98 protein-coding genes and 2 pseudogenes (1 of these 100 only partly in view) are annotated in these 115343 nt (G+C 55.1%); 63 read left to right on the top strand and 37 right to left on the bottom strand.

Going from position 1 to position 115343, the window contains the following annotated elements:
- A protein-coding gene (gene prlC, locus BW686_RS09690) for an oligopeptidase A (protein ID WP_179149221.1) crosses the window boundary here: on the bottom strand, positions 1-2057 show its 5' portion. It extends 31 nt beyond the left edge of the window; 2057 of the gene's 2088 nt are visible here — the first part of the coding sequence; it begins with the start codon at positions 2055-2057; its stop codon lies off the left edge, out of view.
- A 76-nt stretch (positions 2058-2133) separates the two neighbouring features.
- On the opposite strand from prlC, the gene BW686_RS09685 reads away from it, so the two are divergent.
- Complete coding sequence (locus BW686_RS09685) at positions 2134-2679, top strand: gamma carbonic anhydrase family protein (protein WP_084916086.1); 546 nt, start codon at positions 2134-2136, stop codon at positions 2677-2679.
- A 161-nt stretch (positions 2680-2840) separates the two neighbouring features.
- Here BW686_RS09685 and BW686_RS09680 read toward each other — a convergent pair whose 3' ends face one another.
- A complete protein-coding gene (locus tag BW686_RS09680; protein WP_084916085.1) occupies positions 2841-3887 on the bottom strand; it encodes an aminopeptidase in 1047 nt (348 codons plus the stop codon).
- A 184-nt stretch (positions 3888-4071) separates the two neighbouring features.
- Here BW686_RS09680 and BW686_RS26470 point away from each other — a divergent pair, with 184 nt between their 5' ends.
- From BW686_RS26470 to BW686_RS09645, 7 genes and pseudogenes are all read left to right on the top strand, one after another.
- Positions 4072-4416: a hypothetical protein gene (locus tag BW686_RS26470; RefSeq protein WP_143514179.1), complete on the top strand. Its 345-nt coding sequence runs from the start codon at positions 4072-4074 to the stop codon at positions 4414-4416.
- Positions 4417-4887: 471 nt separating this feature from the next.
- A complete protein-coding gene (locus BW686_RS09665; protein WP_084916082.1) occupies positions 4888-6012 on the top strand; it encodes an AlbA family DNA-binding domain-containing protein in 1125 nt (374 codons plus the stop codon).
- 345 nt (positions 6013-6357) lie between these two features.
- Positions 6358-6492 carry a hypothetical protein gene (locus tag BW686_RS27100; RefSeq protein WP_256898363.1) on the top strand — a complete coding sequence of 45 codons (135 nt, stop codon included), beginning with the start codon at positions 6358-6360 and terminating at the stop codon, positions 6490-6492.
- Between the two features lie 548 nt (positions 6493-7040).
- Positions 7041-7526, top strand: a pseudogene (locus BW686_RS09660) (transposase); the annotation flags it as partial.
- A 303-nt stretch (positions 7527-7829) separates the two neighbouring features.
- Positions 7830-9566: an OPT family oligopeptide transporter gene (locus BW686_RS09655; RefSeq protein WP_084916081.1), complete on the top strand. Its 1737-nt coding sequence runs from the start codon at positions 7830-7832 to the stop codon at positions 9564-9566.
- 327 nt (positions 9567-9893) lie between these two features.
- On the top strand, positions 9894-10562 hold the full coding sequence (locus BW686_RS09650) for a hypothetical protein (RefSeq protein ID WP_179149220.1): 669 nt from the start codon (positions 9894-9896) through the stop codon (positions 10560-10562).
- 18 nt (positions 10563-10580) lie between these two features.
- Entirely contained in the window at positions 10581-11015 is a 435-nt protein-coding gene (locus tag BW686_RS09645; protein WP_084916079.1) for a PA0061/PA0062 family lipoprotein, read from the top strand.
- Here the strand turns inward: BW686_RS09645 and BW686_RS09640 are convergent, their stop codons facing one another.
- The gene (locus BW686_RS09640) at positions 11016-11249 is read right to left on the bottom strand and encodes a DUF1161 domain-containing protein (protein WP_084916078.1); all 234 of its coding nucleotides are present in this window, start codon (positions 11247-11249) and stop codon (positions 11016-11018) included.
- A gap of 117 nt (positions 11250-11366) precedes the next feature.
- On the bottom strand, positions 11367-11798 hold the full coding sequence (locus tag BW686_RS09635; RefSeq protein WP_084916077.1) for an OsmC family protein: 432 nt from the start codon (positions 11796-11798) through the stop codon (positions 11367-11369).
- A 211-nt stretch (positions 11799-12009) separates the two neighbouring features.
- Here BW686_RS09635 and BW686_RS09630 point away from each other — a divergent pair, with 211 nt between their 5' ends.
- Positions 12010-13011 (top strand): LLM class flavin-dependent oxidoreductase, encoded by a 1002-nt coding sequence (locus BW686_RS09630; RefSeq protein WP_084916076.1) that lies wholly within the window; start codon positions 12010-12012, stop codon positions 13009-13011.
- A gap of 161 nt (positions 13012-13172) precedes the next feature.
- Here BW686_RS09630 and BW686_RS09625 read toward each other — a convergent pair whose 3' ends face one another.
- Together BW686_RS09625 and BW686_RS09620 are read right to left on the bottom strand one after the other, a co-directional pair.
- Positions 13173-13397: a DUF1161 domain-containing protein gene (locus BW686_RS09625; protein WP_084916075.1), complete on the bottom strand. Its 225-nt coding sequence runs from the start codon at positions 13395-13397 to the stop codon at positions 13173-13175.
- 144 nt (positions 13398-13541) lie between these two features.
- Positions 13542-13757 (bottom strand): dodecin, encoded by a 216-nt coding sequence (locus tag BW686_RS09620; protein WP_084916074.1) that lies wholly within the window; start codon positions 13755-13757, stop codon positions 13542-13544.
- 168 nt (positions 13758-13925) lie between these two features.
- On the opposite strand from BW686_RS09620, the gene BW686_RS09615 reads away from it, so the two are divergent.
- Positions 13926-14252 carry a DUF883 family protein gene (locus BW686_RS09615; protein ID WP_084916073.1) on the top strand — a complete coding sequence of 109 codons (327 nt, stop codon included), beginning with the start codon at positions 13926-13928 and terminating at the stop codon, positions 14250-14252.
- Here BW686_RS09615 and BW686_RS09610 read toward each other — a convergent pair whose 3' ends face one another.
- Positions 14253-15209 carry a LysR family transcriptional regulator gene (locus tag BW686_RS09610; RefSeq protein ID WP_179149219.1) on the bottom strand — a complete coding sequence of 319 codons (957 nt, stop codon included), beginning with the start codon at positions 15207-15209 and terminating at the stop codon, positions 14253-14255.
- A 79-nt stretch (positions 15210-15288) separates the two neighbouring features.
- On the opposite strand from BW686_RS09610, the gene trpB reads away from it, so the two are divergent.
- The 3 genes from trpB to BW686_RS09595 all read left to right on the top strand — a co-directional run bounded on the left by trpB (position 15289) and on the right by BW686_RS09595 (position 17975).
- Complete coding sequence (trpB, locus tag BW686_RS09605) at positions 15289-16518, top strand: tryptophan synthase subunit beta (protein WP_084916071.1); 1230 nt, start codon at positions 15289-15291, stop codon at positions 16516-16518.
- Complete coding sequence (gene trpA, locus BW686_RS09600) at positions 16515-17327, top strand: tryptophan synthase subunit alpha (protein WP_084916070.1); 813 nt, start codon at positions 16515-16517, stop codon at positions 17325-17327. The genes trpB and trpA overlap by 4 nt, the downstream gene beginning before the upstream one ends.
- Before the next feature lie 126 nt (positions 17328-17453).
- On the top strand, positions 17454-17975 hold the full coding sequence (locus BW686_RS09595; RefSeq protein WP_084916069.1) for an anti-virulence regulator CigR family protein: 522 nt from the start codon (positions 17454-17456) through the stop codon (positions 17973-17975).
- A gap of 206 nt (positions 17976-18181) precedes the next feature.
- Here BW686_RS09595 and BW686_RS09590 read toward each other — a convergent pair whose 3' ends face one another.
- Positions 18182-19006 carry an alpha/beta fold hydrolase gene (locus tag BW686_RS09590; RefSeq protein ID WP_084916068.1) on the bottom strand — a complete coding sequence of 275 codons (825 nt, stop codon included), beginning with the start codon at positions 19004-19006 and terminating at the stop codon, positions 18182-18184.
- Positions 19007-19139: 133 nt separating this feature from the next.
- Positions 19140-20090 (bottom strand): choline sulfate utilization transcriptional regulator, encoded by a 951-nt coding sequence (locus tag BW686_RS09585; RefSeq protein ID WP_084916067.1) that lies wholly within the window; start codon positions 20088-20090, stop codon positions 19140-19142.
- Positions 20091-20204: 114 nt separating this feature from the next.
- Between BW686_RS09585 and betC the strand changes: the two genes are divergently transcribed.
- The 3 genes from betC to BW686_RS09570 all read left to right on the top strand — a co-directional run bounded on the left by betC (position 20205) and on the right by BW686_RS09570 (position 24426).
- Positions 20205-21710, top strand: a complete 1506-nt coding sequence (betC, locus tag BW686_RS09580) for a choline-sulfatase (RefSeq protein ID WP_084916066.1) — start codon at positions 20205-20207, stop codon at positions 21708-21710.
- Between the two features lie 37 nt (positions 21711-21747).
- The gene (locus tag BW686_RS09575; protein ID WP_084916065.1) at positions 21748-22674 is read left to right on the top strand and encodes a choline ABC transporter substrate-binding protein; all 927 of its coding nucleotides are present in this window, start codon (positions 21748-21750) and stop codon (positions 22672-22674) included.
- A gap of 183 nt (positions 22675-22857) precedes the next feature.
- Positions 22858-24426 carry a SulP family inorganic anion transporter gene (locus tag BW686_RS09570; protein ID WP_084916064.1) on the top strand — a complete coding sequence of 523 codons (1569 nt, stop codon included), beginning with the start codon at positions 22858-22860 and terminating at the stop codon, positions 24424-24426.
- A 234-nt stretch (positions 24427-24660) separates the two neighbouring features.
- Here the strand turns inward: BW686_RS09570 and aroE are convergent, their stop codons facing one another.
- Positions 24661-25485 (bottom strand): shikimate dehydrogenase, encoded by an 825-nt coding sequence (gene aroE / locus BW686_RS09565; RefSeq protein ID WP_084916063.1) that lies wholly within the window; start codon positions 25483-25485, stop codon positions 24661-24663.
- Complete coding sequence (hemF, locus tag BW686_RS09560; RefSeq protein ID WP_084916062.1) at positions 25485-26399, bottom strand: oxygen-dependent coproporphyrinogen oxidase; 915 nt, start codon at positions 26397-26399, stop codon at positions 25485-25487. The genes aroE and hemF overlap by 1 nt, the downstream gene beginning before the upstream one ends.
- A gap of 169 nt (positions 26400-26568) precedes the next feature.
- Here hemF and BW686_RS09555 point away from each other — a divergent pair, with 169 nt between their 5' ends.
- Positions 26569-27546, top strand: a complete 978-nt coding sequence (locus BW686_RS09555) for an NADPH:quinone reductase (RefSeq protein WP_084916061.1) — start codon at positions 26569-26571, stop codon at positions 27544-27546.
- 11 nt (positions 27547-27557) lie between these two features.
- On the opposite strand, the gene BW686_RS09550 is transcribed toward BW686_RS09555, so the two are convergent.
- The 3 genes from BW686_RS09550 to BW686_RS09540 all read right to left on the bottom strand — a co-directional run bounded on the left by BW686_RS09550 (position 27558) and on the right by BW686_RS09540 (position 30427).
- A complete protein-coding gene (locus BW686_RS09550) occupies positions 27558-28115 on the bottom strand; it encodes an L-threonylcarbamoyladenylate synthase (protein WP_054087883.1) in 558 nt (185 codons plus the stop codon).
- A 38-nt stretch (positions 28116-28153) separates the two neighbouring features.
- Positions 28154-29278, bottom strand: coding sequence for a DNA-processing protein DprA (gene dprA, locus BW686_RS09545; protein ID WP_084916060.1), 1125 nt, complete (start codon positions 29276-29278; stop codon positions 28154-28156).
- A 123-nt stretch (positions 29279-29401) separates the two neighbouring features.
- Entirely contained in the window at positions 29402-30427 is a 1026-nt protein-coding gene (locus BW686_RS09540; protein WP_084916059.1) for a LysM peptidoglycan-binding domain-containing protein, read from the bottom strand.
- Positions 30428-30552: 125 nt separating this feature from the next.
- On the opposite strand from BW686_RS09540, the gene def reads away from it, so the two are divergent.
- The 5 genes from def to BW686_RS09515 all read left to right on the top strand — a co-directional run bounded on the left by def (position 30553) and on the right by BW686_RS09515 (position 37260).
- Positions 30553-31059 carry a peptide deformylase gene (gene def, locus BW686_RS09535; RefSeq protein ID WP_005732754.1) on the top strand — a complete coding sequence of 169 codons (507 nt, stop codon included), beginning with the start codon at positions 30553-30555 and terminating at the stop codon, positions 31057-31059.
- Between the two features lie 58 nt (positions 31060-31117).
- Positions 31118-32062, top strand: a complete 945-nt coding sequence (gene fmt / locus BW686_RS09530; RefSeq protein WP_084916058.1) for a methionyl-tRNA formyltransferase — start codon at positions 31118-31120, stop codon at positions 32060-32062.
- The gene (rsmB, locus tag BW686_RS09525) at positions 32059-33384 is read left to right on the top strand and encodes a 16S rRNA (cytosine(967)-C(5))-methyltransferase RsmB (protein WP_102048005.1); all 1326 of its coding nucleotides are present in this window, start codon (positions 32059-32061) and stop codon (positions 33382-33384) included. The genes fmt and rsmB overlap by 4 nt, the downstream gene beginning before the upstream one ends.
- A 4-nt stretch (positions 33385-33388) precedes the next feature.
- Complete coding sequence (gene trkA / locus BW686_RS09520) at positions 33389-34762, top strand: Trk system potassium transporter TrkA (protein WP_084916057.1); 1374 nt, start codon at positions 33389-33391, stop codon at positions 34760-34762.
- Positions 34763-34905: 143 nt separating this feature from the next.
- Complete coding sequence (locus BW686_RS09515) at positions 34906-37260, top strand: FdhF/YdeP family oxidoreductase (protein ID WP_084916056.1); 2355 nt, start codon at positions 34906-34908, stop codon at positions 37258-37260.
- A gap of 446 nt (positions 37261-37706) precedes the next feature.
- Here the strand turns inward: BW686_RS09515 and BW686_RS09510 are convergent, their stop codons facing one another.
- On the bottom strand, positions 37707-38594 hold the full coding sequence (locus BW686_RS09510; protein ID WP_084916055.1) for a lysophospholipid acyltransferase: 888 nt from the start codon (positions 38592-38594) through the stop codon (positions 37707-37709).
- Between the two features lie 37 nt (positions 38595-38631).
- The gene (locus BW686_RS09505) at positions 38632-39183 is read right to left on the bottom strand and encodes a DNA-3-methyladenine glycosylase I (RefSeq protein WP_084916054.1); all 552 of its coding nucleotides are present in this window, start codon (positions 39181-39183) and stop codon (positions 38632-38634) included.
- A 79-nt stretch (positions 39184-39262) separates the two neighbouring features.
- Here BW686_RS09505 and glyQ point away from each other — a divergent pair, with 79 nt between their 5' ends.
- From glyQ to BW686_RS09470, 7 genes are all read left to right on the top strand, one after another.
- A complete protein-coding gene (gene glyQ, locus BW686_RS09500) occupies positions 39263-40210 on the top strand; it encodes a glycine--tRNA ligase subunit alpha (RefSeq protein ID WP_084916053.1) in 948 nt (315 codons plus the stop codon).
- Complete coding sequence (gene glyS / locus BW686_RS09495; protein ID WP_084916052.1) at positions 40207-42261, top strand: glycine--tRNA ligase subunit beta; 2055 nt, start codon at positions 40207-40209, stop codon at positions 42259-42261. The genes glyQ and glyS overlap by 4 nt, the downstream gene beginning before the upstream one ends.
- A gap of 10 nt (positions 42262-42271) precedes the next feature.
- On the top strand, positions 42272-42826 hold the full coding sequence (gmhB, locus tag BW686_RS09490) for a D-glycero-beta-D-manno-heptose 1,7-bisphosphate 7-phosphatase (RefSeq protein WP_179149218.1): 555 nt from the start codon (positions 42272-42274) through the stop codon (positions 42824-42826).
- Between the two features lie 57 nt (positions 42827-42883).
- Positions 42884-43654, top strand: coding sequence for a lysophospholipid acyltransferase family protein (locus tag BW686_RS09485; protein WP_084916051.1), 771 nt, complete (start codon positions 42884-42886; stop codon positions 43652-43654).
- 873 nt (positions 43655-44527) lie between these two features.
- Positions 44528-46084: a recombinase family protein gene (locus tag BW686_RS09480; protein ID WP_011102959.1), complete on the top strand. Its 1557-nt coding sequence runs from the start codon at positions 44528-44530 to the stop codon at positions 46082-46084.
- Entirely contained in the window at positions 46081-46986 is a 906-nt protein-coding gene (locus BW686_RS09475; protein WP_011102958.1) for a plasmid partitioning protein RepB C-terminal domain-containing protein, read from the top strand. The genes BW686_RS09480 and BW686_RS09475 overlap by 4 nt, the downstream gene beginning before the upstream one ends.
- On the top strand, positions 46986-47954 hold the full coding sequence (locus tag BW686_RS09470; RefSeq protein WP_011102957.1) for a plasmid partitioning protein RepB C-terminal domain-containing protein: 969 nt from the start codon (positions 46986-46988) through the stop codon (positions 47952-47954). The genes BW686_RS09475 and BW686_RS09470 overlap by 1 nt, the downstream gene beginning before the upstream one ends.
- 801 nt (positions 47955-48755) lie before the next feature.
- Here BW686_RS09470 and BW686_RS09460 read toward each other — a convergent pair.
- From BW686_RS09460 to BW686_RS09435, 6 genes are all read right to left on the bottom strand, one after another.
- On the bottom strand, positions 48756-49493 hold the full coding sequence (locus tag BW686_RS09460; RefSeq protein ID WP_011102956.1) for a metallophosphoesterase: 738 nt from the start codon (positions 49491-49493) through the stop codon (positions 48756-48758).
- A 127-nt stretch (positions 49494-49620) separates the two neighbouring features.
- Positions 49621-49953, bottom strand: a complete 333-nt coding sequence (locus BW686_RS27450) for a DUF6957 family protein (protein ID WP_373270996.1) — start codon at positions 49951-49953, stop codon at positions 49621-49623.
- A 117-nt stretch (positions 49954-50070) separates the two neighbouring features.
- Positions 50071-51957, bottom strand: a complete 1887-nt coding sequence (locus tag BW686_RS09450; protein ID WP_084916050.1) for a TniQ family protein — start codon at positions 51955-51957, stop codon at positions 50071-50073.
- Positions 51958-51969: 12 nt separating this feature from the next.
- The gene (locus BW686_RS09445; protein ID WP_169790031.1) at positions 51970-52908 is read right to left on the bottom strand and encodes a TniB family NTP-binding protein; all 939 of its coding nucleotides are present in this window, start codon (positions 52906-52908) and stop codon (positions 51970-51972) included.
- Complete coding sequence (locus tag BW686_RS09440; protein WP_084916049.1) at positions 52905-54860, bottom strand: DDE-type integrase/transposase/recombinase; 1956 nt, start codon at positions 54858-54860, stop codon at positions 52905-52907. Before BW686_RS09440 ends, BW686_RS09445 begins: the two co-directional genes overlap by 4 nt.
- Before the next feature lies 1 nt (position 54861).
- On the bottom strand, positions 54862-55584 hold the full coding sequence (locus tag BW686_RS09435; protein WP_011102952.1) for a hypothetical protein: 723 nt from the start codon (positions 55582-55584) through the stop codon (positions 54862-54864).
- Positions 55585-55769: 185 nt separating this feature from the next.
- Here BW686_RS09435 and BW686_RS09430 point away from each other — a divergent pair, with 185 nt between their 5' ends.
- Positions 55770-56816, top strand: coding sequence for a hypothetical protein (locus BW686_RS09430; protein ID WP_057444983.1), 1047 nt, complete (start codon positions 55770-55772; stop codon positions 56814-56816).
- Between the two features lie 54 nt (positions 56817-56870).
- Here BW686_RS09430 and BW686_RS09425 read toward each other — a convergent pair whose 3' ends face one another.
- Entirely contained in the window at positions 56871-57500 is a 630-nt protein-coding gene (locus BW686_RS09425; protein ID WP_084916048.1) for an HAD family hydrolase, read from the bottom strand.
- A gap of 139 nt (positions 57501-57639) precedes the next feature.
- On the opposite strand from BW686_RS09425, the gene BW686_RS09420 reads away from it, so the two are divergent.
- Positions 57640-58635, top strand: coding sequence for an AAA family ATPase (locus BW686_RS09420; protein ID WP_055003598.1), 996 nt, complete (start codon positions 57640-57642; stop codon positions 58633-58635).
- Positions 58636-58777: 142 nt separating this feature from the next.
- Entirely contained in the window at positions 58778-61147 is a 2370-nt protein-coding gene (locus BW686_RS09415) for a S8 family peptidase (RefSeq protein ID WP_256898362.1), read from the top strand.
- Between the two features lie 59 nt (positions 61148-61206).
- Here the strand turns inward: BW686_RS09415 and BW686_RS09410 are convergent, their stop codons facing one another.
- On the bottom strand, positions 61207-61449 hold the full coding sequence (locus BW686_RS09410) for a hypothetical protein (RefSeq protein ID WP_044423196.1): 243 nt from the start codon (positions 61447-61449) through the stop codon (positions 61207-61209).
- Positions 61450-62607: 1158 nt separating this feature from the next.
- On the opposite strand from BW686_RS09410, the gene BW686_RS26805 reads away from it, so the two are divergent.
- Positions 62608-62754, top strand: coding sequence for a hypothetical protein (locus BW686_RS26805; RefSeq protein ID WP_179149217.1), 147 nt, complete (start codon positions 62608-62610; stop codon positions 62752-62754).
- A 23-nt stretch (positions 62755-62777) separates the two neighbouring features.
- Here BW686_RS26805 and BW686_RS26800 read toward each other — a convergent pair whose 3' ends face one another.
- The 9 genes from BW686_RS26800 to dnaA all read right to left on the bottom strand — a co-directional run bounded on the left by BW686_RS26800 (position 62778) and on the right by dnaA (position 78263).
- Positions 62778-63389 carry a hypothetical protein gene (locus BW686_RS26800; protein ID WP_179149216.1) on the bottom strand — a complete coding sequence of 204 codons (612 nt, stop codon included), beginning with the start codon at positions 63387-63389 and terminating at the stop codon, positions 62778-62780.
- Positions 63379-64524: a helix-turn-helix domain-containing protein gene (locus tag BW686_RS09395; protein WP_218775743.1), complete on the bottom strand. Its 1146-nt coding sequence runs from the start codon at positions 64522-64524 to the stop codon at positions 63379-63381. The genes BW686_RS26800 and BW686_RS09395 overlap by 11 nt, the downstream gene beginning before the upstream one ends.
- Positions 64521-67853, bottom strand: coding sequence for a type I restriction endonuclease subunit R (locus tag BW686_RS09390; protein ID WP_084916044.1), 3333 nt, complete (start codon positions 67851-67853; stop codon positions 64521-64523). Before BW686_RS09390 ends, BW686_RS09395 begins: the two co-directional genes overlap by 4 nt.
- Before the next feature lie 25 nt (positions 67854-67878).
- On the bottom strand, positions 67879-69093 hold the full coding sequence (locus BW686_RS09385; RefSeq protein ID WP_084916043.1) for a restriction endonuclease subunit S: 1215 nt from the start codon (positions 69091-69093) through the stop codon (positions 67879-67881).
- The gene (locus tag BW686_RS09380; RefSeq protein ID WP_256898361.1) at positions 69090-71387 is read right to left on the bottom strand and encodes a type I restriction-modification system subunit M; all 2298 of its coding nucleotides are present in this window, start codon (positions 71385-71387) and stop codon (positions 69090-69092) included. Before BW686_RS09380 ends, BW686_RS09385 begins: the two co-directional genes overlap by 4 nt.
- 650 nt (positions 71388-72037) lie before the next feature.
- The gene (gyrB, locus tag BW686_RS09375; RefSeq protein WP_084916041.1) at positions 72038-74455 is read right to left on the bottom strand and encodes a DNA topoisomerase (ATP-hydrolyzing) subunit B; all 2418 of its coding nucleotides are present in this window, start codon (positions 74453-74455) and stop codon (positions 72038-72040) included.
- 4 nt (positions 74456-74459) lie between these two features.
- Positions 74460-75563 (bottom strand): DNA replication/repair protein RecF, encoded by a 1104-nt coding sequence (gene recF, locus BW686_RS09370; protein ID WP_084916040.1) that lies wholly within the window; start codon positions 75561-75563, stop codon positions 74460-74462.
- A gap of 22 nt (positions 75564-75585) precedes the next feature.
- Positions 75586-76689, bottom strand: coding sequence for a DNA polymerase III subunit beta (dnaN, locus tag BW686_RS09365; RefSeq protein WP_084916039.1), 1104 nt, complete (start codon positions 76687-76689; stop codon positions 75586-75588).
- A gap of 38 nt (positions 76690-76727) precedes the next feature.
- Positions 76728-78263 carry a chromosomal replication initiator protein DnaA gene (gene dnaA / locus BW686_RS09360; protein WP_084916038.1) on the bottom strand — a complete coding sequence of 512 codons (1536 nt, stop codon included), beginning with the start codon at positions 78261-78263 and terminating at the stop codon, positions 76728-76730.
- A gap of 585 nt (positions 78264-78848) precedes the next feature.
- On the opposite strand from dnaA, the gene rpmH reads away from it, so the two are divergent.
- The 22 genes from rpmH (at position 78849) to BW686_RS26450 (ending at position 100429) form a co-directional block, all read left to right on the top strand.
- Positions 78849-78983 (top strand): 50S ribosomal protein L34, encoded by a 135-nt coding sequence (rpmH, locus tag BW686_RS09355; protein ID WP_002551315.1) that lies wholly within the window; start codon positions 78849-78851, stop codon positions 78981-78983.
- Positions 78984-78999: 16 nt separating this feature from the next.
- Positions 79000-79401, top strand: coding sequence for a ribonuclease P protein component (gene rnpA, locus BW686_RS09350; protein ID WP_084916037.1), 402 nt, complete (start codon positions 79000-79002; stop codon positions 79399-79401).
- Positions 79394-79639: a membrane protein insertion efficiency factor YidD gene (yidD, locus tag BW686_RS09345; RefSeq protein ID WP_002551313.1), complete on the top strand. Its 246-nt coding sequence runs from the start codon at positions 79394-79396 to the stop codon at positions 79637-79639. The genes rnpA and yidD overlap by 8 nt, the downstream gene beginning before the upstream one ends.
- A gap of 2 nt (positions 79640-79641) precedes the next feature.
- Positions 79642-81327, top strand: coding sequence for a membrane protein insertase YidC (yidC, locus tag BW686_RS09340; RefSeq protein ID WP_084916036.1), 1686 nt, complete (start codon positions 79642-79644; stop codon positions 81325-81327).
- Between the two features lie 78 nt (positions 81328-81405).
- Entirely contained in the window at positions 81406-82776 is a 1371-nt protein-coding gene (gene mnmE, locus BW686_RS09335) for a tRNA uridine-5-carboxymethylaminomethyl(34) synthesis GTPase MnmE (RefSeq protein ID WP_084916035.1), read from the top strand.
- Between the two features lie 592 nt (positions 82777-83368).
- A complete protein-coding gene (mnmG, locus tag BW686_RS09325) occupies positions 83369-85261 on the top strand; it encodes a tRNA uridine-5-carboxymethylaminomethyl(34) synthesis enzyme MnmG (RefSeq protein ID WP_084916164.1) in 1893 nt (630 codons plus the stop codon).
- A complete protein-coding gene (gene rsmG, locus BW686_RS09320) occupies positions 85258-85902 on the top strand; it encodes a 16S rRNA (guanine(527)-N(7))-methyltransferase RsmG (RefSeq protein ID WP_179149215.1) in 645 nt (214 codons plus the stop codon). Before mnmG ends, rsmG begins: the two co-directional genes overlap by 4 nt.
- An 18-nt stretch (positions 85903-85920) precedes the next feature.
- Positions 85921-86712 carry a ParA family protein gene (locus BW686_RS09315; RefSeq protein ID WP_005894826.1) on the top strand — a complete coding sequence of 264 codons (792 nt, stop codon included), beginning with the start codon at positions 85921-85923 and terminating at the stop codon, positions 86710-86712.
- Between the two features lie 9 nt (positions 86713-86721).
- Complete coding sequence (locus BW686_RS09310; RefSeq protein ID WP_084916033.1) at positions 86722-87594, top strand: ParB/RepB/Spo0J family partition protein; 873 nt, start codon at positions 86722-86724, stop codon at positions 87592-87594.
- A 146-nt stretch (positions 87595-87740) separates the two neighbouring features.
- On the top strand, positions 87741-88148 hold the full coding sequence (locus tag BW686_RS09305) for a F0F1 ATP synthase subunit I (protein ID WP_084916032.1): 408 nt from the start codon (positions 87741-87743) through the stop codon (positions 88146-88148).
- Positions 88149-88164: 16 nt separating this feature from the next.
- Entirely contained in the window at positions 88165-89034 is an 870-nt protein-coding gene (atpB, locus tag BW686_RS09300; RefSeq protein WP_005894832.1) for a F0F1 ATP synthase subunit A, read from the top strand.
- 138 nt (positions 89035-89172) lie between these two features.
- A complete protein-coding gene (gene atpE / locus BW686_RS09295; RefSeq protein WP_002555987.1) occupies positions 89173-89430 on the top strand; it encodes a F0F1 ATP synthase subunit C in 258 nt (85 codons plus the stop codon).
- A gap of 57 nt (positions 89431-89487) precedes the next feature.
- A complete protein-coding gene (locus BW686_RS09290; RefSeq protein WP_024647532.1) occupies positions 89488-89958 on the top strand; it encodes a F0F1 ATP synthase subunit B in 471 nt (156 codons plus the stop codon).
- Positions 89959-89970: 12 nt separating this feature from the next.
- Positions 89971-90507, top strand: a complete 537-nt coding sequence (locus BW686_RS09285; RefSeq protein ID WP_007252348.1) for a F0F1 ATP synthase subunit delta — start codon at positions 89971-89973, stop codon at positions 90505-90507.
- 21 nt (positions 90508-90528) lie between these two features.
- Positions 90529-92073: a F0F1 ATP synthase subunit alpha gene (atpA, locus tag BW686_RS09280; RefSeq protein WP_003377895.1), complete on the top strand. Its 1545-nt coding sequence runs from the start codon at positions 90529-90531 to the stop codon at positions 92071-92073.
- Between the two features lie 50 nt (positions 92074-92123).
- Positions 92124-92984, top strand: a complete 861-nt coding sequence (gene atpG / locus BW686_RS09275; RefSeq protein ID WP_084916031.1) for a F0F1 ATP synthase subunit gamma — start codon at positions 92124-92126, stop codon at positions 92982-92984.
- Positions 92985-93011: 27 nt separating this feature from the next.
- Positions 93012-94391, top strand: coding sequence for a F0F1 ATP synthase subunit beta (gene atpD / locus BW686_RS09270; protein ID WP_002555982.1), 1380 nt, complete (start codon positions 93012-93014; stop codon positions 94389-94391).
- 44 nt (positions 94392-94435) lie between these two features.
- A complete protein-coding gene (locus tag BW686_RS09265) occupies positions 94436-94861 on the top strand; it encodes a F0F1 ATP synthase subunit epsilon (RefSeq protein ID WP_084916030.1) in 426 nt (141 codons plus the stop codon).
- A 125-nt stretch (positions 94862-94986) separates the two neighbouring features.
- A complete protein-coding gene (gene glmU / locus BW686_RS09260) occupies positions 94987-96354 on the top strand; it encodes a bifunctional UDP-N-acetylglucosamine diphosphorylase/glucosamine-1-phosphate N-acetyltransferase GlmU (RefSeq protein ID WP_084916029.1) in 1368 nt (455 codons plus the stop codon).
- Between the two features lie 313 nt (positions 96355-96667).
- Positions 96668-97435, top strand: coding sequence for a DeoR/GlpR family DNA-binding transcription regulator (locus BW686_RS09255; protein ID WP_084916028.1), 768 nt, complete (start codon positions 96668-96670; stop codon positions 97433-97435).
- Between the two features lie 9 nt (positions 97436-97444).
- Positions 97445-99280: a glutamine--fructose-6-phosphate transaminase (isomerizing) gene (gene glmS / locus BW686_RS09250; protein WP_084916027.1), complete on the top strand. Its 1836-nt coding sequence runs from the start codon at positions 97445-97447 to the stop codon at positions 99278-99280.
- A gap of 210 nt (positions 99281-99490) precedes the next feature.
- Entirely contained in the window at positions 99491-100429 is a 939-nt protein-coding gene (locus tag BW686_RS26450; RefSeq protein ID WP_143514178.1) for a TniQ family protein, read from the top strand.
- Positions 100430-100558: 129 nt separating this feature from the next.
- Here BW686_RS26450 and BW686_RS09240 read toward each other — a convergent pair whose 3' ends face one another.
- Both BW686_RS09240 and BW686_RS09235 read right to left on the bottom strand, forming a co-directional pair.
- Positions 100559-101071: an HAD domain-containing protein gene (locus BW686_RS09240; RefSeq protein ID WP_084916025.1), complete on the bottom strand. Its 513-nt coding sequence runs from the start codon at positions 101069-101071 to the stop codon at positions 100559-100561.
- A gap of 157 nt (positions 101072-101228) precedes the next feature.
- Positions 101229-102839, bottom strand: a complete 1611-nt coding sequence (locus BW686_RS09235; RefSeq protein WP_084916024.1) for a TnsD family Tn7-like transposition protein — start codon at positions 102837-102839, stop codon at positions 101229-101231.
- A 614-nt stretch (positions 102840-103453) separates the two neighbouring features.
- Here BW686_RS09235 and BW686_RS09230 point away from each other — a divergent pair.
- Genes BW686_RS09230 through BW686_RS09220 form a run of 3 tightly spaced genes read left to right on the top strand, consistent with a single transcriptional unit; the run spans position 103454 to position 107771 of the window.
- Entirely contained in the window at positions 103454-104416 is a 963-nt protein-coding gene (locus tag BW686_RS09230; protein ID WP_084916023.1) for a transposase, read from the top strand.
- Positions 104413-106425, top strand: a complete 2013-nt coding sequence (locus BW686_RS27095; protein ID WP_163010162.1) for a transposase — start codon at positions 104413-104415, stop codon at positions 106423-106425. Before BW686_RS09230 ends, BW686_RS27095 begins: the two co-directional genes overlap by 4 nt.
- Entirely contained in the window at positions 106422-107771 is a 1350-nt protein-coding gene (locus tag BW686_RS09220; protein WP_084916022.1) for a transposase, read from the top strand. Before BW686_RS27095 ends, BW686_RS09220 begins: the two co-directional genes overlap by 4 nt.
- 526 nt (positions 107772-108297) lie before the next feature.
- Here BW686_RS09220 and BW686_RS09215 read toward each other — a convergent pair.
- Positions 108298-108687, bottom strand: coding sequence for a hypothetical protein (locus tag BW686_RS09215; protein ID WP_084916021.1), 390 nt, complete (start codon positions 108685-108687; stop codon positions 108298-108300).
- A 90-nt stretch (positions 108688-108777) separates the two neighbouring features.
- On the opposite strand from BW686_RS09215, the pseudogene BW686_RS27090 reads away from it, so the two are divergent.
- From BW686_RS27090 to BW686_RS09200, 4 genes and pseudogenes are all read left to right on the top strand, one after another.
- Positions 108778-108908 (top strand): annotated as a pseudogene (locus BW686_RS27090) (DDE-type integrase/transposase/recombinase); the annotation flags it as partial.
- 377 nt (positions 108909-109285) lie between these two features.
- The gene (locus tag BW686_RS09210; RefSeq protein WP_143514176.1) at positions 109286-112690 is read left to right on the top strand and encodes a hypothetical protein; all 3405 of its coding nucleotides are present in this window, start codon (positions 109286-109288) and stop codon (positions 112688-112690) included.
- A gap of 4 nt (positions 112691-112694) precedes the next feature.
- Positions 112695-113156 (top strand): response regulator, encoded by a 462-nt coding sequence (locus BW686_RS09205; protein WP_084916019.1) that lies wholly within the window; start codon positions 112695-112697, stop codon positions 113154-113156.
- Positions 113149-114387 (top strand): phosphorylase family protein, encoded by a 1239-nt coding sequence (locus BW686_RS09200; protein WP_084916018.1) that lies wholly within the window; start codon positions 113149-113151, stop codon positions 114385-114387. The genes BW686_RS09205 and BW686_RS09200 overlap by 8 nt, the downstream gene beginning before the upstream one ends.
- 386 nt (positions 114388-114773) lie before the next feature.
- Here the strand turns inward: BW686_RS09200 and BW686_RS26960 are convergent, their stop codons facing one another.
- Complete coding sequence (locus BW686_RS26960; protein ID WP_143514173.1) at positions 114774-114893, bottom strand: head completion/stabilization protein; 120 nt, start codon at positions 114891-114893, stop codon at positions 114774-114776.
- Positions 114894-114928: 35 nt separating this feature from the next.
- On the opposite strand from BW686_RS26960, the gene BW686_RS09195 reads away from it, so the two are divergent.
- The gene (locus BW686_RS09195; protein ID WP_084916017.1) at positions 114929-115225 is read left to right on the top strand and encodes a hypothetical protein; all 297 of its coding nucleotides are present in this window, start codon (positions 114929-114931) and stop codon (positions 115223-115225) included.
- The last annotated feature ends 118 nt before the right edge of the window (positions 115226-115343 follow it).

The following is a 115343-nucleotide window of genomic DNA, read 5'->3' as shown; positions in this document are numbered from 1 at the left end:
TGACGCAACAATGCGTCAATCGATGGCTCGCGTCCGCGGAAGTCGACGAACAGCACCATCGGCGCCTGTGAACCGCCCCGCGCCAGAATGGCTTCGCGGAACGCGCGGCCGGTTTCAGCGTTGAGCACGCCGTCTTCTTCAAACTTCGAAAACGCATCGGCAGACAGCACTTCGGCCCACTTGTAGCTGTAGTAACCGGCTGCATAACCGCCAGCGAAGATGTGCGCAAAGCTGTTCGGGAAACGATTGTAGGCAGGCGGGCGCATCACCGACACTTCATCACGAACGCCTTCCAGCACGTCAAGCACGCTGCGGCCATCACCATGAGTCGCATGCAGCTCGAAGTCGAACAGCGAGAACTCGAGCTGACGCACCATCATCAGGCCGGACTGGAAGTTTTTGGCCGCGAGCATCTTCTCCAGCAAGTCCTGAGGCAGCGGCTCACCGGTTTCGTAATGACCGGAGATCAGCGCCAGGCCTTCAGGCTCCCAGCACCAGTTTTCCATGAACTGGCTCGGCAACTCGACCGCGTCCCAGGCCACGCCATTGATACCGGACACACCGGCATGCTCGACGCGGGTCAGCAGGTGATGCAGGCCGTGACCAAACTCGTGGAACAGGGTAGTGACTTCATCGTGAGTCAGCAGCGCAGGCTTACCGGCAACAGCCGGCGTGAAGTTGCACACCAGATTGGCCACCGGGCTTTGCAGCGTGCCCTCAGCCGTGCGGCGACGGTCACGAGCGCCGTCCATCCACGCACCGCCACGCTTGTTGGCGCGCGCGTACAGGTCGAAGAAGAAGCGCCCGACATGCTGGCCGTTCTCCTTGATCTCGAACAGACGAACGTCCGGGTGCCAAGTGTCGAAGCCTTTCTGCTCGGCGATCTCGATGCCATACAGACGCTGGACGATAGCGAACAGGCCGCCGAGGACTTTATCGACAGGGAAGTAGGCGCGCAGCATTTCCTGAGAAACGCTGTAGCGCTGCTCGCGCAACTTCTCGCCGTAGAAACCGCTGTCCCAGCTTTGCAAATCCGGGCAGCCCTGTTCGGCAGCATAAGCCTTGAGCTGCTCAAGGTCCTGAGCGGCGAACGGTTTGCTGCGCTTGGCCAGGTCACGCAGGAAGCTCAGCACCTGATCGCTGGACTCGGCCATTTTGGTCGCCAGACTCAACTCGGCGAAGTTCGCGTAGCCCAGCAACTGCGCCAGCTCCTGACGCAGGTCGAGAATCTGCTCCATGACCGGCGTGTTGTCGTTCTTGCCAGCCTCAGGGCCTTGATCCGAGGCACGGGTGCAGTACGCCGCGTAGACTTCTTCGCGCAGCGCACGGTCTTCGGCGTAGGTCATCACCGCGTAATAGCTCGGGAATTCCAGGGTGATCAGATAGCCTTCAAGGCCTTTGGCCTTGGCGGCAGCGGCCATTTGTTGTTTGGCAGAGTCGGTCAGGCCGGCGAGGGCGGATTCGTCAGCGACCAGCTTGGTCCAGGCCTGAGTAGCATCAAGCAGCTGATTGGAGAACTGGCTGCCCAGCTCCGACAGCTTGCTTTGCACCTCGGCGTAACGCTTCTGCTGCTCGGGCGGCAGATCGATACCGGACAAACGGAAGTCACGCAGCGCCTGCTCCAGAATGGTCTTCTGGCCGACGTCAAAACCAGCCGCTTCAGGGCCGTTGGCCAGCGCTTCGTACGCCTGGAACAACTCACGATTCTGGCCCATCTCGGTGGAGTAGGCGCTCAGTGCAGGCAGGCAAGACTCGTAGGCCTCGCGCAGTTCTGCGCTGTTGCACACGGCATTCAGGTGGCTGACCGGACTCCATGCCGCGCCCAGGCGGTCATTCAATTCGTCCATCGTCAGCACCAGCCCGGCCCAGGTGGGTGTCGAACCCTGTTTGGCGAGGATGTCGGCAATCGCGGCACGGTTGTCGGCCAGGATTTTTTCAATAGCGGGTTTGACATGTTCGGCACGAATCGCCGAAAAGGGTGGCAGGTCGTACGATTGCAGAAGAGGGTTGTTCGCGCTCACGGTTTTGCACCTTGCCTGGAAGAAACACCCAGCCATCTTAATTACAATCGACGCCGACCGCAGCAACCAAACCCGCTCTGTACGCCTATCACTGCCAAAGAAGGAGCCTATCGTGGCCATTCGCAAGTTTCAGGACCACACCCCAGCCCTCGGCGAACGGGCTTTTGTCGACCATTCGGCAATCGTCATCGGCGACGTCGAAATCGGTGCCGACAGCTCCGTCTGGCCGCTGACCGTCGTGCGCGGCGACATGCACCGCATCCGCATTGGCGCACGCACCAGCGTGCAGGACGGCAGCGTGCTGCACATCACCCACGCCGGCCCCTTCAACCCGGACGGCTTCCCCTTGTTGATCGGCGACGAAGTGACCATTGGCCACAAATCGATGCTGCACGGCTGCACCCTCGGCAACCGCATCCTGGTCGGCATGGGCACCACCATCATGGACGGCGCCGTGGTGGAAGACGAAGTCATCATCGGCGCAGGCAGCCTGGTGCCACCGGGCAAAGTGCTGGAAAGCGGCTTTTTGTATGTCGGCAGGCCGGTCAAACAGGTGCGCGCACTCACCGAAAAGGAAATCGCCTTCTTCCCGTACAGCGCCACTAATTACGTAAAGCTCAAGGACCAACACCTGGCTGAGGGGTTTGATAAGGCCTGACTATCGTTCCTGTTATACATAGGTCCGCTTTTGATTCTGGCCGAAGGCCGTGGGAGCGAACTTGCTCGCGAAGAGGGCGGTTCAAACGCCCGTATATGAGCACGACACTGGCCTCTTTGCGAGCAAGCGAAGCGTCGCCCGGCTCGCTCCCACAAGGTAGCTCAAGGCATCAACTGTTGCAGCGCCGCCTTGCGCGCCTCAACCGGCATGCCGCCCAACTTCTCTACCGCCTGATAAAACGCCGGCCAATCGCCATTCACTTGCTTGAACAACGTCGCAAACGCCGGCACCCATTGATCATAAAGACCAAAAGGCAGCAGCTTGGCATTGTTCATCGGGCCATTGATCCAGCCATCGAAACGCTTGTCACCCGCCCACTGCTCATCGCGCATCTGTCGATAATCACGCCGCAGCTGCTCAAATTCGGCAGCCTTGCGCGCCCGCATCACCTCAGCCGACAACGGCTGACGATACAGCGCCTTGAGCCGCTCGCGAGTATCGAGCACCAACCGAATAAATTGATCTCGCCGCGCCAACTGCGAAACGCTCTCCGGCGGCAACCCCCGCGCCGCACGCCACTGCCGCGTGCCTTCCTGCTCGACGAAACTGGCGTAGGACTCGTTGAACTCGGTGTCGTCCTTCACATAAAAGCGCTGATGCGCCAGTTCATGAAAAATCAGCGTCGCTAAACGCTCATCACCCCAACCCAGCATCGAACTGAGAATCGGATCATCAAACCAGCCCAGCGTCGAATAGGCCTCCACACCACTCAAATAAACATCCTTGCCCGCCTGCCGCTGCAACGCCGCCTCACCACGCGCCCCGCCAGGGCTGTAATAACCGCGATACGCAACGCACCCGGCAATCGGAAAACAGTGCGTCACCGGCTCCAGCGAAAACTCATCCGTTGCAAACACATTCCACACCACATAAGGCCGACCCAAGTCCGCATACAGGCGATAACTCTTGTTATCCGGAAGGTGCAAATGCTCGCTGGCAAAGCGGCGCGCCAATTGCGAACGAGCCAGATGCTCGCGCAAACCTGCATCCCGAGCAGGGTCCGCCATGATCTTTTCCACAGGCTCGCGCGCCTGCAGCAACTGCCATTGCCCTTGGGCCAGTTGGCCGTAGTAGTAAACGCTGGAGCAGCCGGTTAGCAGCGTGACGGCTATCAGCAATAACAGACGTGAGGCAGAGAGTGTGGGCATGGACAGGCGGGCTTTGGTGGCTTGGATGCGGTGATGTTATGCCGGACAGGTGTGAGGGTGTGCAAGTGCTGCGGGGATATGAGGCGACGCGCAACGCTGGTATCGTTGATCGCATTTCCAACGCACACTCATGGATGGCCATTCGTTTGCCTACCTCATCGTCAATTGGCGCGCGTGATCCCTCATGACACCACTCATGTGCGTCGTGACATTCCAGTTCGTGGCCGGAATGATAGGCACCTGCGTCGTAACACCGAATCCAACGCTTTCACCCGCCTCCAGGAATATCGACCATCCCTCGAAAGCGTGGCGAATCTTCTTCCGGATCATGGCTGTCTGCATGTGCTACATGTGGTCGTCGCTGGTGACCATTATTGTCCTGGCCAACACAATGGAAAATTACGATCCACACAGCCTGTCGGAAATGACACGCGCGGTGCTGATAGCGACGCAGCCCCTACCGTTACTTATCGTTTTTTACTGGCTGCTTGCCAAAGGGGTGCGCAAGGTGGAGCGGGACAGGGGATGATTTTTATTTCTTGAGTGAGCTGTGATGAAGATTGCAATCATCCTGTTAATCATTTTAAAGAAATCTCGTGGCGTTTCGCGTATTGATCGTTCGTAGCGAAGGTTGAAATTTTCCAGAAGCCAACGAAAGTGGTTAATTTCTGATGGTACTCGCCGACAGCTACCGACAAGAGGTAATCTTCTGGAGACCGACAGTCAAGCTTGCCTAGGTTCTGTAAGAAAAGTCGGTGAGCGAAGGTCAGGCAAGTCAAAAACAGGCGAGGAAGCGGAGTCTACGTGTTGTTAAATGAGCATTCTGAGCCTGTTTTTAACGCAGCATCACCGATGCGTAGCCACTTTCGTACAGAGCCTAGCAAAAGTAGTAATGGCATCTGTAAATCGAGTCAGCTGATGGTGACACTGGCTATATCAGTGTGTCACCATAATTCAGACTGAGCTTTGCCCTTTCTAATTAAGAGTAGGCGTATGGACTATGGATGACATATTAATAGAAAAACTGCTGTACATGGGAGAAGGAACAAGTCTAGATTACAAGCAACAACAGTACATAGTTAGCGGCAAGGATCTGAAAGCCAAATCTGAGTTACTCAAAGATATATTAGCTTTTTCTAACGCTTGGCGCTCAGAGGATGCGTACATTTTAATAGGAGTTAACAACTCAGGTGAAGTTACAGGGCTAGATAATGATCCTGATGACTCACGACTGCAACAGTTTATTAATAGCAAAACCAATCATCCAATCGATTTCTCATACCGATCAATTATTTACAAAGGAACGAAATTAGGCCTTTTTACGATCCATCAACAGTTGCGTCCTGTTTATGCAAAGAGTGATTATGGCATTGTGACTGCCCATAAAGTGTATGTCCGTCGCGGCTCATCTACAGCAAACGCAGATCCTACAGAAATTGCCCGAATGGGTATAGCTCAATTTAACTCCGCGAATATTTCTGTTCATATGCCCGATGTAGACGTCAAGCTAGTTTCTGACGACGATGAAAACATCGACCAGTTGAACTTCAGTTACAAAAGCCTAAATTTATTTGATTATCCAGATTATAGATCTCCTCCGGAGAGAACCAGCGCATACTCTGTGGCCTCGCTAAATTTTGACAACATAGACTATTATAGAGAGCTTGCATCTTACATCAAGAAAAAGCTAGGACTGCTTAAGCTACAATTATGCTTAACCAATTCCGGAAGTAGTTACGCAGACGACGTCCGCGTTTACGCAGAGCTGGTAGGTTGGCCAAATGCCACAGTGCATTTTGAAAAAAACCCATACAATCGCCCCGAGAAATCACACTTATCAGGAAGGATAAGCCGTCAAAAAAACTCTACAATCAACCCTTCAGTCAATATAGTTAGAAATAAAAACAAAACAACTATCATCTTTCATGTTGGAAAAATACATAGCGGAGAAACTCTATTTACCTCCGCTGTATTTCTTGAATCCCCTCCGATTGAGATGGAATGCATTCTCGTGAAAATATTATCGGATCAGTTACGCGCACCTAAGGAAGTTATAATACCGACCGCAATTTCATTCAATAAGGCTGATCTAACTTTTGACATGATAAAAAACATGAATTTATAGTTTGATTTTGACGAGCAACAGTCTAGCAGAGCTAGCAGTGAGAACAGCCTGCTTCCGAGCTAACAAAACTAATATTAACCCAATTGAAACCAGCATTAGCGAGATATCAAATGTAACAAGCTAAAGCTTACTCCTTGCTGATAATTAAAATCATTCCTCAAAAGGCCTTAAGCAGTGAACGCAACCAGTAACGGTATAATTCCACTAGTAATTTGCCTAATCCTACTTGTCATCTATGCTATAAATCTAATATTACTAGCCCACTGGAGCAATAAAGAAAATCTGTCTTGGCAAGCATACTTAGAAGAGTCTAGAAGGCGAGAGATAAGTAATGAGGAGCCATACATGGGTGGATATTACATCAGCCCTTTTTTAAGCCTTGCAAAAATATTGCGCTGGCTGATACCACTGGCTTTAATAATCATTGTAGCGAATAATAAAAGCGAACTCAGCGCTGCCGTAAACACGCTGATGGGCTAAGCACGATACAAAAATACAAAAGCAACACCGTCAATACTAGACGATCAAACAATATATCTACGTAAAAAAATGCATCACATGAAAATAAGGCAAGCATTTTTAACGATAGCTAGTTTATAGTTCGATATGAATTTTATGCAGTCATGGCCTATACGCAACTGAGGCCCGCGCATCACGCGGGTCTTATTATGGCTGGCCGCATGCACTGATACAGCATCAATATCACCTCGATTTTTGCTTCATGGATGAACCTAGTTTATCGATTTCTTCAACTCCAAGTTAGAAATAGCTCCGACATTCGTCTTACACTCTAGTTTGCTGTTCGCGAAATAGCTTTTCGTCATTTTCGGCTACACTTCAGATGTCCATCCCGGCCTTAGAGAGCTGACAGTAGGCGCTATGCACATCACGTTTGGCCCTGAAGAAAAGAACGAGCTGAAAATACGCACTCGCGCTGCGACGATCTCTCAACGAGAAGGCGGTCGGGCACGTACAACCCTGCTTGCTACCGAGAGCGAAGCTCGAGAAAACATTGCACGGTTGACGGGCGAACACAGCCGGGTCTGCCTTTAGGCATCGGTCATATCCAGACTAAATCCTATGATTACACCCAACATGGCGCGATCAAGTTATTTGCCGCACTAGATTACATCCAAGGGAAATTGATCAGCGGCATCAAGCTTCAGCATCGGTATCAAGAGTAGCTGGCCGTTCTCAAGATGACCAATAAAGAACTGCCCAAGCACCTCCAGATTCATCTGATCGTCTATAACTACCCGCCCCACAAGCATACCGCAGTGAAAGTCTGGCTGGCGAAACATCCGCGCTTTCATATTAATTTCGCACCAACCTCAAGCTCTTGGATGAACATGACTGAGCGCTTCTTCGAGACATTACAGTGTACTTACGGAACGACAGCTTTGCTCCTTGTGCGAGATAGAAAGCGCCATCACAACGCTCATGACGTTACTCAATGCTCAGCCGACCCGTACATTTGAAACGCAAAATAAGAAGAGACGTTGGACAAAATTTAACGTGCGCGTGAGTCGTATGAGTCCGTGCAAGAAAAATAATTTATTTCAAAAACAGTGCGCTAGTGTGGAAGACTGGGAATTATTAGTTGAAGGCTACGTTGAGCCTGCAAAAACTATTTTTCTGGGACAGGAAAGCAAACAAGATTCTTGGGTTCCCGTTTCTGACCGTAATTCGATATTTAAAAACTCTATGCACAAACGAAAATATTCATTCTGCAGCTAAATATCCTGCTGAACCTTCCACCTCCTCAACACTCCCTTTTAAAGTCCCCCCCTCAACGCCCACTGCCGAAAGGATTCCGCATGCCTACAGCCCCAATCCCGCAGATCCCGCCCCTCCAACGCGAACTCAGCCTGCGTGCCGTCATCACCGGCATCGTCCTGGGCATTTTGCTCACCCCCTCCAACGTCTACGCCGGCCTGAAGATCGGGTGGTCGTTCAACATGTCGATCATTGCGCTGCTGATCGGTTACGCCATCTGGCAAGGGCTGGCCAAACGCTCGCCCGATCAGCCGCCGTGGACGTTGCATGAGAGCAATATCAATCAGACGGTGGCATCGGCAGCGGCGTCGATTATTTCGGGTGGTCTGGTCGCGCCGATTCCGGCTTATACGTTGTTGACAGGGCAGCAACTGGACCCTGTTCCGATGATGGCGTGGGTGTTTTCGGTGAGTTTTCTGGGGATCTGGATTGCATGGTATCTGCGGCCTTCGTTGCTCAACGACAGGTCGCTGAAGTTCCCCGAGGGCATGGCGACGCTGGAGACGCTGTTGCACATTTACAACCACGGTCGCGAGGCGGCGACGCGGTTGAAGGTGCTGCTCAGTGCTGCGTTACTGTCCGCGCTGGCGAAGTGGGTAGATACGTTCGTGTGGGCGTTTCCGCGTTGGTCGCCGAGTGCGCAGTTGGAGCGGCTGACGTTTACCGCTGACCCTTCGCTGTTGTTGGTGGGGTTCGGCGCGATCATCGGGATTCGTGTCGGTGTGACGCTGTTGTTTGGTGCATTGCTGGCGTGGGGCGGTCTGGCGCCGTGGTTGTTGGCGCAAGGGCTGGTAACGTTGCCGGCTGGCAGCAGCGGTCCGCAATTCGCGACGCTGGTGGAATGGTTGCTGTGGCCAGGGGTGAGTTTGATGGTCTGCTCGACACTGACGTCGCTGGCCATCCGGCTGTGGGGACTGCACTCGTCCACCAAAGCGAGCAGCGGGACGATCTGGGCCAAACCGAAAGCGGGGCCTGCGCTCGGCCTGGTGCTTTCGATCCTTCTGGTGGTGAGCCTGCAAGCGCTGTTGTTCGGGATCAATCTGTGGATGGCGTTGTTGACCATTCCTCTGGCGGTTTGCCTCGCGGCGGTGGCTGCGCGGGTGGTCGGAGCCACGGGCATTCCGCCTATTGGTGCTATCGGGCAGTTGTCGCAGTTGAGCTTTGGCATCGTCGCGCCGGGGCAGGTCACAATCAATCTGATGAGTGCCAACACGGCGGGCGGTTCGGCCGGACAATGCACAGACCTGATGAACGATTTCAAAGTGGGCAAGGCGATTGGCGCCACGCCGCGCAAGCAACTGGTCGCCCAGACGCTGGGGATTTTCGTCGGCAGTATCGTCGGTGTGCTCGCCTACATGGCGCTGATCCCGGACCCGCAAACCATGTTACTTACCGAAGAGTGGCCAGCTCCGGCGGTCGCGACCTGGAAGGCCGTGGCGCAAACCCTGACCCACGGGCTGGACTCGTTGTCGGAAAGCATCCGCTGGGCTATTTTCATTGCGGGTCTGGCGGGTGTGTTGCTGGGGATTCTGGACAGCACATTGCCAGCCCGCCGTGTCCGTTATCTGCCGAGCGCCGCTGCACTGGGCCTGGCGTTTGTCTTGCCAGCGTCGGTATCGTTGATGATGGCCCTCGGCGCAGTGCTCACGTGGACCGTCAGCTGTCGCTGGGCCAGCCTCACTGAACGATTCGCCATTACCGCTGCTGCGGGCTTGATCGCAGGAGAGAGCATTACCGGAGTGGGCGCGTCGTTGTGGCAGATGCTGGGTAATGGGTAAGTGAGGGTTCTTTCGTGAGCACGGTGGGCGCTGCCCAGAGCACTACCGCAATCGCGGTCCGTCAGGGGCTCGCGAAAGCTGTTTTCCGATTGATAGAGCACCCGCCGCGCTTCATCAGTGGACCAGGCGATTGACTGATGATCTCCGGGCGGCGACCTCTTTCAGACACCCCACACTCAGCCCCTCGGCAAAGACTGCACACAACAAAAAGCCCACCATGTAGGTGGGCTTTTGGTATTGCTGTATCATCTGTCCGTGGGGGGAGGCGTAAGCCAGCTAGGCCCTCGGCAAGTGAGCCGACTATAAGGAAATTTGCAGTTGTCGTCAATGTCGACTTTAGAAGTTGCAAAAGCTATCAGATTGTCCCTTTCCTGCGCCCGGATTTCGACCTATGAAAACGCAGCGCTCGCTGTGGGTCGGGGACTCGATGAAGCTGTAACATTATACGCATGGAACGCACTCGTCTCTGGAGCATTCCTTACACCGTTACACCTGTGCGAGGTCATTGTTCGTAACGGTGTTGCAGACGCAATTGCGTCAGTCTACGGCCCCCAGTGGCCTTGGAGCCCTGGTTTCGAACAGAGCCTGCCGGATGTCACAGGCCCCACTTTCAAGCCAAAACAAGAGCTTGCAAGAGCAAGACAAAAATGCGGCACAACCGGAGCCGTGATTGCGGAGCTGAAGTTTGTGTTTTGGGAAAAAATGTTCACGAAACGGTTCGAAGGACGCCTCTGGGTTCCTTACTTACATACTTTTTTCCCGAACCTGAAAAAATGTTTCACCGTATCCGTCCACCGAACCAGGATTGCGGCTGATCTCGAACAGATCCGACTGCTTCGAAACAGAATTGCCCATCATGAGCCGATATTTTCAAGAAACCTGATGAGCGATTTTGCTGTTATTCAACGCCTGACTGAAACACGTTGCATCGTTTCCGCAGATTGGATGAATGGCCAACAACAGGTCATGTCTACGGTCGCCACTAAACCTTTTTAAGCAGAGGTATGACCTCAGGTGCCAGTCCGTTTTTTCACGTTGCCAATCGCATTCGCGCTCGCAGCCCTCACCGGATGTGCCGGCCCCTTGCCTGCGGTTGACCCTGGCATGGCGTGGGTCGACATGCGTACTCTGACCGGCCAGTTGATCATGGCCGACAAGCTTGATGGCAAAAACACGTACGACGGACGCTATTTTCAGGTGACGCCGGGCCGTCACGCGTTGCAGGTGCGGTATGACTACGAGTACCGGTCGGGCGGTATGGGGATGATCGGCGATGAATACACCGAGATCACCTGCTACGTCAGTGTTCGCTATGACCACTTCGTCGCAGGGCAGCGGTATGTTCTGGAGGTGCGCTCATTGGCGAACAGTGTCGACGCCTGGCTTTACGATGCAGACCGCAACGTGGTGGCCGAGGAGGAGGAAGAGGGCGGCGTTCACTGCATCTGATCAGCGATCGTTGCGCTGATAGATGATTTTTTTGGTGCCGTTGTCGCAGGTGCCGACGACCATTTCCGGATCGGTGGCCTCTTCATTGGCGACGATTTCCAGCGTATAGGACGTCACGTTATTGGCCTGGATCTTGGCTTCGATTTCATCCTTGAGTTCATCACAGGATTTAGGCGCGGCCAAGGCGCCCGTCGCCACTACCGTACAGGTCACTGCCAGAATAAAACGTTTCATGCTCGACTCCTGATCATGATCAAACCATGCGTCGATAACGCATGACCGATGAAGCAAGCCAGCTTTATACAGTAGATACGGGAGCGCACAAGGCACTCCCGCTACGTTCACCGAGGATCAGCTCAACAATGTGGCGTCCAGCGTGATCTTGGCGTTCAACACTTTGGAGACCGGGCAGCCTTCTTTGGCTTTCGTGGTCAACTCGTCGAACTGTTGCTGTGTCGCACCCGGCACTTTGGCCTTGAGGGTCAGATGCACAGCGCTGATTTCAAAACCGCCTTCGGTCTGATTAAGGGTCACATCAGCCTGGGTATCGATGCTTTCAGCAGTCAGGTTTTCGCCGCCCAGAATCATGGACAGTGCCATCGAGAAACAGCCTGCGTGGGCTGCGCCGATCAGCTCTTCCGGGTTGGTGCCCTTGCCGCCTTCAAAACGTGCCTTGAAGCCGTAAGGTGCTTCGCGCAACACGCCGGTTTCCGTGGAGATGCTGCCAATACCGCTTTTCAGATCACCTTCCCAGTGGGCAGATGCTTTCTTGACGATGCTCATGGTCGCTCCTTTTGGAATGAATGTGGATCATTGCTGTTACAAGGTTCTGAGGACGGGCAGCTCTGGAAAGTTCAACCGTCGGAAAGACCTACCGTTTAAGTAGGTTTTTACCCGCCTGCCATTGAAAAGCACGACTTGCGCCCGCACTGCTGTTTCATCGTGGGCAGCTCCAGCAGCCAGCCCATCTCAATTCGAGGAGCTACCCCGGCCTATGAAACGTCTGGCAGATGTAAAAATTTCCACCCTTGATCTGGTGCCCGTACGCCACGACAAAGGACCTGCTGAATCCCTGCGCAACTCACTCAGCCTGGCTCAACACGTTGAAAAACTGGGCTATAACCGTTTCTGGGTGGCTGAACACCACAACATGGACGGCATCGCCAGTTCCGCGACTTCCGTGCTGCTCGCGTACCTGGCCGGCGGCACGTCGACCATTCGTGTCGGTGCTGGCGGGATCATGCTGCCCAACCACGCGCCGCTGGTGGTGGCCGAACAATTCGGCACGCTGGCCAGCCTCTACCCTGATCGAATCGATCTGGGTCTGGGCCGCGCACCGGGTTCCGATCAGATGACCGCCCGCGCCTTGCGTCGTGAGCGGTCCGGCAGCGCCGAGGATTTCCCGGATGACGTCACTGAGCTGATGGAATACCTGGGGCCGCGCACACCTGATCAAAAAGTGATCGCCGTACCCGGCTCGGGCACCCATGTGCCGATCTGGTTGCTGGGGTCGAGCCTGTTCAGCGCCCAATTGGCAGGCATGCGCGGGCTGCCGTATGCCTTCGCCTCGCACTTTGCACCGCGCTACATGCACGAAGCCATTCGGGTCTACCGCAACCATTTCCAGTCCTCGGCCGTGCTCGACAAGCCTTACGTGATGCTCGGCGTGCCGCTGTCGGCCGCTGATACCGATGAGCAGGCGGAATACCTGGCGACTTCGGTCTACCAGCGCATCCTGGCGTTGATGCGCGGGCACAGCCTGATGCAGCGTCCGCCGGTCGAATCGATGGATGGCCTGTGGCTGCCTCATGAACGTGAAGCGGTGGCAAGCTTTCTGGGACTGGCGATGGTGGGCGGCCCGGAGAAAATCCGCGCCAAGCTGGACGTTCTGCTTGAGCAGACCGACGCCGATGAGCTGATCTTCACCTGCGATATGTATGAGCACGAGGACAGGCTGCGGTCCTACGAGATTCTGGCGCAGGTCGCACACGGCTAAGCGATTTTTAGAATCGCCAATAGCCGACCGAAAACAGAATCGCCCCGGACTGGATGACAGTCCGGGGCGATTCTGTTCGTAAAGCCCGCAAACGGGATCAACCGGCGGCCTGGCTTGAATCAGGTTCGAAGACCCGGTTCAGCGCCAGGCTCGACGGGTAATCAACCGCGCTGGTAAACGATCTCCTTAGTGCCGCCTTCGCACGTGCCAACAACCTGCTTGCCGGCAGAGCTGCCTTTCTCGACCACTTCCAGCGTGTAGGACGTCACGCCCTTCGCCTGGAGCTTGGCATCGAGTTCACTTTTCAACTCATCGCATGGCTTGCCCGCCGCGAGGGCAGTGCCTGCGATGCTCAACAAGCCTACAGCCAACAAAAACTTCTTCATGGGTAATCCCTCTCGTCTGGCCATGTACAGACGCCATCGGAACAGGCGCCCACTCGACATCCACGCTCACACCTTCCCGGTGACCGGTTACAAAGTGTGTAGCGCAGATTATGGCAATCGGCCAGCCGAAAGGTTCAGATGTCGTCAGCTATTGGCGATGCGGAAGCCGACTTTCAGGGTTACCTGGAAATGCGCCACTTTGCCGTCTTCGATGTGGCCACGTGTTTCAGTCACTTCGAACCATTCCATGTGGCTGATGCTTTTGCTGGCCTCGGCCAAGGCATTGTTGATCGCGTCTTCAATGGTGGTGGTGGACGAGCCAACGATTTCAACTTTTTTGTACGTGTGATGATCGGTCATGGCAGTTCTCCTGGAAGTCTGAAAAAGGCGCGGTATAGAACACGCTCCCTGCTTCTGTCAGGGGAACGCGCGCAAAAGTTCAGCCCTTTGTAGAAATCCCATCGCACTTTCCAAAAAGCCTGGAGTCCGAAACAACACACGCTCACTCACCATTGCAGGAGAAACACCATGGCTACTACTTCACTCCGTAAGGCCTCGTTGCAAAGTATGGAAGCTGAGATCGAAAGCCTCTTGAAGTCGCTTGAAGGCCTGAAAGCCGATGCTACCGACGAGTCGCGCAAGACGCTGAAAACCCTGAAAGCCAATGCTGAAAGCGCACTGAGCCATTCGCGCAGCCTGCTCAGCGATGTCTACGAAGACGTCAAAGAGAAAACCCGCGAAAACGCGCTGGCTACTCGCGACTACGCTCAAGAGCACCCTTGGACCACCGCAGGTGTTGCCGTCGGTGCAATCGGCCTGATCACAGCCTACATGCTGTTCAAGCGCGGTAACTGATCAGATTCTGATCGGGTCTCCAGACTGCTTAAGCTCGTTCTTCAACCACTGAGCCAACTGTTGCGCCCGACCATCGGCCGCACGTCTGGGTACCCAAAGCGCCAGCTGCGCCGGGGTTTCGCTGAAACCCCACGGCGCAGCCAGGCGACCGGCTTTCAGGTCGTCGATGACCAGCGGCTCCGGCGCAATCGCAATCCCCAGGCCGGCGACGGCTGCCTCTAGCAAATAATACAAATGCTCGAACCCCTGACCGTACCGCAACGCCTGCGGATCGATCCCGTTCTGCTGCGCCCAGCTTGGCCAGGCCTGCGGACGCGAAGTGGTGTGCAGTAAAGGTTCTTCCAGCAGGGACCTGGCAGGCGCACGGCACAGCCTTTCAAAGCGCTCGAACCGAGGGCTCAGAACAGGGCCGATACGCTCGCTGGCCAGTTCGAAGACGTGCATGTCGGCAGGCCACGGCGGCTCGGCGAACACCAGCAATGCGTCCAGCCCAGGACGACGCGGATCGAGATCGCCTTCGCCTGCCGACAGGTGCAGCCGCAGGTCCGGTAACTCCGCATTCAGACGACTCAGGCGCGGAATAAACCAGCGTGCCAGCAGGCTGCCCGAACACCCCAGCACGAAAGGCGCGTCTGCGCTGCCTTTGCTCAGTTCGACACAAACGCCGCGCAGCCGGTCGAACGCTTCGCCGCTGACGTCGCGTAACCGAATGCCTGCATCTGTGAGTTTAAGGCCACGCCCATCCTTGCTGAACAGGCTAACGCCCAAGTGCTCTTCCAGCACTTTCAACTGACGACTGACCGCGCCATGCGTTACGTTCAACTGCTCGGCGGCTTGGCTGACACTGCCAAGCCGAGCGGTGCTTTCGAACGCGCGCAAGGCATTGAGGGGAGGGAGGTCACGGCTCATGATCTGTGAGTTTTCCTGACAGGTTGTCGCGATCTTATCGGTTTTCAAACAGGCATGCGCTGGTTAAAGTGGACTCATTGCCACTCCGGCTCATTCAATTCGCTTAATACTGCCACTGGAGCACTTCATGACCCAGACCAACTTCCGCAGCGGCCCCGACGCCAACGGCCTGTTCGGCTCATTCGGCGGCCGCTACGTAGCAGAAACCCTGATGCCGCTGGTGCTCGACCTCAACCGCGAGTACGAAGCCGCCAAGGCTGACCCGGAATTCGCCAAAGAGATGGCTTACTTCCAGCGCGATTACGTGGGGCGCCCGAACCCGCTGTACTTCGCCGAACGCCTGACCGAGTTCTGTGGCGGCGCGAAGATCTACTTCAAGCGTGAAGAGCTCAATCACACCGGCGCGCACAAAATCAACAACTGCATCGGCCAGGTACTGCTGGCCAAACGCATGGGCAAAAAACGCCTGATCGCGGAAACCGGCGCGGGCATGCACGGCGTTGCCACTGCCACCGTGGCGGCGCGTTTCGGTCTGCCTTGCGTGATCTACATGGGCGCGACCGACATCGAACGCCAACAGGCCAACGTGTTCCGCATGAAGCTGCTGGGCGCCGAGATCGTACCGGTCACTTCCGGCACCGGCACCCTGAAAGACGCGATGAACGAAGCCCTGCGCGACTGGGTGACGAATGTCGATGACACGTTCTACCTGATCGGCACCGTGGCAGGCCCACACCCGTATCCAGCGATGGTGCGCGATTTCCAGGCCATCATCGGTCGGGAAACCAAAGAGCAGATGCAGGAGAAGGAAGGCCGTCTGCCGGACAGCCTGATTGCCTGCGTGGGTGGCGGCTCCAACGCGATGGGCCTGTTCCATCCGTTTCTTGATGACGCCAGCGTGGAAATCATCGGCGTCGAAGCCGGTGGTCACGGCGTGAATACCGACAAGCACGCGGCCAGTCTGAACGGCGGCGTACCGGGCGTGCTGCACGGTAACCGTACTTATCTGCTGCAGGACGGCGACGGGCAGATCACCGACGCGCACTCGATTTCCGCCGGCCTGGACTACCCGGGCATCGGCCCGGAACACGCCTTCCTGCATGAAGTGAAGCGCGTCGAATACGTCAGCATCACTGACGATGAAGCGCTGGACGCTTTTCATCAGTGCTGCCTGCTCGAAGGCATCATCCCGGCGTTGGAAACCGCTCACGCTCTGGCCGAGGCCATGAAGCGGGCGACCAACCTGCGCGACGATCACTTGATGGTCGTGTGCCTGTCCGGGCGCGGTGACAAAGACATGCAAACCGTCATGAACCACATGGCAGCCGCCGAAAAAACTCAGGAGAAGCTGGTATGAGCCGTCTCGAACAACGTTTCGCCCAGCTGAAAACCGAAGGCCGCGCGGCGCTGGTCACTTTCATCACGGCGGGCGATCCTGGCTACGACACTTCCCTGAAAGTCCTGAAAGGCCTGCCGGCCGCGGGCGCCGATGTGATCGAGCTGGGCATGCCGTTCACCGATCCGATGGCCGACGGTGTGGCGATTCAGCTGGCTACACTGCGCGCTCTGGACGCGGGCCAGACGTTGCAGAAAACACTGCAGATGGTCAGCGAGTTTCGGGTCGACGATCAGACCACGCCTATCGTGCTGATGGGTTACTACAACCCGATCCACCGGTTTGGCGTTGAAGCGTTCGTGGCGCAGGCCAAGGAAGCAGGCGTCGATGGCCTGATCATCGTTGACCTGCCACCCGAGCACGACGCCGAACTGGCGGCACCTGCGCAGGCATCCGGTATCGACTTTATCCGCCTGACCACCCCGACCACCGACGATGCACGCCTGCCGCGCGTGCTGGAACGCAGTTCCGGTTTCGTCTATTACGTTTCGGTTGCCGGTGTGACCGGTGCCGGGTCGGCCACTACCGAACACGTCACCGAAGCCATCGCGCGCTTGCGTCGCCATACCGATCTGCCGATCAGCGTCGGTTTCGGCATCCGCACACCCGAGCAGGCAGCCGCTATCGCTCGCCTGGCTGACGGTGTTGTGGTGGGTTCGGCGCTCGTCGACAAGATCGCAACCGCGCAATCCCCGGAGCAGGCAGTCGACGGCGTACTGACGCTGTGCGCCGCACTGGCCGAGGGCGTGCGTCACGCGCGCATCAGCTGAGGGTAAAGTTTCTGATACAGAGGAATCAAAGCGCTATCAGCGGTTCTATGTAGCAAGACACAAGGGGTTCATGACCAGCGTCATGAACCCCTTTTTGCTGCATTGCGTGACGCCGAGGAAGCACTCATGAAACTGCCAAACCGTTTAATCACTGGACTGGGCATCTTGATGATCAGCGCCAGCCCGCTGCTGCACGCTGCACCGCCCGATCAGCGCGGTGATGGCCCGGGTGATAACCGTGGCGGCCCGCAACAAGGCCCGCAAAACAATGGCGGCCCCCATGACGAGCGTGGCCCGGGCAACGGTAACGGCGGAGGCCCGGATAACGGCCCGGGCAATGCGCCAGGCAGACAGGCCCATCAGGACAACCGTGGCGGCAACCGCCCACCGCAAGACTTTGGCGACGTACGCCAGACCTTTCAACAACACCGCGACGTTATTGGCCGTGGCCAGCCGTTGCCGCCGGGCGTACACATCGCCAAGGGCCGTCCGTTGCCACCGGGTTACGGCAAACGCCTGGACAACCGCTCGCTGCAATACCTGCCACACTATGACGGCTACGAATGGCGCCGCTTGGGCACCGACGTGGTACTGATCGCCGTGGGTTCGGGGATTGTTTACGCGATTCTGGACGGCGTGTTGAATTGATGCAGTACTGAGGTTCCGCGCCCAACATTTTGCACACGTCCGCTTTTGATTCTGGCCGAAGGCCGTGGGAGCGGACTTGTTCGCGAAAGGGCCGGTATATTTTCAAAAAATGTATCGGTTGAACCACCGTATTCGCGGACAAGTCCGCTCCCACGCCCTCCGGGCAGAAGCATGTTTTCAACTATCGCGCGACGCGAAGGCCAGGCTCAACCCTGCGTCTGATTGACCCGCGCCAAAAACGTCATCAACGCTCCTGACACAAAATCCGGGTTTTCCAGATTGGCGATATGACCCGCCTCGGGCACCAGCACGTAAGGGCAGCCGATCAGGTGAGCCATTTCGCGCGCCTCTTCAGGCGGACGCGGGATGTCCGCATCGCCGCACATCACCAGCGTGGTGTCTGCATTCAATTGTTCGATCAGCCCGAGCCGATCATCACGACCGAAGATCATCCGCCCCAGCGGCACAACGCTCTGACGCAGTTGTTCTGCATTCATGCCCGCCAACGCTGATCGAAACCCCTGATACACAGGCGACTGAGGGTCGATGCCGGGACGGAAGAAAATCGGCACCACGATATCCAGCAGCGGCGCAGGAAAAGCACCGGTCTCTTCCAGCTTGTCGATCAGCGAGAAGTAATAGGCCTTCTTGGCCTCGGTCTCTTTGCCCAGATAAGTGTCCATCAGCACCAGCCCGTTGATCCGCTCGGGGGCGAGCAGCGCCGCAATGGCACCCCACATGCCGCCCACCGACAGCCCGACGATACTGCAGCGCTCGATATTCAAATGGTCCATCAGCGCCAGCGCATGGCGGGCCAGATCATCCAGGTTGCGCGTGCCTTCCGGAAACCCGTCAGAATCCCCATGCCCCCACAGATCCGGGACAATCACACGATACCGAGTGGCCAGCGTATCGACCTGCGCACTCCACATCGTCTTGTCCCAGAGATAACTATGACCCAGCAAGACGACCGGCCCGGTGCCTTGGTCAGCGTAGTGAAGGGTCTTACCGTCGATGAGTAGATCCGGCATTTCTGATGATCCTCTGTCTGGTCTTTCAGCATTCAGTTCGGCAGGCCGCTGATGAGGCCCGTGCGTGTGCATGACCATTTTGTTGAAATTTGCATTGCGTCTGACCAACTGGTCATTTTCCGGCGGGGCAATATTACACTGCAATCGACGGCAACGGCCTGCCCGCCAGTGAAACACCGCTCAACGCCTGCTCACTCGCCAGCCAGTCCATGAACTGCTGGACGATCTGCACTCGACGTTTACGTTGAGGCAACACCACGTAATAGCCTTGGCCGGAAATGGCGGCTCCGGCGATGGGGCGGCAGAGCAGGCCTTGGTCGAGGAGGTCGTCGACCAGGTGTTTCCAGCCGATGGCGATGCCTTGTCCGCCGATGGCGGCCTGGATGAGCAGGGTGTAGTTGTCGAAACGCAACTGGCCGGGCGCAGGCGCCTGGGGGATGTCGAGGGCGCGGAATACGCCTGCCCAGTCGAACCAGTTGTTGATGCTTTCACCGCGCAGGTGCAGCAGCGGGAAGTCGCGCAGCGCTTCGTTGGGCAGCGGCGTCTGGCGACCGGCAATCAGTTGCGGGCTGCACACCGGAAAAACTTCTTCGCTGAACAGCCAATGACTTTCGCCCTGCTTGAAACGCCCGTCGCCAAACAGCACGGCCACGTCGATATCGGCGCGTAACATGCTGTGGGTACGCTCGCTGGTCACTAGGCTGACGTCCACGTCCGGGTTGATCTTGTGGAAGCGATGCAGGCGCGGCATCAGCCAGTAGGCGGCGAAGGCAAAGTCTGTGGCGACCTGAAGCACCTCGTGTTGATGCTGCTCGGTGATCGCGATGAGCCCGCTGTCGATGGATTGCAGGCCCGCCTGCACGTGGCTGAACAATATTTCACCGGCTTCGGTAAGCTCGATACCGCGGTAGATCCGGTCAAACAATCGGGTTGCCAGTTGTTCTTCAAGGCGCTTGATCTGCTGGCTGACGGCAGGCTGGGTAGTGCCCAGCTCGATGGCGGCGGCAGTAAAACTGCGCAGGCGGGCGGCGACCTCGAAGGCACGCAACAGGTCGAGGGACATATCGCCAAAAGCTTCAAACATAAGCGGTGCTTATCCTAGGCATTGCTGCGCATGGGCTTTACCTTCAAACACGAGGACTTCATCCTCGTGCCCAGCACTTTCGCATAACTTTTCACAATGGGATGCAGCGATTACATGAAGCGCAAAAATATTCTGTTCATCATGGCCGATCAAATGGCCGCGCCAATGTTGCCAATCTACGCACCGTCTCCCATTCTGATGCCGAATCTGAGCCGCATCGCGGCCAACGGTGTGGTGTTCGATTCGGCGTACTGCAACAGTCCGCTGTGCGCGCCATCGCGCTTTACGCTGGTGAGCGGTCAGCTCCCGAGCAAGATCGGCGCGTACGACAACGCTGCCGACTTCCCGGCAGACGTTCCGACCTACGCTCACTACCTGCGTGCCCTGGGCTACAAGACCGCGCTAGCGGGCAAGATGCATTTCTGCGGACCGGACCAGTTGCACGGCTACGAGGAGCGGCTGACCAGTGACATTTACCCGGCCGACTACGGCTGGTCAGTGAACTGGGATGAGCCGGACGTGCGGCCAAGCTGGTACCACAACATGTCGTCAGTGTTGCAGGCGGGTCCGTGCATTCGTACCAATCAGCTGGACTTCGATGAAGAGGTGCTGTTCAAGTCCCAGCAGTATCTGTACGACCACGTACGTCAGGACGGTGATGCGCCGTTCTGCCTGACCGTTTCCATGACTCACCCTCACGACCCGTACACCATTCCGCTTTCGTTCTGGGACCTCTACAGCGACGACGAAATCCCGCTGCCGATACCGCACGCCGATCAGGCCGCGCTGGACCCGCATTCGCAACGTCTGCTCAAGGTCTACGACCTGTGGGACAAGCCGATGCCGATCAACAAGATTCGCGATGCACGCCGTGCCTACTTCGGCGCCTGCAGCTACATCGACCGAAACATCGGCAAGCTGATGCAGACGCTGGAGGAGGTGGGGCTGGCGGAAGACACCATCGTCGTGTTCTCCGGCGATCACGGCGACATGCTGGGCGAGAAGGGCCTCTGGTACAAAATGCACTGGTTTGAAATGGCCGCTCGCGTGCCGCTGGTGGTGTACGCGCCGGGGCAGTTCAAGCCGGGCCGGGTCAGTGCTTCGGTGTCGACGGCCGACCTGTTACCGACCTTTGTCGAGATGGCCAACGGCAAACTGGACGCCGGGTTGCCACTGGACGGACGCTCGCTGATGCCGCACCTGAACAGCCAAGACGGCCACGACGAGGTGTTTGGCGAGTACATGGCGGAAGGCACCACCAGCCCGCTGATGATGATCCGTCGCGGTGCGTATAAATTCATCTATTCGGAACAGGACCCGTGCCTGTTGTTCGATGTGAAGGAGGACCCGAAAGAGCAGAAGGACCTGAGCCAGTCGTCAGCCCACGAGAAACTGTTCAACGACTTCCTGGCCGAAGCTCGGGCCAAGTGGGACATCCCGGCGATACACCAACAGGTGCTCGCCAGCCAGCGCAGACGACGCTTTGTCGCCAAATCGCTGGCAACCGGCAAGCTGAAGAGTTGGGATCACCAGCCACTGGTCGACGCCAGTCAGCAGTACATGCGCAACCACATTGATCTGGACGATCTGGAGCGCAAGGCACGTTTTCCGCAACCTTGACCCTGCCCACACCAAAAAAATCAAAAGGGGTACATCGATGAAAAAGTTATCCACAGTCGTTGCGGTCGCGGTCATGACGTTCGGCAGCCTGGCTGCGCAGGCAGAAGACGCCAGTTGCAGCACCGTGAAGATGGCCGATCCAGGCTGGAGTGACATAGCTGCCACCAACGCCATCACCAGCGTGGTGCTTGAGGGGCTGGGCTACAAACCCAAAGTCGATACGCTGGCCGTGCCGATTGCCTACGGCGGTTTGAAGGACGGCAAGCTGGATGTGTTTCTGGGTAACTGGATGCCGGCGCAGCAGGGTTTCTATGACAAGTTCGTCGCCACCGGCGATGTGACGCAACTGGCCAAAAACCTGGAGGGCACCGAATTTACCCTGGCCGTACCGGACTATGTCTGGGACGCAGGGGTGCATGACTTTGCCGACCTGAGCAAATTCGCTGACAAGTTTGACAAGAGGATCTACGGCATCGGCTCCGGCGCACCTGCCAACCTGTCGCTGCAGGAAATCATCAAGAAGAACGAGTTCGATCTGGGCAGTTGGAAGCTGGTCGAATCCAGTGAGCAAGCCATGCTCGCCGAGGTCAATCGCAACGTGAAGAAGAAAGCGTTTGTGGTCTTCCTCGGCTGGACGCCGCACCCGATGAATGTTCAGATCAAAGGCATGCACTACCTCAAGGGCGGCGAAAAATACTTCGGCGACACGGGCTCGGTCTTCACCCTGACACGCAAGGGTTACGCTGAAGCCTGCCCGAACGTGGGCAAGTTGCTGAGCAACCTGAGCTTCACCCTTGACATGGAAAACAGCATCATGGCCGACGTGACCAACAAGAAGGTCAGCAACAGCGCAGCCGCCAAAGCCTGGATCAAGGCCAACCCGGCGGTGCTGAACACGTGGCTGGAAGGCGTGAAGACCGTCGATGGCAAGGACGGTCTGGCGGCAGTGAAGGCGACGCTATAAGCGTCCGGTCTTGAATGCGCGGCGCAATGCAGAGGCGTGACGCGGAGCGTCACAAGAGGCATTCCCACGCGGAGCGTGAGGAACGAGAGGTGTCAGGAAATACGCTGATCGTGCCCATGCTCCGCGTGGGCATGCCGTTCTGGACGCTCTGCGTCCTCTACGCTTAATTCACCCGAGGGACCGATGCGCTGGCTCAATCACCATAAACTCCTGCCGTTTCTTGCCTGGCTGCCGCGTCAGACCCGTGCCAGCGTCGGACGCGATGCGCTGGTGGGGTTGAGTGGAGCCATTCTGGCGCTGCCGCAGTCCATCGCCTACGCGCTGATCGCCGGATTACCGCCCGAGTACGGCCTGTACGCCGCAATCGTTCCCGTCATCATCGCCTGCCTCTGGGGTTCGTCCTGGCACCTGATTTGCGGGCCGACCGCTGCTATTTCCATTGTGCTGTATGCCAGTGTCAGTCCGCTCGCCGTCCCGGCCAGTCAGGACTACATCATGCTGATCCTGCTGCTGACGTTCATTGCCGGCGTCTTTCAGTTATTGCTCGGAATGATGCGTTTCGGCGCACTGGTGAATTTCGTTTCGCACTCGGTGGTGCTGGGTTTCACACTGGGCGCCGCCATCGTGATTGCTCTGGGGCAGATGCCCAATCTACTGGGGCTTGATCTGCCAAGCCAGACCACCGCACTCAATAGCCTGGGCGCCTTGCTCGAGCATCGCGGCGAAGCGGATATGCCCTCGCTGATACTCGGGCTGTTGACCCTGGCGCTGGGCATCGGGCTCAAGTCTCTGGTGCCCCGCTGGCCGACGCTGTTGATTGCACTGGTGTCGAGCGGTCTGCTGGTCTGGCTGTGGCCGGCGATGTTCGGTCATGTGCGGGTGGTCAGCGCCTTCGTCGGGCACCTGCCGCCCTTCAGCCCCCTGTCGCTGGACCTTGAACTGATTCTCAAGCTGCTGCCGACGGCCGTGGCGGTGGGCATGCTCGGGCTGGTCAACAGCCTGTCGATTGCCCGTTCGCTGTCGGCACGCTCGCAGCAGATGCTCAACGCCAACCAGGAAGTTCGCGCGCAAGGGCTGTCGAACATGGTCGGCTCGCTGTTTTCCGGCTACCTGTCCGCAGGCTCGTTCACCCGTGCGGCGCTGAATTACGAAGCAGGCGCCCGCTCGCCGCTGGCCGGGGTGTTTTCAGCACTGTGGGTGGCGCTGTTCGCGGTCGCCGGAGCGTCATTGATCTCGCATATTCCAATCCCGGCGATGGCGGCCTCGATTCTGCTGATTTGCTGGGGGCTGGTGGATCGGCGTGGCATTCGCTCGCTGTTTCGCGTCAGCCGTGCCGAGTTTTTCGTGATGGCGCTGACCTGTCTGGCCACGCTGTTGCTGGAGCTGCAGACCGCGATCTACGCAGGCGTGCTGGCCTCGCTGTTCTTCTACCTCAAGCGCACCTCACAGCCTCGCGTACAGCAATGGCGCGAGGGAGACGAAGATGTCCTGCGGGTCGGCGGCTCGATCTTCTTCGGCGCCAGCCACTACCTGCAAACCCGCCTGCAACGCACTGAAGGATTACGGGTGGTAATCGATGCGCAGCAGATCAACTTCATCGATTATTCAGGCGTTGAAATGCTTCATCAGGAAGCCAGGCGCCTGGCTCAGCAGGGGCGAGTGCTGGTTCTGCGCAATGCAAGGCCGCAGGTGATCGAGGAATTGCACAAGCTGGAAGGGCCGGAGCGGTGCCCGATTGTGTTTGAGGATTGAGCCATAACTCATCGTACCGACGCTCTGCGTTCTACAAAGGTCCCGATAAGCCCGTAGATTTGGCTTCTGCCCGGAGGGCGTGGGAGCGGACTTGTCCGCGAAAGCTTTATTTCGGGTGGTACATCTTTAGCGGATGTTCCGGCCCATTCGCGAACAAGTTCGCTCCCACGGCCTTCGGCCAGAATCAAAAGCGGACTTGTGTACAACGCGGAGCATTGGCACGATAGTCATTGATCAACCCTTCGCCAACAGCCTGCGCAACTCCGCCAGCACTGGCGCTGAATCTGGACGCACGCCACGCCAGAGCAAAAAGGCTTCTGCGGCCTGCTCAACCAGCATCCCCAGGCCATCGACAGACTGCGCCGCGCCGTGTTCGGTGGCCCAACGGCAAAAGGCAGTAGGCTCTTTGCCATACATCATGTCGTAGCAGAACGTCACGCCGGGCTGGATCAGGCTCGGGGAAATCGGTGGCAGCTCTCCAGCCAGACTGGCGGACGTGGCGTTGATGATCAGGTCCACCGGCTCTTCAAGCCAGTCAAAGCTGCTGGCAAACACAGGGCCAAGATCAGCAAATTCCTGAGCCAGTCGTTCAGCTTTTTCCACCGTACGATTGGCGATCACCAGCGCTGCGGGCTGCTCTGCCAGCAACGGCTCCAGCGCGCCACGCACCGCACCGCCCGCGCCCAGCAGCAGAACCCGCTGACCGCGCAGGCTACGTCCGCAATTGACTGTCAGGTCGCGCACCAGCCCGGCACCGTCGGTGTTATCCCCCAGCAGCGTGCCGTCATCGAGCGTGCTCAGCGTATTGACCGCACCCGCACGCTGTCCGCGCTCGGTCAGGCTGTCGGCCAGGCGATACGCTTCTTCCTTGAACGGCACGGTCACATTGGCGCCACGCCCGGTCTGAAAAAAAGCCTGCGCAAATGCAGTGAAGTCGTCCAGCGGTGCCAGCGCAACCTGGTAATCCAGTTCCTGTCCGGTTTGCTCAGCGAACAGACGATGAATCAACGGCGACTTGCTGTGACCGATGGGATTGCCGAAGACAACGTACCGGTCCATCAGTTTTCCGCCAGCCAGTCGCGATCCGTCAGGAAGTACTCGGTCAGGCGCGCCTCTTCGCTGCCCGGAGCAGCCTTCCAGTCATAGCCCCAGCGCACTTGTGGCGGCAGCGACATGAGAATCGACTCGGTACGCCCACCCGACTGCAGACCAAACAGCGTGCCGCGGTCATACACCAGATTGAACTCGACGTAACGCCCACGACGGAATTCCTGAAACTCGCGCTGCTGCACCGTATAGGCAGCCGCCTTGCGACGCCGCACGATCGGCAGGTAGGCATTGATGAAGGCATCACCGATGGCGCGGATGAACGCAAAGCTGGTGTCGAAATCCCACTGGTTCACATCGTCGAAAAACAGACCGCCGATGCCACGCGGCTCGTCGCGATGCTTCAGGTGGAAATAGGTGTCGCACCACGCCTTGTAGCGGGGGTAGACATCATCACCGAACGGCGCACAGGCACGCTCAGCGACCCGGTGCCAATGCACGCAATCTTCTTCGACGCCGTAGTAGGGCGTCAGGTCAAAGCCACCGCCGAACCACCAGACAGGCTCTTCGCCTTCTTTTTCGGCAATGAAAAACCGCACATTGGCGTGGGACGTCGGCACATGCGGGTTATGCGGGTGGATCACCAGCGAAACGCCCAGCGCCTCGAAACCACGCCCCGCCAGCTCAGGGCGATGCGCACTGGCTGACGGCGGCAGGTTGCTGCCAAACACGTGAGAGAAGTTGACGCCGCCTTTCTCGATAACCGCGCCGTTCTCGATCACCCGCGTGCGCCCACCACCGCCCGCCGGACGTGTCCAGGCATCTTCGACGAACTGTGCGTTGCCGTCTTCCTGCTCAAGCGCGGTGCAGATACGGTCTTGCAGGTCGAGCAGGTAGGCTTTGACGGCCTCGGTGCGGGTACTCATGGCGATCCCTTACGGCTGACTTCAAACGGCTGGCCCCGGAGCAGAAGGGGCGCAGGCAAATTGGCGCGTAGCATACCATCGGCAGCCCGGACTGGCAGTTGACGAAGAGCGGGCGAAGGAGTCCGATGGTGGACTTGGCAGCTTGTTTCAATCATCAAGGAGAGAACACATGGCAAAGCGTATCCAGTTCAGCACTGTCGGAGGACCCGAGGTTCTTGAATATGTCGATTTCGAGCCGGAGGCTCCGGGGTCGCAGGCGGTGGTTGTGCGCAATAAGGCCATCGGCCTGAATTTCATTGATACCTATTACCGCAGCGGGTTGTATCCGGCGCCGTTTTTGCCATCCGGGCTGGGGGCTGAAGGGGCCGGTGTGGTCGAGGCGGTGGGCGATGAGGTGACGCGCTTCAAGGTCGGTGATCGAGTGGCTTATGGAACCGGGCCATTGGGGGCGTACAGCGAAGTGCATGTGCTGCCCGAGGCGAACCTGGTGAAGCTGGCCGACTCGGTGAGTTTCGAGCAGGCCGCTGCGCTGATGCTCAAGGGCCTGACTGTGCAATACCTGCTGCGCCAGACCTATCAGGTGAAGCCGGGCGAGATCATTCTGTTTCATGCCGCCGCAGGCGGTGTAGGCTCGCTCGCCTGTCAATGGGCCAAGGCACTCGGCGCCAAGCTGATCGGCACGGTCAGTTCGCCGGAGAAAGCCGCGCATGCCAAGGCACTCGGTGCCTGGGAAACCATCGACTACAGCCACGAAGACGTCGCCAAGCGTGTACTGGAGCTGACCGACGGCAAAAAGTGCCCGGTGGTCTACGACGGCGTGGGGCAGGACACCTGGCTGACTTCGCTCGACAGTGTCGCGCCGCGCGGGTTGGTGGTGAGTTTCGGTAATGCGTCAGGGCCGGTTTCGGGCGTGAACCTGGGTGTTCTGGCGCAGAAAGGTTCGGTGTACGTCACGCGCCCGACGCTGGGCACCTACGCGAACAATGCGCAGAACCTTCAGGCGATGGCTGACGAGCTGTTCGACATGCTCGCCAGCGGCAAAATCAAGGTCGATGCCATCCAGCAATACGCCCTCAAGGACGCCGCCAAGGCGCAGATCGAACTCTCGGCCCGGCGCACTACCGGCTCGACCATTCTGATTCCCTGAGCCTGCCAGCGTTAACCGGCGCGCATGACCTGCCCGGTGGCGATGTCACGGATCACGCTGGGGTTTCGGCGACCGCCCAGGCTGCCGCCGAGTACCCGGTCGATCTGACCGCGGAAATACTGCTCGACGCGTAGTCGCGAGCGCGCAGCCGGACGGCCCGCCGGGTTGGCTGACGTCGAAATCAACGGGCCGACCAGCGCGCACAGTTCACGCACAGTCGGGTGATCGGTGACGCGCAGGGCGACGGTTTCGTGAATCCCGGTGATCCACTCGGGCAACAGGTTCTGGTGCGGCACCAGCCAGGTATTGGGCCCTGGCCAGGTGCTGGCCATGCGGTCGAGCCACAGTTCGGGAAAGTCCTCGAACAGAAAGTCGAACTGGCGGATGTTGTCCGCGATCAGGATCAGGCCCTTTTCCACTGGCCGCGATTTGATCGCCAGCAGGCGATAGACCGCTTCTTCATCCCAAGGATCACACCCCAGCCCCCAGACTGCTTCGGTCGGGTAGGCAATCACCGCACCGGCTCGAATATCCTGAGCGGCTTGTTGCACACGCCAACTGCTGACCATTGTTCGTTTCTCCGCTAGATCCTGGCGGCAGTTTAACCTCAGGGCGCGCTGGCGAACCATCGTCCCGCTTCACAGCTTATGCGTCCATCCAGTTCAAGCTCGGTCAGGCCCGCCAATACCTTGGGCAGCGGCCAGCCGCTGGAAACCGACAGCCCCTCGCTGGTGTGCGGCGCGGCGTGCAGCAGGGCCAATAGTGGATGGTCGCAGGGGGCAGGTCCGGCAGTTTCGGTATTTGAAGGGTCGGCGCTGGATGCAACGCGCTTCCAGTGCTGCAAGCCTTCCAGAATGTGGTCGACGGTTTCGACCAGCGTGGCGCCGTCGCGTATCAGTTGGTGACAACCCTTGGCACCCGGATGATGAATCGAGCCGGGTATCGCATACACCTCGCGGCCGTGTTCAGCTGCCAGTCGTGCCGTAATCAGCGAACCGCTGGCAACGCTGGCCTCAACCACCAGTACGCCCAGCGACAGGCCGCTGATGATCCGGTTGCGGCGCGGGAAGTTGCTGGGCTGCGGTCCGGCGTCCAGCGGGAACTCGGAAATCACCGCGCCGCCCTCTGCCGCCATGCGCGCCGCAAGCGCACGGTGCTGCTGTGGATAAAGTTTCTCGAGCCCTGTGCCCAACACGCCGATTGTGAGCCCGCCGACATCCAGTGCGCCCTGATGCGCAGCGCCGTCAATGCCGCGAGCCAGACCGCTGGTGATCACAAAACCGGCGCCCGCGAGGCTGCGCGCAAACGCCGTGGCAGTGTCCAGCCCGGGCCGGGAGGCGCGGCGACTGCCGACCATGCCCAACTGCGGACGCTCGAGTATCGACGGGTCGCCCGCAATGAATATTAACGGCGGCGGATCGGCGATTTCAGCCAGCAGCGCGGGGTAGCAAGGGTCGTCCCACATCAGCAAATGCTGGCCCGGACGCTCAAGCCAGGCCAATGCAGCACTGGCGCCATCACGTACTGCGGCATCGCGACGCGCTTCGGCACAGGCGCTCGGTATGCCCAATGCACGCCACGCGCTGGCGGGTGCGCTCAGCGCCGAAGAGGCTGAGCCGAACGCCTCGATAAGCCTGGAGAAGCGTTTTGGCCCGACTTCCGGCAAGCGATGGATACGTAAACGCGCTTCCAGCTCTGCGGGGGAAGAGAGGGCTTTTTCGAACAATGGCATGAGATCGTCCCTGATCCATTGTGCATCTCAACGGATGCACAAACCTGTGGATAACTCTGTTGACAACAATTTGATAACTGGCTGACCCGCTACACAAATTCGTCTCAAAAGTGAAACGTGGCGCTACGGATTGCGAACCTTGTCCATGATGGACAAAGATCGGTTCGCTTGCAGGACCAAGGCGTAACTGAGCTTGTCGTAAGTGCGGAAAACCATCAGCAGGCCAGCCCGTTCGTCGGGGATTTTCACCATGTCGCCGGTGATTCGGTCGCGCACCGTTTCGCTGGTTTTGTAGATCGCAAGTACATTGCCTTCAGTCAGGCCGTCACGTTTGCCTTTGTCGAGGGTAACGACATCCAGCACGCTGACCTGCGTCACGCCACGCGGCACATCCAGAATCAAACCTTCTATCGGCGTCTGTGGAGCGCTGGGCAGAAACGTCGAATTGATTGAACGCTCTTCACTGGCGAACAGACGGTCACCCAGACGCACTTCCTGAGTGGAGCGCTGCAGCATCAGGGTCGAGACATCGCCTTCAGTGGCGACCACCTCGGCGCTGCCAACGTCATCGGCGTTGATCCCCAGCACTTCCTTGGTCTGCGGGTCGGTGTAGATCTTGCCCTGACGAAAGATGCCGTAAACGCTGTGCGAGGGGTCCAGCTTGCCACGCGCATACGCGCGATCACCGGCGCCGCTGAGCACGCGCTCGGCATTGCCTGCGACGATGTACGGCGCTTTCTCGAACTGCTCGGCGCTGTCGACGATGCGGTTGCTGATCAGGAAGGCGTTGATGGCACCCAGCGGGATGCTCGGGATGGCCTGAGCCATCGGCGTGCTGCGCACATGCGGTGACAATTTGATGGTGCCGCGCGACTCGCCGCGATTGAGCGTGACCCGTGGCTGACCGTCTACCCAGGTCAGCGCCAGGGTGTCACCAGGATAGATAAGGTCGGGATCGCGAACCTGCGGGTTGGCCCGCCAGATCTCGCGCCATTGCCACGGTTGGCGCAAGAACTTGCCGGAAATATCCCAAAGCGTGTCGCCGGCCACGACGGTGTAGCGCTGCGGATAGCCTTCCCTGAGTTGCACTTGCGCCTGAGCGAGACCGCTGGCGGTCAACAGCAGCAGGGCGAGTAGTGATTTCCTCATGCGGTGAATCCCTTTATCATGTTGCCTCACGCGAACCCTAGAGTCCTGTCCTGGGCTGCCCGCCTTGAATTCCCGAGCCTGGCACCCGACATCGACTTTACCTTAACAGTGCAGCTCTTACGTATATGGCCATTCTAAACATCCTCGAATTTCCCGATTCGCGCCTGCGCACCATCGCCAAACCTGTAGCGATGGTAGACGAAGGCATTCGCCAGTTGGTCGACGACATGTTTGAAACCATGTACGAAGCGCCTGGCATCGGCCTGGCGGCTACCCAGGTCAACGTCCACAAACGCGTGGTCGTCATGGACCTGAGCGAAGACCGCAGCGAACCGATGGTCTTCATCAACCCTGAAATCGAAAAACTGACCGACGAAATGGATCAGTATCAGGAAGGCTGCCTGTCGGTGCCGGGTTTCTACGAAAACGTCGACCGCCCGCAAAAAGTCCGCGTCAAAGCCCTGGACCGCGACGGCAAGCCCTACGAACTGGTTGCCGAAGGCCTGCTCGCCATCTGCATCCAGCACGAGTGTGATCACCTGAACGGCAAGCTGTTCGTCGATTACCTCTCCAACCTCAAGCGTGACCGGATCAAGAAAAAGCTCGAAAAACAGCACAAGCTCAACGCCTGATCCGTTGTTACCCCCAAAAGGCCTGTAGAGGCCTTTTTGTTTTTAAAACGAGAACTCCATGACTGAGCCACTGCGCATCGTCTTCGCCGGCACCCCGGAATTTGCCGCCGAACACCTCAAGGCCCTGCTCGACAGCCCTCACCAGATCGTGGCCGTGTACACCCAGCCTGATCGCCCGGCCGGTCGCGGACAAAAGCTGATGCCCAGTCCGGTCAAGCAATTGGCACTGCAACATGACATCCCCGTGATGCAGCCGCCCACACTGCGCGCCCCGGAGGCGCAGGCCGAACTGGCCGCGCTCAAGCCTGATTTGATGGTCGTCGTCGCCTATGGCCTGATCCTGCCGCAAGAGGTGCTGGATATTCCGCGTCTGGGCTGCATCAACAGCCACGCGTCGCTGCTGCCACGCTGGCGCGGCGCGGCGCCGATTCAGCGGGCCGTGCAGGCCGGTGATGCCGAGAGCGGTGTGACCGTGATGCGCATGGAAGCCGGGCTGGACACCGGGCCGATGCTGCTCAAGGCCGTGACGCCGATCACCGCGCAAGACACCGGCGGCACGTTGCATGACCGCCTGGCCGAGCTGGGGCCACCGGCAGTGTTGCAAGCCATTGCCGGCCTGGCAGACGGTTCGCTGGTGGGCGAAGTGCAGGACGATGGTCTGGCCAACTATGCTCACAAATTGAACAAGGATGAAGCGCGTATCGACTGGACACGTCCGGCAGATGAGCTGGAGCGTCTGGTGCGCGCCTTCAACCCGTGGCCGATCTGCCACAGCACGCTGAACGAAGAAACCCTGAAAGTGCTGGCCGCCGATCTGGCCGAAGGGCACGGCGCACCAGGGACGATCCTCAGCGCCAGCAAGGACGGGTTGATCGTCGCCTGCGGTCAGCACGCGCTGCGCCTGACCCGCCTGCAACTGCCAGGTGGCAAGCCGCTGAATTTCACTGACCTGTTCAACAGCCGCCGCGAGAAATTCGCCATCGGCACGGTATTGGGCCAATGAACCCGCGTCTGGCCGCCGCCAAGGCTCTGGCTGCCGTACTCAGTGGCAAGGCGTCGCTGAACAGCTCGCTGCCCACCCAGCTGGACAAGGTCGAACTGCGTGATCGCGGCCTGACTCAGGATCTGGCCTTTGGTACCGCGCGCTGGCAGCCACGCCTGTCGGCATTGGCCGCCAAATTGTTGCAAAAGCCGTTCAAGGCCGCCGATGCCGACGTCGAAGCGTTGCTGCTGGTCGGTCTTTATCAGCTGTTTTACAGCCGTATCCCTGCTCACGCAGCCATTGGCGAAACCGTGGGCTGCGCCGACAAACTGAAAAAGCCGTGGGCCAAAGGCTTGCTCAACGCCGTACTGCGCAACGCACAACGCGAGGGCGAAGCGCTGCTGATCGAGCTGGAACACGACCCTGTCGTGCGCACCGCCCACCCGCGCTGGCTGCAAAAAGCCCTGAAAGCGGCATGGCCTGAACAATGGGAAGCCATCTGTGCGGCCAACAACGCGCATCCACCGATGATCCTGCGGGTCAATCGTCGCCATAACAGTCGAGATCAGTACCTCGAATTGCTGAAGGCTGCGGGGCTGGAGGCCAGCGCCTGCACGTTCAGTCAGGACGGTATCGTGCTGGCCGAACCGTGCGATGTGCGCTCGCTGCCCGGTTTTGCCGAAGGCTGGATCAGCGTTCAGGACGAAGCTGCGCAACTGGCCGCCGACCTGCTGGAGCTGGCGCCGGGCCAACGCGTGCTTGACGCCTGCTGCGCGCCGGGCGGCAAAACCTGTCACCTGCTGGAAGTGCAACCGCAACTGAGCGGCGTGGTGGCGGTAGACCTGGAAGCCAAGCGTCTGGTGCGTGTGCGTGAGAACCTCGACCGCCTGGGCCTGGACGCAGAACTGATCGCTGCCGATGCACGGGACACGGCGCAATGGTGGGACGGCCAGCCGTTCCAGCGCATCCTGCTCGACGCACCGTGTTCGGCCACCGGCGTGATCCGTCGCCACCCGGACATCAAACTGACCCGCCAGCTGGACGACATCGCTGCACTTGCCACCTTGCAGGGTGAGCTGCTGGACGCGCTATGGCCTACGCTGCAAGTGGGCGGCATGCTGGTGTACGCGACCTGCTCGACACTGCCGACCGAAAACACCGACGTCATCGAGGCGTTCCTGGCCCGTACCTCCGGAGCCCGAGAACTGGACATCGCCGGGCAGGCGGGGCAGCCACCGGCTGGCATCAAACAACCCCACGGTCGCCAGTTGCTGGCCCAAGAGGGCGGTCACGATGGTTTTTACTACGCCAAACTGATCAAGATCGCGGCGGCGCGGGAGTAAGCAGTTGAAAATCATCATTCTGGGTGCAGGTCAGGTGGGCGGGACGCTGGCCGAGCATCTGGCGGGCGAAGCCAATGACATCACCGTGGTCGACACCGACGGCGACCGGCTGCGCAATCTGGGCGACCGTCTGGACATTCGCACGGTGCAGGGCAAAGGCTCTTATCCGGCGGTGCTGCGCCAGGCTGGTGCGGACGACGCCGACATGCTGGTGGCTGTGACCAGCAGCGACGAAGCCAACATGATCGCTTGTCAGGTCGCCCACACGCTGTTCCACACACCGACCAAGATCGCGCGCATCCGTGAGGCGGCGTACCTGACCCGCGCGGGCCTGTTCGACAAGAATGCGATTCCGGTCGACGTGCTGATCAGCCCGGAACAGGTGGTCACCAATTACATCAAGCGACTGATCGAGTACCCCGGTGCGTTGCAGGTGATCGACTTTGCCGAAGGCAAGGCGCAACTGGTCGCGGTCAAAGCCTATTACGGCGGGCCACTGGTGGGGCAGCAACTGCGTCAGTTGCGAGCACACATGCCTGACGTCGACACGCGCATCGCAGCGATTTACCGGCGTGACCGGGCCATTCTGCCCAAGGGCGATACGGTCATCGAAGCCGACGACGAAGTATTCTTCATCGCTGCCAAAGCCGACATTCGTGCGGTGATGGGCGAACTGCGACGCCTCGACGAAAACTACAAACGCATCGTCATCGCAGGCGGCGGCAACATCGGCGAGCGTCTGGCCGAAGCCATCGAAAGCCGCTATCAGGTCAAGATCATTGAAGTGAACCCGGCGCGCTGTCGTTACCTGTCGGAGCACCTCGACAGCACGGTGGTGCTGCAAGGCAGTTCCTCGGATCGCGACCTGTTGCTGGAAGAAAACATCGCTAACACCGATCTGTTCCTGGCCCTGACCAACGACGATGAGGCCAACATCATGTCGTCGTTGCTGGCCAAGCGCATGGGCGCGCGCAAGGTGATGACGCTGATCAACAACCCGGCCTACGTTGACCTGGTGCAAGGCGGAGAGATCGACGTTGCGGTCAGCCCCCAACTGGCGACGATCGGTACGCTGCTGGCCCACGTGCGCCGCGGCGATATCGTCAGTGTTCACTCGCTGCGCCGCGGCGCGGCAGAGGCCATCGAAATCGTTGCGCATGGCGACACCAAGTCCAGCAAAGTGGTGGGGCGCGCCATCAGGGACATCAACCTGCCGACCGGTACGGCAATCGGTGCGATTATTCGTGATGAACAGGTCCTCATCGCCCACGATGTCACGGTCATCGAGTCGGGCGACCATGTGATCATGTTTCTTGTGGATAAAAAATGCATCCGCGACGTGGAGCGGTTGTTTCAGGTGGGTCTGAGTTTTTTCTGAACAGCCGCCATCCTGAATGAACCTCTTGCCGACCCGACCGGTCGGCAACGCTCGTCGATCCGGGCGAATTCTCCTTGGGCCCGTGTATCACACGTACACGCGCACTAAGCCTGTGACGGGCTTTACCAGGGAAAACATACGCAATGTCCGACTCCAATGCCCCCCTTCAAGGCTCGCAAACCGACGGTTCCCCGGCGGGCGGCTGGCCCGCGCTGAATGCGGTCAACAAACACCTGTTGCACCAGCATGTGCTGATCAAGGGCAACCGCACGCTGCTGTCCATGAACAAGCCTGGCGGTTTCGATTGCCCCAGCTGTTCCTGGCCCGACCCAAAAAAGCCGCACACTTTTGAATACTGTGAGAACGGTGCCAAGGCACTGGCTTGGGAATCGACAAAAAAACGCGTGACGCCTGAGTTTTTCGCCCAGCATACGGTCAGTGAGCTGGCCACCTGGAGCGATCACGATCTGGAAAAACAGGGCCGCATTGCCGAGCCGATGCGCTACGACGCTGCCAGCGACAAATACTTGCCCGTCAGTTGGAATGAGGCCTTTGCCGAGATCGGTGAAGAGCTGCGCCATCTGAGCGACCCGTGGAAACTGGAACTGTACACTTCCGGGCGCACCTCGAACGAAGCGGCGTTTCTGTATCAGCTGTTTGGCCGCCTGTACGGCATGGCCAATTTCCCTGATTGCTCGAACATGTGCCATGAGACCACCACCGTGGCGCTGCCGGAGTCAATCGGGGTCGGCAAGGGCACCACGACGCTGGAAGACTTCGAGAACGCCGACGCGATTTTCATCATTGGCCAGAACCCCGGAAGCAACAGCCCGCGCATGATGTCCGAGCTGCACGCTGCCGCCCGTCGCGGTGCCAGCATCATCTCGTTCAATCCGCTGCGCGAGAAGGCGCTGGTACGCTTTGCTTCACCCCAAGATCGGCGCGACATGCTCAGCCTGCATGGCGTGGAGATCAGCTCGCAGTATCATCAGGTCAGGATCGGCGGCGACATGATCGCCCTGCAGGGTATCTGCAAAGCCGTCATCGAAGCGGATGACGCGGCTCAGCGTGATCATCGGCCACGCGTGCTCGATGTGGCCTTCATTGAAGAACACACCCACGGCCTGGAGCAGTACGCCGATTACTGCCGACAGTTACCGTGGGAAATCATCGAGCGTCACTCGGGGCTGACACGTCAGGCGATGGAGGATGTGGCGGCGGTCTACATACGCTCGGAACGAGTCATCTGCTGCTGGGGCATGGGCATTACTCAGCACAAGCGCGGCGGTGACGCGATGCAGCAGATCATCAACCTGCTGCTGTTACGCGGCAACATCGGCAAGCTCGGTGCCGGGGCCTGTCCGGTGCGCGGGCATTCCAATGTGCAGGGCGACCGGACGATGGGCATCTATGAAAAAGCCGGTGAGCCGTTTCTGGCCAGCATGAGCAAGGTGTTCGGTTTCGAGGCGTCCAGAGAAAAAGGGCACGCCGTGGCTGAAACCTGCGAAGCCTTGCTGCGTGGCGAGGTGGAAGCCCTCATTTGCATGGGCGGCAATTTTTTCCGCGCCATTCCGGATACCGACGTGATCTGCCCGACCGTCAACCGCTTGAAAATGACTGTGCTGGTCAACACCAAACTCAACCGCAGTGCCACGGTGCATGGCCAGAAAGCCTTTTTGCTGCCCTGCGTGGCGCGCTCGGAACGGGACATGCAGAACGGCGTGGCGCAAACCATCACGGTCGAAGACTCGATGTCGATGGTGCATGGCTCGACCGGCATGCTGGAGCCTGCGTCGAAGCATCTGATTTCCGAAGTCGCCATCATCGCTGGTATCGCCAAGGCAACGCTTGCGCCCAACCCCAAGGTGGACTGGGACAGCTACGTGAACGACTACGCACGAATCCGCGACAAGATCGAAGAAGTGCTGCCCGAGCAGTTTTACGACTTCAATCAGCGCATCCTAGAACCCGGCGGTTTCCGCCTGCCCAACGCTGCCAGCGAGCGTAAGTGGGACACCGAGTCCGGCAAGGCCAACTTCCTCTTTACTGAAGGGATCTACGACGAGGACGACACGCCACCGGGCGCGAAGCATCTGCAGTTGATGACGATCCGCAGCCATGATCAGTTCAACACCACGGTGTATTCCAACGATGACCGTTATCGGGATATTTTTGGCGACCGCATGGTGGTGATGCTCAATCCGCAGGACATCGAACGCCTGGGGTTGAAGGCCGGGGATTACATCGAATTCCAGACCGCGCTGGACCTGACCACGCCGCGTCGCGCACCGGGCTTCAAGGTCATCCCCTATGATGTGCCGCAAGGCTGCTGCGCGGCGTACTACCCGGAAACCAATGGCCTGCTGCCCTTGGCCAACCGTGACAGCCGCAGCAACACCCCGGCGGCAAAATCCATCCCGGTGAACCTGGTGAGGATGAGCTCGGAAGGGGCGCAAGTAGCATTGGAACGGCGCGGATTGATTGCGGCGGCGAGCTAAATCCAGCGCGCAACCGCCGCTCTGCGTCCGATCTTGAGCAGGCGGCGCGGCATAGATCTGTGACGCGGAGCGTGCGGAACGAGAGGTGTCCGGGCTGGAGCATGAGGCTATCGTGCGGCGCTCCGCGTCGCATGCAGTTCTGGACGCTCTGCGTCCGATCTTTCCCGTGCGACGCGGCACAGATCTGTAACGCGGAGCGTGCGGAACGAGAGGTGTCCGGGCTGGAGCGTGAGGCACGGTACTCTCGACTATCGTGCGGCGCTCCGCGTCGCATGCAGTTCTGGACGCTCTGCGTCCGATCTTTCCCGTGCGACGCGGCACAGATCTGTAACGCGGAGCGTGCGGAACGAGAGGTGTCCGGGCTGCATCGTGAGGAACGATACTCTCGACTATCGTGCGGCGCTCTGCGTCGCATGCAGTTCTGGACGCTCTGCGTCCGATCTTTCCTAATACCAGCGCGCTTCACCTGCCGGGCGTTTCTTGAAGCGTTTCATGGTCCACATGTACTGGCTCGGGTAGGCCCGTACGTACTTCTCGACCACTTTGCTCATTGCCGCTGCCGAGGTTTCGGTGTCGGTGCTGTACATGGCTTCCGGAGCGGCTTCCAGTACCACTTTGTAGCCTGAACCGTCCGGCAGGCGCATGGCGTGCAGGAATACGCCGACCGCCTTGCCTCCAGCGAGCATGTTCGGCACAAACTTGCTGGTCAGCGCCTGGGTGCCGCAGAACGGGACGAAGATGCCCGCCGATTCTGCCGGCTCCGGATCGGCCGGAATGCCCACCGAGCCGCCTTTGCGCACTTCCTTGATAACGCTGAGGATCCCTTCCTTGGTCGACGCCGCCACCCGGTTGCCCAACTGCACACGCTGTTTGCGCAGCAGGTCATCCACCGCCTTCAATTTAGGGGGGCGATAGAAAATGATCGGCTTGCACTGGCTGCAATAGAAATGATTAAGCACTTCCCAGTTGCCCAGGTGGCTGGTGATGCCGACCACGCCTTTGCCAGAGGCCAGCGCATCCTTGAGCACATCTAGCCCTTCGACCTCACGCACCAGATTGATCGATTTCTGTGCAGGCCAGATCCACGCGCAGGCACTTTCGGTCAGCGTCTTGCCGATATCCATCAGGCTGCGGCCGACCAGCTTTTCCAGCTCCGGCTCGCTCAGCTCGGGAAAACACTTGGACAGATTGATCCGTGCCACCTCGCGTGAGCGGTTAGGCAGTTTCCACATCAACCAGCCGATGGCCGTGCCGACCCACTGCACGGCTCGCCACGGCAACAACGCAAACAAACGCAACGCCCCGACCATTACGGCGCCTTTGAACTTATCCACAGATGACTCCCAGATTATCGAGGCGGGTAGTGTAACGTCAGCGGCTCAACACCGCGTATCGATCACAATCGACGGTGTGGTCCATGACCATGCCGCTGGCCTGCATGTACGCATAACAGATCGTCGGACCCACAAAGGTGAAGCCGGCCTTTTTCAGCGCCTTGCTCATCGCCTCGGCCTCGACGGTGATCGCCGGCACTTCACTGCGATCCTTGAAATGATTGACCTTCGGCTCGCCACCGACAAACGACCAGAGCAGGCTGACCGGGTCTTCGAGCGCCAGCCAGGCCCGCGCGTTGGTGCGCACGGCCTTGAGTTTGAGCCGGTTGCGAATGATGGTCGGGTCAAGCATCAGCGCTTCGATCTCGGCGTCACTCAATTGTGCCAGCCGCTCGGCATCAAAGCCGTGCAAAACCTCGCGATAACGCGCCCGGCGCTTGAGAATCGTGATCCACGACAACCCCGCCTGGAACCCTTCGAGCAAAAGCAACTCGAAGAGCTTCTGCGCATCGCGCAGCGGCACTCCCCACTCCTGATCGTGATAAGCGATGTACAGGGGGTCTTCGTTGCACCAAAAGCAGCGTGTCATAGGGCTCCCAAGAGTGGACGTGCGGCCGAATCGGGTATACTCCCGCTCTTTGAATCGCAGCCCAGCACAGGTGAAATTTGTGAGCCAGCCTACGCCAGCCGTGCGTACCTTCCAAGACTTGATCCTCGCCCTCCAGCAATACTGGGCAGAACAAGGTTGCGTGGTACTTCAGCCCTACGATATGGAAGTAGGCGCCGGCACGTTCCACACTGCCACGTTTCTGCGCGCCGTAGGCCCGGAAACCTGGAACGCCGCTTACGTACAGCCAAGCCGTCGTCCGACTGACGGCCGTTACGGCGAGAACCCGAACCGCCTGCAGCATTACTATCAGTTTCAGGTGATTCTCAAGCCTAACCCGGACAACTTTCAGGAACTGTACCTGGGCTCGCTCAAGCACATCGGGCTCGATCCGCTGGTGCATGACGTACGGTTTGTCGAAGACAACTGGGAATCGCCGACGCTGGGCGCCTGGGGTCTGGGCTGGGAAATCTGGCTCAACGGCATGGAAGTCTCGCAGTTCACCTACTTCCAGCAGGTCGGCGGCCTGGAATGCTACCCGGTCACCGGCGAAATCACTTACGGCCTCGAGCGCCTGGCGATGTACCAGCAGGGCGTGGACTCGGTCTACGATCTGGTCTGGGCTGACGGTCCATTCGGTAAAGTGACCTATGGCGACGTGTTCCACCAGAACGAGGTGGAGCAGTCGACCTACAACTTCGAACACGCCAACGTCGACAAACTGTTCGAACTGTTCGACTTCTACGAAAGCGAAGCCGCGCACCTGATCGAGCTGGAGTTGCCATTGCCGGGTTACGAAATGGTCCTCAAGGCTTCGCACACGTTCAACCTGCTCGACGCCCGCCGCGCGATTTCCGTGACTGCGCGTCAGCAATACATTCTGCGCGTGCGCACGCTGGCCCGTTCGGTGGCTCAGGCCTACCTGCAAGCCCGTGCCCGTCTCGGCTTCCCGATGGCGCCGCCCGATCTACGCGATGAAGTGTTGGCCAAGCTGGAGGCAGCGCAATGAGTGCTCAAGATTTTCTGGTCGAACTGGGCACAGAAGAACTGCCACCCAAGACCCTCGTTTCCCTGGCCGATGCTTTTCTGGCCGGCATTGAAAAGGGCCTGCAGGGCGCAGGGCTGACCTACAGCGCCAAACAGGTCTATGCCGCACCGCGTCGTCTGGCTGTGCTGATCACCGCACTGGCCACGCAACAACCGGATCGCAGCGTCAACCTCGACGGCCCACCGCGTCAGGCAGCGTTCGACGCTGACGGCAACCCGACTCAGGCAGCACTGGGCTTCGCCAAGAAGTGCGGCGTCGACCTGAGCGAAATCGATCAGAGCGGTCCAAAACTGCGTTACAGCCAGACCATCCTCGGCAAGCCGACGATGTCCCTGCTGCCGACCATTGTCGAAGACTCGCTGAACGACCTGCCGATTGCCAAGCGCATGCGCTGGGGCGCTCGCAAGGAAGAGTTCGTGCGGCCGACCCAGTGGCTGGTCATGCTGTTCGGCGATCAGGTTGTTGATTGCACGATCCTCGCCCAGAGCGCCGGTCGTCATTCTCGCGGCCACCGCTTCCATCATCCGGAAGACGTCCGTATTTCCTCGCCTGCCGGTTACCTTGGCGACCTGCGCGCGGCTCATGTGCTGGCCGACTTCAACGAACGTCGCCAGATCATCAGCAAGCGCGTCGAAGAGCTGGCGACCCAGCAGGAAGGCACGGCCATCGTGCCGCCAAGCCTGCTGGATGAAGTGGCGGGGCTGGTCGAGTGGCCGGTTCCACTGGTGTGTTCGTTCGAAGAGCGTTTCCTGGAAGTCCCTCAGGAAGCCCTGATTACCACCATGCAGGACAACCAGAAGTATTTCTGCCTGCTGGATGTCGATGGCAAGCTGCTGCCGCGCTTCATCACAGTGGCCAACATCGAAAGCAAGGACCCTGCACAGATCATCGCCGGTAACGAGAAAGTGGTTCGTCCACGCCTCACCGACGCCGAGTTCTTCTTCAAGCAGGACAAGAAGCAGAAGCTGGAAACCTTCAACGACCGCCTGAAAAACGTCGTGTTCCAGGCTCAGCTGGGCAGCGTGTTCGACAAGGCCGAACGTGTTTCGAAGCTTGCCGCCTACATCGCCCCCCGCATCGGCGGCGACGCTCAGCGTGCAGCGCGTGCGGGCCTGTTGTCCAAGTGCGACCTGTCGAGCGAGATGGTGGGCGAGTTTCCGGAAATGCAGGGCATTGCCGGTTACTACTACGCCAAGGCCGACGGCGAGCCGGAAGATGTCGCGCTGGCGCTCAACGAGCAGTACATGCCACGCGGCGCAGGTGCCGAACTGCCGACCACACTGACCGGTGCAGCGGTTGCTATCGCTGACAAGCTCGACACGCTGGTCGGTATCTTCGGTATCGGCATGCTGCCCACCGGCAGCAAGGACCCGTATGCGCTGCGTCGTGCAGCGCTGGGCATCCTGCGAATCCTGATCGAGAAGAAGCTCGACCTGAACCTGGTCGAGACCGTGAAATTCGCGGTCACGCAGTTTGGTGCCAAGATCAAGCCGGCCGGTCTGGCGGAGCAGGTGCTGGAGTTCATCTTCGACCGCCTGCGTGCGCGTTACGAAGACGAAGGCGTCGATGTGGCGGTGTACCTCTCGGTGCGTGCCTTGCAGCCTGCCTCGGCGCTTGATTTCGATCAGCGCGTTCAGGCGGTTCAAGCGTTCCGCAAACTGCCGCAGGCCGCTGCACTGGCTGCCGTGAACAAGCGCGTGTCGAACCTGTTGAGCAAGGCCGAGGGCAATATCGCCCAGACCGTCGAGCCGAAGTATTTCGACAACGCCAACGAGTTCTCGCTGTATTCAGCGATCCAGCAGGCTGATCACGCCGTTCAGCCAATGGCTGCCGACCGCCAGTACAGCGAATCGCTGGCGCGTCTGGCCATGCTGCGTGAGCCGGTCGATGCGTTCTTCGAAGCGGTCATGGTCAACGCGGAAGACGCCAACGTGCGTGCCAACCGTTATGCCTTGTTGTCGCGTCTGCGCGGCTTGTTCCTCGGCGTCGCTGACATCTCGCTGCTGGGCTGACAAGGGGTCGATGGTGAAACTGCTGATACTGGATCGGGACGGAGTGATCAATCATGACTCCGACGCTTACATAAAGTCGGTGGAGGAATGGCTGCCCATTCCCGGCTCGATCCAGGCTATCGCAGATCTGAGCAAGGCTGGCTGGACGGTGGCGGTTGCCACCAACCAGTCCGGCATTGCCCGAGGTTACTACGACCTGGCCACACTCGACGCCATGCACGCGCGCCTGCGCACGTTGGTGGCAGAGCAGGGTGGCGAGGTGGGTTTGATCGTTTATTGCCCGCATGGGCCGGACGAAGGCTGTGACTGCCGCAAACCCAGACCTGGCATGCTGCAGACCATTGCCCGCCACTACGCGGCAGACCTCAAGGGTCTGTGGTTCGTGGGCGACAGCAAAGGTGATCTGCAAGCCGCCCTGGCCGTCGGTTCTCAGCCTGTGCTGGTCAAGACCGGCAAAGGCTGCCGAACGATGGACGGTGACGTGCCTGAAGGCACGCTTATTTTTGACGATCTGGCGGCGGTTGCCGCAGAACTTATCCACAACAGCGCTTCACTGAACAGCTGATCCATCAGGTTCAAGACGCTCAAGGAGCGGGCACCTGCCCGTACGGTAAACGTAACTATGTCGATCATGCAGGCAATCAGGACTTTCTTCTTTTACCTGTTGCTGGGCACCAGCTCGCTGCTGTGGTGCTCATTGAGCTTTTTCATCGCTCCTTTCCTGCCGTTCAAAGCCCGCTATCGCTTCATCAATGTCTACTGGTGCCGCTGTGCCCTCTGGCTGACCCGCGTGTTCCTGAACATCAAGGTTGAAGTGACCGGCGCAGAAAACGTACCGACAACACCTTGCGTGATCATCTCCAACCATCAGAGCACGTGGGAAACCTTCTTTCTGTCGGCGTATTTCGAACCGCTGAGCCAGGTTCTCAAGCGTGAGCTGCTGTACGTGCCGTTCTTCGGCTGGGCAATGGCGATGCTGCGCCCTATCGCCATCGACCGCGACAACCCGAAGGCGGCCCTCAGGGAGATCGCCAAGAAGGGCGACGAGCTGCTCAAGGACGGCGTGTGGGTCCTGATCTTCCCCGAAGGCACCCGCGTGCCTTACGGTCAGGTCGGCAAGTTCTCACGCGGCGGCACCGCACTGGCGGTCAACGCCGATCTGCCGGTTCTGCCTATTGCTCACAATGCCGGGAAATACTGGCCTCGGGATGGCTGGGGGAAAAAGCCTGGCACCATTCAAGTGGTGATCGGCGAACCCATGTACGCCGAAGGCACCGGCCCACGCGCCATTGCAGCGTTGAATGAGCGCGTTCAGACCTGGAATGAAGACACCCAACGCGCACTGGGCTCACCGGTTGCACCCGCAACGGACACCGAAAAAGTGCCCGCGTGATTTTGTGGATAACCTGTGTACGGTTTTTGAAAAAGCATTGGAAAACGACGGTAACTCCCTAATTCCACTGCTTATTTCCCACCGCGATTAAAACCTCCAAACCGTGCATAAGTTTCCGTGATGAATAAAAACCGACCTCTTTGAGGTCGGTTTTTTGTTGGCGCGCGATTAAGGGGAACCGTCACCTACACCAGGGCTGATCGAACCACAATGAGTCAGCAATGGCCTGCACACCCGTGGACGTCGCCTTCAATAAAAATAGGCTAAGGGACGGTGAGGGGAGGGTGAAGCGCGCCCTCCGGATCGATCAGGCAATTGAGCCACACAAACAAAAACCCCGGCTTTCGCCGGGGTTGATGTTTGATCAAGCGTCCTGTCGGCGGGCAACATGAATGTCATCCGTCACGCTATAAAAATCAATGACTTAAGAACGAATTGGGCAAGATTAATGACATGAACGCGTCAAACAAGATGTCATCTTCCGTCCAACGAGCGCAACTTATTGTCATTTTCCGCAAGCCAGAAGAACTGCGCGCTGACCGCACTACATATCCGCTACGCCGCCCACTCAAAGAGTTCAATGCGTAACCCAGATTGACAAATTGGCAATTTCCCTAAGGTTACAGGGATTCCAGCCAGCATGGAACAGGCATTTTTCTCGCCGACTGCTAACAGAATTTGTAGTCCATATAAGTCTTATGAAAGCATCGCAGTTGAGCAGGAGGAGTCAGCAAACCTGTACCCCATAGCCTTGTAACCCACCTAGCGTCTGCTCCATGCCTTGTCACCATCAGGTCATAAAGCAACGCTAGGCTGAATAGAATGGGCCGGAATTTTCTGGTCTAGAGGAGGCCTGCCTTGTCCTCTCCGTCCATGCGAAAAAGACTAGAAGACTACTCCGACGGCTTGATAGCGGCTGCGGAATACGTTCGCATGTCGACTGATCACCAACGCTATTCCACCGAAAACCAATCGGCTGCTATTCATGCTTACGCCCTGAGCCATGGCATGGACATTGTAAAAACCTATCGTGATGAAGGCAAAAGCGGCTTAGACATCGGGGGCCGCGACGCTCTGCGTAGGTTGCTCGATGACGTCCAGGCGGGAAATGTTCAGTTCCAAATTATTCTGGTTTATGACGTCAGTCGCTGGGGGCGCTTTCAGAACACAGACGAGAGCGCTCATTATGAATACCTCTGTACCAGCTCAGGCATCCAGGTGGTGTATTGCGCAGAGCCCTTCGAGAACGATGGTTCGCCTCTGGCAACGATTTATAAAGGTATCAAACGTTCAATGGCAGGAGAGTACAGTCGCGAGCTCTCTCAAAAAGTTTTCGCTGGCCAATGCCGCCTTGTGGAAAAGGGTTTCCATCAGGGCGGGCCCGCAGGGTATGGACTGCGCCGCGCTCTGATTGATGAGAAAAATGAGTTCAAGGCAGAACTGTCGCGGGGGCAGCAAAAAAGCATTCAGACGGACAGGGTCATCCTAATTCCTGGGCCTGAAGCTGAGATAGAAATCGTTCAACACATCTATCACCGATTCATCCACAACGGGATGAACGAACGCGAAATTGCTAACGCACTTAATGCTGACGGTGTGCTCACCGACTTTGATCGTCCTTGGAGCCGTAGCAGCGTCCACGAGGTGCTGACCAATGAGAAATATATTGGCAACAACGTATACAACAAAACATCATCCAAGCTACGCAAACGTAGCAGCCGCAACCCGCCCGACAAGTGGATACGCTGTGATGGCGCATTTCAAGGAATTGTTTCACTAGAGGTTTTTACCTGCGCTCGCGAAATCATCCTGCAGCGTTCACACCGCCTAGATGATACACAAATGCTAGAACTGCTCCGCGCCTTACTTCAACAGGCAGGCTCATTATCTGGGATGCTCATTGACGAGCAGGACAACATGCCCTCCAGCACTGTTTACATAAGTCGTTTTGGTGGACTTTTACGCGCCTATACCCTCATCGGTTACGCACCAGACCGAGATTATCGATATATGGATATCAATCGGTCTCTACGACAACTACATCCACAGGTTTTTGAAGACGTAATAAAACACTTGGAAAACGCTGGAGCGAGTGTAGAAATCAGTGCTCAGAATGACGTATTAACAGTTAACGGTGAGTGGACGGCATCTGTAGTTATCGCCCGCTGTCACTCAACTCCGGCAGGCACTCTTCGATGGAAACTGAGATTCGACATTAGCCTGGCACCAGATATCACCATTGCTGTGCGCATGGAGCGAGCAAACCTTCAAGTCCGGGACTATTACCTCGTTCCACTTATAGACATGGGCGCCTGGCCACAGAAAATGGCAGAAGAAAACAGCCCTCTGATAGACAGCTACTGTTTCCAAACTCTGGATGTACTTGATGGGCTTGCTGCCCGCTGCTCTCTGAAGGAGGCTTGTCAATGACCGTCCCCTTAACCACACGCGACCGTATCGCACTTATACCTATCGCAGAAATTCATATACTTAACCCGCGAACGAGAAACAAGAAAATCCACCATGAGCTTATCGAAAATATCAAAACAGTCGGACTCAAACGCCCGATTACTGTCAGCCGCAGAGTGTCAACTCAAGGGTCTTTCAACTATGACCTTGTATGCGGACAAGGTCGTTTAGAAGCGTTCCTGGCTCTAGAGGCTACTGAGATTCCAGCTTTCGTGATCGACTCGGCGGAAGAAGATTGCCTTGTCATGAGTTTGGTGGAAAACGTTGCGCGAAGGCAACATCGTCCGATCGACCTTATGAATGAAGTGGGGCGCTTAAAAGGCCGAGGCAAAACAGATGCGGAAATCGCAACCATAATTGGTAGTACATCCTCATGGGTCAACATGATTGTTAATCTGATTGAGCGAGGTGAAGAAAAACTCCTCTCGGCTGTTGAAACCGGGCTGATCCCATTGAGCATGGCGACGGATATCGCTCGGAGCAGTGAAAGTGATATTCAAGATTTACTCACCGACGCTTACGAACGAGGGATCAGAGGAAAGAAAATCACCAAACTACGGCACCTCCTGGAGCTCCGGGCCAAGAAGGACAAGCTTGTACGCGGAAATCCCTTGGGCGTTAGCCAAAATAAGAAAAAAAGGCTTACCCCAACTGACTTGAGGCATTTGTTTGAGCGGGAGGCTGAGCGGCAGCGTTTGATGGTGAAAAAAGCAGCATTTACTCACGACCGTGTTGTTTTCTCAATCCAAGCTATAAAAGAGCTTTTGGCCGTCAGTGATTTCGAAAAGCTACTTTCTACAGAACACCTAGATTCGATGCCAAAGCTGATACAGGCTAGACTATCGAATAGAGGAGGCTTGTGATGTCTAACCGAAAATTAAGCCCTGATAAAACACAGCCAATATATGCTCCCAACAATGCTTTTCTGGACGAATGCGTTCGAGTCGAAATCATTAATATTCTGCCGCTGAAGGTCTTACGTCCTGCGGTCAAAGAGAGTACTAAGTATCATCAAATTCTTGCCTCTATCCAAGATGTAGGACTAGTGGAGCCGCCAGCTGTCACACCTGCACCGGGCACCAGTGGACAATATTTTCTGCTCGATGGCCATCTGCGCATTGAAGTTCTGAAAGATTTAGGCGAGCTAAAAGTAGATTGCTTGGTAGCAACTGACGATGATACTTATTCGTACAATAAACGTACTAATCGATTATCCGCTGTCCAAAGTAACAAAATGATCGTACGAGCAATGGAACGAGGCGTATCAGCCGAAAGGCTTGGTAAAGCCCTCGGGCTATCACCGCAGACCATCAGGCAGAGATTTCGCCTGCTTAATGGTATTTGCGCAGAGGTCGTAGCCCTTTTGGGTGACACGGACTGCCCGGCCAATGTATTTAACCTGTTACGGCAGATGAAACCCTTAAGGCAAATCGAAGCAGCAGAACTGATGATTGGGAACAAAAACCTATCGGTTCTCCTTGCTAAAGCACTATTAGCGGCCACACCACCCGACCAGCTCGTGATGATAAAAAAGCCTTCTCAAGATCATCAGGTTTCTGCGGAGTCCATGGCACGCTTGGAGCGCGAGCTAGCTGCCTTGCAGATGCAGATCAAGACAGTCGAAGAGGACTATGGGCCTGATGTCCTTCATTTGACGGTTATAAAAGGCTACCTGACCAAGCTTCTCGCCAACGCTGCCGTTGTGCGGTGGTTAGCTCGGCACCAACCAGAGTACCTGAAAGAATTCCAGTCCATTGCCGAGTTGACCGAACTGCCTTGGGCAGACAACGGGCCCGAAGATGATTTACAGAGCACCACTGCCGAGGGTTGATGGTGCCAACCGGATGTATCCAGATGCTATTCGTATTCGATATACCTCGTTGGAGGGACATTGGATCATCCAATGGCGCATAGGCGCACGTCGTAGTATGGAAGCCGAGATTCCGTCTTGGAATTATGGCTCACGAATAATTATTGGATTTTAATAATTCGGCATAAAATCTTTGGCCTCGGCCAGACAGGTCGTTGAATGAGCACGCAAGCGGCTCATAAGATACAGAGCCAGCCGAAGCAATCCTCAGCCACGACCCGCTCAACGGCTAACTATAGGTCGTTTGGCCCGTTGATCCGCTGCATGCCACCAGGTAATGAGAAAGACGCAGTTCGCGCCCCGTGAACCGGGTTACCGTCGATTCTTCGCGAGGGTTCGCCGTCTGTACTGTTGTAGGCACCGGGTATCATTAATTTGAAAGAATGATTGTCACTGCAACCGCTCTGGCGTCAGATGAATGCCCTTTGAACGAAGCCTGAGGAAAGTCTGCAGCGACTGTCGGCCACCCTTACGATGAAAACTGGCAATCACATAAAAGCTTCCGCTGACTGTCCGCAGTGCCCAAAACGAGCCATAGCGGTCTGCATGGAGAATGTCAGAGGTTCGTAACCTGTGACCGTCTTGGAAATATCCTACTCGACTTGCCTTCACATGCCGGTACATTACGCCATATCCGCAGCAGGACACGATGATGACATTGGTAAGAAAAGCCGTAACCAGCTCAGGAAAATAGCAGCTATAAGCCCGAGCCAGGCGGCATCTGGAGTAGCGGGAAAGGCTATCCACTGAACCTCTCCTCGATTAAACCGTTAACACTAAACCAGCATCGAAACCGGTATCTTCATTTGGATACCCACGCGGATTGCATACCACTCTGGTGCCTTCAACGTCATAGTCCACCGCTGTGTGTGAATGGCCATGTACCCACAAATTGGCCCGATCGCTACCCATGAGATGTTCCCAACGATTTGCATAGGCAGCATCCATATGACCACCAGCATGCGGGTTGTCCTGAAGGGATCGTAGCGAAGGAGCATGGTGTGTGATCACCACCGTCGCGCCGTCGTATGGCTCTTTCAGTCTCGCCCACAACCACTCTCGCGCATTCACAGACCTCTCAACCAAGTCACTTGGCCGAATACGCCGGTAATTTTCGGTACGGATTTGCCGAAAATCGTTCATTAGATTTTGGGCGCTTATGGATGCCAGTGGAGCGTTGCCGGTAGCTGAAAAATCCGTCCACGCTGTGGCACCCAGAAAGCGGACGCCTTCTATGACGACCTGTTCGAGATCAAGAATCTGGACATGACTGTCACATGCCAAGCGCATTTTCTCCAGCGTCTTGGTGAGATGACCACCGTAGTACTCGTGATTGCCAGGCACATACAGCACAGGGCAGGTGAAAGCTTTACCGGCCCAAGCAACCCCACGGGTTTTGATATCAATATCGCCGGACAGGATCACCAAATCCACATCCAGTTTTGACGGTAGGTAGGGCTCAAACTCGTTGTGTAAATCGGAGAGCAGGTGAATGCGCATCGTCTTTTCCTCAAACGGTCACTGAGTGGCGGGGCGTCTGACATGGGCAAGCTGTCATGGGCAAACTTGTCGATGATCATCCTTCAACTCGGTCAGCTAGATAGGCCCCGAGCAATTTCATACAGCTCTAGAGGACGCGCTCTAGGACATCAGGCGCTGAAACCTTGCGCATCCCACCGCCTAGCAGCACGTAAACCGTGCGGCACGTCTTAAAGAGAAACCCATCTTGGAAAACGTGTAGCGGTGAGGTTCGAACAAAGTCACCACACCTCCACTGATCGGTACTGTCATGTATGACGGTATGGGCATATAAAATCACGGGCTGACAACGGGCTTCTTGCAGATCTGCTCGCTGCACATCGCTAACATCCAAATCGACCCAAACCCAATCCCGGACTAAGCAAAAAGGCGCCTGCGGACAATGTTGCCGGACGTACGCAATCGCCTCATCGTTCTTCATTTCGGAACCAGACATTGGCTGGCCTGGCCCATAAAGCACTTCAACCACATCACTGAGGTAATGCATTTCAGACTCTCCATGCGCCAGCTGGCGCCGGTTACGTTGTCGCACAGGCGGCTAACACTGGATAAAATCCACCTGGGCCATTTGATTAGCCAAATCTCGGATAGTGGGCTTACGCAGTTGAGCTCCGCGTGCCAAGTCAGCACTCCGCAATAACAGGCCACGATGAGCTCCTCCTGCTTCCTGAGGCGGAACAATGCATTCGATCTTCGCGGGCCGGAGGGACTGGAGCAAATAGGGCGTTTTGGTCTCAAGCTGCTTGGAGATCTCAGCAGTTGGAACGTATGTCAGAAGAAAACGAACAAGCGCGGATACAGGCACTACATCTCGCTTAGCTTTGCCATGTTTCTCTTCGACAGCATTAAGGTATCCGCCCTGAATCCATTTCTTGATCACTGCAGGTTTCCACCCTGATATCTGGGCCAAGTGGTCTACGCTGAGCGCGACGTCCGGATTGTTGTCTCGAACACGCTGTTCGATTTCGGCCTGATCGAACTGTAAGCCTGCCAGTCCAGGGAGAGCTGGCACATGCCCCGTCGGGCAGATCGTTCCCTGCAAAATGTCCTGGAGCACCGCGACAATCTTGGCATTGGATATGCCGTGTCTTACCGAAATGTCCTGAATTCCGATGGGGAGAGAAACCCGAGCTTTCTTACGCACCCGTTTAATCAACTGAGCAACAACTGCGTCAATCTCGGTAGCTAAAAATTCGCCCGCGACTAACACAGGCCGCTCATCACGTTTGTACCGGCGGAGGCCTCCGGCTTGCACGAAACGCTCAAAAAATATTTTTGAGACGTTCAGTCGACGGCGAGCCTCGGTTGCGGAAAGGTATTCAGCACGTGCTGATGCGATCTGATCAAGCGTAGAGCGCTGAATGGCGACAAAGCGACTCTTACCTTCCTGGTGAACCCTCCCGATCACAGCTTGCTTGATCACTAGGTTGGCCAGAATATCTGGAGCAACTCCTAACAAGCGCGCAGCCTCTGCCGCTGAGAACCACTGCATCGCTTCAGCGTTATCAGGCCCAAACATCATCGCGCGCGTATTGAGCCCTAAGCGCCCGTCAAAGTGTTCAGCCACTTGTGCCCTGAACTGATCTCGAACGAAATCAAAGCTGGAGGATGAGTAGGTGCTGAATAACTCCCTGTACCAAGATCCAATCCGTTCGGCGAGACCAACGCCATGGCCTGAGCGAAGTTGGTTTTGCATGGCCGCATCAAAACGTGCTGGCCAATCACTCAGCAACGACTCCAAACAACCCACCATCACCAGCGAATCTTGCAAAGGTGAAGAACTGCTGAAGCGAGGTTTAGCCATCGGCAAACCGCTTCGTTGAGCTTGGTGCTTCGCGAGTAGCGTTAAGAAGTCAGGCAACAGCGGTTCGAATCCCTGACGGCGGCAAATCTCGGTAAACCCTTTGTGCTCGCCGACACCCGCATCAGCCATCAGTGCGGATAATATCATTGCGAACTCTGACGCTTGGGCGCTAACAGCAAGCCGTAGATCGTACCCGCAGTCACAAAGCTCCAGCGTGCGTCGGTGGTAACTGATCGGTTTCTCGCAGTCGGGGCAGTTGCCAAGCAGCACAATGCCATGGGTGGGACAAGCTGTGACCAGCAGATGAGACCAAGCCTCTTTAGCATATCCATCGGAGGCCAAGCACTCTGGACAGACCGGTGAATGGCCATTGCGAAGGTAGCTGGGTTGACCAAGGTAATGCGTTTGGCCAATGAGAGTTGTACTGAGCTGTTCCTCTTTCAGCTCAAAACATTCGCAGATTTGAGCGAGCTCTGGCGACGAGTAAGCGGCTGCTAACTTGAGCCCTCGTTCGCCCAACAGCGCCTGAGCGCAACCATAGCCGTTGAGCTCCGCTTTTCGCATCAAAAGAGAGTTCAGGCTTTCACCTGATTGGAGGGCCACATTTTGGAAAAACGACATTTATGTTGCCCTCTACAGCCGGGGAATAGGGAGATGAGCCTCGCGCAACACCTTCACATAAGCGGCGTTCAAATCGTGATCCGAAATGACGGTGCCAGGTGTAAACGGGTTGCCAGAAAAAGGCTGGTCATTGACGGCGTTACGGTAGGCTTTAGCTAGACATCTAACGTCAATTATCTTGTTGGCATTATTAGTCTCGGCATGGCTGAAGAGATCGACCAACATACCGAAGCGGCCTAAGGAGGAGGCATAAAGGGACTTAATAGCTACATCGCCACTTAGCTCAAATATCCAGCCTTGTTCACTGTACGCAGCAGCCACAAGCGAAATACCCGCAGCAAAATCTTGGCGATCAGCAGCACTAATCCACGAGTAGGGGTAGATCAGCTCAGTGGCCAAACTGCGACCACGTAATTGCTCATTTAGCCCCAGCAAGCGCTCAGCAGCAGGAAGACCAAGCAAAATGAGAGAGATGTTGAGTTCATCGCTTAATACTTTGAAGAAATCAGCTAGAGCTCTTACTTTTTGTGGGCTGTGTAGCTCTGCCAGATGTTGTACTTCATCGACGATGATCGCCCTGACTTTCGCAATCTCTAGCTGGCGCAACGCTTGATCGTACAAATCCGGTGTGCTGCATTTGCTCAGTACCCTACCACCGAGGCCACGGATAATACTTAGCGTGAGCGCACGCTGATTGGGTTCAGTTGGGGCTGTGACGCGGATCAGTGGCTTACAGATTTTGCCGTTCACCTCCTGCGTGGGAAAGTCTGCCATCAGTGCCTGAGCGACTTCTCCTTTGCCTATTCGGCTGGGGCCGAACATCGGCAAGATTTGCCGCTCACCGGCAAGGGAGGCCTCAATGACTTGAAAGGCCCGCTGATATGATCTCAACATCCGGCCATGGAAAAAGCCCTCAGAACGAATCACCTTAATGACTTCATTCGCCATCATTTTTTCCTCCGGTGGGGCGCAACTACGATTTCTGTCGGAGCAGCAGCGAGAACGGTTTCAGCAATCGGCAATTGTTGTTCAGGAGTGATCGCCGCAGCGTTGGCTTTATCGACTGTTCGTTGAGCTCTTTGATTCTCGCGAATCTTGCCTTTTGGACGTTTCTGCGCATTGGCATCTTCGATAATATTTATATGATTGATGACGTAATCTTCCCCAGACAACTCGAAGTCTGACTTATAATGTGCCTTCCGGATTTCCTTAGCCTGTTCAAAACTAATAGCAGGCATGTTCGGGTTCTTATTTTGAACCGTGACCCACTCTTTCAAGCCAAGGTCATAAATATGAACCGACCGGCAGTCAAGTGGATTAATGCACACATCTACCTTCACCGTAGAGTTTGTTTTGAAAAGCGCTGAAACATACTCGTTCTGATAGAACTGGCGCTGATAGTTAATACCTTCACGAGTGATACTTAACTTGACTTCTAAGTAATGACGACAGGCTTCCATCAATTCTTCAGCCGAAGGGGCTGGAAAAACTACATACTGCTGGCTCAGACGAGTCAACGCCTGCAATGGAGTAAACTCCTGACCAAACTTTTCGGACAAGCGATCACTCTTCTTAATATGATATGAATCCGTAATCCAGCGGATGATGACTTCGTTAAGTTTTTCGATGGTCAAGGTCGCAGATTTTTGTGCGTCTTCCAGACCATGCGTTTCCCGCTTGTCATGTGATTTCTTAGCGCCTGGCAGTTTCTTGATCAGCATCGTGTTCAACGTGCCAAAAAAACGCTCAATAAACGGTTTCTGGTAGGGGGCACCGGCAACACAGTACTCCAACATCATACCCAGGTGTTGCGACGCTTTAACGATCATAGGGCCATGGCAATCAGATCCGTTATCCAGAACCAATGTGCGGATATCTGCCGCGGCGGGCCACTCATGCATACAGCTCCATTGCGTTTTAAATGGCTCTCCCTTGGGGCTAAAAGCAAACTGCAGGGATTGCATCAACCCGACCTGGCTTGCTGCCTGAATGGTGAGGTGAATTCCAACAATGGTCATTGTTGCTGTATCGATCAAAGCATAGAAGGTGGGGCAACCAATTACGTTGCCAGAGGCATCGACAATGAAGATGTCCAAAACCGTAGAGTCACCCTCTACGCGGGCATAAGGCTCTTTGACATCGAGATAGCTACACGCATTTCGCATAATCAAACGAAAGGTGCGGGGGTTCAGCCGACCTTTGATATTTTTCAGATTTAGTCTCGCAATGAATCGGCCTACCGTACGCCTAGACACACCGCCAAGTTCAACACCGATCTCAGCTGACTTTTCTGAACACCGAATATTAATTGCATGAACAATATCCTGAATGCTAAACCTACTGCTACTGCAATACTTTGACTCGATGACGTTAAGAATGATTTCTTGAACCTCGGGTTCCATCGATAACGAATGATGAACCCCACGATCCGAAAAATGTGCAGCTAAGCAGTTTGGCGAATATGACTCTTTATAAATTCTCCAGTATCGTTCAATTGATCTTCTTGACGGTACAGTACGATGCGAGCCATATCGCCTTTGGATCTCAATGTAGATATCCTTCCAAGTAAAATCCTCAATCAGCTGCTCTACAACTCTGATGTACTCCTGCCGCTCATCTCTAGATTTAATTTCTGTGGGACTCAAGAATCGAGGTTCAAAAACCTCTTCTACCCCACATGGGGTTTCAATACGCACGACCGAGCGTAGATCCCCCGAAGCGACTGTATTGCGAAAGTCGTCATCCTGGTAGACATGAGATTCACCTAGCTGCCCAATCAGCACTACTTGCCGTGCTTTGGTATTGATCGTTCCAATTACATACGAACGACCATCTGCTCCGATGAGCGCGGCGCCAACCCTGTATCGACGCGAGCTGATGAGCCCTTCATTAACGGCAGCCATCTCAGATGTCCATTAGCTTCAGATGATCCAACGAGCCGTGCGCCGCATTGACCCAGCCATCCCCCGAGAAAACATTCTCCGACAAGTCCGCGCTCAGCACCCCATATGCCAATCCAAAAAAAATGTCCGCATTAGATAGTGCCCCAGATTCTTTAAGCTCTAGGGTCGGCCACCGCTTACGATTTTTTAACGCGATGCCTACCTTTTCACAGGCACCTGCCGCGCGTTCCTTTTGGGCAGGACTAAGCGCCTTTTTCAAATTTTCCAGATTGGAGATGAACACCGGAGAGAATTTCTCCTCGGTGAAGGTGATAAATTGCTTGCCATATGTGGCCAAGATGCGTTCAGCCCGAGCATGCTTATCCGCGTGCTTCTCTAAGAAAGCGCTGGGTTTGCTCTCGCAGATAAAGATCTGTCCGTCATGCCGCTCAATTTCACTGTCAGCAGTGTAAGCCACAGCCTTTTTACCGTCTTTCTTGGGCAAGTCCTGTCGGCTAATAAGCAGATTTTCGTTTTCCAGGTCGACACAGATTGACTGGTCGGATATCCGCGTGAATCCAGGCATGAGGCTGAGAAGCAGCAAGTGGTTGCGCTCAAGAAAACTCTCGCCCGCGACAATCCCATTCGCGTTGCGATCCGTCGGCACGATATAAGCTCGGCGACCCCGTTTGGTACGCTTGGCAACGTCACGTACAGGCTTAACGCCCTTATTTCTGACGGGCATAACACAACTCCAAAATCTTAAGAAAGCACCGTCAGGGCGGTGTGCGCCATGGCGATGCTTGACGCCGTAAGCGCCAAACCCCAAACTCCGACTGGATTCTGTAGAGTCCAAACAATCGACGTATAGAAATACTGCTGGCCGGCCAACCTGTCAATAGTTTTCCGTCCAAACAAAAGGGGGTTGGCATGGGTAGAAAAGTGGACACCACCTGGTACGGTACCTATTTGGAAGCAATCGCCTTCGAGAACCTCTCGGGAGATAAGTCCGTAGGCACACCAGAGTTGGCAGATCATCTGGGTGTGAAGCCAAAAACACTTGCACGAATAAGGTCTGCAGGCCGCTTCATCCATGAGGTGCTACCTGGGGTAAAGCCAGAGCAAATTCAGTGCGGTTACGCCTCGTTAGAGCTGTTATCTAAGTTATGGGGAGCGGATCCCTCGGGCGCACAGTCTCGATTGGAAAGTGTCCTGGCCAACAGGACTAAGCTGCCTGAGCTAGAAGAAGCTATTCGTCGGCTCAAGCTTGGCGAAAACAAAAGCTCCACAGAAAGCAACCTAGTCGGGCCGTCCCAGCTTGGGTTTATGGCACGAATGGATGTCTGGATAGCATCGTCAGATTTGGTGCATTTCGATTCGTATCGGGGTACAGCGTTTAGACTCAAACCATGCCTCGGCTCCTGTCCTGGATATCTCATCAACACAGAAAACGGTCAACCGAGCGCCCTCGTCCTTTGCAAACAGGGGAGCGGCTGGCGGGATCCTGCCGGCGTCGCTAGGGAGCTGTATGAGCATGCAATAGCTCGCAGGCACACAGCCCCAGCGATCTGGTATGTCTTTGAAAAAGACAGTGCAGTGCTTCAGCACCTCGCAGAGCTAAGCATCTGGTGGGGTGGCTCGCCTACTAGTGACGATCCATGGTTACTCTTGGCCTATCTGACCGAATCAGGGAAGCTTGAGGTGCTTTTTGAGGAATACTTCTACAACCTGATAGGCAGCATGACAAAGGGCGAAGGTGCGCTTCGGCCAAATGATCTGATCGCCACTGGGGAAGCTATGGATGGCAGCAAGGCATGCATCACAATTCCTTTACGGAACATCCAGCCTATATCTGCAGCGACGAAACATCGCCCGTACTCCGAAGTACTTCGAGAGCGCTTACTGGCGATTGCCGGGCAAGGTCATGCAACGTCGGATCAAATTGACCGATTGGCTGCTATTGACCTAGGTCTCTGACCTGCATCGGCTAAGCGTTACCGGTGCTGCACAACTGTAGATGTAACTGGGAGATCAAGGCGATCGGCTTTCAAACACGGAGTGCTTGAAAGCCATCAAATCGCGAAAGTCAGATGGCGATCCTGCTCCAGTCCGTTTTAGATAATGCCCTTTAATTCCGAGGGCTATTGGCCCGTCTCGATCACAGCGTTGGGAATCCCCGATCATCCACACCTTGCAGGCGTCTACAGCCAACTCAGTCAGCACTGCCTCGTAGATACGCCGATCTGGCTTGAGCGACCCTAACTCATAGCTGAAGCCGTAGCTCTCCAAGCCAGGAAAGATGCGCTTAACAGCCGCACCATAGGGTCGGGCCAAATTTGAACAGACCGCCACTTTTATACCTCGCGCCTGCAATGCCTCAATGCATGACAGCGCATCTGTGAAGGGTCGGATACTGGCCAGCTCCGCGTCAAGCTCGGATTGGATACGTGCAAGCTCAGCCGGTGGTACATCAATGCCGAAGTGATCGGCGGCTTGTGCAAGACTCCAAGGATGGCTCATGAGCATCGATGCATCATCCGGCTTTGGACGCCGACCTTGCGCGATGCCTAGCTTGAGAAGCTGGCGAAATGGATGGCGCCCGTTCTCGATCCGTATGATTGTACCGAACGCATCAAAGATGGCCGCTTGGACATGGCTCACACCGCATACTCCTTCCAGAACATCGAACGCCAGAAAATCAACACCTTCGAGAAAGCCAGCCTTTTGCTGTGCCGAAGCTACTTTTCTGCAAGGCAAACCTAATCAGGCCTATAATGCACGGCTAGCATGAGGTCAACCTATGGCAAGCGCCGATCAGCTCAAAGCACTGCTGAAATCCCACATTACTGGTGATGACAGCCACTTTTTCTCCGTAGCGATGCAGGTTGCAGCGCACGAGGCAAAGCTCGGCCACGGAAAACTGGCAGAAGAGCTCAAAGCTCTGATCGATGCAGCGAAAGCTCGGCCCTCTTCAAAACTACCAAACAAAACGATCCCTATCAGCCAACCTCGTGGTGAGTTGGTCGGACTTCTCCAAGCCTCTTATCCACAAGCTCGGCTTTCCGACATGATCCTGGACGACCAGGTTGCTATGCGTTTGCATCGGATCATCAAAGAGCAGCAGAACCATACGAAGATCCGTGCACACGGGCTTTCACCTCGCCGGAAACTGTTATTGGTCGGGCCACCAGGCACTGGCAAAACACTGACCGCCTCTGCATTGGCAGGTGAGTTGGGTGTTCCGCTGTTTGTTGTGCGACTTGATGCCTTGATTACCAAATTCATGGGGGAGACCGCCGCCAAACTGCGCCAAGTCTTTGATGCCATAACTGAAGTACGCGGTGTCTATTTTTTTGACGAGTTCGATGCCATAGGTTCGCAACGTGGCCAGGCAAATGACGTCGGCGAGATACGGCGCGTTTTGAATAGTTTTTTGCAAATGCTGGAGCAGGATCAGTCCCACAGCCTGGTAATCGCGGCTACAAACCACCCCGAGATTTTGGACTACGCCTTGTTCCGACGGTTTGACGACATGATCCAGTACGGACTTCCCGAAGCAGAGCAAATCATCGCAGTGCTAAAGAATCGTTTATCCACCTTTAAACCAAAACGGCTGGCTTGGTCAAAGCTCGCAGATAAAGCCGGTGGTCTGAGCTATGCCGATGTGGCACGGGCGGCAGACGATACCCTCAAAGATGCAATTATTCATGACCGTGCGTCGATCACGGATTCTGATGTCTTAAAGATGTTGGAAGAGCGGAAGCTGATCAGTAAGAAAATACTAATCGATACATAATTCAAAGAGCAGTATCGCGATGACGGATCAACGCAGAGAAAACCTCCCGCATCTATTTCCCCAGAATACATCATTCGCAGAGCCCTTCACCTCCCATAGGGTTCCAGTAAGGCCTCCACCGCTTCCTGCACGTGACCGTGCCATGCACGGCAATGCTTTGCGAGAACAGCTCCAGCAGCTTCGGCCTGTTGCGGAGCAGGCAAAAGAAGAACGAGCGGCACTTGGAATCCAAGACGGCGTGGGTCTCCGAGTTCAGTTTGAAAGCTTCGACGATATCAAGCTCGCTTTTGAAAGTTTGGCAAATAAACCCAAAGGGATCGAACTTCTCAATTATAAAGAAGAAGGAGAAAAGGGCTTTGCGACCGTTTTCGTCCCGGATGGCAAGCTCGATTATTTTGAACGGGTCATCACCGAGTACCTTGATGATCGTAAAGGTTCTACAGGTCGAAGCCTTGACCATAAAGCCCTAGTAAACACGATTCAATCCATCCATGTCGCTCAACTAGAGGCGCTGTGGACGGATGCTCCAGCATTTTTTCCTACAGATGAAAACGAGATTATATGGTGGGAGGCTTGGTTACCCGTCAGGGATAATCGCGACCTGGTAGCTGCAAGCTTCATGCAGGCCGCTCAGCTACTTGGTATTCGAGTACTGGAGGGAAGGCTTAATTTCCCAGAACGAACAGTGCTGACAATCCAATGCAGCAAAGCACAGCTACAGCAGTCAGTTCTGACTCTTAACAGCATCGCTGAATTACGCAGGGCAAAGGAAACGGCGGATTTTTTTGATTCGTTTACACCTGCAGAGCAGCACGAATGGGCTGCTGAACTTTTAGGCAGAACAACCTTCACCTCCTCAGAGCATACTCCGCACATCTGCATTCTTGATACGGGCGTGAACCACGGCCACCCACTTTTAACTCCAGCACTTGTGGAACCAGACCTTCACACTATCGAGCCGGATTGGGGTGTTGATGATCGCCATGGCCATGGCACCAGCATGGCTGGGTTAGCCCTCTATGGCGATTTAACCCATACATTAAGATCAGCGGAACCTCTGATCATTGAACATCGCCTTGAGTCTGTGAAGCTGCTACCAAGCGACGGAGCAAATGCTGGAGATGAGAAGAATTTCGGGTTCAATACAGTCGAAGCTGTATCCAGGTCTGAGATAACTGCGCCCCTAAGAACACGATTGTTCAGCATGGCAGTCACTACCGTGGATGGTCGAGATCGGGGCCGCCCGTCATCCTGGTCATCGGCTCTCGATCGGCTGGCCTTCGACGCAGATGCACAGGGAGCAAGCCCACGACTATTCGTTGTATCGGCAGGTAACATTCGAGAATCCAGCGAATGGATGGACTACCCAAGCAGCAATACGTTGATGGGCATTTGTGACCCTGCACAGGCTTGGAATTCATTAACTGTGGGGGCATTTACAGATCTGGTAGAGCTCCCGCCAGGCTTGAGAGCTGTTGCCGCAAAGGGCGGCCTCAGCCCCTTCAGCACAACGTCGCAGAATTGGATTAGCCACTATCCCCTGAAACCAGACGTGCTCTTCGAGGGAGGTAATCTGATCCATGATGAGTTGTTGGGCCCAGCTACAGCAGGGGAGCTGTCACTGCTGACCACCCATAACCACCCAGTCGACCGCCATCTCACCTTAGCCACTGCCACCAGTGCTGCGACGTCGCTTTGTTCCCGGATGGCGGCTCAGTTAATGGCCGCTTACCCAGGGCGCTGGCCTGAAAGCATTCGGGCTTTGATCGTTCATTCTGCTGAATGGACTGATGCGATGAAGCAGATGTTTCTTCCTCAAAATCGTAACTCAACAAAACAAGATTACGAGCGTCTGGTTAGGCATTGTGGCTTTGGCGTGCCCAGCCTGGAGCGGGCCCAATGGAGCGCATCTAACTCGCTGACGCTGATTGTCGAGGACACCCTCCAACCCTTTAAGAAGTCGAGAGGGAAAGATCCCTCTCCACGAGAAATGCACCTGCACACGCTACCCTGGCCTAAGGACGAACTTGAAGCATTGGGGGCAACCGACGTTGAGATGACCGTCACGTTGTCCTACTTCATAGAACCTAATCCGTCCGCACGTGGAAGGTCTAGATATCGCTACGAATCCCATGGTCTCCGCTTCGACGTCAAACGTCCAACTGAAGATGTGTCCCGCTTCAGGGCGAGAGTGAACGCCGCCGCGCTTGATGATGAGAATGGAATATCGAACCAAGACAACGACCCGGCATGGACTTTAGGCAAACAGAAACGCCATCGCGGTTCACTTCATCAGGACACTTGGAGAGGTACTGCAGCTGAGCTCGCAAGCCGAGGCTATCTTGCCGTGTACCCATCGTTAGGGTGGTGGAAGACCAGAGGGGCATTGGAGCGGTATGACAGCTCAGCACGGTATGCGCTGATTATTTCGATCAAAGTCCCAGAGGTTGACACAGATATTTACAGTGTAATCGCCGCGAAGATCACTTCAGAAAATGTCGTTCAGGTGTGACGATATGATCTGCATCGGCTCCAGGAGGAGCCTTTACCTCGTCGAACGATTTTCTGTGCTCAGCCCCAGCTCTGTGGGCCGAAATTTGAGTCACGGTGAATTACGACAGCATTGGTGCCATAGGTGATTTCAAGCGCATGCCCCTTCAATGCTGCCCGCAGATCGTCCTGGAATGCCTCCTTAATGCGCTCACGGGAGGCAACCTCGTAAAGTTGGGCCCAAGGTAATGTCCATACATTCAACGTTTTCTTTTTCATAAAACCGTCAATATCGGTGGCAATAACGTGAGCACTTTTAGCCATTTCCAAGCGTTCCTTTGCGATTGATTTCTTTCGTATCGATTTCTAAGAGATCGTACTGGGGTCACCCTGAGATATCAATACGCCATTAGGATTACAGCGTGTGTGGAGCCCCCAACGAGCTGGTCACGTCAGGACATAGAACAGCCAAAGACTGAGAGATGAGAAAATCGCCGGCAATCAAAAGGAGGTACTCATGTGTAATGCATGGAATCACCCCAAAAACTGCAGCTGCGGCTGGGGCGGTGATGGACACCCAGGACGATCCACTAATGCCCATAGCGCGCCAGCGACTCACGGCGGCTGGTTAATTTCGCTTACCAATACCTATCACAGTTACGTCAATCCCAACGCCTGCTGCCCGGTGTGCGGGACTGCAGTGTTCTTTTATCAATCGCCCAGTGATGGCCGAGTTTTCTTCGACGAGTTGGGCCCTCCCTGGCCAAAACACCCCTGCACCGACACTATCACCCCTCCAGCGAAAGCTCCTCACTCATCGAGGATGACAGGTCAGTCAACCGTTTACGCCTGGCAGCGTGCCGGATGGCAACCGTTCATTATCGAAGCGGTCGTGGGCATCGACAAAGACTACCTTAAGCTGACCGGAGTCCGTCAGGGGCAGCACCTGTCCCTCTATCTAAGGCGGCTCGTGACACACCATCAACACCATCAGGCGCTGTCCGAGCACAACCTAGCGCAGATTAAAACCCTAGGCGACGGCCACTTTCAGTTGTCGATCCTTCTCACGCAGGGATCTCCGATCACCCTCGACGTGTACGCTCTGCTTGCCCAAGCGAGAGAAGGCCGAAGTACATCGGTTGGGTCGGCGAAACCCACACCTACAGATAAGCGAACGGCATCGTTGAATAAGCCGTCCAATCCACGACGGCCCAACGTCCAGCGTGAACCGAAGAAATCGACTGAACGCGCGCCAGCGACCACGGCCATGGCGTTAGCCTTTTGTAAGGCTCAGGAACGACAGGGCCATTCCTAAGCTCTCTACGATTAGCGCTGCACATAATTGGCAGTTACGTTAAATCGCCCCCTACGGGGGCGATGGGTACGGTCGACCGCAGCACGGTCACTGGCGACCGAGACCCCGACCTGCGCTATACCAGAAGGGTAGGGTATGGCGTCACGGTGGAGCGAGAGGAGCGACTGATGAGGAAAGCCATCGAACCGGAGACCTTTGCTGCCCTGGTCGAGACCGGCACGGCGCGGGAGTTTCTGACGCTATACAGCAACGAGCGGGGGCAACTGATTGCCGACATGTCTCGGCCCGAACGGTGCGGTATTGGCGTTCGTTGAAGACCGTTGGACGGTTTTGGAAATCAGGGCGTTACGCTTGGGGCAGAAGCCATGGAGGCCACCTGATCCATCATTCTGCATCTCATCGCTTCGTCATATGCCTTATTAAAAAACTCTGTCAGTGGCCTACGCTCGAAATTCTCATGCTCCGCAATGACGTTCGTATGATCGGAGTCCCCCAAGTGCCGGTGATAATGAAGATAGCCGTATAGGCGCGGGGTGCTCTCGACATTGAGGCCTAGTTTCTTTGTGGCGTACTTTTTGGCCAGTCGTTCCTCTGTCATGAAAGCGATACTTCTTATGCTGTACGCCACTGCTAAGCAGGACATCTCTCCAGAACCTAAACGACCAGGTGCAGCTGCTGATACTGTGAGAAGATCCTCAAGACTACACGCCTGCACCTGAAACACTCCGGTGCTTTGAGCATGGCGCAACCTGCTCATCAGCTCTGCTTGCTCCTCGGTTATGGCCGATCTCGGCTTTTGTAAGCATTCATAAAGCACTGATGGTGTTACGCAAAAATGGCGCTTAGCCAGAATTGCGGCTTGAAACAGGCGCTTAGAAGACAACATGCTCCATACAGAGCAAGTATCGACCACTGAGGTGGAGGAAAAACGACTTGGATCAAAGCTCACGAGTAATAGCCCTCCCATACAACTCAGATATCTCGCGAACTTGCCTGTGATCCGCCAGTAGCACCTCTGCCAAGCGGCCCGCAGAAATCAAGCCGCACTGATGCGCCTCAAAGCACAATCCAACGTAAACGTCAGAAAGTCCGCGCTGTAACAGTTCCAGGCGTCTTTCCAATTGTCGCTCCGAAAGATGTTCTGGCGCCTCAGGATCGACTTTATCTGACATAGCAACCCGAACAGAACGAATTATCTTTGCTGTTTCTTCGTCAACACGCTCTGCCTTAAGAAGAGCATAGGACAGCGCCTCGGTACTGACCTTCAGTTTTTTTGCCCAATCAACAGCCAGAGTGGCGTTCCACTGGCTTATATGTGGTAGTAACTCTGGCGGCATCAAATAACAAGAAGCAAATCGATTAGCGCGTACTTCCTTCAAATCTTTGTGGTCATACTTAGAGCTACTTCGCTTATAGGAGACACTTGCTGCATCAGATGAATCAAAAATTGCGTGCGCTGCCTCATGGCTGACGGAAAAACGCTGCCTATAGATGTCTTCCTCGTAATTGACCAAGATGCAGTGGCCTGCAATGGGGTGCTCGATGTACAGCCCCGAAATATCAGTATTTGCCAGCTTACGTCGGAAAATGTGAAACCCTATCTTTCGGAAATCATCGTAAATATCGAGATTTATTTGACGTTGCCCGTACCCCAGTAAACGGCGCAATTCCGCCGCAGCGTCTTCGCCATGAGCATTGTAAAAACTGCCCCTGGGCTGGTAATGGAACTCTGTATACGAGTGAGTAAGCTCTTTCTTTAGCGTGGCTTCGACCTCACACAAAAACAAAAATTCTTGAATTGCTCGACGATCTTCCGGCGTAAAGGCATCTCCGTATCTCCGATAGAGAATATTTGTTTCTTTGAATGGCTCTGGCCTTGCCGGATCAATAAAATCTCTGAAGTCTCTAACGTAGAAGTTAGCAAGAATCAGTAACTCATCACCCGAGGGAGGAGTATTTCCGCCTTCAATCAAACTCAAATGCTCAACACTGATACCTGTGCCTGCGCTGACCTCAGCCATGCCTAATGACTGTAGATTGCGGGCCTGCGTAAGCCGCTCGGCAATAAGTTTTAGGTCAATCAATGCAGTGCCTGCCCTAACGATCCCTGCTGTAAAAACCGGAAAACAACCTCAGCGCGTGCCTCAATGTCTTCATTCGAAAATTCATCAGGCATGCCATTCAGCATATGGTCGATGATCGTAGTTTTAAGTTGTGCCTGCGATGATGCTTTGTCGCGAAGATTGCCCATTTCAGACCGACGAGTGCCCACGACGGATAGAAGATTCATGGCGACCTTCTTCAGCTTGTCAATGTCGCTTTTACTCAGCGCTGATTTGTCTTTGCCGAGCAGGTCATAGATGGCGAGTTCTTTCTCGGTCGAGAAGCCTTCACGGATGAAGCGTTGCTCTTCCTGATCCAGCGAATCATGCACCTGGAGCAATTGATCAAAAACTTTCTGAATCTCGACTTTGTCCTTGTCGCGGTTGTACTCCTCTATGATCTCCTCATAGCGTTTATACAAATCAACACGGGTAGGGTTGGTCATCAACATCATCTCGATACGAGCCTGAATCCGCTCTTGCAAACTCAGGATTACTGCCTGCTGTTGACTCGACTTGGCGAACTCCGCACGTAGTCGCTCAAAATTAATACCAGACAGGTTGTAGGGCTGAGTCGGCTTGTCTTTGACCGTGTTGAATGACGAAACCTCAAGGGCGTTATCCACCAGCCCGCGCAGCTCTTGCATGATCGAGCTGACATCAACTTTGCCTTTAGGCTTTTGCAGCATGTTGTAGATGGCCGCGATAGCGCTTTCTTGGGGCTCATACTGGCGCAGCTCATCACGTGGAAATAGCCCGCGATAACGGTCAGCCACATCCTCGGCAAGTACCTGGAAGGTCTTCTTGGTCTCACCCGAAACAGAAAGAGCGTTCTGCGCATCCAGCAGTGCCTGCCAGCGCTCTTCGCCATTTTGGGCCTTAACCAGATCGTCTAATTCAAAGCCTGTGCTGGTCAGGTGGGCCTGTACTTTAAATATCGCTGCGGCGTACTCCACGAGGGCTTGCTCCTCATCGAACAAGGGGTCAGTACCATCAGAGTTACCCTGCTCACCTTGCCCGTAGACGGCCAGCGCCTTGCGCAGGCTTTTAAGCATGCCGTTGTAATCAATGATAAGGCCGTTTTTCTTGTGCGCTGCCACGCGGTTCACCCGAGCGATAGCCTGCATCAGGGTATGGCCCTTCATAGGTTTATCGAGATATAGGGTCGCCAGCGATTTCACATCAAAACCGGTCAACCACATCGCACAGACGATGGCGACGCGAAACGGATGCTTACCATTCCTAAAGCATTCCTCGATATCACGGCTATCGATGCCCTTACTGATAACTTCACGATAGGGTTTAACCTCGATGCCTTCTTGGCCGAAATCCTGGATCTCGTTCTGATCGGAACTGAATATTGGATGAATTTGCGTCGTCTTCATCCACTCGATCAGTGCAGCATCGCGACGTAACCCCTCGGAGAACGGCTTGCCCTTAGCATTGAACGGTGCCTGATCGTCCAGCAGCTTGATCTCCAGCGCTTGGATCTTCTCGGCCCACTTGCTCTTGATGCGGATGGCCATCTTCACGCAGGTGACCTTGTCGATGCAGACCAGCAACGCCTTGGCATTGCCACCATACTTGATAGCTTGACCAGCCTTTGGTGGTGCCTCCATAAGCCGCCAACGCTGATGGAAGTGCTCTACGAAATCAGTGGCGACGTCATTCAGATGGGTATCCGAAGTGAACACTGGGTAATCACGGGCCAGCTCGCGGTATAGCTTTTCTTCCTGCTCTTCCGTTAGGTCACCATCAGCGCGGGCCTGATCGATACGATCTTCAATGCGTCTGTTCAGCGCCTCATCGACAATGTGCAGCTTTTCACCCCGGCTCTCGTAATAGAGGGGCAGGGTGGCACCATCAGCCACGGCACGCTGGAAATCATAGACAGAGACATAGCTGCCAAAGACTCGTTCGGTTTCACTTTTCTCATGCCCATCGATCAACGGTGTGCCGGTGAAACCAATGAATTTGGCACGTGACAATGCCATGCGCATTTGCGTTGCCAATCGCCCGTACTGGGTACGGTGGGCCTCGTCGGAGACCACGATAATGTCATCGCGTTCTGACCATGGCTCAGTTATGCGCTTGCGAAACTTGTGGATCAGGCTGAACACATAACGGCGATTTTCGTCTTTGAGCAGACGCTCCAACCCTTCAGCCCCGGCAGCCTTGTCTCGGCTGTTAGTGGAAATGCCACATCCTACAAAGGTGCTGAAAATCTGATTGTCCAGTTCCTTGCGGTCAGTGAGCAGCACGAAGGTATAGCCAGATGAAATCTTGCGGTGAATCTTCTGGCAGAAAAACACCATCGAATAACTCTTGCCGCTACCTTGGGTATGCCAGAACACCCCAAGCTTACCTCCCAGAACAGCAGGGCCGCCTTCGCGCAGACTGTCGACAGCGCGATTAACCCCAAGATATTGGTGGTTGCGAGCAATCACCTTAGCGGTGTGCTCTTCACTGTGGTCGAACAGCGTGTAGTTCTCAACGATATCCAAAAGCCGGTTTTTGCTACACATTCCGCGCAGCAGAATCGGCAAAATAGGCTTGAGTGGTGCAGTGTCCGGTTTCGGGGCAGGATCGGCATCCTCCTCAGCCAAACGCTTCCAGCGGTAAAAGTGATCCCAGCTGCTGGTAATGCCGCCATAGCGTGCATCCAGGCCGTTAGAAACAATCACCAGGGCGTTGTAGTAAAATAGCAGGGGAATGGTGCCGGGGTGGCTATCGTCAGGGCGACCTCGATAGTCGATATAGTTCTCGTCGAACGCGGCTTTTAACCCTTTGTCGTGACGTTTCAGCTCGATAAACACCAGAGGCAAGCCGTTGACGAAGCCAACCAAATCACAGCGTTTGGTGTAGGGGCCACTCTTGATCCAAAGCTCGCGCACCACCAAAAAGTCATTGTCATCCTGCTTACCCTCAGCGAACTCGACGACTTTGACGTGAACGTCTTCTTCGGGGCGACCGCTGGGTGCCTTGAGGCTGATACCGTCACGCAGCATCCGCCACTTTTCTTCGTTGTGTTGCAGCAGGGTCTTGGTTAGGTCGGCATCCAGCAGCAGTTCACGCGCCTGTGCCAGTTTGATCGGCGGCACCCTGGGGTTGAGCCGGGTCAAGGCCTTATCCAGCTCGCGAACCAGCACCACTTCGCTGCGATCCTTACGCCCCAGCGTGGAGTCTGGATCAGATGGCAATCCAAGGACTTCGTCCATGGCATAAACCGAACGCCAGCCCAATTCCTCAACCAGCAGTTTGGCGGCAGGTTCCTGGATATTTTTGTCTTCCGAATAACTGGCCTTCGCCATATTGCATCCTCCCTGTTCAGGTGGCTTAGGCCTGGATTGCTCCTGACATTAATCTGGGTAACAACTCATCACGGGTATTTTTAAGCACTTTATTCTGCCGATTCAGAAGCTCAACCTGTGCGAAAACTGGCTGCATTAGCTGATCAAAAGCATTCAGGACAAATAGCGGTGGTTGCCACGTCATATAAGTATCAAAGCACTTTGAATTCACACGCTGCCTCCCATCAGACCCCGCCATGCTACGAATCGCATGTTCCCTAAACCCATCATCCCTAGCGAGGCAGTAAACCCAAAACGGGCTGACTGCCTTTGAACGCATCACAATAAATTCGGTAGAGCCGCTTCCAACGGGGGAATCTTCAGAAAGAAACTGAACAAATCCTGTTTTCCCATTTTCCAAGCAAGGGGTAATTCGCGCCAATAACGTATCTAGATTTTGAAATTTTGCACCTCCTGCAATCACACGCTCTTCAGGCTCATTAATAATCATTGAGCTTTCAGACAAAGCTTGCATCGGGAGGAATGGATAGCTTCGATCCCTTTCGAACGGAGTCTTAGGGTTAATTTCTATAAGCTCGGAAACAGGTTTTCTATCCCATCCATCGGGAATGCCATCTTGCCAGCTAGCCAATTCGTAACCGGGGAAGCGCAGATTAATGAACCATTCCCGATAGAGCAGGCGGGCTGACTCTTCGAGCAAGCAAATTCGACGGCTATTGGCCTCTATCAGATCGTCATAGGTAGCAAGCAAGCAACCGATGCTTTTCTGTACATCCAATGAAGGACAAGGGATCTCCAGATTCTCGGCATCTCCTACCTTGATGTGAGCCACCGTTGCACCGAAGCTCATGCCATGCAGTTTGCTCTGCACCAAGGGACTTTGTAGAACATAGGCTAAATAGTTCCAGTCCAATAGCTCAGGATCTGGTCGATATTGAAAAAGCCTTTGCCCAAGAAAGATATTCTGGTTTTCATCAAAGGTGCACCGCCCTACCTCACCAACGGGTGCCTCGCGGGTCAGAATCACATCACCAAATCGTGGCTGCGAGCGTCTTGTCCAAGACTGAAAGGTTTCTTCGGTCACATACCGCACAGTGTCTACGTCAATAAACCCCTGCTTGACGTTGGTGGTTCTAATCATTTTATAAGGCGTTGGGTAGTCCACCACCGGCGCAGTCTTGTTAACGCAATCGACCCCTAACAGACAAAGCTCGGAGAGTGGTTTTAAAGGCCAACTCATTCAATAAGCTCCGAAAAAGCCAACTGAATGCGATTGGCCAGTTGTGCTGCTTTATCGTTCAGCTCCGCCAGCTCGGAGTGGACTTCCTTCATTCGCTCGCGGAAAGCCTCTCCTTCATCATCATCTTCAACGCCAAGCGCCACTCCTACGTAGCGCCCAGGTGTTAGCGAATAATCGTTGGCTGCGATGGCCGCGCGACTGATCACAGCGCACAAACCCGGCACGTCTACATAAACACCATCTGGAAAACGGCTCAGTAGCCAGTGCCCCTGAGCGATAAAGTAACCGGCGCGCTTGAAAGCCTCAACCGCCAGGTCACGCACTGTGTGTTTCTCCCGTTTCTTCACATCGCGGTGGTGTAAGGCTTTTTTTACCTCACGGCAAACTTCGTAAGCAAAGATGTAGCCCGTAGAAGCCCATTGGCGGCTACGCAGTTGCTTGTCCGCCATATCCAGCAGCTTCAGCCAAGCCTTGTGACGGGTATCAAGTGCGGCAAGGCCCGCCTTGAGGATGGCGTTGCCTTCATCCGCCTTGCCCTGCGCTGTTTTGCGAGCGGTTAAGTTGTCAGGGGTAGACAACTCGACCAGCAACGACTTAGCCCCAGCCAGCGCCTTATCTATGAGCTGTTGCCATACATGGCTTTCCGTCTGCACCTGCTTCAACTCATCGCGAAAGCTGGCCAACAGCCCATCCGTTAGCCCATGGCCTTCACCCAATTTAGTACGGGCAATGGCAACAGCCGTATCTTGTAAGGTCGCATCGGCAAGATCGCTTAGTGCTTTGTCTAACAAGCTGATCTGCTGATTATCCGCATTAATCCGCTCGGGCAACTGTTGCAGATGCCCAGCCAGCTGCTGTTGGTAGTGCCCCAGTAATTCAACAAAACGTTCAGACTGACCACGGTATAGCCACGTAATAGCCGACAGGTTGCTCAGCTGTTCTTCAGTGAACACATGGGAACGCGCCGAGACCACGGTGTAGACATTGCGAGCATCAATCATCAGCACGCCGTCCAAGCGCTCTTTCGGCTTACTCTTGTCATAAAACCACAGGGTGCAGGGGAGACTACGGGTATAGAAAAACTTTGGCCCGATGGACATCATCACGTCGACATGGCCGGTCTCAATCAGTTGCTGGCGAATGTCTCTATCTTTATTACCTGCATCCGAGGCACTGGCCGCCATGACGAATCCGGCCCGGCCAGTGGCATTTAGGTAGCTGTAAAAATACTGAATCCACAGGCTGTTGCCATTCGAAATAGTTTCAGTGGCGTCCTTGCCTCTACTCTTGCCTGCGGTGCCAGGCAAACCAAAAGGCAAACGCTTGGGTGGGTTGTCTTCGAGAGTACCAACCTGACTTTTGATCTTGGCAACCTGTACACCATCAACATTGAATGGTGGGTTGGCCATGACAAAGTCACACCCACCAACCAGCTGATGCTGGTCTTCATAGAAGGTATTACCCAGCAGGATCTTACCTTCCAGGCCGTGTACCGCGAGGTTCAACCGAGCCAGTTTGCTGTTGACCTCAGCCTTTTCCTGACCGTAGAAGGTGATGTCTGCATCATGGGTAAGCTTGTGGCGGACGTCCTCCATGAAGTGGCCAGTCTGCACAAACATGCCCGCCGAGCCACATGCAGGATCAAGCACGGTGCCGTGATCAGGCTCGATCACTTTGACGATCATCCGCACCAAGCTTGGTGGCGTGAAAAACTCACCACCTTCCTGAGCACCGCTTTTGGCGAACTCGTTTAGGAAGTATTCATAGATCCGCCCGAACACGTCACCACTGGTATTTTGCAGAGCAGGGCGGTTAAAAATTTTGATCAGGTCAGGTAGTAGGTCGCGCTCTAGCCCGTGATAGTTTTTGGGCAGAGCACCCGCCAGCAGCTTGTTGCCGTCCTGATCGGTGACACTGTCTTCAATCGCCTGCATAGCTTCATGGATGGCTGCTGCGATGTTTTCACTGGCGGGCAAACCAGCTAGGTATTCGTAGCGGGCGATTTCCGGCAGGTAGATTGCCGCTTTACCCTGGAAACCCAATTTGATGCGGTCTTCACGCAGCTGACCAACAGCCCGAGCCGGAATACTACTTTCCACTTCTTCGAGCAAAGCATAAAAACGAGTTGTGGCATGCCGTAGAAAAATCAGCCCCAACACGGGCATCGAGTATTCGCTAGCGGTGAGCTTGGAGTTCGCCCGTAGCTGATCAGCGGCCTCCCAAAGGTCGGATTCTAGCTGCTGGAGTTCCTGATAATCCATATTCAACTGCGTGCCTTGTTTCGAATTCGCCATGATGAAAGCACAGGTGCTGACCTGCGATTGAGAGTGTCACTCGCACCCTTGAAGCGGAGGGTGATGGGCTGATTGTAACAAAGTAGCGAAGCCGCAATGTGCTGTTACTCTGCTAGCTTTTTGCCTAGATTTTATGCAAAACACCACAGCTGAATACGCAAAACCCCCAACAGATCTGCATCTGCTGGGGGTTTTTGTTTTTATCTTAGGTGGCGATTAACTTTAGCCAAACCGTTTAACTTTGACCGGAATGGCAAATAACTTTGCCCACCTACACCTGGGTGCCTGGGTGCCTGGGTGCCTGGGTGCGCAGAATGCCATTCGTTTTAATGAAGCCCCAACCGTGTTCCACCAACCCTCCCATCAGCAGCAATTTGAGCGGCTGATGGGCGGTGCTTCCTTGACTGTCGGAAATGGTCTCGTATTAGGCCGTCTGTCAGGCCTTCTGATTTTATGTTAGTCAAAGCCAAATTTTCCGATACACCCTTGTAGCTTCGCTACAAAAAGCAAAGCCATAAATGCTGCCTAGCTATATCTAAGGCCTTCAACCAAAAAGGAAAAACCCCGGCGCTAAGCCGGGGTAGTGACGCTTTTCGTCATGACAATAACCTGAGCGAACATGACAATTAACTTGCCCGTCGACACGTCCATCAGAAGTCCAGGTTGGACACCGCCAACGCATTACTCTCGATGAAGTCACGGCGTGGTTCGACCGCATCACCCATCAGGGTGTTGAAGATCTGGTCAGCGCCGATCGCGTCTTCGATGGTGACTTTCAGCATGCGGCGCACGCTTGGGTCCATCGTGGTTTCCCACAGTTGGTCCGGGTTCATTTCACCCAGTCCTTTGTAGCGCTGGATGGTATGGCGTTTGGTGCTTTCAGCCATCAGCCAGGCGAGTGCTTCCTTGAACTCGGTGACGGGCTTTTTACGCTCGCCACGTTGTACGTAGGCACCTTCTTCCAGGAGCGTGCTGATCTGCGCGCCCAAGGCCGTTACGGTCTTGTAGTCATTGCTGCCGAAGAAGTCGCGGTTGAAGGTGACGTAGTTCGACAGGCCGTGGGAGATCAGTTCGACCTCCGGCAACCAGACGTTACGTTCACGGTCTTCGCGCAGGCTGGCTTTGTAGACCAGACCTGACTTCTCACCAGTGCGCAGACGCGCGTCGAACAGCGCCAGCCAGGCTTGCATGCCCTCGTGGTCGGACAGCTGCTCCAGCGTGATCGGCGGCAGGTAGACGAAGTGCTCGGTCAGTTCCTGTGGGTACAGCCGAGACAGACGCTTGAGGGTCTTCATGACCATACGGAAATCGTTGACCAGTTTCTCCAGCGCAGGACCGGAGATACCCGGTGCCGATTCGCTGAGGTGCAGGCTGGCGTCTTCAAGGGCCGATTGGGTCATGTATTCTTCCATGGCCTCGTCGTCCTTGATGTACTGCTCTTGCTTGCCTTTCTTGACCTTGTACAGCGGCGGCTGAGCGATGTAGATGTAGCCACGCTCGATCAGCTCAGGCAACTGACGGAAGAAGAAGGTGAGCAGCAAGGTACGGATGTGAGAGCCGTCGACGTCAGCATCGGTCATGATGATGATGTTGTGATAACGCAACTTGTCGATGTTGTACTCTTCACGGCCGATGCCACAGCCCAGCGCGGTGATCAAAGTGCCCACTTCCTGAGAAGAGATCATCTTGTCGAAACGCGCTTTTTCAACGTTCAGGATCTTGCCTTTGAGCGGCAGGATGGCTTGGGTTCTACGGTTACGCCCCTGCTTGGCTGATCCGCCAGCAGAGTCCCCTTCCACTAAATACAGTTCGGAGAGGGCAGGGTCCTTCTCTTGGCAGTCGGCCAGTTTGCCTGGCAAGCCGGCAATGTCCAACGCGCCTTTGCGGCGGGTCATCTCACGCGCCTTACGCGCTGCTTCACGGGCACGGGCGGCGTCGATCATCTTGCCGACAACGGCTTTGGCTTCGTTCGGGTTTTCCAGCAGGAAGTCGGAGAAGTACTTACCCATCTCCTGTTCCACTGCGGTTTTGACTTCAGACGACACCAGCTTGTCTTTGGTTTGCGAGCTGAACTTCGGATCAGGGACTTTGACCGAAATGATCGCCGTCAGACCTTCACGCGCATCGTCACCGGTGGTCGCGACCTTATGCTTCTTGGCCAGACCTTCCTGCTCGATGTAGTTGTTCAGGTTACGTGTCAGTGCAGAGCGGAAGCCCACAAGGTGAGTACCACCGTCGCGCTGCGGAATGTTGTTGGTGAAGCACAACAGGTTCTCGTTGAAGCTGTCGTTCCACTGCAAAGCGATTTCGACACCGATACCGTCATCGCGCTGGATGTTGAAGTGGAACACTTCGTTGACCGGCGTTTTGTTGGTGTTCAGGTATTCAACGAAGGCACGCAAACCGCCTTCATATTTGAACAGCTCTTCCTTGCCGCTGCGTTCGTCCTTGAGGACGATGCCGACACCGGAGTTCAGGAACGACAGTTCGCGAATACGCTTGGCGAGAATGTCCCAGCTGAAGTGAATGTTCTTGAACGTGTCAGCAGACGGCTTGAAGTGAATCTGCGTACCGGTGCTGTCGCTTTCGCCGACGATTTTCATCGGTTCCTGTGGAACACCGTGAACGTACGTCTGTTCCCAGATCTTGCCGCTACGACGAACTGTCAGCAGCAACAGCTCTGACAGCGCGTTAACAACGGACACACCTACACCGTGCAAACCGCCGGATACTTTGTAGGAGTTGTCATCGAACTTACCACCTGCGTGGAGCACGGTCATGATGACCTCAGCTGCCGACACGCCTTCTTCTTTATGCACATCTACCGGAATACCGCGGCCGTTGTCGCGCACGGTAATAGATTCGTCTGGGTGGATGATGATACTGATGTCGTCGCAATGGCCTGCCAATGCTTCGTCGATCGAGTTATCAACCACCTCGAACACCATGTGGTGCAGACCGCTGCCATCGTCTGTATCACCGATGTACATTCCGGGACGCTTGCGTACGGCATCAAGTCCTTTCAGCACCTTAATGCTGGACGAGTCGTACGTTTGGTTTTCGCTCATGCAATCACTCCCGATGGTCTTGGGTCTGGGTGATACGGCCATGTTCCACGTGGAACAAAGCAACTGGCGTATCCGTCTGCCAGCCTTCCCTCAAAAATTCTTTATCTACACAGGTTATAAATACCTGGCAGCGTAATTCTTCCAGCAAACGGCAAAGCGCTTGGCGGTGATGCTCATCCAGTTCGGAAGGCAAGTCATCCACCAGATAAATGCACTGACCGCGGCGTACCTGGCTGACCAAATGCCCTTGAGCAATACGCAGCGCACAGACCACCAGCTTTTGCTGACCACGAGACAGAATATCTGCCGCGTTGTGCGCGCCTAATCTAAGGCGCAAGTCTGCACGTTGGGGTCCGGCCTGGGTGTGACCCATTTGCTGATCTCGATGCAGGGAGGAGGCGAGCACAGTACTCAGCTCTTTTTCCTTGTCCCAGCCTCGGTAGTAACTCAGGGTCAAACCTTCAAGCTCGACGAGTTCGCTTAACGTCTGTTCAAAAACAGGCTTCAGTGCCTTGATGTAGGCACGACGAAACTCATCTATTTCATCGCTTGCCTGGCACAGCTCTCGGTCCCATGCCGCCTGCGAAGCGGCGTCAAGTGTACCATGCCGAAGCCACGAGTTTCGCTGCTTGAGGGCCTTCTGAAGGCGCTGCCATGTGGCCATAAAGCGAGGTTCCACGTGGAACACTCCCCAGTCCAGGAACTGCCTGCGGATCTTGGGAGCGCCTTCAAGTAAACGAAAGCTGTCCGGGTTGATCAACTGCAGCGGCAATATTTCAGCAAGCTGAGCAGCACTTCGCGCGTTCTGGCCGTCGATGCGAATCTGAAATTCGCCCTGTCGGTCACGAGAAACACCGAGGTTGCTGTGACCGCCCTGTGCAAGATCGACCTGTCCGAAGACGGTGCAAGACGGTTGCTCGTACTGAATGACCGGAAGCAACCGGCTGCTACGAAACGAACGGGCAATCCCCAGCAAGTGGATAGCTTCCAGCACGCTGGTTTTGCCACTGCCGTTGGCACCGTAGAGGATATTGATACGCGGGGAGGGGGACAGGGTCACCGGGTGCAAATTGCGCACCCCGGTGACCGAGACGCGACTAAGAGACATCTAGGTTGCGCTGGACATGAAGTTACAGACGCATCGGCATGACAACGTAGGCGGAGTCGTCGTTATCCGACTCTTGCACCAGGGCGCTGCTGTTGGAATCGGACAGAATCAAGCGCACCTGCTCGGTCGTCATGACGCTCAGCACATCCAGCAGATAGCTCACGTTAAAGCCGATTTCCAACGCGCCTCCGTTGTAGTCAACGCCGATTTCTTCCTCTGCCTCTTCCTGTTCAGGGTTGTTCGCCTGAATCTTCAACTGACCGGCAGCCAGTTGCAGACGAATACCGCGGTACTTTTCGTTGGACAGGATCGCGGTGCGGCTGAACGCTTCACGCAGTGCCTGGCGATCTCCCAATACCAGTTTGTCACCACCCTTGGGCAGCACACGCTCGTAGTCAGGGAATTTGCCATCGACAAGCTTGGAGGTGAAGGTGAACTCACCGGTTGTCGCGCGGATGTGATGCTGGCCAAGAACGATCCGGACAGTGCCGTCCTGTTCGGTCAGCAATCGAGCCATCTCGAGGATGCCTTTACGTGGAACGATCACCTGATGACGATCGGCGTGTTCGATATCGGCAGTCATCGAGCACATCGCAAGACGGTGACCGTCGGTAGCGACCGCGCGCAAGATGCCTGCACTGACTTCCAGCAGCATGCCGTTCAGGTAATAACGAACGTCCTGCTGTGCCATCGCGAAGCTCGTGCGCTCAATCAGACGACGCAGCTTGCTCTGCACCAGGTCGAACGTCAGCGAACCCGGACCTTCCTCGACTGTAGGAAAGTCGTTGGCGGGCAACGTGGAAAGCGTAAAACGGCTGCGACCCGCTTTGACGATCAGCTTGGAGTCATCGAGCTTGATGTCGATCAGCGCATCGTTGGACAGGCTTTTACAGATGTCCATAAGCTTGCGAGCAGGGACAGTGATTTCCCCAGGCTCGGCAGGTTCTTCCAGCTGTACACGGCCAACCAGTTCGACTTCGAGGTCAGTACCGGTCAGCGAAAGCTGCTGACCCTGTACGACCAGAAGCACATTGGAAAGAACCGGCAAGGTCTGGCGGCGTTCTACCACGCCGGCGACCAATTGCAGGGGTTTCAACAGGGCTTCGCGTTGAATGGTGAAATGCATGGTCTAGTCCCTTGCCTTAATAAGCTGCACTGGCGTCATTACGTGGTCAGAGTGCGCAGCAGGTTCTTGTAGTCCTCGCGGATATCCGCATCGGATTCCTTGAGTTCGTTGATCTTTCGGCATGCGTGCAAAACAGTCGTGTGGTCCCGGCCACCAAACACGTCACCGATTTCCGGCAGACTGTGGTTAGTGAGTTCCTTGGAAAGTGCCATAGCCACCTGGCGCGGTCGGGCTACCGAACGTGAACGACGCTTGGACAGCAGATCGGAAATCTTGATCTTGTAATACTCGGCCACAGTGCGCTGAATGTTGTCCACGCTGACCAGCTTGTCTTGCAACGCCAGCAAATCTTTCAGCGACTCGCGAATCAGCTCGATGGTGATGTCGCGGCCCATGAAGTGAGAGTGAGCAATGACTCGCTTGAGCGCACCCTCAAGCTCACGAACGTTGGAGCGGATACGCTGCGCGATGAAAAACGCAGCGTCATGAGGCAGATCGACCTTGGCCTGGTCTGCCTTCTTCATGAGAATCGCTACACGCGTCTCCAGCTCCGGCGGTTCGACAGCAACCGTCAGACCCCAGCCGAAGCGGGATTTGAGGCGCTCTTCAAGCCCTTCGATTTCTTTCGGGTAGCGGTCGCTGGTCAGGATGACCTGCTGTCCGCCTTCCAGCAGCGCATTGAACGTGTGGAAGAATTCTTCCTGCGAACGTTCCTTGCGGGCGAAAAACTGAATGTCATCGATAAGCAACGCATCGACCGAACGATAGAAACGTTTGAACTCGTTGATCGCGTTGAGCTGCAGGGCCTTGACCATGTCCGCGACGAAACGCTCCGAATGCAGGTACACGACCTTGGCGTTCGGATTCTTCTTGAGCAGATGGTTACCCACTGCATGCATCAAGTGAGTCTTACCCAGACCTACACCGCCATAAAGGAACAGCGGGTTATAGCCATGCTTGGGGTTGTCGGCCACCTGCCAGGCCGCAGCACGTGCCAACTGGTTGGATTTACCCTCGACGAAATTCTCGAACGTGAATGTACGGTTCAGGTAACTGGTGTGCTTGAGCGCGCCCTCGACCTGCACCGTGCGTTGCTCGGCCCGGGCCGGTGCCTGCTGAGAGCTGGCGCCGGCCATCGGGTCGAAACTGTCACGCGATGGCTCGTCGTGACTGGCGACGTTATGGACAGGAGCAGGTGTGGATGCCGCATAGACCGGCGCAGCCGCGGCTGGAGCCGAAGCCGAGACACTGCTGACCGAATTGGCAGACAGCGCCTGAGACGCAGCAGCAGCCAATGGCGCGTTCGGTGCAGCACGTGGCGCCGAGCTGCGCTTGCTTCCTATTAATAAGGAAAGAGAAGGCGCCATCCCTTGACCGTGCTCGCCCAGAAGCTCAAGCAGACGGCCCAGGTATTTCTCGTTGACCCAATCGAGAACAAAACGATTCGGTGCATAGACGCGCAACTCGTCGCCTTCGGCTTCGACCTGTAGCGGACGGATCCAAGTGTTGAATTGCTGGGCAGGCAGCTCATCGCGCAAAAGCTCCACGCACTGCTGCCAAAGTTCCACTGACACGGATATCCCCTGAGTTGAAAGCCGGTGAGGCAAAAACAGCCGCCATTGTAACGACCCGGGGACGACTTATCCACATGTAGGTTGCTCACAGAGGGCTATAAATCAACGATTTATACCGCAGGCAGGCGACAGACGGTCGGTGCCGGAGCTCTGTGGATAACCCTCACTCAGCCCCTTGCATAAGTCAGGGTTAAAGTCTGTGCATAACTCGCCTGTGGATAAAGTGGCGTTTCATGCACAGCTTTTCCGAGGCTGCGGCACAGGCAGGGCACCGTTTCTCGACAACCTTTTGGATCGCTGTACAGTCCGTATAACGTGGCGTACAGCACGTTATCCACAGATATCGTCTGCGTAAGAGTTATAAGCTTTATAAAGAAGCTTTAAATACTCTCTTTCTTTTTATTTCTATAACTGACCCGTGGCGAACGGCTCAGAAGGGCAGGACAGAGAAGAATCTGCCTGTAAAAGGCATATATGAAGAAAAGCTGGTTGGAAATTGACCTGCGGGCCTGCTTTCTCTAGAATCCCCGGTCTCTTAAAACGGGGGCCATTCCGGCCCGTAGTGGACGAACCAGGTAACACGCCATGAAACGTACTTTCCAACCCAGCACCATCAAGCGCGCCCGCACCCACGGTTTCCGTGCCCGTATGGCCACCAAAAACGGCCGCGCAGTCCTTTCGCGTCGTCGTGCCAAAGGCCGTAAGCGTCTGGCAGTTTGATAAACCGGCACAGGAGGTGAGTCGAGACTTCAGTCGGGAAAAGCGTTTGCTGACCCCCCGGCATTTCAAGGCAGTCTTTGACTCCCCTACCGGCAAGGTTCCGGGGAAAAATCTCCTGCTCCTTGCGCGCAACAACGACCTTGATCATCCCCGTCTGGGGCTGGTGATAGGTAAAAAGAGCGTGAAGCTCTCCGTCGAGCGCAATCGTTTGAAACGCCTGATGCGCGAATCATTTCGCCAACACCAAGACAGTTTGGTCGGTTGGGATATCGTTATCGTCGCGCGCAAAGGTTTGGGTGACGTAGAAAACCCGGAATTGATTCAGCATTTCGGCAAGCTCTGGAAACGTCTGGCGCGTAGCCGACCTACTCCAGAAATCAAACCCGAACCTGCAGGGGTAGACAGTCCAGATGCGTAAACTGGCACTCGTTCCGATCCAGTTCTATCGCTATGCCATTAGCCCGCTGATGGCCAGTCACTGTCGTTTCTACCCCAGTTGCTCCTGCTACGCGTATGAAGCCATTGAAAATCATGGCCTTCTACGCGGCGGCTGGCTGTCAATTCGTCGCCTGGGTCGCTGTCATCCTTGGAATCCCGGTGGTTATGACCCGGTTCCAGCTGTCCCCACCTCCCGTTCTTCTTCGATGGCCGAGTAATCATGGATATTAAACGCACGATCCTGATCGTCGCCCTGGCAATCGTGACCTATGTCGGGGTTCTGAAATGGAACCAGGACTACGGTCAGGCTGCCATGCCGACCCAGAATGTTGCAGCCAGCACCACCGTACCGGGCATACCGGACACGGCCGCTGGAACTAATGGTTCTGCAAGTGCCGATGTTCCAAGCGCTACTGCCAACACGGCTGCAGCACCTCTTGAAACTCCGGCCGTAGCCAGCAAAGACCTCATTCACGTCAAGACCGACGTGCTCGATCTGGCGATAGATCCGGTAGGTGGTGACGTCGTTCAGCTTCGTCTTCCTCTGTATCCACGTCGTCAGGATCGTCCTGATGTTCCGTTTCAGTTGTTCGACAACGGCGGCGAACGTACTTTTCTGGCACAAAGCGGCCTGACGGGAACGAACGGTCCTGATGCTCGAGCGGCCGGTCGTCCGGTTTATTCCTCCGCACAAAAGACTTATCAACTGGCTGACGGCCAGGACACGATGGTCGTGGAGCTGAAATTCTCGGACAACGGCGTCAATTACATCAAGCGGTTCACGTTCAAGCGCGGCTTGTACGACCTGGTCATGACTTACGTTGTGGATAACCAGAGCGCACAACCCTGGGCCGGCAACCTGTTCGCACAATTGAAGCGTGACGCCAGCTCTGATCCTTCGTCGACCACTGCCACCGGCACAGCCACCTATCTGGGTGCTGCGCTCTGGACAGCAGCCGAGCCGTACAAAAAAGTGTCGATGAAAGACATCGACAAGGCTCAGGTCAAGGAAACGGTACAAGGCGGATGGGTTGCATGGTTGCAGCACTACTTCGTGACTGCGTGGATTCCTGATCACAATTCCACCAACACCGTGCAGACCCGCAAAGACAGCCAAGGCAATTACATCATCGGCTTTACCAGCCCGACCTTGACGGTCGCGCCTGGTGCTCAAGGTGAAACCAGCGCCACCCTGTATGCAGGTCCGAAAAGCCAGGCGGTACTCAAAGAGTTATCCCCAGGCCTGGAGCTGACAGTCGATTACGGCTTCCTGTGGTTCATTGCCCAGCCTATCTTCTGGTTGCTGCAACATATCCACGCCATTCTCGGTAACTGGGGCTGGTCGATCATTGTTCTGACCATGCTGATCAAAGGCCTGTTCTTCCCGCTGTCCGCGGCGAGCTACAAGTCGATGGCTCGCATGCGTGCCGTTGCTCCGAAGCTTGCATTGCTGAAGGAACAACATGGCGATGATCGTCAGAAAATGTCCCAGGCGATGATGGAGCTGTACAAGAAAGAGAAGATCAACCCGCTGGGTGGTTGCTTGCCGATTCTTGTCCAAATGCCGGTTTTCCTTTCGCTGTACTGGGTACTCCTGGAAAGCGTGGAAATGCGTCAGGCGCCGTGGATCCTGTGGATAACCGACCTGTCGATCAAAGACCCGTTCTTTATCCTGCCGATCATCATGGGCGCTACCATGTTCATCCAGCAGCGTCTGAACCCGACACCTCCGGATCCGATGCAGGCCAAGGTCATGAAACTGATGCCCATCATTTTCACGTTCTTCTTCCTGTGGTTCCCTGCCGGTCTGGTTCTGTACTGGGTTGTGAACAACACCCTGTCCATCGCACAACAGGCGTACATCACTCGTAAAATCGAAGCCGCTACCAAGAAAGCAGCTGCCTGATCTAACCTGTGAACAAGCTACACAAGACGCCCCCTAGTGGGGCGTTTTGCTATCTGTCATTTGTCCTGGAGCCGGACCATGAACGTTCCTCGTGAAACCATCGCTGCCATAGCTACCGCCCAAGGGCGCGGGGGTGTGGGCATCGTGCGTGTGTCAGGACCTCTGGCCAGCAAGACCGCACACGCCATGACCGGGCGAACGCTCAGGCCGAGATATGCCCATTACGGTCCTTTTACCGATGAAGCCGGACAGGTGCTCGATGAAGGAATCGCACTGTATTTCCCCGGCCCTAACTCCTTTACCGGAGAAGATGTACTGGAGTTGCAGGGGCACGGCGGCCCTATCGTTCTGGACATGCTGCTGCAACGCTGCCTGCAATTGGGCAGTCGTCTTGCCCGGCCGGGTGAATTCAGCGAGCGCGCTTTTCTGAATGACAAGCTGGATCTGGCTCAGGCAGAAGCCATTGCCGACCTCATCGAGGCAAGTTCTGCACAGGCGGCGCGCAATGCATTGCGCTCTCTACAGGGTGTTTTTTCTCAGCGTGTGGATAACCTGACCGAGAAACTGATCAGTCTGCGTATCTACGTAGAGGCTGCCATCGACTTTCCTGAGGAGGAAATCGATTTTCTCGCGGACGGTCATGTTCTCAGCATGCTGGATGACGTTCGCGTTGAGTTATCCACAGTGCTGCGTGAAGCCGGCCAAGGAGCGCTAATACGCGACGGCATGACAGTCGTGATAGCGGGCCGTCCAAACGCCGGCAAATCAAGCTTGCTCAATGCGTTGGCTGGGCGTGAAGCAGCCATTGTGACCGAGATAGCCGGCACGACCCGTGATGTGCTGCGTGAACATATCCACATAGACGGGATGCCATTGCATGTCGTGGACACCGCCGGGCTTCGCGATACCCAAGACCAGGTCGAGATGATCGGCGTACAACGTGCCCTCAAGGCAATCGGTGAAGCCGACAGAATTCTGCTGGTAGTGGACGCAACTGCGCCGGAGGCTACAGATCAGTTTGCCCTGTGGCCGGAGTTTCTTGAACAGCGACCGGATCCATCGAAAGTTACGCTGATCCGCAACAAGGCAGACTTGAGCGGGGACAGCGTCGGCCTGCAAACGAGCGATGATGGCCATGTCACGATCAGCCTGAGTGCCAGAGCGGGAGGAGAGGGGCTTGAACTGTTGCGCGAACACCTCAAGTCCTGCATGGGTTATGAACAAACCTCGGAAAGCAGCTTCAGCGCTCGCCGGCGCCACCTTGAAGCGTTGCGCCACGCCAGTGACTCGTTGGAGCATGGCAGGGCTCAACTGACGCTGGCGGGCGCGGGTGAGCTGTTGGCAGAGGATCTGCGACAGGCACAGCAGGCACTGGGCGAGATCACTGGTGCATTCAGTTCCGATGACCTGCTCGGCAGGATCTTCTCCAGCTTCTGCATCGGCAAGTAGCCAGCCTCCCGGCTTGATATATTCAGGCGTGGCCGCTCCAGGTCATGCCGATGATCGCGATACCGACTCCCTTTTGTTAACACCTGACCTCCAGTCGGGCCGCCGCCGCGCACCTTTTCATCCGTAGCCGCCGATTTAGCCGAGCTGAAATTCACGCCGAGAGGGTTTTCTGCACCTGTTTTTTGGCGATGGGCAATTTTTCTGTGGATTAAACCCTGTGAATAACCGCCCTTCAGCTCGGTGGGTAAGCGGGGTGTAAACCTGATGATAAACAGCCCTGTGGACAAGTGGCTCTTTTATCAACAGGCTCAGGACGGTTATCCAAACCCCTCATCCCCACCTGAACACAGACTTTTGAATCTCTGTACACACCGAAAATAAAGGCCTGTAGCATTCTATCCACAGAAAGTGTGCTCAGTAAGAATAAACATAAAAACAAGGCTTTATAAACTTTCTTTCCTTTTTATTTTCTTTATTCGTGAGTTTTCCACAGCTGGTTAAATTTTGTCCAACGGGTTTCATTCAGGTGGGGTAAGTCCCTATACTTGTCAGCTATCCCAATTTCTCATCGACAACAGGCACGAGGTGCGTGGTGGATTTCCCTTCCCGTTTTGAAGTGATCGTCATCGGTGGCGGTCATGCCGGTACCGAGGCCGCACTGGCGTCGGCACGCATGGGTGTCAAAACCCTGCTGTTGACGCACAACGTGGAAACGCTTGGCCAGATGAGCTGCAACCCGGCTATCGGTGGCATAGGAAAGAGCCACCTGGTCAAGGAAATCGATGCCCTCGGCGGTGCGATGGCGATGGCCACCGACAAGGGTGGTATCCAGTTTCGCGTGCTGAACAGCCGCAAAGGCCCGGCTGTACGGGCGACTCGTGCGCAGGCAGATCGTGTGTTGTACAAAGCGGCGATTCGCGAAACGCTCGAAAATCAGCCCAACCTGTGGATATTTCAGCAAGCCTGCGATGACCTCATCGTCGAGCAGGATCAGGTTCGCGGCGTAGTCACCCAGATGGGCATGCGGATCTTTGCCGATTCTGTGGTACTCACGACCGGCACTTTTCTCGGTGGACTTATCCACATCGGCATGCAGAACTATTCTGGTGGCCGAGCAGGGGATCCTCCGTCGATTGCCCTTGCCCAGCGGCTACGCGAGCTGCCGCTGCGTGTCGGACGATTGAAAACCGGAACGCCGCCACGCATCGACGGGCGCTCTGTCGATTTTTCGGTCATGACTGAACAACCGGGCGATACCCCGATCCCTGTCATGTCGTTTTTGGGTTCCAAGGAACAGCATCCGCCGCAGGTCAGCTGCTGGATCACCCACACCAACGCCCGCACTCATGAAATCATCGCGTCCAACCTCGATCGTTCACCGATGTATTCCGGTGTGATCGAAGGCATTGGCCCGCGCTACTGCCCGTCGATCGAAGACAAGATCCATCGCTTCGCCGACAAGGAAAGCCACCAGGTTTTCATCGAACCGGAAGGGCTGACCACTCATGAGCTGTACCCGAACGGTATTTCCACCTCGTTGCCCTTCGACGTGCAGTTGCAGATCGTGCGTTCGATTCGCGGAATGGAAAACGCACACATCGTTCGCCCCGGCTATGCCATCGAATATGATTATTTCGACCCCCGTGACTTGAAATACAGCCTGGAAACCAAGGTCATCGGCGGTTTGTTCTTCGCCGGGCAGATCAACGGAACCACCGGGTACGAGGAAGCGGGAGCGCAAGGTTTGCTGGCCGGGACCAACGCTGCACTGCGCGCGCAGGGCCGAGACAGCTGGTGCCCGCGCCGCGATGAGGCGTACATCGGCGTGCTGGTCGACGACCTGATTACCCTCGGCACGCAAGAGCCTTACCGGATGTTCACATCACGGGCCGAGTACCGCCTGATCTTGCGCGAAGACAACGCGGACCTTCGTCTGACCGAAAAAGGTCGCGAGCTGGGTCTGGTCGACGACGCCCGCTGGGCGGCGTTCTGCACCAAACGCGAAAGCATCGAACAGGAAGAGCAACGCCTGAAAAGCACCTGGGTTCGCCCTGGCACCGAACAGGGTGATGCGATTGCCGCCCACTTCGGCACACCGCTGACTCATGAATACAATCTGCTCAACCTGCTTACACGTCCGGAAATCGATTACGCCAGCCTGATCAGCATCACCGGCCAGGGTTGCACCGATCCGCAGGTCGCCGAGCAGGTCGAGATCAAAACCAAATACGCCGGGTACATTGACCGTCAGCAAGATGAAATTGCCCGGCTTCGCGCCAGCGAAGACACCCGTTTGCCAGAAGACATCGACTACGACGGCATTTCCGGCCTGTCGAAAGAAATTCAAAGCAAGCTGGGGATAACTCGTCCGGAGACGCTTGGCCAGGCCTCGCGTATCCCGGGTGTCACGCCTGCGGCGATTTCCCTGTTGATGATTCATTTGAAAAAACGCGGCGCGGGCCGTCAGTTGGAGCAAAGCGCTTGAGTTCTATGGTCACCCCGCAGCACGCCGAAGAGTTATCCACCGGTGCCCGACAGTTGGGGATCGAGCTGACGCAGACCCAGCATGATCAATTGCTGGCCTACCTGGCGCTGCTGATCAAGTGGAACAAGGCTTACAACCTGACTGCGGTGCGCGATCCCGACGAAATGGTATCGAGACATCTGCTCGACAGCCTCAGCGTAGTGCCATTCATCGAAGGTACTCGCTGGATGGATGTCGGCAGCGGCGGTGGGATGCCCGGCATTCCCATGGCCATCCTGTTTCCGGAGCGAAAAGTTTCGTTGCTGGACAGCAATGGCAAGAAGACCCGGTTTCAGACACAGGTCAAACTGGAGCTGAAACTGGAGAATCTTGAAGTTATCCACAGCCGTGCAGAAAATTATCAGCCCGATGCGCCGTTCGACGGGATCATCTCCCGTGCGTTCAGCAGCCTGGAAGACTTCACGGGCTGGACGCGTCACATGGGCGACGTCAATACGCGCTGGTTGGCGATGAAGGGTCTGCATCCTGCCGATGAACTGGTAGCATTGCCCTCGGATTTTCACCTCGATAGCGCACAGGCCTTGACCGTTCCGGGTTGCCAAGGCCAACGCCATCTGCTGATACTGCGCCGCACGGCATGATTGGGAACACAAGCAAGAATGGCTAAGGTATTCGCGATAGCGAACCAGAAAGGTGGGGTAGGCAAGACCACCACGTGCATCAACCTCGCCGCGTCACTGGTCGCGACCAAGCGCCGCGTGCTGCTGATCGATCTCGATCCCCAGGGTAATGCGACCATGGGCAGCGGTGTGGATAAACACAACCTTGAAAACTCGGTCTACGACCTGTTGATCGGCGAATGCGATCTGGGCGAGGCCATGCAGTTTTCGGAGCACGGCGGTTATCAGTTGCTGCCGGCCAACCGTGATCTGACGGCGGGCGAAGTGGTCCTGCTCGAAATGCAGATGAAGGAGAGTCGTCTGCGCAACGCGTTGGCGCCTATTCGCGAAAATTACGATTACATCCTGATCGACTGTCCGCCCTCGCTGTCGATGCTAACGCTTAACGCGCTGGTTGCGGCCGATGGCGTGATCATCCCCATGCAATGCGAGTACTTCGCACTGGAAGGTCTCAGCGACCTTGTGGATAACATCAAGCGCATCGGCGAGCTGCTTAACCCGCAGCTGAAAATCGAAGGGCTGCTGCGCACAATGTATGATCCGCGCCTGAGCCTGATCAACGATGTCTCGGCGCAGCTCAAGGAACACTTTGGCGAGCAGCTGTACGACACGGTGATTCCGAGAAACATCAGGCTGGCCGAGGCGCCGAGTTTCGGAATGCCTGTGCTGGCGTATGACAAATCGTCCCGCGGTGCGCTGGCTTATCTGGCCCTGGCAAGTGAACTGGTTCGTCGTCAACGTCGCGGCGCTAAAACCGCTCAGCCAACCTAAGGAATTCCCATGGCCGTCAAGAAACGAGGTCTCGGACGTGGGTTGGACGCACTTCTGAGCAGTCCAACCGTCAGTTCGCTGGAAGAGCAGGCCGTCAAGGCTCCGCCAAGTGAGTTGCAGCATGTGCCGCTGGACCTGATCCAGCGCGGCAAATACCAGCCGCGCCGTGACATGGACCCGCAGGCGCTGGAAGAACTCGCGCAATCGATCAAGTCGCAGGGCGTGATGCAGCCGATCGTGGTTCGTCCCATCGGTGACAACCGTTTTGAAATCATCGCCGGTGAACGTCGCTGGCGGGCGAGCCAACAGGCGGGTGTCGAGACGATTCCGGCGATGGTTCGTGATGTACCGGACGAAACCGCCATTGCGATGGCGTTGATCGAGAACATTCAGCGCGAAGACCTGAACCCGATCGAAGAAGCCATGGCGTTGCAGCGCTTGCAGCAGGAGTTTCAACTGACCCAGCAGCAGGTGGCAGATGCCGTCGGCAAGTCGCGCGTCAGTGTGGCCAACCTGTTGCGCCTGATTGCCTTGCCTGAAGCCATCAAGACCATGCTGTCTCATGGCGACCTCGAAATGGGTCACGCCCGTGCGTTGCTCGGCCTGGGTGAAGATCGACAGGTCGAAGGGGCGCGACACGTTGTCGCACGCGGGCTGACCGTACGCCAGACTGAAGCACTGGTCAGGCAGTGGCTGAGTGGCAAGCCTGAGGCAGCAGAACCGGCCAAGGCAGATCCCGACATCAGCCGGCTCGAACAGCGCCTGGCCGAGCGTTTGGGCTCCGCGGTGCAAATTCGTCACGGACAGAAGGGCAAGGGGCAACTGGTGATCCGTTACAACTCGCTCGACGAGCTTCAAGGGGTGCTTGCCCACATCCGCTGAAACAATTGCTCTGTAGCGTATAGTCGGAAATCACTACCCGACTGTTGAATAGGGGCCGAACCGCCCCTATACTCTGCGCGCATTTTGTCGGCACAAATTATGCCAAGTTATTGATTATGGCGACCGACATGAAAGGAGCAATTGCGATGGAATCCCGCATGCCAGACCGCTTGCCGTTCTATCGCCTGGCGGTTTTTCCGTTATTGCTCGCTCAATTGATCGTGCTGCTCGTGGCCTCATTGGTGCTGTGGCAGTGGCAAGGGGTCGTGGCGGGATACTCGGGACTCTGCGGAGGCCTGATTGCCTGGCTACCCAATTTATACTTTGCTCACAAGGCATTCCGGTTTTCCGGGGCCAGAGCAGCGCAAGCCATTGTCCGGTCGTTCTACGCCGGCGAGGCAGGCAAACTGATTTTCACGGCAGTGCTTTTTGCATTGACGTTCGCAGGTGTGAAGCCATTGGCGCCGCTGGCTGTATTCGGCGTGTTCATGTTGATCCAGGTGGTCAACTGGTTCGCTCCCCTGCTTACGAGAACAAGACTTTCGAGACCTTAGGGCGTTTGAGGCAACCATGGCAGAGCAAACAGCTTCGGGCTATATCCAGCACCACTTGCAGAACCTGACATTCGGGCACCTGCCCAATGGCGAATGGGGCTTTGCCCACACCGCAGCAGAAGCCAAGGAAATGGGTTTCTGGGCTTTCCACGTCGATACCCTCGGCTGGTCGGTTGCGTTGGGTCTGATCTTCGTTCTGATCTTCCGCATGGCGGCCAAGAAGGCAACTTCCGGTCAGCCGGGCGCGCTGCAGAACTTCGTAGAGGTTCTGGTCGAGTTCGTCGACGGCAGCGTGAAAGACAGTTTCCACGGTCGCAGCGCGGTAATCGCGCCACTGGCCCTGACCATTTTCGTCTGGGTCTTCCTGATGAACGCGGTCGATCTGGTACCGGTGGACTGGATTCCACAACTGGCGATGCTGATCTCGGGCGACGAACACATTCCGTTCCGTGCCGTTCCGACCACTGACCCGAACGCGACCCTGGGCATGGCCCTGTCGGTATTTGCGTTGATCATTTTCTACAGCATCAAGGTCAAAGGCATCGGTGGCTTCATCGGCGAACTGACCCTTCACCCGTTCGCGAGCAAGAATATTCTCGTGCAGGCCCTGTTGATCCCGGTCAACTTTCTGCTGGAATTCGTGACGCTGATCGCCAAGCCGATTTCTCTGGCACTGCGTCTGTTCGGCAACATGTATGCTGGCGAGCTGGTCTTCATTCTGATCGCCGTGATGTTCGGCAGCGGTCTGCTGTGGCTCAGCGGTCTGGGTGTAGTGCTGCAGTGGGCGTGGGCTGTGTTCCACATCCTGATCATCACCCTGCAAGCGTTCATCTTCATGATGCTGACCATCGTCTACCTGTCGATGGCTCACGAAGATAACCATTGAGATTCGTCTCAGGACGTATCTGATGACTGCCTCGCCATCGGCGAGGCAGTGCCCGCAAGGGCTGATGTAAAAATGATTTTGTTTTACCGCTTCAATTAATAAAACCTAACCAATACGACGTAAAAGTCGGGAGGAAAGATGGAAACTGTAGTTGGTCTAACCGCTATCGCTGTTGCACTGTTGATCGGCCTGGGCGCACTGGGTACTGCAATCGGTTTCGGCCTGTTGGGCGGCAAGTTCCTGGAAGGCGCTGCGCGTCAACCGGAAATGGTTCCAATGCTGCAAGTTAAAATGTTCATCGTTGCGGGCCTGCTCGACGCCGTGACCATGATCGGTGTTGGTATCGCTCTGTTTTTCACCTTTGCGAACCCCTTCGTTGGTCAACTCGCTGGCTGATCACTCGACTTTTCGAGTTGATTGGTGTGATGGACAACGAACGAGCGAGGTGTTGGCGTGAACATTAATGCAACCCTGATTGGTCAGTCCGTTGCGTTCTTCATCTTTGTGCTGTTCTGCATGAAGTACGTGTGGCCTCCGGTCATCGCTGCTTTGCACGAACGTCAGAAGAAGATCGCGGATGGACTGGACGCTGCTTCCCGAGCAGCTCGCGACCTGGAGTTGGCCCAAGACAAAGTGGGTCAACAACTGCGCGAAGCTAAGGCTCAAGCAGCCGAGATCATTGAGCAAGCCAAGAAACGCGGTACTCAGATTGTCGACGAGGCCCGTGAAACGGCACGCGTTGAAGCTGACCGTGTGAAGGCTCAGGCTCAGGCCGAGATCGAGCAGGAACTGAACAGCGTCAAAGACGCCTTGCGCGCCCAGTTGGGTAGCCTGGCAGTCAATGGTGCCGAGAAGATCCTGGGTGCCACAATCGATCAAAACGCGCACGCGGAGCTGGTTAACAAACTGGCTGCTGAAATTTAAGCGAGGGCGATCATGGCAGAACTGACCACGTTGGCCCGACCTTACGCGAAGGCGGCCTTCGAGCATGCGCAGGCCCACCAGCAACTGGCCAATTGGTCAGCCATGCTCGGCCTGGCTGCTGCGGTGTCGCAAGACGACACCATGCAGCGCATGCTCAAGGCCCCGCGACTGACGAGCGCACAAAAGGCCACCACTTTTATTGAAGTGTGTGGCGACAAGTTCGATGCCAAGGCACAGAATTTCATCCATGTCGTTGCTGAAAACGACCGTCTCCCGCTTTTGCCGGAGATCGCCGAACTGTTCGACCTGTACAAGGCCGAGCAGGAAAAATCGGTCGATGTGGATGTCACCAGTGCTTTTGCATTGAACCAAGAACAGCAAGACAAACTCGCCAAGGTTCTCAGTGCACGGCTCGGCCGGGAAGTGCGCCTGCATGCTGCGGAGGATGCCTCTCTCATAGGGGGTGTCGTAATCCGCGCCGGCGACCTGGTTATCGATGGCTCAGTTCGCGGCAAAATCGCGCAACTAGCCGAAGCATTGAAATCTTGAGTTTGAAGGGGCAGCAGAGCAATGCAGCAACTCAATCCTTCCGAAATAAGTGAAATCATCAAGGGTCGCATCGACAAGCTCGATGTAACCTCCCAAGCCCGTAACGAAGGCACAGTCGTCAGCGTATCTGACGGCATCGTGCGGATTCACGGTCTGGCCGACGTAATGTACGGCGAGATGATCGAGTTTCCGGGCGGCGTCTACGGTATGGCGCTGAACCTTGAGCAAGACTCCGTAGGTGCCGTTGTACTGGGCGCTTACACGACTCTGGCTGAAGGCATGAGCGCCAAGTGTACTGGCCGCATCCTCGAGGTTCCGGTGGGTAAGGAACTGCTGGGTCGCGTTGTCGATGCACTGGGTAATCCAGTTGACGGCAAAGGTCCGCTGAACAACACCGAGACCGATGCGGTCGAGAAAGTTGCTCCAGGCGTGATCTGGCGTAAGTCGGTAGACCAGCCTGTACAGACTGGCTACAAGGCTGTCGATGCCATGATTCCTGTCGGCCGTGGCCAGCGTGAGCTGATCATCGGTGACCGTCAGATCGGTAAGACCGCTCTGGCCATCGACGCAATCATCAACCAGAAGAACAGCGGCATCTTCTGCGTCTACGTAGCCATTGGTCAGAAGCAATCGACCATTGCCAACGTTGTTCGCAAGCTCGAAGAAAACGGCGCCTTGGCTAACACCATCGTCGTGGCTGCAAGTGCTTCCGAATCCGCTGCGCTGCAATTCCTTGCACCGTACTCGGGTTGCACCATGGGTGAATTCTTCCGCGACCGCGGTGAAGACGCGCTGATCGTTTATGACGATCTGTCCAAGCAAGCAGTGGCTTACCGCCAGATTTCCCTGCTGCTGCGCCGTCCGCCAGGCCGTGAAGCTTACCCGGGCGACGTGTTCTATCTCCACTCCCGTCTGCTGGAGCGCGCATCGCGTGTTTCCGAAGAGTACGTAGAGAAGTTCACCAACGGCGCAGTGACCGGCAAAACCGGTTCCCTGACCGCACTGCCGATCATCGAAACCCAGGCTGGCGACGTTTCCGCGTTCGTTCCGACCAACGTGATTTCCATCACCGACGGTCAGATCTTCCTGGAATCGGCCATGTTCAACTCCGGCATCCGTCCGGCTGTGAACGCCGGTGTTTCGGTATCCCGTGTGGGTGGTGCCGCTCAGACCAAGATCATCAAGAAGCTCTCCGGTGGTATCCGTACCGCTCTGGCTCAGTACCGTGAACTGGCGGCATTCGCCCAGTTTGCTTCTGACCTGGACGAAGCGACCCGTAAGCAACTTGAGCATGGTCAGCGCGTTACCGAGCTGATGAAGCAGAAGCAATACGCACCAATGTCAATCGCTGACATGGCGCTGTCGCTGTATGCCGCTGAGCGTGGGTTCCTGACTGACGTCGAAATCGCCAAGATCGGTAGCTTTGAACAAGCGCTGATTGCTTACTTCAACCGCGATCACGCCGATTTGATGGCGAAGATCAACGTGAAGGGTGACTTCAATGACGAGATCGATGCTGGCATGAAAGCCGGTATCGAGAAGTTCAAGGCCACCCAAACCTGGTAAGCCGCAGCGGGGGCCGCAAGGCTCCCGCTTGCTAACCTGATAGGTGTTACATGGCAGGCGCAAAAGAGATTCGCAGCAAGATTGCGAGCATCAAAAGCACGCAAAAGATCACCAGCGCCATGGAAAAAGTGGCGGTCAGCAAAATGCGCAAGGCTCAAATGCGCATGGCTGCTAGCCGTCCTTACGCGGAGCGCATTCGTCAGGTGATTGGTCATCTGGCAAACGCCAACCCGGAGTATCGCCACCCGTTCATGATCGAGCGCACAGTCAAGCGTGTCGGTTATGTCGTTGTGAGCAGTGACCGTGGTCTGTGTGGTGGCTTGAATACCAACCTGTTCAAGACTTTGGTCAAGGACATGGCGGTGAACCGTGAAAACGGTGTAGAGATCGATCTGTGCGTGGTCGGCAGCAAAGGTGCGGCATTTTTCCGCAACTTCGGCGGTAACGTCGTCGCTGCGATCAGCCACCTGGGCGAAGAGCCGTCGATCAATGATTTGATCGGCAGCGTCAAGGTGATGCTGGATGCCTACCTGGATGGCCGTATTGATCGCCTGTCCGTGGTATCCAACAAGTTCATCAACACCATGACCCAGCAACCCACAGTGGAGCAATTGATTCCGCTGGTGGCAACCCCGGATCAAGGGCTCAAGCACCACTGGGACTATCTCTACGAACCCGACGCCAAAGAGCTGCTAGACGGCCTGATGGTTCGCTACGTGGAATCGCAGGTGTACCAGGCGGTGGTCGAGAACAACGCAGCTGAACAAGCAGCGCGGATGATCGCGATGAAGAACGCCACAGACAACGCCGGTGATTTGATCAGCGATTTGCAGTTGATCTACAACAAGGCGCGTCAGGCAGCGATCACCCAAGAGATCTCGGAAATCGTCGGCGGCGCTGCCGCGGTTTAACGGTTCAAATATTAGAGGAACCAGCTAATGAGTAGCGGACGTATCGTTCAAATCATCGGCGCCGTGATCGACGTGGAATTCCCACGCGATAGCGTACCGAGTATCTACAACGCGCTGGAAGTTCAAAGCGCGGCAGGAACCACCCTGGAAGTTCAGCAGCAGCTGGGCGACGGCGTGGTTCGCACCATTGCGATGGGCTCCACCGAGGGCTTGAAGCGTGGTCTGGAAGTAACAGACTCTGGCGCAGCCATTTCCGTACCGGTCGGTAAAGCGACGCTGGGCCGGATCATGGACGTGCTGGGCAACCCGATCGACGAAGCCGGTCCGATTGCCACTGAAGAACGCTGGGGCATTCACCGTCCTGCACCGTCCTTCGCTGAGCAAGCGGGCGGCAACGACCTTCTGGAAACCGGCATCAAGGTTATCGACCTGGTCTGCCCGTTCGCCAAAGGCGGTAAAGTCGGTCTGTTCGGTGGTGCCGGTGTCGGCAAGACCGTAAACATGATGGAACTGATCCGTAACATCGCCATCGAGCACAGCGGTTATTCCGTGTTCGCCGGTGTGGGTGAGCGTACTCGTGAGGGTAACGACTTCTACCACGAGATGAAGGATTCCAACGTTCTGGACAAAGTGGCACTGGTTTACGGTCAGATGAACGAGCCGCCGGGTAACCGTCTGCGCGTAGCACTGACCGGCCTGACCATGGCCGAGAAGTTCCGTGACGAAGGTAACGACGTTCTGCTGTTCGTCGACAACATCTATCGTTACACCCTGGCCGGTACTGAAGTATCCGCACTGCTGGGCCGTATGCCTTCCGCAGTAGGTTACCAGCCGACCCTGGCTGAAGAGATGGGCACGCTGCAAGAGCGCATCACTTCCACCAAGAACGGTTCGATCACCTCGATCCAGGCTGTATACGTACCCGCGGATGACTTGACTGACCCGTCGCCAGCGACCACGTTTGCCCACTTGGACGCCACCGTCGTACTGTCCCGTGACATCGCCTCCCTGGGTATCTACCCGGCGGTAGACCCACTGGACTCGACTTCGCGCCAGCTGGACCCGAACGTCATTGGCCAGGAACACTACGACACCGCTCGCGGCGTTCAGTACGTGTTGCAGCGCTACAAAGAGCTGAAAGACATCATCGCGATCCTGGGTATGGACGAGCTGTCGGAGACCGACAAGCAGTTGGTTAACCGTGCTCGTAAGATCCAGCGCTTCCTGTCCCAGCCTTTCTTCGTGGCAGAAGTCTTCACCGGTGCTTCGGGTAAATACGTTTCCCTGAAAGACACCATTGCTGGCTTCAAAGGCATCCTCAACGGTGACTACGACCACCTGCCAGAACAAGCGTTCTACATGGTTGGCGGCATCGAAGAAGCGATCGAGAAAGCCAAGAAACTGTAATCCCGGCGCCCGGAAACGGGCGCTAATTAGGTTGAGGCAAGCAAATGGCTATGACAGTCCATTGCGACATCGTCAGCGCGGAAGGGGAAATCTTCTCCGGTCTGGTCGAGATGGTGATTGCGCACGGCAACCTGGGTGATATCGGTATCGCTCCAGGCCACGCGCCGCTGATCACTAATCTGAAGCCGGGCCCGATCCGCTTGATCAAGCAGGGTGGGGAAGCGGAGGTGTTTTACATTTCCGGTGGTTTCCTTGAGGTTCAGCCGAACATGGTCAAGGTGCTTGCCGACACTGTGCAACGTGCTGCCGACCTGGACGAAGCTTCTGCTCAGGCTGCCGTATCGGCTGCCGAGAAGGCCCTGAACGAAAAAGGCGCAGATTTCGATTACGGATCTGCCACTGCTCGTCTGGCCGAGGCTGCAGCTCAGCTGCGCACCGTTCAGCAAATTCGCAAGAAGTTTGGCGGCTAACCCCGCTGGCTCCTGTGCGCGATTGAGAAAAAGGGTAGCTTCGGCTACCCTTTTTCTTTTTTCAGATTTCCCCTTTCAAGACAGCCCGCCCTTGGCCCGGTTGCCGCTCAGTTGGTAGTCCTATCATGTCTCTCGATATCGTTATTCTCGCTGCTGGCCAAGGTACCCGGATGCGTTCGGCCCTGCCGAAAGTTCTGCACCCTGTCGCGGGCAATTCCATGCTAGGTCATGTTATCCACAGCGCACGTCAGTTATCCCCAGTCGGAATACATGTGGTGATCGGTCATGGGGCGGATGCTGTGCGTGATCGTCTGGCAGCCGATGACCTGAATTTCGTGATGCAAGACAGGCAACTGGGCACTGGCCACGCTGTGGCTCAGGCTTTGCCAGCGCTAACGGCTGAAACCGTGCTGATTCTGTACGGCGATGTGCCGTTGATCGAGGTAGAAACACTCCAGCGCCTGCTCAAGCTTGTAACGCCACAGCAACTGGGCCTGCTGACCGTGACGCTGGATGATCCTACGGGTTACGGTCGTATTGTTCGCGATGATCAGCAGCGTGTCTGTGCCATCGTCGAGCACAAGGATGCCACCGATGCGCAGAAGGCCATCACCGAAGGCAACACTGGCATTCTCGCGGTGCCTGCCATGCATCTGGAGGACTGGCTCGGACGCTTGTCCAACAACAACGCCCAGGGTGAGTACTACCTGACGGACGTGATCGCGATGGCGGTGAATGACGGTCTGATGGTTGCCACCGAACAGCCGCACGATGCGATGGAAGTGCAGGGAGCCAATGATCGCAAACAGTTGTCGGAGCTGGAGCGTCATTATCAGTTGCGTGAAGCACGGCGTTTGATGGCAGCCGGCGTTACCTTGCGTGACCCATCGCGATTCGACGTACGCGGCGACGTCAGTGTCGGGCGGGACGTGCTGATCGACATCAACGTGATCCTCGAGGGCAAGGTGGTCATCGAAGACGATGTGGTGATCGGTCCTAACTGCGTCATCAAGGACAGCACCTTGCGTAAGGGTGTGATTGTCAAAGCCAACAGCCATATTGATGGCGCAGTGCTGGGCGAGGGCAGCGACGCGGGTCCGTTTGCACGGCTGCGGCCCGGCAGCGTGCTGGGTGCCAAGGCGCATGTGGGTAACTTTGTCGAACTCAAAAATGCGAACCTGGGCGAAGGTGCCAAGGTTGGTCATCTTACGTATCTGGGTGATGCCGAAGTGGGTGCGCGTACCAACGTCGGTGCTGGTACGATCACCTGCAACTACGATGGGGCCAACAAGCACAAGACGACGTTGGGTGCTGACGTGTTCATCGGTTCGAACAATTCGCTGGTTGCGCCTGTGGATATCTCTGATGGTGCAACCACGGCAGCCGGTTCGACCATCACTCAAAACATTCCGGCTGAACAACTCGGCGTGGCCCGCGCCCGCCAGCGCAACATTGAAGGCTGGAAGCGGCCGGTAAAAATCAAGAAAGACTGAGTTATCCACAGTCCGAAGAATTGTAGGAGCGGAGTCGTCCGCGAAGGCTTTCTCATGCCATAGAATCTTGGGATAGCCTTCGCGGACAAGTCCGCTCCCACCAAATGCATTCCGGTGGGCCTGTGTATAACTCTGGACACTAAGCACCGGCGCCAAGAGCTAAGAGAATTTCTCTTCACGCGCCTGGTGTGCATTCCACAAAAACACGCAGTGCAGGACCATAAGGTATCGCCTCACACCCAAACCTTGACCCAATCCTAAAAATAGGTTTTGATTGCCTTCGTTATCTTTCGAATCGAAACTTAAGGTCGTCATGTCGAAGCGCAATACGCCACAACGCCGTCACAACATTCTTGCCTTGCTCAATGAGCAGGGTGAAGTGAGTGTTGACGATCTGGCCAAGCGTTTTGAAACTTCAGAAGTTACGATTCGAAAGGATCTGGCCGCACTTGAAACCAACGGGTTGTTGCTGCGCCGCTACGGTGGTGCAGTGCCATTGCCCCACGAGCTTATCAACGACAGCAGCCAGCCGATTTCCCGATACAAGCAGGCCATCGCGCGGGCGGCAGTCTTGAGGATTCGTGAACATGCTCGAATCATCGTAGACAGTGGTAGCACTACCGCTTCGTTGATCCCCGAATTGGGCCAGCAGCCGGGTCTGGTGGTCATGACCAACTCCCTGCACGTGGCGCGCGCCCTCACGGATCTGGAGCATGAGCCTGTACTGCTGATGACGGGCGGAACATGGGACCCGCACTCCGAATCCTTTCAGGGCCAGGTCGCCGAGCAGGTGCTGCGCTCTTATGACTTCGATCAACTGTTCATCGGTGCAGACGGCATTGATCTGGTCCGTGGCACCACGACCTTCAACGAACTACTGGGGTTGAGCCGGGTCATGGCTGAAGTCGCCCGGGAAGTCGTGGTCATGGTCGAGGCCGACAAGGTCGGTCGCAAAATTCCCAATCTGGAGCTGCCCTGGAGCAGCATCCATACCCTTATTACTGATGATCGCCTGTCTATCGAGGCACGCGAACAGATACAAGCCCGCGGCATCACATTGATTTGCGCCGCTGTCAGCTAGGAGAAAACCATGTGTGGAATAGTCGGCGCCGTTGCTGAACGTAATATCACGGCCATTTTGCTCGAAGGCCTCAAGCGTCTTGAATACCGGGGCTATGACAGCGCAGGCGTGGCTGTTTTCAGTAACGAAGGCATCCTTGAGCGCCGTCGTCGCTCCGGCAAGGTCAGTGAACTTGAGCAGGCGCTGGCAGGCGAGCCGCTGGCTGGACGTCTCGGCATCGCTCACACCCGCTGGGCTACTCACGGTGCGCCGTGCGAGCGCAATGCTCACCCACACTTTTCGGCGGACGAGCTGGCAGTTGTCCACAACGGCATCATCGAAAACCACGAAGCCCTGCGCGAACAACTCAAAGCGCTGGGTTACGTGTTCGTGTCCGATACCGACACCGAAGTCATCGTTCACCTGCTGCACCACAAACTCAAGGACACGCCTGACCTGGCGGTTGCCCTGAAGGCGGCTGTAAAAGAACTTCACGGTGCCTACGGTCTGGCAGTCATCAGCGCTGCACAACCTGATCGTCTGCTGGCCGCCCGCAGTGGCAGCCCGCTGGTGATCGGCATGGGCCTCGGTGAAAACTTCCTGGCTTCTGACCAACTGGCGCTGCGTCAGGTGACCGACCGCTTCATGTATCTGGAAGAGGGTGATATCGCCGAGATCCGGCGCGACAGCGTGCAGATCTGGACCGTGGACGGTCTGCCGGTCGAACGCGAGGTTGTGCAATACCACGAAGGTGCGGAAGCCGCCGACAAAGGCGAATACCGTCACTTCATGCTCAAGGAAATCCACGAGCAGCCCAAGGTCGTGCAGCGCACGCTTGAAGGCCGTCTGGGTCAGCAGCAGGTGTTGGTGCATGCATTTGGTCCACAGGCTGCCGAGCTGTTCGCCAAGGTCCGCAATGTTCAGATCGTCGCGTGTGGCACCAGCTATCACGCTGGCATGGTCGCGCGTTACTGGCTTGAAGGCCTGGCCGGCATTCCATGCCAGGTGGAAGTGGCCAGCGAATTCCGCTACCGCAAGGTTGTTGTCCAGCCGGATACCTTGTTTGTTTCGATCTCGCAATCCGGCGAAACCGCTGACACGCTGGCCGCACTGCGCAACGCCAAAGAACTGGGCTTTCTGGCCAGCCTGGCGATCTGCAACGTGGGCATCAGCTCGCTGGTGCGTGAATCCGACCTGACCCTGTTGACCCAGGCCGGTCCGGAAATCGGCGTGGCATCGACCAAGGCCTTCACCACGCAACTGGTCGCCTTGCTGCTGCTGACCCTGTCGCTGGGTCAAGTGAAAGGCTCATTGGAGCAGGGCGTCGAAGCGCAACTGGTCGAAGAACTGCGTCGCCTGCCAACCCGCTTGGGCGAAGCCCTGGCAATGGACGGCACCGTCGAGAAAGTCGCCGAACTGTTCGCCGAGAAACACCACACCCTGTTCCTCGGGCGTGGCGCGCAATTCCCTGTCGCAATGGAAGGCGCCCTCAAGCTCAAGGAAATATCCTACATCCACGCCGAAGCCTACCCGGCCGGCGAACTCAAACACGGCCCGCTGGCGCTGGTCGATGCCGACATGCCGGTCGTCACCGTCGCACCGAACAATGAACTGCTGGAAAAACTCAAATCCAACCTGCAGGAAGTCCGCGCACGTGGCGGCGAGCTGATCGTCTTCGCTGACGAGCAAGCCGGCATGAAAAACGGCGAAGGCACCCACGTCATCGCCATGCCGCACATCATCGACGCGTTGGCACCAATTCTCTACACCATTCCGTTACAGCTGCTTTCGTACTACGTGGCGGTGTTGAAAGGGACAGATGTTGACCAGCCGAGGAATCTGGCGAAGTCAGTGACGGTGGAGTGAGTTATCCACAGGGGACGAAACTTTGGTTTTTGAGAATTAAAACTGTCGCTTGTGAATTAAATCTGTCGCAGGTTTCTCCAAAAATAGGCTCTCGCCCCATCACTTAGACAGTCCTCTTTACCTCTCGGGGTCCGTTCGCTTCGCTGACGACGTGACGGACCCTATTCGCTTTGTTAGATACCGACTAGCTGTACCTGAGCTAAAAATCTTATGCGGCCGAAAATCCAACCCAATGAGTCACTTCGTTCTTATATCGAACGCAGCATATTTTTGAGTTTTGGCCACCCTGAAAAAATATTCAGCGATGCATCCAAATTTGCGATGAAGAATAGAAATGTTAGAGCAATTGCGGATTATCTCGGTTGGGGTGGATGCTACGGGTTCAATTGGCTAATCCATAGTCACACTAGTTATCCGCTAAAAGCTTTATTCAAAAGCGATATTGCGGACTTTTCTTATTCTGGTACAAAATTTGAACTTCACAATAATTTTATAGAGAATGAAGAGAGGAGGCCTGCGTTTTGTCCGAGTTGTGTTAAAGACGACATGAAAAAGTATGGATTCTCCTACTGGAGGCGCATACCCGAGTTTATAAACGTCTGCGCTACTCATAAGATAACACTTGTAGTTGATTGTCCATTTTGCGGCGTAGCACTTTCTGAGCATGGCGCTGGTAGGGGATTTCGGTCTATGTGGGAAGGCTGCAATGGTCGAAAATTTTCGGACATAGACTCGATCAGTATCTCGGAAAAAGATGAAATAAAAGCCGCCATGATATACGAAGAGATATGTTTATATGAATATTGTCTTCCCAAGCTATTGGTTTACGACGTAATTCTTAAACGGCTTGTCCATGAAATGACATCCTCGCAGCTGCAGCATGTATCTTTTGGTTTTTATATTGATGACCTTAAAAAATCATCGGAAAGGCTTCAAAGGGGTAAGCAATACAAGCATGATGGTGAGGGGATAAGTCTATTTATATTTGACTGTATAGTTTTAGGTTTCGAGAGTTTCACAGATTTTATTGCAGAAGTTCGAAAGTTTGGATATGAGTTGCATCATATAAAAAAGTATATGTCGATCTGTCGCGACAAGACTTCAGCTCCGAGCAGATATAGAATAGGGGGTAGTCGTCGTCTTCGGTAGGCCAGAGGTGCATATATAAGACGTCCTTGTGAAAAATTGTATTCTGCTATGCATAACAAACGGTCTTCACCTTACCATAGCCTTAATTATTGCTAATGATGATTTTTTTGAACTGACATAGCCTAATGCCTAAGCTTCTGAAACCACTTCAGCCAATCGCTTTTCAAGAGCGCGCAATGTCGATGCTTCTCCCAATCCTTTATTTGAGTCACACAAGATAAGGTGATGTCCTGCGACAGCTGGCCAACCTTCCGCGTCATCGTCTATCGAAATCCAACTACGAAGGTGGCCCCGTGATGCATATCGGCTGATTTGCTCATACCTGCTCCGACTATCCCATGGATTATCATCCGCCCAAGTTTTTGCCATTGAGCTATGCCAAGTGGCTCCCACTACTCGCGAGCTTAAGGCAGTCGAAAGGTAATTTTTTGCTCGCTTGAACCCCAAGTGACGAACCCAACTGGTGCTCAAAACCAGCGAGACGGAAGGAAATTGCTCCAAAACGTTCTCTAGATTGGGTGCCCACATAAAGAGCTCACCCTCGTTGCGAAGGATCGGGCCACTGCTTGAGAGATAAACAGCGTCAGGATGGAGTACGCCGTCAAAGTCTAGAAAAAGTACATGGTGTTTAGCTGTCAGCATGGCATGCTATCACTCGGTCATTGATATATTTCAAAAAATTGATTTCACGGTCTACTGGCAACTCGTATGAAACGCTTCCTACGCTCGCCCACCTGGCGAGCGTGAAACTTGTAAAGTTCTACCATATCCACCTCTACCGCGCTGGCACCTACACTGTTTATAAAGATTCAGCGATAATTTTTTCCAGTAACGCGCGCGTCCTTGGATAGCGTTCTCGCTTCTCGAGTGATCGGAATAATGACGGCACTTCCGAGTAGATATCACGAATTTTTATTTTCAAACCATCTAGTTTTCCATATTTTTCAATTATTTTAGACGTGATCAAGTCAAGCATTTTTTTATCACGTTGCAGCCAATCTACATTTGAGTTATTCCCACAACAGCCGCTGGGCATTTTCTTAGTTTTAGACATTAGCCAAATTCGATCATTTCGATATAACCAGCCATATGCTCTTGGTATTTTCTTTCGTATTTTTTCTGCGCTAAGTTCGGGCCATGCCGCAACTGTACGTATCCACTCTTTTCTGTGCTGCGACAGATTAAACTCAAGTTGCTTTTCAGTCCACAATCGTTGTAACCCCGGCTCTGATCGGAGGATGCGATTAACGGTGCATATAGTAATATTGAATTCATAGCATATCTTTTTTTTATGGTTTCCTTCGCTCAGAAGCTCAACTATATTTTTTCGAATATGAGGCTTAAGTTTCTTTGGTCGTCTAGCAGGGCACTGATTATCGGGTAAAGCTATCTTTAACCTCGAGAGCACTGTGGGTGCACTATTGCTATCAGTAAGGATGCTACCCAGTTCAGCGCGTGTAAAGCTTAAGCGTTCGCAAGCTTCGATAAATGGCGAGAGCCCACCGAATAGCCAGGTAATGAGTGTCAGGTGCTTCAATGGATGAGCGCAGCTACGAGGCTTACGTGTCATCTGAGAAATGAATACAGATGCGGCATGCTGTGTGGTAGGAAGGAGGCTGAGTGGGGTGTAGCCCTGCAACCTTAAGGCATGCTTAAGGAAAGACGCTGTCGCGCCAGTCCGTTCTTTGCGAGAGAACCCCAGTCCTCTCAGAGCTTCCCCGTATGCAGCGCAGACGATCAAAGGGTCGAAACGCGAGGATTTTCCAAACGTCGCAAGCTCTAGTACTGCTGCACCGAAGCCGCAGATCGTAATGTCAGAAGACGCCGGGTGTTTAGATGGCTCCAGCAGCTGCGGGTCAGGAAGCGCCCATCTGAAGCGGCCTGACCATTGACGGTTAACCGTGCTTTCTCGCAACAGTAAACCGTGAGTAGGACATTGAATAACGCCGGGGAACTGATGAGATAGGTGCCAGTAGGCGACTCCATGCGCATTTTGATCCTCAGCGATGCATGCTGTGCATGCTTTCAGTGGATGCTCTGCTCCAAAACCCCCGGTCACTAAGCCAAGGCGATATTTGAGTGACCCTATTGAAGGGCTTTCCATTTTTTTGACTACAGAGTCTATCTGCTCCTTTGACTGAAAAGCATAGAAAAGGGGAAGTATGGTGTGGTCATTAATGATAGATGCGACGTCACCCCAGCAATATTTCACGTCAGCCCTGAGTGCAGAAAAATTCCCAGGAAAATCATGAGTGACCGGACAATGGCCTGAACCGTAGAGCCACGCCAATGTGCTCGACGCGTCCAAGTGACCTAAAAGCCGATGCTGGCGGCTACAGAGGCTAAAGAAGGTCTCATCTTGAAGCCAGCGAAGAAATGCTTTGGGCTCTGACGCGGATAACCTATCCATTGCCCTTATCCCGGTGCAAACGGTATTTTATGCAATTTTTCAGGTTAAAAGGAAATTCGATAAAGCACTAAAGCTTAACGTTTTAATATCATCTTCAGCCTAAAGGTTTCAAACTAAAAATATCTTGATCATAAATGTTCCGTTAAAAGCTCGAACTGTACGTCCCTAGAAGCGTACATATGAAAGACTGTGCCAAGACGCGATTTTTTATTGTAAGAGTCTAATCTACAGAGGTAATATATTCCGTTTCAGTACAGGTATCTCACGCTACAGGTGAGGGATGCCAACCGCTCTTCACAGGACCAAGACGTCCACACAAAAGGGATACTGATGGCATACCGCTGAAAACAACAGAACCCGGCATGGAGGCAGGGGCTCAAGTGCAACCTTGAGCCCCTGTGGGTAAGTCAGATTTGGAAGGCTGACCATCCCATTCTCTATTTCTCGATGTGAGACGTCAAGCCTCGCATGGCCTCGTTCATCCACAGGAATTGCGCGTTATCCACAACGTCGCGACTAAGAACTTGCCCGAATGGCAAGGGTTTCACGTAAGTCATTGATTTTATCCCCAACGCAAATGATTTCGTGGTGCCCTTCAGGACTGGAATGCCTCAATGACTCCGCAACAAAGATTTGCCCTTATCATGAGCCGTCAAGGTCGATTCGAGTGGGGAGAAAAGTACATCCCCTCCACACTCGCCTTGCCCCGTGAAGCCCCTAAAGGGTCGCGTATCAGCAGGCTAAATAGTCGTAAGCTTGGCCGGGAGTTACACGCGCTTTCGACTCCTGAAAAAGTTTTCACGCAACTGGCTCTATACCATCCTTACCTGATCGATCTCCACGAGCAGAAAATGCTTTGGCCGCTGACGTATGGTCATCCATTACGTGGCCATCCCATGGCAAAGGGGTTTTTTCTGGCTCCGGTTAAAGGAACGGTAGAAATTGCGAAGGAGCTTGGGTTTAAGCATTACGAAATTGGTGTCGATTTGGCTGATGGGCGCCGAGTGAAGATGCCATTCCCCTACCAGGGTGACCTGCTGCTATATCTATTGGGCGGAGAAAGCATCCCTTACGTCGTCAACTGGACAGTAAAGGATCGTAAAGAAGCGTTCGGCGAGCGCAGACTCTCAAGCGCGAAAACCCCGGTACAGCAGAGTAAAGACCGTGCCCATGCGCAGCTTCGAACCGAGCTGGAAAAGGTTTACTACGCCAGCGCCGGCATACGCACCGTGCAGGTTTCTCTTGATGCAGTAGAACCTACAGTGGCCGCCAACCTGGATTTGCTGTTCATGACTCACCAGCTTCCGCTGACGCTTGATCCAAGCCTGCTTAGCGACTTCAGCGGTGCGGTATTCGAGGCCGTTGAGCAAGGCGACCCCGTAGCCTATGTAGCAATAACGTATGCGAAACGCTGGGGAAGTCGTGATCAATTTATTGCAAAAATTTACCAGGATATATGGGAGCGCAAGCTGCCGGTCAATTTCTTCCGGCCGATTCTTATCGACCGCCCTCTATCTACGGATGGCGGCGATCTTCTTGAGGCATATGGGACGCTCTTTCAGGAGAAAGAGTCATGATGACCGGTTCGAGGCTAACTGCGCCTGAAGGATTTCAGTGCTTGGCAAAAGGTGCGACCTATCACTTTCTTCGCAGTGATGGCGGCACCAACCGGGTACGCCTGGTCGAATTTGCTGACGATGACAAAGAGCTTAGATCACATCTGATCACACTTACTAGGATCGAGTTCGAGGACGCACTTGAAGCTGGCTTGATAGTGGAGGGCGGTATTACAGATCACCACCCCCCATGGCTTGAGCCAGTCGAGCGCGTTTCCGTTTCACACCGCGAAAGTCTGCGTGTATCGGTCAAGGAAAGCTACGATCAAAAGGTGAATCGACGTTTTGCAGCAATATCCGACCTCGTTTTACGACTTGAAGAGACTCTTGCCAGTAACAGCCCGGACTCGGTCATCAATGCCCATGCTAAGGCCTTGCGGCCTCAACAAAATGCTTCGCGCCTGCGGCTCTGGTTTTATACCTATATCGTATTTGGTCAAAACAAATGGGCGTTAATGCCGCCGCTCCATCGTATAGGTTGCTGGAAACGGGATGATCCTTCCCATGTCCGTAGGCTGGGTCGGCCCTCGGCCAAAGGCAAGAACTGGGGGTACCGTTCAGACAAGGCAATGAAAGAAAAAATTCTTTCCGGGTATCTCGCTTTCAGGTCTCCCTATAAAACCGCAGCCACTATTTATAGTGAAATTTTGACAAAAGTTTTCGGCTGCGTCGCATTGAAAAAACAAGGCAAAATTGAATTCATCCATCCTAACGGTGAACCCTTTCCCACACTTTCTCAAGTGAGGTATCAAGTCGAGCAATCGGTCAGCCCTAGGCAGCGGTCCATAGGTGTGAGAGGGACTCATAAAACTCGCGCTGTCTCCGGGTCCTACGGAAGCTTTGCTGATCGACTACTCAACGTAAACCAGAGAGTAGAGTTTGACGGTTACTACATCTCCGAAAAACTGTCAGGCGTTTCCGAAGGTAATGCGGTTGATAGTTTTTGTGTTGTTCGTGCGGTTTGTGCCCTCTCAGGGCTCGTCGTAGGCATTGGATTCGCCGAAGGCAAGGAGAACATGGAGGCATACAAAATGTGTCTATTTTCGATCGCCTCGAACAAGGTCAGGTATTGTGAGCTGTTTGCGGTGACTATTGAGTCAGACGAGTGGCCAAGTGAGGGACTTGCACGTGGACTCGTGTTTGACCGCGGCCCTGGAGCCACCTTCGATGTAGAATCTGAAATCACATGGCTAGGCACTTTTGAAAACACTCCCGTGTTCTCAGGGCAGTCTAAGGCATCCGTGGAAGCCTCTCATCCACGAGACAAGAAGACGCACGACCAACCGACCTATTTCCATAGCAAGCTGAATTTCGTCCGTATGGCTCAGCGGGAGATCGTGCGGGTACTCGCCGACAACCATACATCTGATGCCAGCCGTCGCTTAGACGAGGAGCTGATTCTGGCCGGGGTCAAGCCAACGCCGCTCGAGATTTTCAATTACTGGGATAGCCGAGGGCGGAACTCCGCTCACGGTATGCAGTTCGACACTGCTATCAGAGCTTTCTTAACTCAATGCCCGGCGGTCATTCGAGGCGATGCCGTGTATTTCTATGGTCGCAAATACAGATCGCCGTCCTTGGTCGCTACGGGAGTGTTTGATCGTGTGGCGAAAGGCGGGGTGATTTCTACAAAGGCCTTTACCCTGACGATGTGTGTCCGACACATTTGGATAGAGGTGTACGGCGAGCTCCATGAGCTCGATTTTGTACGCTCTCAACGAACGCTTGAGTGCTCCGTCGATATTTCGCTTCGAGACTTGCAAACAATAGATTTAATAAGACGTGAGGGCTCCGCAGCCCTTCGTGACGAAACCCCTGCTACTCAGCAGTATTTCTGGGATAGATTCAAACAGCTAACTGGAGAGGATGCTTTCGCGGGGCAGCGCAAGAATGGTCGTCCTGCGAAAAACGCATCAGCTAAGCGGGACTCCGAGGACTTGGCTCGTTTTTTTTCAGGGAAGGCCGGATGAACAAGGTGATAGATACCCGGTTCAGTGATTGCTTGGCCATGGAAGGGATTCGCGCCAAAGTCACTGTCAAGCCTGAGCCCGTCTCAGCGCTTGCCCACCTCGATGTCATGATCGCGGCTGAACAGTTCGCAAGCGCACTCAAAAAAATTTTCATCCCCAACGAGTTCTCGCTGGCATTTATCAGAGAAATGATCGGCAAAGCGGCGGTCCACAATCAGCAGTTGTTCACCAGTGAGGTTGCTTACGCATCAAAGATCTTCAACCCGCCAGAGGTGGAAGTTTTTCCAGTGTGTCTCACCGGGCTCGCTGGAGTAGGCAAAAGCGAGACCATTGCTGCTTTGCGCAAGGTACTGCCGCGACCAGTGGAGCTTTCGTGCGACCTATACGAAGGCACCGTAACCTTGATGTCGCATTGGTATGCCAGCGCTCGCGGTAAAGCGAGTGGCAAGGCGCTGCTTGAAGACTTTGTGCTCGGGGATGGCAAGCGTGTCGGAAGGACAACGGTCGCTCAGTTGCTTCAGGAATCTCGTAGTCGTGCTAACCGAGATGGCGTTTGTCTCGCACTATTGGAGGAGATGCAACACAGCAACACAGGCTCCGGGGCGGCCAAGGTGACGGACGTTCTATTGACCATGGCTTCGATCGGACCTCCTATGGTTTTTGTATGTAATTACAGCCTTGGTCACAAACTTTTCGGTAGAAACAGTGAGGACAGACAGCGCTTGCTCTCCGCCCCGCGAATCATGTTGCCGGACGACCCGTACGGCAAGGATTGGCAGGCGTATGTCGCAGAATGCTTGAGAGTCAGTAACGGGATCATAACAGTAGAACCAGTTGAGCTGGCCGCCGAGTTGTACCGCTGCACTTTTGGGATTAAGCGTCTGGCGGTGCAGCTATTAGCGCTTGCCTACGTGGAGTGTCGCATTGCTGGGCGGCAGTGGGTGGATCTGTTCGATATAACTCGTGCCTACCGCTCCGCCGCTTACACTGTCAGTGCCATGGAGGTAGAGGAGTTGCAGCTGCTGGCGCTGGGCGGTCGAAAAAAGAAGACGAATCGAGATCTGCAGTGCCCCTTTGATTTGCCTGTGGCGATGAGAGCCAACGTTGTGAATTTCGCTCGAGCCGATCGACACGAGCGGGTCATCGCTACGGTCTACGAATCAGCCATGACTGAGAAAGAGCGCGCGATCATGAACGATATACGTCCCCCCTCTTTGGAAACCTCAAAGTCGTCGAGGCCCCGCGTACGTGCTCCTGTCGTGACTCTGTCGGCCGATGAGCAGGCGAATGCATTCCTCGAATTCATCGAGACTGTTGCGCCTCAAAAGCCCAAGAAGCCGAAATAGTTAGGCATACGAGATCCTTCAGAGCTTCAAGATCATTGAGCCTTGGAAGACGGCTGTGAAAGGGTAACACTTAATTAAGTTATTCAATCTGGAGCGGGTATGGCAATTTTCAGGTCTGACCATATCTCTCGCCCCGTTCCAAGGAAGGCCGCCGCGCATAATCGCAATCCTGGCGGCACACATGTTCGCCCGCTGCGACTCTGGAGCAATCGAGAGACTTGATCTTCGTACCGAGAATAATTCTTCTATAGGTAACTGGGACCGGTGCAATCTGTACCCTAAGTTAGCAAGTACTTTGCTCCTCGCTCGGTAAGCCATAGGGCCTGAAAGGAGCATCATCGTCGCCACGCGATACAGGGTTAAACCGGCAGGCTCACCGGCAAAACTTTAACAGCTAGGCAGCGACCTCACGTCACTTGAGGGTATCCTCTGGATCGATTTGACTGAAAAGCCTGTCGAACTCGTGCGAAGTTACTTCCTGTTGCTTCGAATCCATATTCCCTCCCTGGCCTAAATGGGCTTCGGCTCAGTGCTGGCCCAGCTGAAATTGCTCAATACGCTTGTAGGTCTCGTAAAAGGAGATCATGTCGCCATTGGCCATGATTTCAATCGGTGATCGTCCCTCAAAGAAGGGATTATGGTTCGTGAGGCTTGGAAAACCCTGAACGTTCGCCGGATTGTCGAAGACGGTACGCAAGCATGCGTGGATACCGAGAACCATTCCAATGCGCTGCTGTTGATCCAAATCCAGCCTGCGGCCCGCATCCACGCCTTGCGAAACACGACGGAAAGTCGAGGTGGAGATACGAAGAATGCTGCATGCTTGGGCAGGTGTCGCTTGCCAGGCGCTATTGATCCATAGAGCGACCCTCAGGCCGATCGTGGATTGCTGTTGAGAACGACGTTTGCAGGTCATGGTGATCGCATCTCCTCTGCTGTGAAGCATTTTATCTTCAAATGCGGGCCCTTTCGTTACTGTTAAGGCGACTCTGTGCTATCGAACAAGAAACCGGATACGGATCTGGTCATCAAGGCGTTGGACATGGCTTACGAACATCGTGGCAGGCATCAAGGGCTAATGTTTCACTCGGATCAGGGCACGTCCAATATGGCAGTCGCCAGCTTCGCCAACGGCTTTAGCGTTAACGCATGTGCCAAAGCATGAGCCGCAGTGGAAACTGTTGGGATACGCAGATCACTATGCTCACGAGCGTCGGCCCAATCTGGCACGTGCTGGGATTGGCTCCTTTCAGTGCCTTTGTATTGACCTGTCGATTGGACGCTGACGCTTTCTGGCATTGCCGGGCCTGGCGTCTGTGACCTAATAGTAGCCTTTTACAACTTTGATAATGCTTGGCTTGAGCCCTCGGTCAACTTCCGACCACCTGTTGATGCAAGCAGGCATCAGGCAGAGTACCTTAGACGCTATTCAAAATAGGATGCAACGCGTGGAGTTTTTTTCAACCACTAGGTCAAAGCAGCAGGATTCTGGACAAGACAGGGAGCAGTGAAAATTGAGCGGTAATAAAAAAAAAGGGTCTAAATCTGCACTCAAAGATAATCCAGCGACGAGCTTTAAGCGGGTACTTCATGCTGCTCGGGATCTCAGATATGGCGTGGGGCTCGCGAGAGCATCAGCTGAGCCAAGTCAGATTCCCGGCATTGTGAAAACGTTGGGTAGCCAACAGATATACAAAAATCTTTTTGCACCGGTCACTTTTCCTAAGCGCCTAAAAGATTATCCAGCCCGCAGGCGCCTCAAGAGAATTTCAACGATAGGAGAGATCATCTGGACTGCATCTGTGCTCGGACTATTCACGGAAGATTTGGCACGATACGTCCACCTGAAAACCGAGTTCCATGAGCACTTCTATAATGGCCACTATGAGTTGGCGGAAAAAGTCCTCGATAAAATTCAATTTGTCTTTGGCTATTCTTTATGGCTAATCCACAGTAAGCTAAATCTACTTCAGAACGCCAAAGGTTTGAAAGCGCAGAAAGATTTTCTGGAGGAACTGCTGTCCGCTGGCAGCCCCAGCCAAATCGTCACATGGGTCTCCTATTATTTAAGCCTACAGGCTGAAGCAACTGTATCATTTACGGACTTCAGTGACGAAGTCAATCATATGATTGGCACCGGCGAACTGAGCGACTTTGTAATTAGAAAGCTGCTGCCTTTAGAGTCAAACCTAATCCTCGATCCCGCCACCCCCATTAGCTGGGATGAGCCACACTGTTTAATAGATAGGTTTGAAACGCTGATTGCCATGATCGTCCTACACTACGCGAGAAATAGTAGGTCGGGAACTTCAGACATGCTCAGCGCATTGACGCAACTGGAAAGAATCGGCGACCGCCGAGTTTGCAGGATTCTGCGAATCGCACGAGGAGAGCGTGTGCCGGCAGACTCGAAGTTCATATACTGGGCAGATCTTTACACACAGGGTAACTATAAAGCGGTGATCGAGGGAGAGTCGGAGATCCTTGAACTTATTGCGAGAGCATACGCCTGCTCAAATGTACAGCCTGTGTTGCTCAAGCCTACCTCGATCAAACAGACCATCATCCAATTAATGTTGAGAAGTTTGACATTTAGCTCCGACCGAGGCCAGTCGGATAAAGCATTAAAAAAAATGGCGCTAGCATGTGCCGGTCATCACTATGCTGATCAGATTGCCGCTTTTCTAGGGAGGGATCATGCCGCAGTGTTCACTAGCACGCTTTCGGACCTTGAGATAATCAATGCATTAACAGGGCCTGATGACAATCCATGGAGTACGTCGGTTTTTAATAATTTTATGGACCTGGACTGGGCGGACGCTCTTAAGGAGCGCTTCCCGGTTTCCTCTGCCTTGGTACTAAGCAGTGTAATAAAGAACGGCAGCGCGGTTCCTCTACTTGAAAAAATGGAGCTCCCTAACTATCGACTTGCAGCTTATGAAGGCCACGCTAACATGGTTAGCGGTAACTATCCGGATGCTATAATTTGCTATAAAAGAATGGCGATGTCTGAGGTAAAGTACGTCAGCGACTCGGCTCGAGTATTCTTGTTTGATGCATATATGGCGATGGATGATTATCAGTCCGCTATGTATTTAGTAGTTGATCATTGCATGGAGTCACCGTCGGCCGCCCGCGCATACCCAGTGGATACGCTGGTCACCACCTGCACTGCTCAAGCAGCTCTCAGAGAAGATATTGGCCTAGCTATATTAATATTTATCGCAATAAAGAACAACATAGGCAAGTTTGAAAGAGATCTGTCGGATACCTACGAAAATGTTCTCGGCGCATATGGTGTTGCTCGCCCATCGGACTTAGTCGCTTTGATATCCGAACAGAATTCAGCCTACGTCATCTTCTTTCTGAAGAACGTTTGCGTGCCCCGGTTGATGGATGACACCACGCTCTTTGATTCACTTGATGAAATTGATGGTGAGCGGATTTCGGTTTGCCAACAACTACTTCAGCTTGATCCGGTGAATGAACAGTCTTATCTAAGCGAAATTCGAATTATCACTCGCGATAATAATGTAGCTAAGCTCTTAGAGCAGGTTCAAAGCAGTAAAATATTTGTGGATGAGGATGGAATAAAACAGGTTTTGGAGTCAAGCTTGGTAAGCTCATTCGCGCGCTATAAGGAGCTACTGAATTCGCCCACGCTCGCGTATCAGGCTGAGAAGTTATCAAAATTATTGCTCGATATGATCAACAGCACTAATGACACCGATATTAAAAGCTTGAAGCTTCCAGCAACAGAGTTAGAGGGATTGTTCAGATCAATGTTAATGGAGTGTGTTTATCAGTTCGCCTTCAACCCCGCCTACGGACTTGATACACACGTCAGCACCACTATCCGCCATGGGTCGTTTGAGGGCCATTTGCGTAGTCCTCTCGCGATCGAGGACCTCCTTTGCATAAAATCCGGTGGTGAATATGTTCTTTCAGATAGCTGGAGCGCCATGCTGAGTGACTGGGAGAAACCTGATGTAGGTCGGGTTTTGAGGGCCCTTGGAAAATTTAGCAGCGCTTTTGAAGACTTAATCGCGGTTTATTTGAAAGAAAAGTTACATATGAAAACGGTGGATCTGCCTCAAGGGCTTTTTGGTTTTGATGCAGCGTCGAGAATGTCGGGTAAAGTCATGGATACGATCACGACTAACACTGATTTCGATGCACTGTGCGACAAGTTAATATCTTACTGCTGGGACCTCACAGAAATCTCCCTAAATAATATCAGGCACGAGCTAAAACTTAATCTTACTGGGCAGATGTCGTCCCATTTCGAGATGTTATTACACTCAATAGAGCTTGAGAACGCACACCACCGGGTTGCGCCATTGATCGACTCCATCGTAAGAGCACGCACGGCCTTCCAAGTTGCAGTTACAGATGTCGCAGAATGGTTTAAACGTCCAAGCAACTTGGCTCGCGATCCTTTTGACTTAGAGTTGGCGGTTCACGTCGCGCTGCAGCAAGTAAAAAATTGTTACGTTAAAACCCCCATAGTTCCAACCCTAGACATCAACGTATCTTACAAGATTCATGGCTCCATGCTTGACGGGCTGTGCGAGATATTTTTTATCCTATTGCAGAATGTAATTATACATGGTGGGGTACAGAATGAACCTATCGCTATCACTTTGACGGCAAAGTCGGAGAAATCTAGGGTGATTATTGAATGTTCGAATAAACTCAGCGACAACGTTTCAATAGAGGATAGACGAGACATTGCTTCCCTAGCCATGAAGTCATATGAGCGTGACTCTGCCCTACGAAGCGCCCGCCAAGAGGGAGGATCTGGGTTATCAAAGGTATGGCGGATTGCCGAATTTGACCTCAGGGCAAGCCATGAACTGACGTTATACGTTGGGGATGGTGGTATTTTTAAAACCAGTCTAGTGCTCAACTCAAGGTAACTGTATGAGAATCTACATCGTCGAAGACAGTCCTATCAAAGCCAACAACCTTATTAATTTTGTCAGCGATCTGCTCGGCGATACGCAAGATATCCATTTATATGCAAGTTTTCAAAGTGGGCTTAAAGCGATCGAGGCACACCCACCTCATACACTTATTCTCGACATGACGTTGCCTACGTTCGACAGGCGGCCAAATGCGCGCGAGGGTAGGCTCAGACCGCTTGGCGGATACGATATTATGAGAAAACTCAGGCTTAAAGGGATACATACCAAAATAATCGTTGTGACTCAGCTTGAGTCGTTCGGCGACGATGAAGACGAAGTGAGCTTCAAAGAGATCACTGCTCAATGTCATCGCGAATTCCCAGACGTCTTTTTAGGAAGCGTTTATTATGATCAAAATGGAACAAATTGGCGCCCTCATTTGCAGCAGTTATTGGCATTGGTGAATCTAGATGATTAAAATCCTACTCGTTGACGATGACAGTGAAAAACATCGTGTTATCACTAAGGTTACTCTCGAGGTTCCCGGAGTAAATGAAGACCATATAGACCACGTTTACGATGTCCTGGCGGCAAAAAAAGCCATCCGTACCAATAGGTATGATTTGGTCATCCTAGACATCAACTTGGCACGAAACTCTAACACCGGACCAGAGGTGGGGGCAGGCCTGGATGTCCTCCATTTTATAAAAAACAATAACCATGCAAAGCGACCGGGTTGTCTACTCGGCCTAACTGCTTTTGACGATGGTGCTGACGTCGCCGCATCTGAGTTTTCATCACCATTATGGAAACTGATGCGCTTTTCTTACACGGATGTTTCCTGGCACCACCCCCTAAAGGAGGCTTTAATCTACTTGCAAGGTCTTAATAAGCCACCTTTCGCCAATGACGGAAAAAACTACCATTACGACTTAGCCGTCTTCACCGCTATACAGGAGGAGCTGGATTGCCTGCTATCATTTGGGTGTTGGACGAAGGTGATTGTTCCATATGATCATGCTGATTATTATGAGACCGTGCTTAGCGGCCCCGACGGAAGCTTGAGGGCTGTTGCCACTGTTGCTCCAAGAATGGGCATGCCGTCTGCTGCAGTTGCTGCGTCTAAATTAATCCATACCTTCCGTCCCAAATATCTCGCAATTGCTGGGATATGCGCTGGCGTGAGAGGAAAATCTCGCCTTGGGGATATTTTGATCGCGGATCCTTGCTTCGATTGGGGAAGTGGCAAGTGGCAACGTGAAGTCGATACGGACACGCTGAGATTCCGCCCGGCGACTTACCAATGGCGTCTGGACGAATCATTACGAGCCGCAGCGAAGTCGGTCGCAGCAGATGATATATTCCTTAAGAATCTACATTACGATTATACTGGAAATAAACCTAATCACCAGCCTCAAGTGTTTATAGAGGCTATGGCAAGTGGTGCGTCTGTACTACAGGCAAGCTCCTTAATGAGCGATGTTCGGGATCTGCACAAAAATCTTGTTGGAGTCGAGATGGAAAGTTATGCTGTGTTTACTGCTGCGCAGCATGCAGCCGAGCCGCGTCCGATGTGTATTTCTATAAAATCTGTTTGCGATTTTGGCGATGAAACCAAGTCCGACGATGTTCACCATTATGCTGCCCATACTAGCTGTGCATTTCTGATTCAACTAGCCAAGCTGGCCCTGATAGAGCCTTCAGTTTAAAGTTTTTGATTACGCGTATACCCTGTGTAGTACGCGTTATCGCTAAAGAGCTGATCCTTGATGCGCTTTGACCTGAGCGCTCCGCAATGAAATGCCGAGGGGATGCTCGTTTCGGGACGAATGATGTGTACGAACTACATGGGAAGTCAAGGACCGGAAAACTGGGAGAGAGTCTTTTTTTACGCGAATGCATGTGTCGGCATTGATCAGTAAACGACCCAGCATGTGTTGCGTCGCGCCATATTCTCGAAACTGCGCGGGGGGAGTTGTCGCACCGGTAAACTCCCATCTATTCATTATTTCACCTTGTAGGTCGGTGAGTCCTCACGCCAGATCGGTTTTGACCTCAATCATGGCCATGGTCTGGCCGGTCACCAGCAAGTCCACTAGTTATTCGCCAGCAGGCGGCAACCTTTTTGGAACTTGGCCAGAAACAGGTCGGGCCAGAAACCATCGTTACCTATCCGTTCGTCTATCAGCACCGTGAGTTTTTCGGAAAAGCTCATACACTTCCCCTGCAGGCCAAGGAGGACTGCTCAACATGACCGATGAACAAGGAAAAGTTGTTTCTATAAAAGAGCGGCTTGAAGCGCGCCAGACCGCTGCCAAGCGTAAGCAGCAGTTCTTTGATAGAAGGCTTGAAGACGCACACGCAATGGCGCTCATGTTTATGCGCACTCAAGGTGACCATCCGGCGACCATCAAGGCTGCGCTTACAGTCGCTGACCGTTACATCGCAACGTTGAGGGAATGCGTCAATGTGCTGGGAGGTAGTAGTTTGGAAGTGACCGCTACCTTCCCTGATGGGAAGATGGCGATAGATAAGCTCTCGCAGTGATCCGTTAAACATCTGAACCTCACAAAGCTCCGCCGAGTGCAGGGTATACCAAGCTCAACAGCTAGCTGACCTGAAACGGATTTCCGCAGTACCTTAAAACGTTTCTCGGTGATCTTAG

The organism is Pseudomonas syringae, from assembly GCF_002157375.1.
GTDB lineage: Bacteria > Pseudomonadota > Gammaproteobacteria > Pseudomonadales > Pseudomonadaceae > Aquipseudomonas > Aquipseudomonas syringae_T.
Note: the sequence above shows the minus strand (reverse complement) of the source record. Positions and strands in the feature narration are given on the sequence as shown.

What these genes read in the sequence shown, in the direction of transcription:
- BW686_RS09390 (WP_084916044.1), bottom strand. Translation starts at nt 67,853, where the DNA reads ATGGCGAAGGCCAGTTATTCGGAAGACAAAAATATCCAGGAACCTGCC.
- BW686_RS27100 (WP_256898363.1), top strand. Translation starts at nt 6,358, where the DNA reads ATGGGTGGATATTACATCAGCCCTTTTTTAAGCCTTGCAAAAATATTG.
- BW686_RS09195 (WP_084916017.1), top strand. Translation starts at nt 114,929, where the DNA reads ATGACCGATGAACAAGGAAAAGTTGTTTCTATAAAAGAGCGGCTTGAA.
- dnaN (WP_084916039.1), bottom strand. Translation starts at nt 76,689, where the DNA reads ATGCATTTCACCATTCAACGCGAAGCCCTGTTGAAACCCCTGCAATTG.
- BW686_RS09440 (WP_084916049.1), bottom strand. Translation starts at nt 54,860, where the DNA reads ATGGCTGCCGTTAATGAAGGGCTCATCAGCTCGCGTCGATACAGGGTT.
- BW686_RS09215 (WP_084916021.1), bottom strand. Translation starts at nt 108,687, where the DNA reads ATGACCTGCAAACGTCGTTCTCAACAGCAATCCACGATCGGCCTGAGG.
- BW686_RS09200 (WP_084916018.1), top strand. Translation starts at nt 113,149, where the DNA reads ATGATTAAAATCCTACTCGTTGACGATGACAGTGAAAAACATCGTGTT.
- BW686_RS09585 (WP_084916067.1), bottom strand. Translation starts at nt 20,090, where the DNA reads ATGTTTGAAGCTTTTGGCGATATGTCCCTCGACCTGTTGCGTGCCTTC.
- BW686_RS09205 (WP_084916019.1), top strand. Translation starts at nt 112,695, where the DNA reads ATGAGAATCTACATCGTCGAAGACAGTCCTATCAAAGCCAACAACCTT.
- BW686_RS09595 (WP_084916069.1), top strand. Translation starts at nt 17,454, where the DNA reads ATGAAACTGCCAAACCGTTTAATCACTGGACTGGGCATCTTGATGATC.
- BW686_RS09655 (WP_084916081.1), top strand. Translation starts at nt 7,830, where the DNA reads ATGCCTACAGCCCCAATCCCGCAGATCCCGCCCCTCCAACGCGAACTC.
- yidD (WP_002551313.1), top strand. Translation starts at nt 79,394, where the DNA reads ATGCGTAAACTGGCACTCGTTCCGATCCAGTTCTATCGCTATGCCATT.
- atpE (WP_002555987.1), top strand. Translation starts at nt 89,173, where the DNA reads ATGGAAACTGTAGTTGGTCTAACCGCTATCGCTGTTGCACTGTTGATC.
- BW686_RS09460 (WP_011102956.1), bottom strand. Translation starts at nt 49,493, where the DNA reads ATGCGCATTCACCTGCTCTCCGATTTACACAACGAGTTTGAGCCCTAC.
- mnmE (WP_084916035.1), top strand. Translation starts at nt 81,406, where the DNA reads ATGAACGTTCCTCGTGAAACCATCGCTGCCATAGCTACCGCCCAAGGG.
- BW686_RS09540 (WP_084916059.1), bottom strand. Translation starts at nt 30,427, where the DNA reads ATGAGGAAATCACTACTCGCCCTGCTGCTGTTGACCGCCAGCGGTCTC.
- BW686_RS09235 (WP_084916024.1), bottom strand. Translation starts at nt 102,839, where the DNA reads ATGGATAGGTTATCCGCGTCAGAGCCCAAAGCATTTCTTCGCTGGCTT.
- BW686_RS09420 (WP_055003598.1), top strand. Translation starts at nt 57,640, where the DNA reads ATGGCAAGCGCCGATCAGCTCAAAGCACTGCTGAAATCCCACATTACT.
- BW686_RS27095 (WP_163010162.1), top strand. Translation starts at nt 104,413, where the DNA reads ATGATGACCGGTTCGAGGCTAACTGCGCCTGAAGGATTTCAGTGCTTG.
- BW686_RS09555 (WP_084916061.1), top strand. Translation starts at nt 26,569, where the DNA reads ATGGCAAAGCGTATCCAGTTCAGCACTGTCGGAGGACCCGAGGTTCTT.
- yidC (WP_084916036.1), top strand. Translation starts at nt 79,642, where the DNA reads ATGGATATTAAACGCACGATCCTGATCGTCGCCCTGGCAATCGTGACC.
- BW686_RS09680 (WP_084916085.1), bottom strand. Translation starts at nt 3,887, where the DNA reads ATGCCCACACTCTCTGCCTCACGTCTGTTATTGCTGATAGCCGTCACG.
- BW686_RS26470 (WP_143514179.1), top strand. Translation starts at nt 4,072, where the DNA reads ATGACACCACTCATGTGCGTCGTGACATTCCAGTTCGTGGCCGGAATG.
- BW686_RS09265 (WP_084916030.1), top strand. Translation starts at nt 94,436, where the DNA reads ATGGCTATGACAGTCCATTGCGACATCGTCAGCGCGGAAGGGGAAATC.
- BW686_RS09515 (WP_084916056.1), top strand. Translation starts at nt 34,906, where the DNA reads ATGTCCGACTCCAATGCCCCCCTTCAAGGCTCGCAAACCGACGGTTCC.
- BW686_RS09575 (WP_084916065.1), top strand. Translation starts at nt 21,748, where the DNA reads ATGAAAAAGTTATCCACAGTCGTTGCGGTCGCGGTCATGACGTTCGGC.
- atpA (WP_003377895.1), top strand. Translation starts at nt 90,529, where the DNA reads ATGCAGCAACTCAATCCTTCCGAAATAAGTGAAATCATCAAGGGTCGC.
- BW686_RS26960 (WP_143514173.1), bottom strand. Translation starts at nt 114,893, where the DNA reads ATGAGCTTTTCCGAAAAACTCACGGTGCTGATAGACGAACGGATAGGT.
- BW686_RS09315 (WP_005894826.1), top strand. Translation starts at nt 85,921, where the DNA reads ATGGCTAAGGTATTCGCGATAGCGAACCAGAAAGGTGGGGTAGGCAAG.
- BW686_RS09570 (WP_084916064.1), top strand. Translation starts at nt 22,858, where the DNA reads ATGCGCTGGCTCAATCACCATAAACTCCTGCCGTTTCTTGCCTGGCTG.
- gyrB (WP_084916041.1), bottom strand. Translation starts at nt 74,455, where the DNA reads ATGAGCGAAAACCAAACGTACGACTCGTCCAGCATTAAGGTGCTGAAA.
- BW686_RS09615 (WP_084916073.1), top strand. Translation starts at nt 13,926, where the DNA reads ATGGCTACTACTTCACTCCGTAAGGCCTCGTTGCAAAGTATGGAAGCT.
- trpA (WP_084916070.1), top strand. Translation starts at nt 16,515, where the DNA reads ATGAGCCGTCTCGAACAACGTTTCGCCCAGCTGAAAACCGAAGGCCGC.
- BW686_RS09665 (WP_084916082.1), top strand. Translation starts at nt 4,888, where the DNA reads ATGGATGACATATTAATAGAAAAACTGCTGTACATGGGAGAAGGAACA.
- BW686_RS09380 (WP_256898361.1), bottom strand. Translation starts at nt 71,387, where the DNA reads ATGGCGAATTCGAAACAAGGCACGCAGTTGAATATGGATTATCAGGAA.
- hemF (WP_084916062.1), bottom strand. Translation starts at nt 26,399, where the DNA reads ATGAGTACCCGCACCGAGGCCGTCAAAGCCTACCTGCTCGACCTGCAA.
- BW686_RS09640 (WP_084916078.1), bottom strand. Translation starts at nt 11,249, where the DNA reads ATGAAACGTTTTATTCTGGCAGTGACCTGTACGGTAGTGGCGACGGGC.
- BW686_RS09445 (WP_169790031.1), bottom strand. Translation starts at nt 52,908, where the DNA reads ATGATGGCGAATGAAGTCATTAAGGTGATTCGTTCTGAGGGCTTTTTC.
- betC (WP_084916066.1), top strand. Translation starts at nt 20,205, where the DNA reads ATGAAGCGCAAAAATATTCTGTTCATCATGGCCGATCAAATGGCCGCG.
- BW686_RS09305 (WP_084916032.1), top strand. Translation starts at nt 87,741, where the DNA reads ATGGAATCCCGCATGCCAGACCGCTTGCCGTTCTATCGCCTGGCGGTT.
- BW686_RS09240 (WP_084916025.1), bottom strand. Translation starts at nt 101,071, where the DNA reads ATGCTGACAGCTAAACACCATGTACTTTTTCTAGACTTTGACGGCGTA.
- BW686_RS09285 (WP_007252348.1), top strand. Translation starts at nt 89,971, where the DNA reads ATGGCAGAACTGACCACGTTGGCCCGACCTTACGCGAAGGCGGCCTTC.
- BW686_RS09255 (WP_084916028.1), top strand. Translation starts at nt 96,668, where the DNA reads ATGTCGAAGCGCAATACGCCACAACGCCGTCACAACATTCTTGCCTTG.
- BW686_RS09480 (WP_011102959.1), top strand. Translation starts at nt 44,528, where the DNA reads ATGCGAAAAAGACTAGAAGACTACTCCGACGGCTTGATAGCGGCTGCG.
- rsmB (WP_102048005.1), top strand. Translation starts at nt 32,059, where the DNA reads ATGAACCCGCGTCTGGCCGCCGCCAAGGCTCTGGCTGCCGTACTCAGT.
- BW686_RS09505 (WP_084916054.1), bottom strand. Translation starts at nt 39,183, where the DNA reads ATGACACGCTGCTTTTGGTGCAACGAAGACCCCCTGTACATCGCTTAT.
- BW686_RS09220 (WP_084916022.1), top strand. Translation starts at nt 106,422, where the DNA reads ATGAACAAGGTGATAGATACCCGGTTCAGTGATTGCTTGGCCATGGAA.
- glmS (WP_084916027.1), top strand. Translation starts at nt 97,445, where the DNA reads ATGTGTGGAATAGTCGGCGCCGTTGCTGAACGTAATATCACGGCCATT.
- BW686_RS09630 (WP_084916076.1), top strand. Translation starts at nt 12,010, where the DNA reads ATGAAACGTCTGGCAGATGTAAAAATTTCCACCCTTGATCTGGTGCCC.
- glmU (WP_084916029.1), top strand. Translation starts at nt 94,987, where the DNA reads ATGTCTCTCGATATCGTTATTCTCGCTGCTGGCCAAGGTACCCGGATG.
- fmt (WP_084916058.1), top strand. Translation starts at nt 31,118, where the DNA reads ATGACTGAGCCACTGCGCATCGTCTTCGCCGGCACCCCGGAATTTGCC.
- atpB (WP_005894832.1), top strand. Translation starts at nt 88,165, where the DNA reads ATGGCAGAGCAAACAGCTTCGGGCTATATCCAGCACCACTTGCAGAAC.
- atpD (WP_002555982.1), top strand. Translation starts at nt 93,012, where the DNA reads ATGAGTAGCGGACGTATCGTTCAAATCATCGGCGCCGTGATCGACGTG.
- gmhB (WP_179149218.1), top strand. Translation starts at nt 42,272, where the DNA reads ATGGTGAAACTGCTGATACTGGATCGGGACGGAGTGATCAATCATGAC.
- BW686_RS09550 (WP_054087883.1), bottom strand. Translation starts at nt 28,115, where the DNA reads ATGGTCAGCAGTTGGCGTGTGCAACAAGCCGCTCAGGATATTCGAGCC.
- BW686_RS09310 (WP_084916033.1), top strand. Translation starts at nt 86,722, where the DNA reads ATGGCCGTCAAGAAACGAGGTCTCGGACGTGGGTTGGACGCACTTCTG.
- BW686_RS27450 (WP_373270996.1), bottom strand. Translation starts at nt 49,953, where the DNA reads ATGAAGAACGATGAGGCGATTGCGTACGTCCGGCAACATTGTCCGCAG.
- BW686_RS26805 (WP_179149217.1), top strand. Translation starts at nt 62,608, where the DNA reads ATGAGGAAAGCCATCGAACCGGAGACCTTTGCTGCCCTGGTCGAGACC.
- def (WP_005732754.1), top strand. Translation starts at nt 30,553, where the DNA reads ATGGCCATTCTAAACATCCTCGAATTTCCCGATTCGCGCCTGCGCACC.
- BW686_RS09650 (WP_179149220.1), top strand. Translation starts at nt 9,894, where the DNA reads ATGTCGACTTTAGAAGTTGCAAAAGCTATCAGATTGTCCCTTTCCTGC.
- BW686_RS09475 (WP_011102958.1), top strand. Translation starts at nt 46,081, where the DNA reads ATGACCGTCCCCTTAACCACACGCGACCGTATCGCACTTATACCTATC.
- dprA (WP_084916060.1), bottom strand. Translation starts at nt 29,278, where the DNA reads ATGCCATTGTTCGAAAAAGCCCTCTCTTCCCCCGCAGAGCTGGAAGCG.
- atpG (WP_084916031.1), top strand. Translation starts at nt 92,124, where the DNA reads ATGGCAGGCGCAAAAGAGATTCGCAGCAAGATTGCGAGCATCAAAAGC.
- BW686_RS09625 (WP_084916075.1), bottom strand. Translation starts at nt 13,397, where the DNA reads ATGAAGAAGTTTTTGTTGGCTGTAGGCTTGTTGAGCATCGCAGGCACT.
- BW686_RS09385 (WP_084916043.1), bottom strand. Translation starts at nt 69,093, where the DNA reads ATGAGTTGGCCTTTAAAACCACTCTCCGAGCTTTGTCTGTTAGGGGTC.
- BW686_RS09435 (WP_011102952.1), bottom strand. Translation starts at nt 55,584, where the DNA reads ATGCCCGTCAGAAATAAGGGCGTTAAGCCTGTACGTGACGTTGCCAAG.
- rpmH (WP_002551315.1), top strand. Translation starts at nt 78,849, where the DNA reads ATGAAACGTACTTTCCAACCCAGCACCATCAAGCGCGCCCGCACCCAC.
- BW686_RS09415 (WP_256898362.1), top strand. Translation starts at nt 58,778, where the DNA reads ATGCACGGCAATGCTTTGCGAGAACAGCTCCAGCAGCTTCGGCCTGTT.
- BW686_RS09230 (WP_084916023.1), top strand. Translation starts at nt 103,454, where the DNA reads ATGACTCCGCAACAAAGATTTGCCCTTATCATGAGCCGTCAAGGTCGA.
- trpB (WP_084916071.1), top strand. Translation starts at nt 15,289, where the DNA reads ATGACCCAGACCAACTTCCGCAGCGGCCCCGACGCCAACGGCCTGTTC.
- recF (WP_084916040.1), bottom strand. Translation starts at nt 75,563, where the DNA reads ATGTCTCTTAGTCGCGTCTCGGTCACCGGGGTGCGCAATTTGCACCCG.
- BW686_RS26450 (WP_143514178.1), top strand. Translation starts at nt 99,491, where the DNA reads ATGCGGCCGAAAATCCAACCCAATGAGTCACTTCGTTCTTATATCGAA.
- glyS (WP_084916052.1), top strand. Translation starts at nt 40,207, where the DNA reads ATGAGTGCTCAAGATTTTCTGGTCGAACTGGGCACAGAAGAACTGCCA.
- BW686_RS09470 (WP_011102957.1), top strand. Translation starts at nt 46,986, where the DNA reads ATGTCTAACCGAAAATTAAGCCCTGATAAAACACAGCCAATATATGCT.
- BW686_RS09485 (WP_084916051.1), top strand. Translation starts at nt 42,884, where the DNA reads ATGTCGATCATGCAGGCAATCAGGACTTTCTTCTTTTACCTGTTGCTG.
- BW686_RS09410 (WP_044423196.1), bottom strand. Translation starts at nt 61,449, where the DNA reads ATGGCTAAAAGTGCTCACGTTATTGCCACCGATATTGACGGTTTTATG.
- BW686_RS09590 (WP_084916068.1), bottom strand. Translation starts at nt 19,006, where the DNA reads ATGCCGGATCTACTCATCGACGGTAAGACCCTTCACTACGCTGACCAA.
- BW686_RS09430 (WP_057444983.1), top strand. Translation starts at nt 55,770, where the DNA reads ATGGGTAGAAAAGTGGACACCACCTGGTACGGTACCTATTTGGAAGCA.
- BW686_RS09620 (WP_084916074.1), bottom strand. Translation starts at nt 13,757, where the DNA reads ATGACCGATCATCACACGTACAAAAAAGTTGAAATCGTTGGCTCGTCC.
- BW686_RS09635 (WP_084916077.1), bottom strand. Translation starts at nt 11,798, where the DNA reads ATGAGCATCGTCAAGAAAGCATCTGCCCACTGGGAAGGTGATCTGAAA.
- BW686_RS09450 (WP_084916050.1), bottom strand. Translation starts at nt 51,957, where the DNA reads ATGTCGTTTTTCCAAAATGTGGCCCTCCAATCAGGTGAAAGCCTGAAC.
- aroE (WP_084916063.1), bottom strand. Translation starts at nt 25,485, where the DNA reads ATGGACCGGTACGTTGTCTTCGGCAATCCCATCGGTCACAGCAAGTCG.